Here is a 115,343-nt window from a genome sequence, read left to right as displayed (position 1 = left end):
CAATCCATTCAGAGGTACAGCGAGAGTTTCGATCTATCGCAAGTAATGTCAGCATATGAACACCTACTGTAAAACGACTACTAATCCCCATCTGCACACCCTCCTTTTTATTCATTCTATTAAAAGACGACTCTTATCATTATATACTATTTTTAATTTATACATAAAGAAAAAGCATGATTTCAATAGGAAATCATGCTTTTCTCTCATTATTGACGCTTTATAAATTTCGCTAAATCTTTAAATTTCACTTTATCTGAGTAATTCATTACGCCGTTTACGTAAATGCGGCTTGTAACAGCATTTAATATCGCAATTGTCGCCAATAAGACTGCTAATGTTATCGTAATTTCTAGCATACCTGCTTCACCAGCTACAATACGTGAGAAGGTAACCATCGGTGTAAAGAATGGAATGTAAGAACTTACAACGACGATAGTACTATTCGGATCACTTAATGATTTAATACTAATAAAGAATGCAGCCATAATTAAAATCATTACCGGGAAAGATACAGCTTGTAAATCCTCCGTCTTAGACACGACAGCTCCAGCAGCAGCATACATCATCGCATAAAGTAAATATCCCGTAATGAAATAAACAAGAAACATGCTGATAACCTTTGCATCTAATTTCGTAAAGTCAATTGGAATACCAAATAGTGAGGCACTTTCTAAATCGACCCAACCTAACAAATATGGAATAAGATAACCACACGCCAATATGACAAGTTGCAATAACGCCGTTGAAACAACCGCTAAAATTTTCGCATACATCATCGTAAGAGGCTTCACTTTCGGAAGCATTACTTCCATTACACGTGACGCCTTTTCAGATGCAATATTCATTGCGATTGTATTTCCGAACGCTACAATAAACATATATAAAGCAAATGTAAAGAAATAGGCAATTCCGAAAGAAGATGTACGATCTTTTATCGCTTCTTGCTTTACTTGAATTTCTGTTTGTAATTGCTGTGCAATTTCTGTTGAAACATTATTTTTGGCAATCGTCACCATCGTATATTGTTGCTTTAAATATCCTGCCATAATTGCAGAAGTTGCTTGGCTTGGAAATCCATTATACATATATGTAATAGATGGAGCCCCATCCTTTTCCGTCACATGGAATAGACCATCTAAATCGCCTTCTTCTACTTGCTTATGCAGTTTATCAAAATCATCCTTTGAACCAATTGTTATTTTTGCTGATGGCAATAGCTTATTTAGCTCATCTTTTTGTACTTTATATGTGGAACCCTCTACTACAACTGCAATTTTATCTTTATCCTTATTTTTATCATCGCCTGAAGTAAAATGATTAAATGCAAAAATCCCAAACACAACTAAAAATAAAATCGCACTCGTAATTAATGATTTTTTAGATAAAAATGCTTCCCTAAAATAAAATGAAAATACGTGAGAAAATTTACGCATCGTTATTTCGCCCTCTCTACAAAGATTTCGTTTAACGTCGGCTCTAACATTTTGAATTGTCGTAAGCTAACACCTTGCTCTTGCAACTGTTGCAAAATCTTGAGAGCTTCCGCATCGTCTTGTACTTTCACATAAAGAAGGCCTTGTTGTTTTTCATACGATACATGTATAGCTTCTAATCCCTTTTCATTCTCTACTGTATCTTCAATCGTTAAATTACGGAAACCGTATTCTTTCTTAATATCACTTAGCTGTCCTTTTACGACTGCTTCACCTTTTTTCAAAATACATACATGTTGGCAAAAAGCCTCTACTTGTTCCATACGATGACTTGATAAAATAATCGTCTTTCCGCTCTGTACTTGTTCTTCAATAATACTAGCTAACATCCCAGCATTAACTGGATCGAGGCCGCTGAATGGTTCATCTAAAATGAGAAGTTCCGGATTATGAAGAAGAGCAGCAATTAATTGGATTTTTTGCTGATTCCCTTTTGAAAGCTCTCCAGCCGTTTTAAATTTATATTCCGGTATCGCTAAACGCTCTAACCAGTGATCAATAGCGTGATCCACTTCTTTCTTCGACATTCCTTCTAATCTACCAAAATATCGCAGCTGATCTATTACTCTACTTTTTGTATATAAACCTCTTTCTTCTGGTAAATACCCAATTGTTACACCACTATTTCCAAATGCTTTTCCATCCCATGTAATCGAACCTTCATTAGGCGTTAATAATCCGAGAAGCATTTTGATTGTTGTTGTTTTCCCTGCACCATTTCGTCCAAGTAACCCTAGTACTTCACCTTTTGGTAACGAAATTTGCAAACCGTTAACTGCTTTTGATTCCCCAAATTGTTTCGTTAAGTTTTGAATTTGTAAACTCAAGTATAAAGCCTCCCCTTTAGTATCATTCGTACTCTCTTTCAAAGACTATGTTTATTCAAGACAAAATATAGCACCGCGCTTCATCCTCTTATATGTAAACATCGTCATTAATCCATCATTTGTTCTATTTAGTTAAAATTGTAAATAACAAAGTTCTTTTTGTCAATTATAATTGTCATTACGACAATAAAAATTGTCAAAACAACTATTATTATTTTGCTCATCTTTCTAATATAGGACATACTACTATATATACAAAAGACAATATGCAAATGTTCATATAAAAATATTATATTTTAATATATAATATAAAATGATTTTCTAACATCAAGGAGGATACATATGAAGATGAAGAGGGGCATTACCACTTTATTATCTGTAGCGGTTCTATCTACATCACTTGTAGCATGTTCAGGAACACCAGAGAAAACAGTGGCAAAAGAAGAGAAAGTAAAATTAACAGAACAACAATTAATGGCTGATTTATGGTATCAAACAGCCGGTGAAACGAAAGCACTTTACTACCAAGGGTACAACATTGGTCAATTAAAGCTTGATGCAATTCTTGCAAAAGGGACAGAGAAAAAACCTGCTATCGTGCTTGATTTAGACGAAACTGTTTTAGATAACAGTCCTCATCAAGCAATGAGCGTAAAAACAGGCAAAGGCTATCCTTACAAATGGGATGATTGGATTAACAAAGCTGAGGCTGAAGCCCTTCCAGGCGCAATTGATTTCTTAAAATATACAGAGTCTAAAGGTGTAGATATTTACTACATCTCAAATCGTAAAACGAATCAACTAGATGCGACAATTAAAAATCTTGAGCGTGTAGGTGCTCCTCAAGCAACGAAAGAACATATATTACTACAAGATCCGAAAGAAAAAGGAAAAGAAAAACGCCGTGAACTCGTTTCTCAAACTCATGATATTGTCTTATTCTTCGGTGATAACTTATCTGATTTCACAGGTTTTGATGGAAAATCTGTAAAAGATCGTAACCAAACAGTAGCAGATTCAAAAGCACAATTTGGTGAGAAATTCATTATTTTCCCGAATCCAATGTATGGCGATTGGGAAGGCGCTTTATATGATTATGATTTCAAAAAATCAGATGCAGAAAAAGATAAAATCCGTCGCGACAACTTAAAATCATTTGAAGTAAAATAAAAGAGGATGGCATTCGCCATCCTCTTTTATTTTACTTTCTCTGTTAAAGGCAAGATAAATACTTCCACACGTCTATTCTTTGCCTTTCCTTCTTGTGTATCGTTTGGAGCAATTGAACGGTATTCTCCGTATCCAATCGCACTAAATTTTTCTGGTTGTAATTCTTTATTTTGCAGTAATACTTGCATAAAATTAACTGCCCGCTGCGTACTTAATTCCCAATTCGACGCAAACTGCGCATTGGCAATAGGGACATTATCCGTATGACCCGATACTGTAATTTCACGAGGTGACGCTGAAACAAGTAAGCTAGACATCTCTTTTGCAATCCCTAAAGATTCTAATTTCACATCTGCTTTCCCCGAATCAAACAGTATATTTTCTAATATTGTCACCATTAATCCCTTTTCAGTTAATTTAGTTTGAAAAGAAGAGGATAATTGTTTTTCATTAATATATTGATCAATCTTTTTTTGTAATGCTTTCAATTCATCCATCTCTTTTTTTTCTTTAGCTCTAGCTTCTTCTTGTTTTTTTGTTTGTTCTGCCTCAAGGCTACTTGCTGATAATTCTTTTTCATCATTTGGCTTTTGATCACTTAAAAATTCTTTGTTACCTGTTCCCCCAGCTAATTCACTTCGAAAAGCAACTGCCATCTGTTTAAACTTCGCAGCATCTATACTACTCATTGCGAATAAAACGATAAACAATGCAAATAACAACGTTAACATATCAGAATATGGGATTAACCATGTTTCATCGATATGCTCATCATGTTTTTTCTTTTTGCCTCTTCTATTTTTCTTACTCCGCATTTTTTTCTGCTCCTTTTTCTAGCTTTTTACGCTCAGTTGCAGAAAGTGCACCTAAAATGCGGTTCTTCATAATAAACGGATATGTACCTTCTTGTAACATTAATAAACAATCAATGATTAAACGTTTTTTCTCAATTTCAGCTGAAGATTTTTGCTTTAACTTATTTGCAAATGGATGCCATAATACATAACCTGAAAAAATACCAAAAATCGTTGCAATAAACGCACCCGAAATAGCATGACCTAACTTTTCAATATCAGTTAAGTTACCAAGCGCAGCTACAAGACCGATAACAGCACCTAAAACTCCTAATGTCGGTGCATACGTACCAGCTTGTGAAAAAATAGCAGCTCCCTTTGCATGTCTTTCTTCAATTGCCTCTAATTCAGATTCCAAAATCTGCTCCAAATCTTCTGCGGATACGCCATCAATCACAAATTTCATACCGCGCAAAAGAAATTCATCTTGAATTTTGTCTAATTGTTGCTCTAAAGACAAAATACCGTATTTTCTACTTTCAGATGTCCAATGAACAAATAATTCTAGCAACTGTTCATAACTTAAATCCTTTTTATTTGAACCAAAAAGAACTTTAAATAGTTTTGGAACCCTTTTTAGTTGATTCATCGGAAATGCAATACATACTGCAGCAAATGTACCGATAAAAATAATTAATGCTGCGGCAGGATTTAATAAGGCTGTTATGTCAGCGCCCTTGACGACCATCCCTACTACCACTGCTACAAATCCTAAAATAAGTCCAATAATTGTTGCAAAATCCATTCCCATTCACTCCCAGTCTATACAAGAAGTTCTCTATTCTCGATAATCGCTACATCTTCTTATGTATATATATTACATAAAAAATGCATTTCATGAAAGATAAGAAATGAATTATATAAAAAAATACTACAAATTCACACATTTTCTGACATTTTCTTTGCATTTCTATTACGTTATGACTCTTATATTCCTTTTCCAACAAACTAGATTTATAATAAAAAAAACATTACACATTTTATTAAGAAGGGACTGTGATTACAAGGCATCATGAAAAAGATAATAATTATTTCTGCCACTACTATTGTAATCGGGATCACATCTTTCGCTTACTTTGGTTCTAAAACACCACTACATAATGAAGCAAAAGCTGTCGAAAGTCAAAAGCATAATAACCATAAAAAAGAAGAGATTCCTGCTTTTCCAAAAGCTGATCATAATGCAAAGAAAATAGACAATGACTTTTCAGTGGTAACAAATCCCAAATCTAATCTTGTCTTAATTAATAAACATCGAAAACTACCAGATGGATACATTCCTGAAGACTTAACGAGACCAAATGTACCATTTATTAGTCCAAAAGATAAAGAAAAAACATTGCTGCGAAAAGATGCTGCAGAGGCACTTGAAAACATGTTTAAAGCTGCGAAAAAAGAAGGGCTTGATCTTACAGCTGTATCTGGTTATCGTTCATACAAACGCCAAAAATCGTTGCATGATACATACGTTAGCCGCCAAGGAAAAGCCGAAGCTAATTCGGTAAGCGCAATTCCTGGTACAAGTGAACACCAAACGGGTTTAGCAATGGATATTAGTTCAAAATCAGCTAAATTTCAATTAGAGCCTATCTTCGGGGAGACAGCAGAAGGAAAATGGGTCGCAGAACACGCTCATGAATTCGGCTTTGTCATTCGTTACTTAGAAGATAAAACAGATACAACAGAATATGCATATGAACCATGGCACTTACGCTACGTTGGTAATCCATACGCTACATACCTATATAAACATCACTTAACATTAGAAGAAGCGATGGAAGACAAAAAATAAGAGAGCAATTTGCTCTCTTATTTTTCTTTCACTCTATTATTGTAGTAATTTCTTCTTCCATTCTTCAGGCCATGGTTCGCCTCTTCCTGTTTTTTTCGACGCTTGAACCATCATTCCACGACCTACTAAACAAACCTCTCCTGCTGCATTCTTCACCATATAATGTAAATCTAAAGAAGAATTCCCGACCGATCCTGCCTTTACATACACCTTCAGCTGTTCATCAAAATATATTTGCTTAATAAAATTACATTGTAAATCCGCAACAACGATCATCGTTTCTGATGATGCATGTGTCCACTCTTGCATAAATCCAAGTTCTTTAAACAACGCAATACGAGCTTCTTCAAAATAAGTAAAAGCAACGACATTATTTACATGTCCAAACATATCTACTTCACCAAAACGAACCTTTACAGGGTTGTAAAACGAAAAACCACTTTCCCATTGCTCAAAGTCTTCAATATAAGAAATCCTCTTCATTGTTATCTCCCCTTTTCACCTTTAAATAAACAGAATAAACAGAAAAATAAAGTTATAAATATTGCCTCTTCGATATGAAGAGGCAATATTTATTAATAGTTATTATCGCTACCAAAGAAATCTTTGAACGATTGAATTGTTGTATCACGGTTTAATGCCGCAATTGAAGTTGTTAAAGGAATACCCTTCGGACATGATTGCACACAGTTTTGAGAGTTACCACAGTTTGCTAGTCCTCCATCTCCCATAATTGCACGTAAGCGATCTGCTTTATGCATTTCACCCGTTGGATGTGAGTTGAATAAGCGAGCTTGTGATAACGGTGCTGGTCCAATAAAGTCAGACTTACTGTTTACGTTTGGACATGATTCTAAGCAAACACCACATGTCATGCATTTTGAAAGCTCATAAGCCCATTGACGCTTTTTCTCAGGCATTCTTGGTCCTGGACCTAGGTCATACGTACCATCAATTGGAATCCACGCTTTAACGCGTTTTAGAGCATTAAACATGCGACTACGATCAACTTGCAAGTCACGTACAACCGGGAATGTCTTCATCGGTTTTAAGCGAATTGGTTGCTCTAATTGATCGATAAGTGCCGTACATGATTGACGTGGTTTTCCGTTAATCACCATCGAACATGCACCACATACTTCCTCTAAGCAGTTCATATCCCATGCAATCGGAGTTGTTTGGTTCCCTTTTGAATCAACAGGATTACGACGGATTTCCATAAGTGCTGAGATAATATTCATATTCGGACGATATGGAATTTCAAACTCTTGGTCAAACGCTTGCGCATCTGGCCCGTCTTGTCTCGTAATGATGAGGCGGATTGTTTTCTCAGACATGTTGTTTATCCCCCTTCTCTTCACCCTTAGCAGCTACATCGTGTTTTGAAGAATAATCACGTTTACGTGGTTTAATTAACGAAATATCAACGTCCTCGTAATGGAATGCTGGTGCATTTCCTTCTCCCTCAAATTTTGCCATCGTAGTTTTTAAGAAGTTTGCATCATCACGATTTGGGAATTCAGGTTTGTAATGCGCCCCACGGCTCTCATTACGGTTATATGCGCCAATTGTAATAACACGTGCTAACTCAAACATATTTGCAAGTTGGCGTGTAAATGAAGCACCTTGGTTACTCCATCTTGCTGTATCGTTAATGTTAATACGTTTGTAACGAGCCATTAATTCTTCAATTTTCGCATCTGTTTCTAATAATTTTTTATTTTCACGAACTACTGTAACGTTATCTGTCATCCATTCTCCAAGCTCTTTATGAAGAACATACGCATTTTCGTTACCATCCATCGTTAAAATATTGTTAAATTTCTCTGTTTCGATTAATTCATTTTGCTCATATACAGTAGATGAAACAGCATCAGATGATTTAGAAAGACCTTTCATATACTCAATTGCGTTTGGTCCTGCTACCATACCACCATAAATTGCTGATAATAGTGAGTTTGCACCAAGACGGTTACCACCGTGCATAGAATAATCACACTCACCTGCTGCAAATAAACCTGGAATATTTGTCATCTGTTTATAATCAACCCATAGTCCGCCCATTGAATAGTGAACAGCTGGGAAGATTTTCATCGGTAGTTTACGAGGATCATCCCCTGTAAATTTCTCATAGATTTCAATAATTCCACCTAGTTTAATATCTAGTTCTTTTGGATCTTTATGAGAAAGATCTAAGTACACCATGTTTTCACCGTTAATACCTAGTTTTTGCTCTACGCAAACATCAAAGATTTCACGCGTTGCGATGTCACGAGGTACAAGGTTTCCGTAAGCCGGATATTTTTCTTCTAAGAAGTACCATGGTTTACCATCTTTATATGTCCAAACACGTCCACCTTCACCACGTGCAGATTCACTCATAAGACGTAATTTATCGTCTCCAGGAATTGCCGTTGGGTGAATTTGAATGAACTCACCGTTTGCATAATATGCGCCTTGTTGATATACAGCAGAAGCTGCTGTACCTGTATTGATAATGGAGTTTGTTGATTTTCCGAAAATGATACCAGGGCCCCCTGTTGCCATAATCACGGCATCTGCTCCGAAACTTCTAATCTCCATAGTTTGTAAGTCTTGTGCAACGATTCCTCGGCACACACCTTCATCATCAACAACAGCTCGTAAGAAATCCCAACCTTCATATTTCGTTACAAGTCCTGCTACTTCGTGACGACGTACTTGCTCATCTAATGCGTAAAGTAATTGCTGTCCAGTTGTTGCACCAGCAAATGCTGTACGGTGATGTTGCGTTCCACCAAATCGACGGAAATCAAGAAGTCCTTCTTCCGTACGGTTGAACATAACACCCATACGGTCCATTAAATGAATGATACCAGGTGCTGCTTCACACATTGCTTTAACTGGTGGTTGGTTCGCTAAGAAGTCCCCACCATAAATTGTATCGTCAAAGTGGATCCATGGAGAATCCCCTTCACCTTTCGTATTTACGGCACCGTTAATTCCGCCCTGAGCACATACAGAATGTGAACGTTTTACTGGTACTAAAGAAAACAGTTCAACATTTACTCCTGCTTCTGCCGCTTTAATCGTTGCCATTAAGCCAGCCAAGCCACCGCCGACTACTATAAGTTTCCCTTTCATGCTCTCCCACTCCTTACTGGTTTGCTAGCTGTGGATCGATGAACGCTAATAATGCACTCACACCTACATAAGATAAACCTAAGAAAATAGCTAATGTTACATAAGTAGAGATTCTTTGTGAACGTGGAGATACTGTAATTCCCCAGCTGATGCAGAATGTCCATAGTCCATTTGCAAAGTGGAAAATTGTTGAAACAACACCAACTAAGTAGAATGCAAACATAGCTGGATTGTTTAAAATATCTGCCATCATATCATAGTTTACCTCTTTACCTAACATTGCTTGAATACGAGTTTCCCAGACGTGCCAAGAAATGAAGATCAGCGTAACGATACCTGAAATTCTTTGGAAAACGAACATCCAGTTACGGAAATAACCGTAAGAAACCGCATTGTTCTTAGCTGTAAATGCAATATATAAGCCATATATAGCATGGTACAGTATCGGTAAAAAGATGATGAAAATTTCTAGCGCATACCGGAATGGAAGGAGCTCCATAAAGCCTGCAGCTTTGTTAAAAGCCTCTGCTCCTCGTGTTGCAAAGTTGTTTACAATTAAATGTTGCGTCAAAAAGACACCAACCGGGATGACCCCCATTAATGAGTGCCACTTACGAAACGTATACTCGCGGCCTTTCATGTCCCCATTACCCCCCTTGAATGTTTGACTGCTGTTTTCAGATTAGTTTATGACAATAATGTTTTTTCACTATTGGCATAAGAAAAACTGAAAAAATTATTCGAAATATTTCAGCATAATTTGATACCAAGTTCATTTTACTCCTATTTTTGTCGAAGCGTCAAGAAAACGTATACATAATTTGCATATAATTTGCCAATTCTTTTTTTCTTCTTATATATTCAGATTTTCCTAAAGAAAAATCTGTTTTTATAAATGTGAAATGTTATATAATAATCCCTATAGAAAGAGGGGAATATTGTGAGTAAAAATACAATCGATACAACATCTTTAGAAGATGTTTCATTGAACGCCTTCGCTTATGAATTGCTACGTGAAGAATTACTACCTGATTTAATCGGCAACGATTTAGATGGTATTTTATACTGGTCTGGTAGAAACCTTGCAAGAAAATATCCGCTAGAAACAATTGAAGAAGTCATTCAGTTCTTTGAAAAGGCTGGCTGGGGCACTTTAAGCATTGTTGAACATAAGCGTCGTGAAATGCAGTTCCAACTTAAAGGCACACTCATCGCAGAACGTCAAAAACAAAAACGACATTCTTCTTATCAACTAGAAGCCGGATTCATCGCTGAACAAATCCAAAAGCAACGGAACGTCGTTGCAGAGTCATACGAAGAAAAGAAAAAACGTTCTGACTCTATTACATTTCTTGTAAAATGGGATATAAAAGATCTCATTGAAGTGTAAGCATTACCTACAGTCAACTAGACATATCAGTTTAGTTGACTTTTTTGTATTTTCATTCAGATGCATTTATTTTAAATCTTCAGAAATTATACCAAAAAACAGAAGACGTTGTAAACTACAACGTCTTCTTATCTGTTAAATACGTATAAATCGTCTCCGCGACATTTTTCGGCATACCCGCTTCGACAAATTCCTCTATAGAAGCTTCTTTCATCTTCTTTAATGAACCAAAATGTTTTAACAATACCTTTTTCCGTTTATCACCGATTCCTGGAATATCATCCAATGCTGATTGAATGACAGATTTCCCGTGTAATTGACGATGGAATGTAATCGCAAATCGATGCACCTCATCTTGAATACGCTGCAATAAATAAAATTCTTGGCTATTTCTCTCAAGCATCACAGGTTCCGGTGGATCCCCAATAATTAAATGGGAGGTTTTATGTTTATCATCTTTTACAAGACCTGCCATCGGAATATATAATCCGAGCTCATTCTCTAAAATATCACTTGCAGCCGCTAGATGGCCTTTTCCTCCATCAATAATAATCAAATCAGGTAAAGGTGAATTTTCTTTAAGCGCCCTTGTATAACGGCGCCTCACAACTTCTCTCATAGACTCATAATCATCTGGTCCTTGAACCGTTTTAATTTTATATTTTCGATACTCTTTCTTCGCCGGTTTCCCATCGATAAAAGCAATCATTGCAGAAACGGGATTTGTTCCTTGAATATTTGAGTTATCAAACGCTTCAATACGATATGGCGTTTCAATCCCAAGCTGCTTCCCTAAATGATCTACCGCTTTAATCGTTCGTTCTTCATCACGTTCAATTAAGTAAAACTTCTCTTCAAGAGCAATCTTCGCATTTTTATTTGCCAATTCTACAAGGTCTTTTTTCTTACCACGTTTCGGCTGCGTCGCTTCCACTTCTAAAAAGCGCTCTACTAATTCCGAGTCTATACTTCCTGGAACGACAATTTCCTTCGGCTTAAAATGACTACTGTTTTCATAAAATTGGCCGATAAACGTTAAAAAACCCTCTTCTGGTTCATCGTAAATTGGAAACATAGAAACATCACGTTCAATTAGCTTTCCTTTTCGAACGAAGAAAACTTGAACACACATCCATCCTTTATCCACTGCATATCCAAACACATCACGATCCACTAAGTCACTCATAATCATCTTTTGCTTTTCCATAATCGCATCAATATGAGCAATTTGATCACGCAACTCTTTTGCACGTTCAAACTCTAGTTTCTCTGAGGCCTCATACATTTTTATTTCTAGTTCTGAACGAACTTCTTTATGTCCACCATTTAAAAACTTAATAATTTCATCTACAATTTCTTTATTTTGTTCTTCCGTCACTTCTTTCACACAAGGCGCTAAACATTGACCCATATGATAATACAAACAAACTTTATCTGGCATATTCGTGCATTTCCGAAGTGGATACATACGATCTAGCAGTTTTTTCGTTTCATGAGCAGATTGTGCATTTGGATAAGGACCAAAATATTTCCCTTTATCTTTTTTTACGTTTCGAGTAATGAGTAAGCGAGGTTGCTTCTCCGCTGTAATTTTAATAAAAGGATATGTTTTATCATCTTTTAATTGAATATTATATTTCGGATCATATTTTTTAATTAGATTTAACTCTAAAATAAGTGCTTCTAAATTCGAAGAAGTTACAATATATTCAAAATCAACAATTTCTCCTACAAGCCGCAGTGTTTTCCCATCATGTGAACCAGTAAAGTACGAGCGCACACGATTTTTAAGCACTTTTGCCTTTCCGACATATATAACCGTTCCTTGCTTATCTTTCATCAAATAACAACCAGGTTGATCTGGTAAAATAGCCAACTTCTCTTTCAAATGTTCGTGCACTCGTCTCCCTCCATTTCTACATACTTAGCATTTTTATTTTCCCTTGAAAACATACTATGCCCAAACACCCAACATACGTTCTTTTATTGTAACGGAAAGACTGTAAAAAAGAAAATAAAAAAAGCTACCAAATGGTAGCTTTTTTATTTTAGAAGTGTTTAGAAACTAATTCTACTAACGCTTCTTTCGGTTTGTAACCTAACGCTTGATCAACTACTTTACCGTCTTTTAATACGAAAAGAGCTGGAATGCTCATTACTTCGAATTGACGAGCAGTTTCTTGGTTTTCATCAACGTCTACTTTTACTACTTTTACTTTTTCGCCTAGTTCTGCATCGATTTCCTCTAATACAGGAGCGATCATTTTACAAGGTCCACACCAAGGTGCCCAGAAATCTAATAATACAACACCTTCGCTAGTTTCAGCTGCGAAGCTTTGGTCATTTGCGTTTACAATTGCCATTTTATTTCCTCCTTCAAGTATATTCTACCAAGAGTATATCATTAACTTATATACGTGGCGAATAATATGTATCGTTATGTATTGTAACAAAAAAATGTTCCTTTATACTATATAAAAATACGGATTAAATACTAAAAAGATGAGAGACAGGGGATCTCTCACCTTTTTCTATATATAGGGGTACTTCACTTGGAACTCAAGGGTACTAAAATCATGAATGTACTTTTAACTTTTTAAACTCTTCTGTTAAAAGAGGTACAACTTCGAATAAGTCACCGACAATACCGTAGTCAGCTACTTTAAAGATACTTGCTTCTGGATCTTTATTAATCGCAACGATTATTTTTGAGTTAGACATACCTGCTAAATGCTGAATCGCACCAGAAATACCACATGCAATGTATAAGTCTGGGGTAACAACTTTACCAGTTTGACCAATTTGTAATGAGTAATCACAGTATTCAGCGTCACAAGCACCACGAGATGCCCCAACAGCGCCGCCTAGTACGTCAGCTAACTCTTTTAATGGTTTAAAGCCTTCTTCACTCTTCACACCGCGTCCACCAGCGATAATAACTTTCGCTTCAGAAAGATCCACACCTTCTGCTGTTTTACGGACAACATCTTGAATGATTGTACGTAAATCTTTCACATCAACTGTAATAGAAGATACGTCACCGCTGCGAGACTCATCTTTTTCCAGAGTTGCAATGTTATTTGGACGCACTGTCGCAAATAAGATGCCGTCTGTTACAATCTTCTTCTCGAATGCTTTACCAGAGTAAATTGGACGAGTGAAGATAACATTTCCACCTTCAACCTCTAAAGCAGTTACGTCAGAAATTAAACCAGCTTCAAGCTTCGCTGCTAATTTTGGTGATAAATCTTTGCCAAGTGCTGTATGTCCAAAGACAATACCTTCTGGATTTTCTTCAGCATGTACAGCTAAAAACGCTTGTGCATAACCATCAGATGTATATGATTTTAATTTATCATTTTCAACTGTCACAACGCGATCTGCACCGTAATGAATCAATTCATTTGCAAAAGAGGCAACGCTGTCTCCAATTAGAAGACCTACTACTTCACCGCCTTCTGCAATTGTTTTTGCTGCTGCTACCGCTTCAAAAGAAACGTTACGTAGCGATCCATCACGAACTTCACCCATTACTAATACTTTACGAGCCATAGATTTTCCCTCCTGCATATATAATTTCGTATTTTATTAGATTACTTTCGCTTCTGTATGGAGCAACGATACAAGTTCTTTTACTTGATCTTGCAGCTCGCCTTGTAACACTTTTCCTGCATCTTTCTTAGGAGGCAAATAGATTTCAATTGTTTTTGTCTTTGCTTCCACATCATCTTCTTCTAAATCTAAATCATCTAATTCTAATTCTTCTAGCGGCTTTTTCTTCGCTTTCATAATACCTGGAAGCGATGGGTAACGCGGTTCATTTAAACCTTGCTGTGCTGTTACTAAAACTGGTAATGAAGTTGCAATCACTTCTGTATCACCTTCAACATCACGCTCAATCTTCACATTTGTACCGTCAATTTCAAGTTTTGTAATTGTCGTTACATACGGAATATTTAACGCTTCAGCTACGCGTGGTCCTACTTGTCCAGATGCACCATCAATTGCAACGTTTCCGCCTAAAATTAAATCTGCATCTTTATCTTTTAAATATTCAGCAAGCACTTTTGCTGTCGTGAACTGGTCACCATTTTCTACGTCATCTTCAATATTAATTAATACAGCTTTATCACAGCCCATTGCTAATGCAGTACGAAGTTCTTTCTCACTATCTTCGCCACCGACTGTTACAACTGTAACTTCTCCACCTTGTGCGTCTCTTACTTGAATTGCTTCTTCAATTGCATATTCATCGTAAGGGTTGATGATGAATTCCGCTTCGCCATCGTAAATTGCACCGTTTTTAATTACGATTTTTTCTTCTGTATCAAATGTTCGTTTCATGAGTACGTAGATGTTCATTCCATTTACCCCCTTGTTTTTCAGAAAGATTCTATCAATTTTAATTTTCTGTTAATTTATATTAAAAAAATAATTGAACTACCTGCCACTAAATGAAGGTTTACGCTTTTCTAAAAATGCAGCTACACCTTCTCTTCCATCTTCACTCGTAAATACTTCACCAAAAATCTGTGATTCACGTTGTACACCTTCATAGTAATGAGACGATTTTGTCGTTTGCAATAACTCTAGTACAGCACGAGTTGTTGCTGGACTTTTTCCAGCAATTTGTTTTGCAACTTTAAGCGTATCATCTAAAAGAGATTCTTCAGAGAACAATCCGTTAACAAGTCCCCACTTTAATGCTTCTGCACCAGTAATTGGTGTGCTTGTTAACATCATTTCACAAGCTTTCGCTTTCCCAACATAACGTGGTAAGCGCTGTGTACCTGCAAAGCCAGGAATTAATCCAAGTGTTAATTCAGGTAAACCAAGTTTTGCACTTTCAGTTGCAAAGCGCATGTGGCAAGACATAGCAAACTCAAGGCCGCCGCCCAGTGCCGCTCCATGAATTGCCGCAATAACTGGTTTTGAACATTTTTCAACACGCTCAAACGTAACTTGTCCAAGCTGTGCTAATTCTGTTGCTTGCTTCGCTTCAGTAACAGATGTAAATTCTTTAATATCTGCTCCCGCTGAGAAGAAACGTCCTTCACCATGAATAACAACAACACGAATGTTATCATCCTTTTCCACTTGATCAATTAATTCAGTAACGTCATGCATAACTTGTGAAGACATCGCATTCGCTGGTGCGTGATTTAACGTCGCCACCGCGATATGATCTTCAACTCTTACAGATAGGAATTTCAACATGATCCCTCCCATTATTGACGATAACCACAAGCTGCAATAAGTAGCCCGTGTACCGTTTTTGAAAGTGCGACCAGATCATACTTATGATCGCTCATTACCCAATTGGTCACAACTTCATCCACTGTTCCAAAGATCATTTGTCTTGCCACGCGAACATTTAAATCTGCTTGAAATTCACCTTGTTTTATACCAGTCTCTAAAATCTCATCCATAACTTGTAAGTAGCCTTTTAATACTTCATTTATTTTAAGGCGCAAGTCTTGATTGGACTGCCTCAGCTCTAATTGCGTAACGATAGCAAGAGGATCATTTTGCGACAACAGCAAGAAGTGCGTTTCTACCAACATGAATAACTTCGATACAGCGCTTTCAATTCCTGCTGTTTTTTGACGAATTGTTTCGACAAATTCTCCCATCTTCTCTTGGAATAAGGATATTAATATATCTTCTTTATTTTTAAAATATAAATAAATCGTGCCATCAGCTACCCCAGCTTGCTTTGCGATTTTAGAAACTTGCGCTTGGTGGTACCCATTCTCCGCAATCACAATGACTGCCGCATCAATAATTTGATTGTATTTCGGTCTATTTTTCTTCACTTTACTGTCCCCTTCAAGAAGATGACTGAATGAATAGTCATTCATATTCTTATAATACTGACTATTTAGAAAAGTGTCAATCCTATTTTTTCAAAAAGAAAGGGCCTTAGCCCGTTTGCTCATCCTCATTCTTTCTCTTCTCTTCATCTATTAGAACACGGCGCAAAATTTTCCCTACTGTCGTTTTCGGCAAATCATCTCTAAACTCATATACTTTCGGCACTTTATAAGCCGCTAAATATTTACGTGCAAACTGATTTAATTCTTCCTCAGAGCACTCCGTACCTTCTTTTAACACAACAAATGCTTTAACTGTCTCTCCTCGGTACGGATCTGGAACTCCAATTGTCACTACTTCTTGCACTTTTTCATGCTCATATAATACTTCTTCAACTTCACGAGGATACACATTAAATCCACTCGCGACAATCATATCTTTCTTGCGATCTTTTACATAGAAAAATCCATCTTCATCCATGTAGCCAACATCACCTGTATGGAGCCAGCCATCTTGCAATACAGCCGCTGTTTCCTCTGGCTTATTCCAGTATCCTTTCATAATTTGAGGACCTTTCACTACAATTTCCCCTATTTCTCCTGGCGGTAATGCCTCACCAGTCTCAAGTGACATAATGATTGCTTCTGTATCTGGCCACGGAACTCCAATGCTACCTGGCACTCGCTTTTCCCATAAAAAATTACTATGTGTAACTGGAGAGGATTCTGTTAAACCATATCCCTCTACTAGTTTACCACCTGTAACTGTTTCGAACTTTTCCTGTACTTCTACTGGCAGTGGTGCTGATCCACTAATACAAGCACGAATAGAAGAAATATCGTATTCTTTTAAAAGTGGGCTATTTAAAAGAGCGATATAAATAGTTGGTGCCCCTGGAAATAGTGTCACTTTATGCTTCTTAATCGCTTCAAAAACCATTTTCATATCAAACTTTGGAATAAGGACCATTTTGTATCCTTGCATAACACTCAAATTCATAACAGCCGTCATGCCGTACACGTGGAAAAATGGAAGAACCCCAAGAACGACTTCTTCTCCTTCTTTGCAATTATATAACCATTGAACTCCCATTAACGTGTTAGAGACGAGGTTTTTATGCGTTAACATAACGCCTTTCGGAAATCCGGTTGTTCCTCCTGTGTACTGTAAAAGAGCTAGATCATTTTCAGGATCACAAGGCTCCTCAACATCCGTATTCACTTCTTTTTCTACTGAATTCCAAAGATGAATCGTTTCACTCTCTGATACTTTCACAACTAAATTTGACTGTTTTTTCTGCACAAATGGATACAATAGATTTTTAGGGAATGGTAAAAAGTCCGCAATACGAGTTACGATAATATGCTCAATTTTTGTAGCAGATTGAACATTCGTTACTCTTGGAAACACTAAATCGAGACAAAGAATTACTTTTGCTCCCGAGTCATGAAGCTGATATTCTAATTCTCTCTCTGTATACAGTGGATTTGTTTGTACTACGATACCTCCCGCAAGTAATGTGCCGTAATAACCAATTACAGCTTGCGGACAATTCGGCAACATAATAGCAACTCGATCACCCTTTTCCACACCGAGCTTTTGAAGATAATTTGCAAACCTCTTCACCTTATCATGGAAGTCCGAAAACGTAATATCCTTCCCTAAAAAGTGAAGCGCTTTCTTTTCTGGGTAGCGAGAAGCCATCTGTTCTACATATCTATGAAGCGGCTGAATATCATAAGAAATCGTACTCGGAATTTCCTCTGGATAACTTTTCAACCATGGTTTTTCCACCTTCATTCCCCCTTCAAATACATAAAAATAAATGAATGTTCATTCATGATGGTTATTTTCATTATATTATAGTCACCATAGCGTTACAATCATAATATTCTGACTTTTGTATAACTATGCTTTACTTCATTAACTTCTTATTATATGTAGAAACTCTCTTAATCTTAAAAGAGTAAGAGAGTTATAGTTTAACTTAATCTTATTATCGTTAACACTGCTCCTGGAGTAGTTGTTGATAATGTTGCGACAGCTAACAAACCAAATAATTGCAAGCTAATAGCATCTCCTGCTGCAAGAGTTGTAATGATTGTTGCACTAAATGATGTGGTTGCTACCGCAGGAGCATTAATCGTCCCAGCAAGTGCCCCTCCATTAATTGTAATCCGTGAACTGACTAATAATGAAGCCGTTATATTAATTGTATATGAAATATAATAATTACCAGCATTTGCAACCGTAAATACTGTGTTTCCACCAGAAACAGTAATTCCTGGACCGATGTTTTGATTATTTGGAAGCGGGACATTCGTTCCACCAAGAACTACAGATATCGCTGTTCCCGACGTATTATTTGCAAATGCATATGTCGCCGTGATACTTGTACCTGTTGCTCCGGTTGGACCTGTTGAACCCGTTGATCCTGTTGCTCCCGTCGGACCTGTTGAACCCGTTGGACCTGTTGCTCCCGTCGATCCGGTTGGACCTGTTGAACCCGTTGATCCTGTTGCTCCCGTCGGACCTGTTGATCCTGTTGAACCCGTTGGACCTGTTGCTCCCGTCGATCCGGTTGGACCTGTTGCTCCCGTCGGACCTGTTGATCCTGTCGCTCCTGTTGGACCTGTTGAACCCGTTGGACCTGTTGCTCCCGTCGGACCTGTTGCTCCTGTTGAACCCGTTGGACCTGTTGCTCCCGTCGATCCGGTTGGACCTGTTGAACCCGTTGGACCTGTTGCTCCCGTCGGACCTGTTGAACCCGTTGGACCTGTTGCTCCCGTTGATCCTGTTGGACCTGTTGCTCCCGTTGGACCGGTTGAACCGGTTGAACCCGTTGCTCCCGTTGGACCTGTTGCTCCTGTTGCTCCTGTTGAACCTGTCACTCCTGTTGAACCTGTCACTCCTGTTGAACCTGTCGCTCCCGTCGGACCTGTTGAACCGGTTGCTCCTGTTGAACCTGTCGCTCCTGTTGGACCGGTTGAACCGGTTGCTCCTGTTGAACCTGTCACTCCTGTTGAACCTGTTGCTCCCGTCGATCCGGTTGGACCTGTTGCTCCTGTTGCTCCCGTCGGACCTGTTGAACCCGTCGGACCTGTTGCTCCCGTTGGACCTGTTACTCCCGTTATTCCTGTTACTCCCGTTATTCCTGTCGCTCCCGTTGGACCTGTTACTCCCGTTATTCCTGTCGCTCCCGTTGGGCCTGTTGCTCCCGTTGATCCTGTTGAACCTGTTGCTCCCGTTGCTCCGGTTGGACCTGTTGCTCCTGTTGCTCCCGTCGGACCTGTTGAACCCGTCGGACCTGTTGCTCCCGTTGATCCTGTTGCTCCCGTCGGACCTGTTGATCCTGTCGCTCCTGTTGGACCTGTTGAACCCGTTGATCCTGTTGGACCTGTTGGACCAAGCTTAGGGACTGTCCCATCACAACTAAAACAACACGAATCAACATGTACACCATTTTGATTATTACAACTACAATATCCATTTGTATTATTGAGCCATGAAGACATGTTGATTCCTTCCTTCAAATTCAATCTTATAAGTACAAGTAAGAAATTAAAAAACATTTATCAAATCAGACCGAAAGCTTTATTCAGTGGAGATAAATATAGATTTATCCCGTACATTCTAATAATTATTACATGCGATACTATCTCCTTTTGCTTGTACTTTCGCCTCTCTAGTTAAATGAAATTCCTTTTCTAAATTCTTCATACACATATGGATTTTAATCTTACATAACGATATCCGTATAATTCGTTATTTTTCAGCAAAATTTTAAAAATATAATTACGAATAAAAAACTTATTTTGGGAAAGAAGATGAAGAAAATTCTTAGTATTTTCATGGTTGTTCTTCTATTCGCTGTTGAATGCGGACAGCAAAAAAGAGGAGAAAAAGGTAACAACGATAGAAGATAAAAAGCAAACTATAACAATTAAACATACTGAAGGGGAAACAAAATTAGATAAACCGGCGAAAAAAGTTGCTATACTTGGAACACCTTATTTCTTATGGTTGATGAGGAAAAGTGGGAAGAAAGTTAATTAAAAGACGACTTCATATATGTGAAGCCGCCTTTTCCTATTACAGCATAAAATTAATATAAGCTTTGTACATAATATATATAACAAGTGAATACATGATTATATTGAACACAGTTCGTTTTAAAGTTAACTGTCTCTTTAATTTCTTATCCTGTAACCTTAGTTCTATTCCGCTTGCTATTTTCAATCCACCTATTATTTGAAATAGCTCTCTGTAATCATCAGCATTTCCTAACAATATATATTCTTTATTATTTTTATACTTTATATAAAGAAATTCACTTCCCCCTTTACGGTCTAATATTGTTTTCATATTGTAGCAATGCTTAATTAATTATTTCTTGTGGAACAGGGATTATATTATCTCTCACGAATTTAATCTATGAACAAAAATAGGAGGGATAACTATGTACCAAACAATTGACGGCTTCTTGCAATCATGGACATACGAAGCTGAGTCTACTCAGAAAATGCTTGATTCATTAACCGATGCATCTTTATCACAAGAAATTGCACCTGGGCACTGGACCTTAGGAAGAGTTGCTTGGCATATCGTGACGGCAATTCCTGTTATACTATCTGGCACAGGGCTAAAGTTTGAAGGAGCAACGAAAGATTATCCTGTTCCAACTTCTGCAAAAACAATTGCAGATGAATACCGTAAAGTGAACGCGGCTTTTGTTAAAACACTTCAAAGTAAATGGACTGATAAAGACTTAGCTACTATTAACGACTTCTTTGGTCGCCCTATGCCGAATTCTATATTTTTAATGACGCTTATTAATCATCAAAATCATCACCGCGGGCAAATGACGGTTTTAATGCGACAAGCCGGCTTAACAGTTCCTGGCGTATATGGCCCCGCAAAAGAAGAATGGGCTGCGGCTGGAATGGAAGCACCTAAAATGTAACGACAAAAAGACAAGATGTTTACACATCTTGTCTTTTTCTGTAACTTGTTTCATGTGAAACTATTTTTTGTTAAATGGTTGTTTTATGGAAAAAACAAGTTAAAATAAATACATATTATGAGGAGGATCAACCAAATTGAATAAAAAAATAACTATGAGAACTCTTTTACTAGCTTCTATTATTGGAGTTATCAGTGTATCTCTTTATTTCACATATTATGGTACCCCTTGGGGAAAACAAGCAGCAATTACGGAATCAAAAGAATATATTACAAAATACTTCGATTTAGATGCGGAAGTCAAAAATACTTCTTACGATGCTAAAATGAATAGCTATGCAATCTCCTTTGAAACAAGTGGAGACGGAGAGTTTACTATCGAATATAAAAGTCCTAATAACTTTAACATTTCTCCAGGAGTGCAAAAGTATTTAAGCACACACTCTAAATTTACAGAGTAGTACCGAAACATACATATACAAAAAAGAGTTGGTGTAACGCCAACTCTTTTTCTTATTCTTTTCATACAGTTATATCTTCCTTCTCTATATTTTTAATGCCGTAATATGCAATCACAACTCCAATTGCCGCCAATGCTAGTTGAAGGGGAAGTAAAGTTGCTGTAGGAAACTCTGGGTTGGTATTCATTGCAATTGAGACAACGATAAGAGATGAAACAATTGTAGTTGGCACTGAACGTTTACGCATTCCGAAATATAATGGGATTAAACTCATCCCCGCAGTTGCAATGGCTAAAGGAACTAGTTTTATTCCTTCTTGCACCAATTGATCTACTGTGAATGAATGAGGAAGAATTGAAAAACAACTATCTATCCCAAAGAAAATTCCTACTACTAAAATGTTAGATACAATAACTGTTATAAATGTTACTATCGCTGTAATAGCCAACTTACTAGCCATCATTTTCTTTCGATTAATGGGATAAGAAAACATGAGTAGTATTGTTTTATTTTTATATTCGTCAATTATTAACCTTGCTATTAATACACTACCAAAAATAATAAATGTTGCTCTTACTACTGTACTAGCCATTAACAAAATCATCTGCGGATCTCTTATTTCTGGATCTCCTTCTATTTGTGCAATGAAACTAACAAAGATTAATAATGCCAGTATAATAATATTTGCAATAACTGCTCCCCTCACATACCATCCAAACTTAAATTTCTTCAATTCTAACTTCATAAGACGTAGCATGATATTCCTCCTTCCTCCTTGGACTTAATCAATATAAATGACTCCTGTTTCACTTAAAATCTTCGCTTCATTTTTTGCATCACCAATCGTTCCTACTTTTATTTTGTCTGTATTTTTATCTTTCTTAAGTCCTTTTAAATCCACTATTACGTCAGCCGAATTACTTTTAGCCATAAGCTTCAATGATGCAGGGACACCTTTATACCGTACGCCAATATCACCTGATTTTGTTTCTATAAATAATGATTTTGTTTCTATAAATAATGATTTTCCTTCTGTCATATCTTTCAGTAATACTTCCCCAGATGTTGATGTGATGTTCATATTTGAGTTACTTACATTTGTTATATAGTTATCACCAGTCGTAGACTTTATATTTAATTCTTGTACTGAACTACCTTTTAAAACTAACTCTCCACTTTGCGATATAAATTCACCTTTCTCGGCTGATAGTCCTGTAATCATTTCATCTCCAGACTTGCCTTTTGTCATGATATTTTTTACTACTATATCTCTTATTTTCACATCACCCGATTTATTATTTACTACAATTTTATCTATTTCTTTCTTCGGAATAGCTATAGATATACTATTTTTCTTCCTAAACGTGAAACCATTAAAAAATCTGTTCATCTTTTGTTTTTGCTTAATCACAATTTTATTTTCATCATTTTCTATTTTGACAGGATCTATCTCTTTATCTGCTTGTTCACCTTGAGCGGAAATTACTATTTTATTAGCGTCTGTACTTTTAAATTCAAGATTCCAGTTTTCATTGTCTACTTCTATTTCTTTTATATTATTTATCTCAAAAGACTTTTCTTTCTTAAAATCTTTCCCCTGAAATACCTTAATACCAAAAACTACACTAGCAATTGTAATGAATAATATTGCAATTACTATCATTTTTTTCACTATTCATACCCCAGTTCGTTTTTGTTTTAAGCTTGCTTCACGCCACATCGATCTTGTCGATTTTACGATATGAAAGATAACTGATGAAAATTCCTAATAAACAGAGCACTATTGGGATAGCTATAAAATTAAACAGACTTACTTGACCGTTTCCATGACCAAAGTTACTACTAATTAGCATTCCGATTATTACTGCAGAAGTAATTGTTGTGGGTGTCGATTTCTTTCTCATCCCAAAAAATAAAGGAATTAAACTTATACCAGATATCATAAATGCACTTATAAAAGTAGTTGGAACGATAGATATTATTTCACCTATCGTAGCTGGTGTTTCAATCAGTCCCATCATTGGACTCACAAAATATACAAGCAAACTGATACTGAAAGTAGCGATAATCGTGCTCACAAAACAAAAACAAAAAACAATTGTTAATTTCGCTCTCATTAGCATTTTTCGTTGCAATGGGTACATAAATAGTAGTTGCATTGTTTTGTTCTTATACTCATCAATTACTAAACGTGATAAAATGACCGAACTAAAAATAATGAATGTTATCCTAATAAAAGTGTTTATTAAAACCATTTGTTGCGTGAAGTCAAAGAAGAGCACGTCTCCCTCGGCTTTCATTCCCAACGCCATAAGGCTTACTGCAGCGAAAATTGCTATAATACAAATTGCTACCCCTTTAAAGTAACTAGATAATTTATGTTTCTTCCATTCGAGCTTCATTAATCTAAGCATACAAACCACTCCTCCATTCTTTATATAACTGTCTTTATGCTGCTAACATTCTAATTCCAGCAGTAACGAAGCTTAACATTCCTATTACTATTAGAATTAACAACCATTTCCGCTCAGGTTTTCTATAATATAAAATCCCACTTATGAACATTACGATCAATCCACTTAGTAGATTCACTAACAATCCATTAAGCATGAATGCCCTCTCCATCCATTACATTTAAGAAATATTCTTCTAAGGAACTATGTTTCTTATTAATACTTTCAATTTCCACATCGTTCATAATAAGTGCTTTTGAAATGGCCTGCTGAGACGCTAACGTATCATACACACGAATCATGGTTCCACTCATTATTTTGTAGTTTTTTATACCAAGTTTATCTTCTAAAATATAAGCTGCACGTTTCACATCAGGAACAGTGATTTCAATGTACTCTGTTTGTTTTCCGTTAATACTCTTCATTGAAACTTCTTTTATTAGTTTTCCATTTTGAATCACACCAATTGTATCGGCCATTAGTTCCATTTCACCTAAAATATGACTAGAAACTAATAATGTAATGCCATATTCTTTGCAGAGCATTTTAAATAAGTCTCGTAACTCTTTAATACCAATTGGATCTAAACCGTTAATTGGTTCATCTAAAATGAGCAATTCTGGCTTTGTCACGATTGCTCTTGCAATACCGAGTCGTTGTTTCATTCCTAATGAAAAATCTTTTACTTTTTTATTATCTACCCCTTGTAGTTTCACTAAATGTAAAGCATGGTCAATTGCATTTTTATCGTAGTAGCCCATGTATTCACAATGTAGGTCTAAGTTTTCTTTCGCCGTTAATTTATCATAAAAGATTGGGTATTCAATAATTGTCCCCATTCTTTTTAATACTTCATAAGATGTATCTGTTAATTTCTCACCGAAGATTTCAATATCACCACTCGTCGGTTTTATTAAATTTGTAATCATTTTCATAATCGTTGTTTTACCAGCACCGTTTGGTCCTAAAAAACCGTAAATTTCTCCTTTTTTCACATGCATGTTAACACCGGAAATAACTTCTTTCCCTTTAAACACTTTCGTTAACTGGTTTGTTTTTAATATATATGTCATGTTACTTTCCCCTTTCGCAATACTCTATATTTCTATAATAGACAACGGAAATCTCTTTTTTCTTACCCGTTTCTTACAAATTCCTTACGCTGAAAAAAAGCTTGTAGAATCTACTGCTCTACAAGCTAAAACTGTATCTTTATTAATGCAATTGTAAAAATTGTTTTTTCATACGGTTTACTGGAAAGATGAATTTTTCCGTCCATCGCTTCCACAAGCCGTTTCGTAATCGTTAATCCTAGACCGCTTCCTTGGTACAATCTATTTCTTGAATCTTCAAGTGTGTACATACGCTCAAACACTTTATCAATATGAGATTCATCAATCCCTTTTCCTTTATCCCATACATCTATATACACGCCCGTGTCATCATCTCTTAACGTCATACCGAGTGCCTTTCCATCGTCTCCATATGTAATTGCATTTGATATTAAATTATTCAATACCCTACCTAATACTTCTACATTTCCAAGTGCATATATATTTCTTTCTGGTATATCAATATGAACCTGAAAACCTTTCGTCGTCACTAAATCATAAAATGATAAAATCTTCTCGCGGCAAACTTCATTCATATTTATTTTTGTCATTTCAATTGCTTTGTCACCAGATTCTAATTTCGCTAAATCAAAAAACTTATGAATTAATTCCATCACTTCTAGTGTTTTCGTATGCACTTTCTCAAGTAATATTTGTTGTTCTTCTTTATTTATCGTTTTATCCTTATTTAACATTTCTGTATATCCAAGAATAACTGTTAGTGGTGTTTTCAAGTCATGCGAAATATTTGAAAGCATTTTTCTCATCGAAATTTCTACTTTTGCATGATCTGCATTCGTTTTCTGTTTTGCATCTAATAATTGATTAATCGCCACTAATAATTTTTGCAATTCTAGATCATCTGTCATAACGAGTAACGTCTCACCTGTTTTTTCATTTACAATACTTTCTAACTTTTCATATGTGTATCGTAAATTTTTACTACTATTTTTTCTCATTTTATATTGCATATAAATAACACATAACAATATAAAAATAATACCTATTAACAAATTGATCATATTACATCACTTCCAGCTTATAGCCGATGCCCCATAGCGTTTTAATATATTCTGGATTAGATGGATCACTTTCGATTTTCTCACGCAATCTTCTCATATGAACATTAATAACGTTATCGTCACCGTAATACTCTTCATTCCAAACTAACGTATATATTTGCGCTTTCGTAAATACACGATTTTGGTTCTTTACGAATAGCTTTAAAATCTCAAATTCTTTTAAAGTAAGTTTGAGAGGCTTCCCGTTTTTTTCTACAGTAAAATTAATTGGATCAATTGTTAAATCACCAATTTGAATCATTTTTTCTATTGTTTCTGTAGCCGAGTATTTCGTAGACCTCCGAATACCTGCTTTTACACGTGCAGCCAATTCAATCATAGAAAACGGCTTACAAATGTAATCATCTGCTCCAAGTCCTAATCCAACAGCTTTATCAACATCTGTATCTTTTGCCGACATCATTAAAATCGGAACTGCACTTTTTTCTCGAATGATTCGTACAACCTCTAAGCCATCTAGCTTTGGCATCATAATGTCAAGGATAATCAAATCAAATGAACCTTTTAAATATGTGTTCACGCCTTCTTCTCCATCAGACGCAATCGTAACTTGAAAGCCTTCCTTTATTAAATACTTTTCCACCATCTCTTGAATTGAGATATCATCTTCAACTAATAAAATATGATGTGACATATGTCTATCCCCTTTTTACAAACGTTAACAATCCAATTGTATCGTAACTACTACAGACTGGAAACAATTATATGAATTTTCAAACCAACTTCCCTTCCTTCCTTAACAATGATATGATGAAATTCACTACGATTGTTCATAATTAACTTTATATAAAGGAGACTTATCATGTCAGAAAACAAAAAAGTAAGCTTAGCTGATTTAATGCGTGAACAACTTGCTAAGAAAAAGCAAGGAAATGGAAATGGTCAAAATGCAAAAAATCAAAGCCAAGAAACAAAAAAATTACAAAACCAACAAACAAAGAAAACAAACAACCAACGTAGACGTACAGGTGTATAAATGAACGGACAAAAACGTTCTAATATCGCCCCCGGTCTTGAAGTTGATATTGTATTAAAACAAGATCAACGAACAGGCAAATTAACACGTGGAATTGTAAAAGATATTTTAACAAACTCCCCTTCCCATCCGCATGGCATTAAAGTGCGATTGCAGGACGGGCAAGTCGGTAGAGTACAAAATATCGTTCAATAAGAAAAGGAGCTCAAGTAAACTCGAGCTCCTTTTCTTTATTAACCTTTAATTTTCTCGATGAAAACTACTTTTAAGTAGTCTCCTTCTTTAAATTGATCAATGGTACGGAAATCTTCTGGTAAAGAATGTTCTTCTAATATTTTATATTTGCCATTCATTTCTTTAAAGGCTGTATCGATAAAGCCTTTAAACTTTTTCATATCGAATGCGCTACAATTTGTAGAAGCAACGATAATACCGTTATTTTCTGTAATAGCAATTGTTTCTTTTAATAAATTTTTATAATCTTTTGCTGCACTAAATGTATATTTTTTTGAGCGTGCAAAGCTTGGAGGATCAAGTACGACCATATCAAATTTCATTTTTTTCTTCGCTGCATATTTGAAGTAAAGAAATACATCTTCTACAATAATATCTTGCGCTTCATAATCAACTTCATTTACACTAAACTGCTCAATCGTTTTACTTAAACTACGATTTGCAAGGTCAACACTCGTCGTTTTACTCGCTCCGCCAAGCGCTGCAAATACAGAGAAAGCACCTGTATAAGAGAACATATTTAACACTGTTCTTCCTTTTGCATATTTATCACGAATTTGTTTTCGAACGTTACGTTGATCTAAAAATACCCCAACCATTGCCCCATCATTTAAATAAACCGCAAAGTTTACACCGTTCTCTTTTACGATAAGTGGGAACTCGCCGCGCTCTCCTGCTACGAAATCATCACCCTCAATATATTTCCCTTTCGTATCAAAACGCTTTTTCTCATAAATACCTTTAAAGTTTGCTACTTTTTGAAGAGCGGCTATAATCTCGCCTCTGAAAGTGTAAATCCCTTCACTATACCAACTTACTACGTAGTAGCCATCATAATAATCGATAATTAGTCCTCCAAGACCATCACCTTCACCATTCACCACACGGAATGCTGTCGTATCACTTGATTTGTAAAATTGCTTTCGTTTATGTAAGGCAGATTTGATTTTACTTTCAAAGAAAGATTGATTAATTTGTTCACTCTCTTTTCTCGTTAAAATCCAGCCGTATCCTTTATTTTGTTTTCCATAATAGCCTTTTCCGACAAAGTGGTTCTTCTCATCTACTACTTGAATGATTGTTCCTTCTTCACGAACATCATTTAAATTTTGAATCGCATCTTTTAAAATAAGCGGATATCCACTTTTAATTTCTTTTATAAATTTCGGTTTTATTTTTACAGTTACTTCTGATTGCATATAATAACTTCCTTTCCATTTGCATGCTTTCTCTACAGGAAGCATTTGAAAAACGAGACTGAAAAAACAGCCTCGTTTCACTATACCATATTATTGCTTTGCTAGTACAACTCGCTCATTCTCTCGCTTAACTGCCACATATTTACTACATTTTGAACTGGAAATCTTACTGTCCAATATAATATAAAAAACTTTTATATTTCACATTTACCATTGACAATGATAATGATTTTCATTATCATTTAATGTATATGAGTTCTTGAAAATATAGCTACATCTATAGGAGGAATAAACATGATTATTGTTACAAATACAGCTAAAATTACAAAGGGAAATGGACATAAATTAATTGAGCGTTTTAATAAAGTAGGTAAAGTTGAAACGATGCCAGGCTTTTTAGGTCTAGAAGTTCTTTTAACGCAAAATACAGTTGATTATGATGAAGTAACAATTAGCACTCGCTGGAATGCAAAAGAAGATTTCCAAGGTTGGACAAAGAGCGCTGCATTTAAAGATGCTCACTCACATCAAGGCGGAATGCCAGAATATATTCTTGATAATAAAATTGCTTACTATGATGTAAAAGTTGTACGTATGCCAATGGCTGCAGCACAGTAAAAACAGTCCTTTTTTAAAGTATAGAATATGAGAAGCGTTATCTATCACTTCTCATATTCTATACTTTTTTCTTTAATTTCTTTTTTCTTTAATTTCTTTTTTCTTTAATTTCTTTTTACTAATTTTGCGTGTACAACTAGCCTTCCAGCCTCTGGATCAAGCGCATAGTCACAAGTAGAAAGTGTTACGATTTCATCATTAGCCGTCAATTCCGTATCCGTTTTGTACAGTGATTTTTCTTGAATTTCCTTTAAGAACGATGTATATGCTGCATCATTTTCAAAATCCGTTTCAATGTAATAAAAGTCCGTTGTTGTCGTGTATACTGAAAAAACTTCCACGTCGTATCCTTCAAATAATGTATCGTAATATAATTTACGATGAGACATAAAAAAGTCTTCATCCAACATCTTTTTTAAACTACCAAACATAGAACCGTCTTTCATACGATGGCCATATAAAATCGTATTTCGATTTTGAGATTTCACATCATTACGATGGTCCATAAAAATGCTTCCCGCTCTCATATCTTCACCTTTATAATTACGAAATAAATAGTAATCATTATCTTTTGCTTGAACGATTGGATAATTAATTTGTGTATCATCCATCGTAATCCATCCGACTATCTCTGGATTAATTTTCTGGAGATCCTGAAACTGTTTACGTACCTCTCCATCTTCTGATTTTTCTTCCATTGGACTTCTTTTATAAATATGTTGTGCCTCAGCCATTACTTTACGATTTTCATAATAATCCATGAAAATCCCGCCCAACTCATACATTGAATAGAAAAAGATTCCTAAAAACACAATTGTAAGTATGCGTTGAAAAAAAGAATTCTTTTTCCGTCCTTTCTTACTATTCAAATTATCACCTCAAAACGGATTATGCTCATCCTTTAGATTCCCATAGGTACCATGTACAATCCGGTATCTTCATCCTGCTTTACAATGACATCTACACCATATATTGCTTTAACCATTTCTTCTGTTATTACATCATTAGGATTACCTTTCGTAATGATTTCTCCATCTTTCATAACGATAATATGGTCGCTATAACGAATGGCTTGATTAATATCATGTAATACCATTACAATCGTTAGTCCATGCACTTCATTTAACTCTTTCACTAACTCTAATATTTCTAGCTGATAGTAAATATCTAAATATGTGGTCGGCTCATCTAAGAAGAGCATTGGTGTATTTTGAGCTAATGTCATTGCGATCCAAACTCGCTGCCTCTCTCCACCAGATAAAGCATAAATTGGCTTATCACGCTTACTTTGTAAATTCGTACATACTAGCGCACGCTCAATCGCTTCTCTATCTTCATCTGTTTGCGGAGAGAATATATTTTTATATGGCATACGCCCGAAGCTTATTAGCTTTTCCACTGTAATATCTGCTGGAGCCTCATTTTGTTGATGGACAACCGCTAGTTTTCTAGCAAACTCTTTCGGTTTATATTCACTAATCGCTTTCCCATCAAGTATTACTTCTCCACTGCTAGGAGCGTGGTTTCTAGACATGACACTAAGTAATGTTGATTTCCCACATCCATTCGGTCCAATGATTGTTGTAATTTTCCCAATTTCTATTTCACTACTAACAGACTTTAATCGATTTGTTACGTTATCGTATGAAAAGGTTACATTTTTAATTTCCATAAACTTTATCACTCTTTCTAAGCAAGAATATTAAGAATGGACCACCAATAACCGCCATAATTGTTGCTGCTGGAATTTCGTTAGGTGGCACAATTAACCTTCCAATCGTATCTGCCGTCAAAATTAATAACGCCCCTGCAAGAGCAGAAAATGGAATTAATACTTTATGGTCTGAACCGACTAATTGTCTTGAAATATGCGGAACTAGTAATCCTACAAAAGCAATAACACCTGCAATCGCTGTTGATACTGCCGCTAAGAGTACTGCAATGGCAGAAATAATAAGACGAACTCTCGTCACGTGCAAGCCTAAGTTTTTCGCAGTCTTATCTTGTAGCGATAATAAGTTACACCAAGCTCCTACGAACAGAGCAAGAATAAGACCAATCGTTCCATAAGTCACCATTATTTCTACATCGCCCCACGTCTTCATTGTTATGTTAGAAGTCGTCGTTTGCTTAATACTCTTAATAAAATACCCACAAATCTTAACGAATGATTCATTTAACCCAGTAAACATTGCATTAATGGCAATACCAATTAAAATAATGCGAAGCGGGCTTAATCCTGACTTCCATGAAAACGAATAAACGAGATAACACGCAAACGCACCACCTAAAAAGGCGAATACGGGTGTCCAGAAAAAGAATTGCGGGAACAACGTAATAATAACGAGTGTCATAAAACTAGCTCCTGAAGATATACCGATTACCCCAGCATCAGCGAGTGGATTTTTCATAACAGCTTGAAAAAGCACACCTGAAACAGCGAGAGCCGCTCCAGTGAACAACGCAATAATAATACGCGGAAAACGTAAATCTTTAATGACTTCAACATCTTCATTTCCACCTGTAAATATCCCTTGTACAAGTTCAACAATACCTACTTCTAAACTACCTTTCATCGCTGACAATGATGTCATAACAATAAGCAATGCAGTAACAATGAGGAAACTCCAAGTTTTTTTATTCATTCTACTCTTCCTTTATATTAAAATGCATCACGGATACATCATTTTTTTCAATTCATCTAATGCTTCAATTGCTGCTAAATTACCTGTCGTTCCAAATAAACGCTCTTCTAAATCGTAAACACGGTTATTTTTAACCGCAGCAAAGTGTTTCCAAATATCATTTGTTTTAAATTCTTTATCAAACATTTTTACAACTTCATCAGGCATACCATGAGCTGCTCGTAAAATAATATCTGGATCAGCTTTCTTTAAATACTCTGTATTAGAAGCTAAATATTCTACTTGTTCACCTTGCACAATATTTTTACCACCTAGTTGTTTCACTAAATCTCCAATATAAGAATGCTCTGTTGCTACTAAATAACTTCCCGGCACACCTAATAAAATAAGCACTGTCGGTTCTTTCTTTCCTTTTACTTCTTTTTGAATGCTAGCAACCTTTTTATCTAATTTAGTTACTACTGCTTCGGCCTGTTTTTCACGCCCATATTTCTTACCTAAATCGCTAATAGAACTTTGCATATTTTTCAAACTCGTTAAATCTAAAAAGTTTGCTTTCATACCCACACCATCAAAAACTGGCTTTAATTCATATTCAAGTGTTGTCACAGATAACACTTCTGAAGGCTTTAATGACTTTACCTTTTCCATATCTGGACTCATTGGATTCCCAACTTCAGGTAAACCTTTATATCGCTTCGGTAAAGTTTTAGAACTTGTTGGAACGCCGACTAAATCTACTTCTAACGCATCCATAATTTCAGTAACAGCCACTGTTGTTGCAACAACGTGCTCTTTACTTTCACTCTTTACCTGCTTTGCTGATTCTTTTTTTGGTGATGAGCACCCGGCTATACCCATTAACAAAATGATAGCCATTAGTACACTTGCAATTTTCTTCACTCTCAATCACCACTCCTTTCCATACAATATGAAACAAGTCTTGATGCACGCGAACATGCATCAAGACTCCAAAAATTACAATCTACCTGCTCTATATTTACGAACTAGTAAAGCAAGTGAACCTAGCAGTAACACCATGTATAAACCAAGTTGTGCTGTATCTGCAGTTTTTGAGTTTTTCTCTTTTTTTGAATCATTTTTTGTAACTTCTTTTTTCTTCTGACCATCTGCATTTCGGTTAAAATCAGGAGTACCTACTGTTTTTACATTATCTACTTTCGGTGTAGTCACTGGATTTTTCGGTTCATTTTTCGGTTCCTCTTTAATAGTTCCTAACGCGCCGATATTATTTGTATCAAATTGAATTTGTACATCGTAGAAATGATGGTAGTTCATCTCATCGATGTCTACCTTTACTTTTGCGTTTAATTTTTTAAATAGATCTTCTACTTCAAACTGTACTACTCGCGTATTTGCGTTTTTATCTTCGCTTACTACTTTCGCATCAGCGAATAGTTCCTTGTTTTCCGTTTGGAATTTCGTAATCCACGCACTATTTTTCAGCGTCATCTCAATATATTTTTTACCATCTTTTACGATTAATTTCGCTGGATTTACAACATAGTCATTCATCTTTGAAATCTCATCTGTTTTATCTTTTAATACTTTAAATGTAATATCATATTGGCCATCTACTAAATTTTCCGGATCAACTATTACTCTCGGTTTATTATTTTCATCTTGGTTGTTGTTTCCACCTTGGTTGTCGTTTTCACCTTGGTTGTCGTTTCCGCCTTGGTTGTCGTTTCCGCCTTGGTTGTCGTTTCCGCCTTGGTTGTCGTTTCCGCCTTGGTTGTTGTTTCCGCCTTGGCTATCTAACGGCTTAATGCTACCTTTATCAAATGCAAATTGAATATCGTAAAAATGGTGATAATTCATTGAATCGATATCTACTTTTACTTTTGCATTTAACTTTTTTGATAAATCTGGTACTTCTACTTCCACTACGCGTGTATCAGCTTTTTTATCTTCACTTATTACATTTGTATCAACAAACGAACCATTTTTCTCAAATTCAAATTTTGTAATCCAAGAACTGTTCGTTAACGTAAATGATACATACTTCTTACCATCTTTTACTTTTAGCACACCTGGACTTTTTGTATATGTGTTCATCATTGAAATTTCGTCTGTTTGATCTTTTAATGCTTTGAAATTGATGCTGTATTCACCATCTTTAATTGTTTCAGCATCTGGTTTTTTATTTTCATCTGGTTTTTCTGCTTCCGGTTTTTCTGCTTCCGGTTTTTCTGCTTCCGGTTTTTCTGCTTCCGGTTGTTTCTCTTCATTTTTAATTTGTTCAAGTTTATCTTGTTCAAATAAAAGTTGTACATCATGCGTTTGCTTATAATTTCTTGATGCCATTTCGATAAATACTTTTGTATTTAGTTTTTTAGATAAATCGTTTACTTCAAACTCTACTACTCTTGTATCTTTTTCCTTATCCTCACTCACTACTTTTGCATCAACAAATGCGCCATCTTTTTCCGTTTGGAAATTTTTAATTAATGAGCTACTTTTTAATGTTACAATTGCTTTTTTCTTACCGTTTTCTACTTTTAATACTCCTGGATTTACCATGTAAGTATTCATCTTAGATTCTTCATCTGTTTGATTTTTTAACACTTTAAATGGAATGCTGTACGCACCATCTGTAATTGTGTTAGAATTTGGTTGTTGATCTGGGTCAGGCTTTTGGTCGGGCTTCTGACTTGGATCCGGTTTTTCATTTGGATCTGGCTTATTAGCTGGGTCCTCTTTTTCATTTGGTTGTTCCACATGAATTGGTGTAATACTATTTTGATCAAATGCAATACGAACGTCGTACTCATGATGATAATTTAAAAAATCAATATCTACTTTTACTTTTGCATTTAATACCTTCTCTACATCTTCTACATCAAATTCTACTACTCTTGTATCTTTTTCTTTATCTTCACTAATTATATTTGTCGCAACTAGCTTACCTGCTTTTTCTGTTTCAAACTTCGTAATCCATGAACTATTCGTTAATGTAAAGGATACTTTCTTTTTCCCATCCTTCACTTTTAAAGTCCCTGGGCTTACTGAATATTGATTCATCATCGATTCTTCATCTGATGTATCTTTTAAAACTTTGAACCCAATTGAATATTCACCGTCAGCCAACTTGGTAGCTGCTTGAACTGCAAGTGGTTGTAATGTTGCTACGAATGTAAATATCATTAAAAACATAGCAACAATAATTTTTGTATACCTGTTCAATGGAACGACTCTCCCTTTTGAAAATTATTTAATACTGCTCCCATCAAATACAAAGCGAATATCATATGAAGCATTATAATTAATAATTGGAATATTAATTTTCACCTTTCCATTTAGTTTTTTTGACAAGTCAGCAACTTCAAATTCTACTACTCTAGTATTATCTTTTTTGTTTTCACTTAACACGTTTGTTTCTACAAATTGACCATCTTTTTCTACTTGGAAACTTTTAATAGAAGCACTATCTTTCACTTTAAATGAAACATATTGTTTTCCATTTTTAACTGTTAATGTTGCTGGGCTTTCAAAATAACTATTCATTCTAGACGATTCATCTTTATCGCCTTTCCATACAGTAAAAGCAATATTATATTTTCCATCAGCTAGTTTTGTAGCAGCCTTTGCATCTTGTAAACCTAGTGTTGCGATAAACGTAAATAAAACAGCAAATACAGCAATAATCATTTTAAATTGTTTAAACATATATTCATCACCCTTCAAAAGATTTATTTACTCAACTTCACTTTACGAATTAAGAAAGCACCTGAAATAAGAATTAACGCTACAAACAATCCAATACGTGCTTCATCGCCTGTTTTTGGGTTATCTGTTTTTTCAGCTTTTCCATTTTCATTTTTTGTTTCTTTGTTCACTTCTTTAGCTGTTTCCTTACTCTCTACTTTTGTTTTCTCTTCTTTTACTTGTGTATCTGTTTTCGCTTGATCATTATTTTTTGTTGTAGCAGCTACGCCGTTATCGCCACCTACAGCTTTTACATTTGCATCAAAAGCAAAACGAATTGTGTAGTGGTGGTCATAGTTTGCATTTGGTACAACAACATGAATTTTTACAGCTGCCGGTTTGGATAAATCATCTACTTTAAACTCTACTGTTCTTTTATCTGCCGATTCATCTTTACTAACAGCTTTCGCATCAACAAAATTCCCATTCTCTGGTGCTTTAAATTCTGTAATCCAAGCACTATGATTCATCGGAACTTGTACTCTCATCTCACCGTTTTTCACTATTAATTTTGCCGGCTTTTCAAAATAGTCATTTGCCATTGAAGCTGAATCATTTTCCGCTTTTTGAATTACGTAATTAATATCGTAAGTACCATCAGCTAGTTTTGCTGAAGCATTCCCGTATGGCATTACAAGAAAAGCTAGCATACATACGAACGTTATAATAAAAACGGGTAATACAGAAACCTTTTTCATTTTTCTTGTTTCCTCCTTGCTTATCTTTCATTTCACTTTTTGAAAATGATAATTATTCTCAATTTATAAGAAAAAAAATAATCTCTTCTACCTATTATTTAATTAGCATTCTTTTATGCAACATAAGTATTATTGATTATCATTCTCATTTAATATTAAAAATAATATCTCACCCTATTCCTTATACGAAGGCATAGAAACTGAGAAAAAATGATAAAGCGCATTTATTGATTATCATTCTCAATTCAAATCAAAAAAATAAACTATCTCTTCTCCTCTTCTTTCACCTCTTCCCACAACAACACTATAGTTATAGAAACCCCTTTTCCCTCACTTCCCTTCCAATATTTCCACAACTAAGTCAATCTTAGCCTACTCATAATTTTTTTGTCAACTATATTACGTATAAAATTTTTAATATCTGAATTTCTCTATATGCGGCTTTTTTTACAAAAAAAGAGACTTTCTATAATAGAAAGCCTCTTTTCTCTATTTTTCTACAGCAATTTCCTGCTTTTGAAACTTAGAAACTATATAACCAAATCCTATACCGATTATGCCTGGAACTAACCAACCAATTCCTACACTATATAATGGAATCTTATCTAAAATAGGTGCTAGCGCTGCAATTTGAAGGTTTGCATTGTGTAATCCATCAAAGAAACTTATTGCAAATGCTCCTACAATCCCGCCCACATATATCGCTAATGGAAGACGAACGTAGTTTTCAACAAGTGATAATACGATAAGTACGATTCCAATTGGATAAATTGCGATTAAGATTGGTAATGCTAATGCATTTAACTGAGTTAACCCAAGGTTTGCTACCATAAATGCTAATACACAGAAAATGAAAACGACTTTTTGATAAGAAAGCTTTGGTAATAAGGAAGAGAAGTAATCACCACAAGCTGCAACAATACCTACAGAAGTTGTTAAACATGCTGCTGTAATTGCGATCCCTAGTAATAAAGTTCCGTAGCTACCAAATAAATGATTCACGACATTTGTTAAAATAATTCCTCCGTTTGCGCCCATTCCAAGTGACACACTAGAAGCTCCAAGATAAGCAAGTGCTAAATACACAAGTAGTAGACCAAGCGCTGCAATAAATCCTGCAAAGATTGTTACTTTTGCAATACTGTTTTTATTTGTAATTCCTTTTTCTTTTAACGCATGAATTACAACATTTCCGAATACCAGTGCTGCAAGTCCATCTAAAGTTAAATATCCATCAATAAATCCTTTAAAGAGAGGAGCACTATACGCTTCTGTCGGTGCACCAAATTCTCCAATTGGTGTAATAAGTGCTTTACCTACGATAATTGCAATAACAGCTAATAATATTGGAGTTAGCACCTTACCAATACGACCCACTAATTTCGAAGGATTTAAAGCTAAATAGAAAGTGACTGCAAAGAAAATAAGTGTAAAGATAACAAGTGGATATGACTGACCAGCTATCTCACTTGGTAAAAACGGTGCAACACTCATCTCATAAGCTACTGTTCCTGTACGCGGTACACTTACGAATACGCCTAAACATAAATAAATTGCAGTGATAAAAACAAGTGCGAATATAGGATGTACACGTCCTGCTAGCTCATTAATATCTCCCTTTAAAGCTATAACAATTACTCCTAATAAAGGTAGTCCAACGCCTGTTACGATAAAACCAAACAGCGCGATCCATACGTCCGTTCCAGCACCTTGCCCTAACGCTGGTGGAAAAATCATATTACCTGCACCAAAAAACAGTGCAAATAACATTAAACTTATTGCAAACATCTCCGAAAACTTTAAAGATGATTTCATTTCTACTAACCTCCTAAAATAATAAATTAACAAAATATTCTGAATTAAAATCCGTCACATATCCTCTTTCAAGCATACTTCCCCGTAAAAGAACGCAAAAAACACCCGTCCCTAACAAAGGGACGAGTGTTGAAATCGTGGTTCCACCCTTATTCTAATAAAATGAATTTATAACGAAATAAGCTCATTTTATAGCTCGTGTAAATTGATAACGGTTTTATCCGCCAAGAATTACAATGCATCATGTATGCAGTTCACTCTTGAAGTTTAGAGGTGGTAAGCTTGTCTTTTCGTATTAGGAAGCTCACAGCCTAAGGCTTCCCTCTCTGAGAATCGTAAAATACAACTCATGTCCTCATCATTACTTTTATAAAATATCTTGTCGAAACTTGTTGTTTTTTATTATATGGGCTATTTTTTAAAAAATCAATAGTTTTATTTTTTCTGACAAAAAAATATAGGGAGAAAATTTTCCCTCCCTATAACTGCCCTATTAAAATTTCTAACTCTTCAGCTGTAACGCTCCGCCACTTTCCAACTTCAAGCTCATTTAGCTCTATATTCATAATGCGTACTCGCTTTAGCTTTATTACAGTAAACCCGAAAGCTCGACTCATTCTACGAATTTGCCTGTTCATTCCTTGCGTTAAAACGATACGAAATGTTGATTGATCAACTCTTGTCACTTTGCACGGCTTCGTCATTCCATCTTTAATCTTTACACCGCTGGACATCTCATCAATAAACCAGTCCGTAAAAGGTTTATCGACTGTGACAACATATTCCTTCTCGTGCTCATGATCACCATGTAAAATTTGATTCGCAATCCCGCCGTCATTCGTTAATAAAATAAGTCCTTCCGATGCTTTATCTAATCGTCCAACTGGAAAGATTCGCTCTGGATAATTGATATAATCAATAATATTATCTTCAATATGATCAGCTGCTGTACAAGTAATTCCGACTGGTTTATGAAAGGCTATGTACACCTTTTCTTTCTCTTCTTTTACAATAACTTGCCCATCAATCGTTACAACATCACCATCGCTCACAAGTTCACCGTGCGTACATATTTCACCATTAATAGCCACGCGTCCAGCTTTAATGAGGCGATCTGTTTCACGTCTGGAGCATGATTTTGCTTCGCTTATGTATTGGTTGATTTTCATGTTCTATTCCTTTTCACATATATTAAAAGCGTCAATCTATGGCAATATAATTCTGCCACGATTGACGCTTTTTCACTTCGCAAAAACAACTAAATAAATAACCCCAATCACCAAAAATATTCCGCAACAAGCTAACAATACTTTTGCAAGTTTGTCCATAAACATATAATGGTTTCCCCTTTGTTTCGTTGTTTTCTATTTTAATTCGACAACTGTTACGCCTAGGCCTCCCTCGCCCATGTCACCGTAACGGAAGGTTTTTACACCGCGATGCTTCTTCAAGTAATCTTGTACACCTTGGCGAAGTGCTCCTGTCCCCTTACCGTGAATAATTGATACGCGAGGATAGCTTGCAAGCTGGGCATCGTCTAAGTATTTCTCAACGCGCGCCATTGCATTTTCAAATCGTTCACCACGAAGGTCAAGTTCTAATGAAACGTGATAGTCTCTACCTTTTACCGTTGCAACTGCTTTTTTCTCTGTTTGCTTCGGTGTGTTAATGTATTCCATGTTAGATTCTTTTACTTTCATCTTCAGAATACCGATTTGTACGCTCCACTCAGTATCGCTTACTTTTTCAAGTAATTGACCTTTTTGACCGAACGTTAATACTTTTACTTCATCACCTGCACGTAACTGTTGCTTCGGCGCAGTGTTTTTCACGTTTACTTTTTGTTTCTTAACAAGCTCTGGTGCTGCGCCTTCTAGACGGCTCTTCGCTTCAATTAACTCGTGGTCTTTCACGTTTGCAAGCTGTGCTTTACGCAATTGACGAAGTTCTTGAATAATGCCTTCTGCTTCTTTCTTTGCAGCTTCGACTTTTTCTTCCCCTTCTTTTTGCGCTTTTAATAATCGTTCATCGCGATCTTCGTTAAATTCAATAATTTGACGTTGTAATTCACGATGAAGTTTTTCAGATTGTTTGCGAAGTGCTTCTGCTTCGTTCCAGTCACGCTCTGCGTTCTTCTGGCTTTCTTCTAACTTCGCAATCATATTTTCAATTTTATTCGTATCTGTACTAATGTGGTTGCGTGCTTGGTCAATAACGCGATCAGATAATCCAAGACGTTTCGAAATTTCAAAGGCATTACTACGGCCTGGTACACCGATTAATAATTTATAAGTTGGACTTAATGTATTTACATCAAACTCAACACTCGCATTAATAACTTGCTCACGGTTATATCCGTATGCTTTTAATTCTGGATAATGCGTCGTTGCAACAACGCGAGCACCGCGATTACATACTTCATCTAAAATCGAAATTGCTAGTGCAGCCCCTTCTTGTGGGTCTGTTCCAGCACCTAATTCATCGAATAAAACTAAGCTTTCAAAATCAGCTTTTTCTAAAATATCAACGATGTTCACCATATGTGAGGAGAACGTACTTAAACTTTGTTCAATCGATTGCTCATCACCGATATCAGCAAATATATTTTTAAACACACAAATCTCTGACTCATCCATTACTGGAATGTGAAGACCAGATTGCGCCATTAAAACACAAATACCAACTGTTTTCAGCGTAACTGTTTTACCACCTGTATTCGGTCCTGTAATAACAATTGTCGTGAAATCTTTACCTAACATAATGTTATTTGGCACAATAATTTCTGGATCGATTAGCGGATGGCGAGCTTGTCTTAAATCCATATAACGCTCGTTATTTACGATTGGTTTCGTTGCTTTAATTCGCTTTGCATAAAAAGCTTTCGCAAAAATGAAATCAAGATTCGCAACTACTTCTACGTTTGATAAAACGATATCGGCTTCTACTGCCACTTCTTCTGTTAACATCAATAAGATGCGTTCGATTTCTTGTTTCTCTTTCACACGAGCTTCTTGCAGTGCGTTATTTAATTCTACAATGACTTGCGGTTCAATAAATAACGTTTGTCCAGAAGCTGATTGATCGTGAACAATACCACCATATACGCCGCGGTATTCTTGTTTTACTGGGATTACGTAACGTTCGTTACGAATCGTTACAATCGAGTCAGACAGCATCTTTTGCGCATTTGAAGAGCGCGTCATATTTTCTAATTTTTCACGAATACGGCTTTCCGCAGTACGAATTTGAGTACGAATACCACGCAGTTTATCACTTGCGCTATCGACTACTTCACCGCCGTCACCGATACAATTTGTAATTTTCTTTTCTAAATCATATAAAGATACAATTTGAGCGACGTGAGTTTCTAAAATCGGAAGCTCGACACCGTTATCAGCCATATCTTCAATGAAACGTTTCATATTACGACTACCATACATCGTATTCGCAATATCAAGTAATTCATTTGGACTTAACATACTCCCAATTTTTGCACGCTTCACATTTGAGCGAATATCCGTAATACCACCTAATGGTGCACTACCTTTTAAACGAATAACTTTCGCTGCTTCATCCGTTGTATCTTGCATTTCTACAATTTCTTCAAAATCAGTGCTCGGCACTAAATGCTTCACTTTGTCACGGCCAAGTGAAGAGGCTGTATGTTCAAGTAATTGTTCTTTTACTTTATTGTATTCTAATACACGCAACGTTCTTTCTAACATGTTGCAGGTCCCCCTTGCGTTACTTATTACGTTTAATATAGTCTAATAAACGTTCAATATCCCATGTGTTAATCACGTTATCTTTTTGAATCCAACCTTTACGTGCTGCTGCTACACCTGTTTCCATATCTTCTAACATTTCAAGTGTATGAGCATCTGTATTAATCGCTACTTTTACACCAGCATCTTGTGCTTGTTTTAATAATTTAGCGCTTAAATCTAGACGGTTCGGATTCGCATTTAATTCTAAAACTGTATTTGTCTCTTTTGCGAGTTCAATTAATAAATCTGTATCTACATCATAACCCTCACGGCGCCCGAGAAGACGTCCTGTCGGATGAGCAATCATTGTGACATGTTTATTCTCAAGTGCAGTACGCAGACGCTTCATGATCGTTTCACGGTCTTGTGAGAAGCTAGAGTGAATCGCTCCAATGACATAGTCTAATTCTTCTAATACTTCATCATCAAAATCAAGCGAGGCATCTGGTAAAATGTCCATTTCAATTCCGCGTAAAATTGTAATGTCTGGATACTTTTCATTCATACGTTCAATTTCTTTCGCTTGCTCACGAAGACGCTCTTTCGTTAAACCATTCGCTACTTTTAAGTATTGCGAGTGATCAGTAATCGCCATAAACTTATATCCACGAGCACGGCACGCTTGTACCATTTCTTCAATAGAAAAAGCACCGTCACTCCAAGTTGTATGCATATGTAAATCACCTTGTATATCGGAAAACTGAATTAAGTTCGGATACTCTTTAATTAATTCAATTTCTTTTCCATCTTCACGCACTTCTGGCGGAATAAATGGTAGACCGAAATGAGCAAAGAAGTCTTCTTCAGTCTCAAATGTTTTCACTTCACCTGTTTCTAAGTTCTCTACACCGTACTCACTAATTTTCTCGCCTTTATCTTTTGCGATTTGACGCATTTTTACGTTATGGTCTTTTGATCCTGTGAAATGGTGAAGTGTTGTAATAAACTCTTCTGGTTTTACTAAGCGGAAATCGATTGAAATATCATATTCATATTGAAGACGAACAGAAACTTTCGTATCCCCACTTGCGATTACCTCAATCATATTATCGAATTGTAGTAAATGCTCACGTACCGCTGCTGGTTCTGTCGTTGCAATGATAAAATCTAAATCTTTCACTGTTTCACGAACACGGCGCAAACTACCAGCGCGAGAGAAACGAATTACTTCAGCAATATTCGACAATTTCTCCTCTATTTCCCCGGCAATAGGCAATACCATCGCAATTGGTAAACGCTCTGGACGAGAGCCTACTTGATCGATTGCTTCTAATATTTTCTCTTCTGTCTTCTTACCGAAACCAGCTAAAGCTTGTACTTTATTTTCCTCACAAGCAGCTTTTAACGTCTCCATATCAATAACGCCTAGCTCTTTATATAACTTAGCCACCTTTTTACCACCAAGACCTGGTAGTTTTAATAACGGCAATAAGCTACTCGGTACTTCTTTTTCAAGTTCTTGTAATACTTCAGATGTTCCCGATTCTATATATTCTTGAATAACGGCTGCTGTTCCTTTTCCGATGCCCGGAATCTTTGTGAAATCTTCAATCTCAGAAAGACTACGATCGTCACTTTCTAATGCTGCTGCCGCTTTACGAAATGCAGATATTTTAAATGGATTCGCACCCTTTAGTTCCATAAAAAGCCCGATTGTCTCTAATAATTTGATAACTTGTTTTTTATTTACTTTCATCATTACCCCGCCTTTCTTTCATAGAAAAAAACTTCTCTTTCCGAAAAAAGAGAAGTTATACTCTGCTACCTGTCTGCCATAGTTCCTTCACCTTTTCAGATAGAATCGGTGTATCGTCTACAATTATTTTGCTAATTGATGATTTTTGTAATGGTGTTTGTACTTGTTCAATCGGAAGAATGTTTCCAATGATAATTAAGACAAACAAAACAATATATACTTCTAAAAATCCGAGGATTGCCCCCGCAAACGCATTTACTTGCTTTAAAACCGGTATTTCTGCAAACATATTTAACAAATTACCAAGTAATGAAAGTGCTATTTTTGTAATAATAAACAATATGATAAACGCAAGCGCTTGATAAAATACTGTCTCAATATTATTTGCATCAATCCATTCTGGAACAGATACGTTTTTATCAAATGGATACGGAATAAATTTCGCAAGTGCTGGCGCTAAATCTTTACAGTACCAGTATGCAACAAGGTATGCGATAATAAAGCTTGTTAACTTTACAAGTTGCAGAATAAACCCTCTGCGTAAGCCGAGGAAAAATCCCATAACAAGCAGTAAAATGATAATAATATCAATCATGTTATTCCATTCCTTTTTTTGTCATACTTTCTTTCAATTTCTCATGTTCTTCTTTTAATTTTATGTAATCGTGTATGACGTTTACCGCCGTCAATACCGCTAGTCTACTCGTGTCAAGCGAAGGATTCTTGGCATTGAGTTCGCGCATTTTATCATCCACAATCGCTGCTACCATGCGGATATGACTTGTACTTTCATCGCCAACAACTGAATATTGCTGACCATAGATTTCTACATTAATTCGACTTTTCTTTCCCTTTTGTTGTGACAACTCACCGGCCTCCAATCACGTACAGAATCCTAAAGTTTATCATACCATGAACCTTCATAATATGGAAACAGAAAGAACAATCCGATATGATAAAAATAACAATATAAAAAAAGGGGCGACCATTATGTCAAATTCTATCGTAATTCAAACAAATTCTACAGTAATTGAAGACATGAAACAACAATATAAACATTCACTTAGCCCGAAAATTCCGCAAGGCGGTATCTTTATGGCTAAGGTGCCATCTTGCACGATTACAGCGTATAAATCTGGAAAAGTAATGTTCCAAGGAGGCCGCGCTGAAGCAGAAGCTTCTCGTTGGCAAACTGTCTCTCACGCGCCGAAAACAGCTGTAAAAAAATCTGTCGATTCCCATCGTTATGCGCCGCCTACTTCCATCAGTACAATGTCTATTGTAGGGTCTGATGAAGTTGGTACGGGAGATTTCTTTGGACCGATGACAGTCGTTGCTGTATATGTGGATGCGAAGCAAATTCCACTACTAAAAGAACTTGGTGTAAAAGACTCTAAAAACTTAAATGACGATCAAATTACTGCCATTGCGAAACAACTTCTACACGTTGTTCCTTATAGCTCTCTTGTCCTTCATAATGAAAAATATAACGAGCTATTTGATAAAGGAAACAACCAAGGTAAGTTAAAAGCCTTGCTACATAATAAAGCTATTACAAACTTATTAGCGAAAATGGCACCTACAAAACCTGAAGGCGTCTTAATCGACCAATTCACACAACCTGATACATACTACAAATATTTAGCAAAACAAAAACAGGTACAGCGTGAAAATGTTTATTTCGCTACGAAAGGTGAAAGCGTCCATTTAGCAGTAGCCGCTGCTTCTATTTTAGCTCGCTACTCATTCGTAAAACAGTTTGACGAACTAAGTAAAAAAGCTGGTATGCCACTTCCGAAAGGTGCTGGTAAACAAGTTGATATCGCTGCTGCTAAATTAATTCAAAAGCTTGGTAAAGAACGATTACCCGAGTTTGTGAAACTGCATTTCGCTAATACGGAGAAGGCGCTTCGCTTATTAAAATAGTATCGACAAAAACAGGAGCCTACAAACTCCTGTTTTTTGTTTCATCCTACTATTGTCCTTATAGTTTTATTATAATTATAATATACAGATTATTCTAACATAGGAGGAAATCTACATTGCTACTTCTACAAATGATTCTAAATATTTTACTAGGCGATCCACACGAAAGACAGTTCGAAATTAGAGAAAACATTCAGCTACTAAGTGAACAACCAGCGTTCAACGATTTAATAGAACGTTATGGTCGATCTTTCTTATTAAACTTTCGGATTCGAAGATTTATCGGGAAACACGATGCACGCTTGTTAATACATAATCCAGCAAAACTACAACACTTCTGTGAAGAACTTGAATGTATGATTAGAAAAAGGAGGTTTTTCATATGAACGCTGTAAAAGTTAAAAAGGTACGATATGCTTTCGTACACCTCGTAGGTCCACTTTCTTACCTCACTATTTCTATCATTTGGGGAGCTTTTTTCACTACTAAATCCACATTCGAAAATATATATGATAATCTTGGCGTGATGGCCATCTATTACGTGTTCATGAGTTTACTGTGGTTTTTCTATTTAGATCGATTAGACAAAGACATAAATAAGATTACAAAAGAAATTAACGATAATAAGATGTAACACATAACAAAGGAGAGCCCTTAAGACTCTCCTTTGTTATGTTAGCTTCGTTTCTGCTTCTTATTTGATGAAGATACTTTATGAGAACCTGTTTCATGTGTCGTCGTTCCTTGTCCTTCAACTTCTGGAGAACCTAGGCCCGATCTTGAATGATCTTTTTTCACTTTTTTACTCATTTATATTCACCCCTTCGCGTTACTTTTTGCTACGAGGGAATAAACTATACAATATGTAAAATAAAAAGCGAGAGGAAATCCTCTCGCCTTTTTTCATATTTTAGAATTCAGAAGAACCTGGAGTTCTTGGGAATGGAATTACGTCACGGATGTTAGCCATACCAGTGATGTACATTAGGAAGCGCTCGAAACCTAGACCGAATCCAGCGTGTTTTGTACCGCCGTATTTTCTAAGTTCTAAGTACCACCAGTAGTCCTCTTCGTTCATACCTAATTCTTTAATTCTGTCTACTAAAACGTCCATTCTTTCTTCACGTTGGCTTCCGCCGATTAATTCGCCGATGCCAGGAACTAGAAGGTCAGTAGCAGCTACTGTTTTACCGTCTTCATTTAAACGCATGTAGAATGCTTTAATGTCTTTCGGATAGTCAGTTACGAATACAGGGCGTTTGAAGATTTCTTCTGATAAGTATCTTTCGTGCTCTGTTTGTAAATCAATTCCCCATTCTACTGGGTATTTGAAGTCAGCACCTGATTCTTGAAGCACTTTAATTGCTTCTGTATAAGTGATGCGACCGAAGTCAGAGTTAATTACGTTGTTCATGCGCTCAAGAACTGTTTTATCAACGAAGCTGTTGAAGAATTCCATTTCTTCTGGTGCATGCTCTAATACGTATTTCATTGCATATTTCAGCATATCTTCTGTAAGGTTCATTACGTCCCCTAGTTCAGCGAATGCAATCTCAGGCTCAACCATCCAGAACTCAGCAGCGTGGCGAGTTGTGTTTGAGTTTTCTGCACGGAATGTAGGTCCGAATGTGTATACGTCACGGAATGCTAATGCATAAGCTTCAGCGTTCAGCTGTCCACTTACTGTTAAGTTTGTTTCTTTACCGAAGAAGTCTTTTGACTCATCAACTTTTCCGTCTTCACCTTTTGGTAGGTTATTTAAATCTTGCGTTGTTACGCGGAACATTTCGCCAGCACCTTCTGTATCACTACCAGTGATGATTGGTGTGTGAACATGTACGAATCCACGCTCTTGGAAGAATTGGTGAATCGCAAATGCTGCGATAGAACGTACGCGGAACGTTGCAGAGAATGCATTTGTTCTTGGACGTAAGTGAGCGATTGTACGTAAGTATTCAAACGTATGACGTTTCTTTTGAAGTGGGTAATCAGAATCTGATAAACCCTCGATATCAATTTTTTCTGCTTTAATTTCAAATGGTTGCTTCGCTCCAGGCGTTGCAATTACTTTACCTTCTACTTTAACTGAAGAGCTAAGTGGAAGTTTTGCAATTTCTTTGAAGTTCTCTAATTCTGTATCGAAAACGATTTGAACGCTTTTGAAAAAGCTACCGTCGTTTAATTCGATGAAACCAAATGCTTTTGAATCACGTAAGTTACGAATCCACCCTGATACTTGTACTGTTTGATCTGCATACTTTTCTGTATCTCTATACAGACTTTTTACTAATGTGTTTTCCATAGTGAAATTCTCCTTTGCTCATATATTTAAATACAAAAAAACCTTTCATCCATAAAGGGACGAAAGGTTAAACTTCGCGGTACCACCCAATTTGTCATAAAGACCAACTTTAACTCGTATGTAATACATACTTCCCGGTTTGTAACAGGCCGGATTCCCGTCTAAGTCTACTCTTGAATACAAAATTCAATTTCGGTTAGCAACTCCAAGGTGTTCTTCACATATACCGCCTCATCAGGCTCTCACCGTCCCTGACTCGCTTTGGATTATAGTATATACTACTTTTCCTTATCATCGTCTTTCATTTTGTTAAACTAAAATTAATGTACTACATTCGAGAGAAAGATGCAAGGTGTCGGAAAATATATGAGCGATTTTTGTAATATATCGACTTACCGACAGTGTCCGACAACCAATCCAATAAAAAAATTGCCGGAATGAATCCGGCAATTTTCTAATTACTTACGTAACTCCGCACCGAATTTCTCTTCTACCGTTGTTAGTACACGGTTATGTGCTTCTGTTACTTCTTCGTCTGTTAATGTACGTTCTGCATCGAAGTAAGTCATAGAGAATGCAAGTGATTTCTTGCCTTCTTCCATTTTTTCACCTTCGTATAAGTCGAATAGTGTTACGTCTTTCAGAAGTTCTCCGCCAGCTTCAGCAATGACTTGCTTCATTTCACCAGCTTTTGTTTCTTTTGTTACTACAACAGCCATGTCACGTGTCATAGATGGGAAACGTGGAATTGCTGAGTAGTAAGTTTCCTCAGCGTCTGCACCGAATACTTTTACAAGAGATAATTCAAATACGAATGTATTTTTCACATCTAATTGTTTTTCTGCTTCTGGGTGCAATTGACCGATGAAACCAATTACTTCGCCATCTAATACGATGTCAGCTGTACGGCCTGGGTGCATACCTTCACGTTTTGCCGGTGCATATGTGATTTGATTTGAAACGCCAAGCACGTCGAATAGTCCTTCTAGTACACCTTTCACAACGAAGAAGTCTACTACTTTCTTCTCACCTTGCCATGCATGGTGAAGAGCAAGACCTGTCATAACACCTGCAAGATGTTGTTCTTCTTTCGGAAGTTCTCCTTCTTCTGTCGGTAAGAAGATAGAACCTACTTCGTATAAAGCAACGCTGTCGTTTTTACGAGCGACATTGTATGAAACTGCTTCTAGTAATTGCGGTACTAAGCTTAAACGAAGTTGGCTACGTTCTTCACTCATTGGAAGTGCAAGACCTACAGGCGCCTTTTCGTTTGGCTCAACCATATATTGTTTCGCTTTGTCAGCGCTTGTTAATGAATACGTAATTGCTTCATATAAACCAGCACCCTCTAAGAAGCGGCGTACTTTACGACGTTTCGTTTGTGCTGATGTTAATTTACCACGAGTCATCGTTCCAGAAGGTAATGTAACTGGAATGTGGTCATAACCGTATAGACGGCCCACTTCTTCTACTAAGTCTTCTGAAATTGTAATATCAGGACGACGTGCTGGTACATTTACATGGAATGTTCCTTCTACTTCTGTAAATGGGAATTTCAAGTTTGTGAACATTGTACCCATTTCACTCGCAGAAATATTTGTACCTAATACACGGTTTACTTTTTCAGCAGTAACAGATACTGTACGCTCTTGTACTTGTAAGTTGTCAGCTTCTACTACACCTTCAAGTGCTTCACCGCCAGCATATTTCGCCATTAAAGCAGCTGCGTGTTGAATTGCTTCAAATGTACGTGTTGGATCGATTCCTTTTTCGAAACGTGCACTTGATTCACTACGAAGACCTAAGTCTTTTGATGTACGACGTACTGTTTGACCTGCAAAGTATGCAGACTCAATTAGAACGTTTACTGTCTCATTTGTAACTTCAGAATCCGCCCCGCCCATTACACCAGCAACAGCTAAAGCTTTCGTGCCGTTTGTAATTACAAGATGGTGGCTTTGTAATGTACGCTCTTGATCATCTAACGTTTCAATTTTTTCGCCTTCTTTTGCAAGACGAACAACGATTTCTTTTGAACCTAATTTATCGTAATCGAATGCATGTAACGGCTGACCATATTCCATTAAAATGTAGTTTGTAATATCAACTACGTTGCTAATTGGACGAATGCCAGCTGCCATAAGACGAGTTTGCATCCACATTGGTGATGGACCAATCTTTACGTTTTTAACCATTTTTGCAATGTATAACGGGTTTTCTTCTTTCGCTTCTACACTTACAGAAATATAATCAGAAGTTTTTTCTGCTGTTTCTTGTAAGTCGATAGCTGGAAGTTTTACTTCGCGGCCATAAATAGCAGCTACTTCATATGCAACACCTAACATGTTTAGGCAATCTGCACGGTTTGGTGTTAAGCCAAGCTCAAGTACTTCATCGTGTAAGTTTAAAATTTCAAGTGCATCTGCACCAACTTCAGCGTCACTTGGGAAGATGAAGATACCATCTGCGTATTCTTTTGAAACTAACTTTCCATCAATACCAAGCTCTTGAAGAGCACAAACCATACCGTGAGAAGCTTCACCGCGTAGTTTTGCTTTTTTGATTTTGAAGTTACCAGGAAGTACAGCTCCAACTTTTGCAACTGGTACTTTTAAACCTTTTGCAATGTTAGCAGCTCCACAAATAATTTGAACTGGCTCTTCTTCACCGATATCGATTAAGCATTTGCTTAATTTATCAGCTTCTGGGTGTTTTTCACATTCTAATACGTGACCAACTACAACACCTTTTACACCTTTATTTAATACTTCAACGCCTTCTACTTCAATACCACTTTTCGTGATTTTGTCTGCTAGTTCTTGTGCTGTTACATCTTTAATATCTACATACTCTTGTAACCAACGATATGATACGAACATATTTATCCTCTCCTTCCCTTACGCTCGTTTGAATTGTTGTAAGAAACGTACATCATTTGTATAGAAATGACGAATGTCATCTACTCCGTATTTCAACATTGCGATACGCTCTGCGCCCATACCGAATGCGAAACCTTGATATTCTTTTGAATCATAACCAGCCATTTCAAGTACGTTCGGGTGAACCATACCTGCGCCTAGAATTTCAATCCAGCCAGTTCCTTTACAAGTGCCGCAACCTTTGCCATGACACATCATACAAGAAATATCCATCTCTACAGATGGCTCTGTGAATGGGAAGAAACTTGGACGAAGACGGATTTCACGATCTTCACCGAACATCTTTTTCACGAATACTTGCAGTGTACCTTTTAAGTCACTCATACGAATGTTTTTATCAATTACAAGACCTTCAATTTGCATGAACTGATGTGAATGCGTCGCATCGTCGTCATCACGGCGATACACTTTACCAGGACAAATAATTTTGATTGGGCCTTTTTCTTTATTATTTTCCATCGTACGTGCTTGCACAGAAGATGTATGTGTACGTAGTAACGTTTCTTCTGTAATGTAGAATGTATCTTGCATATCACGCGCTGGGTGATCTTTCGGTAAGTTTAGTGCTTCGAAGTTGTAGTAGTCTTTTTCTACTTCTGTTCCTTCAGCTACTTCATAACCCATACCGATGAATACATCTTCAATTTGCTCAACAACAGCTGTTAACGGATGGTGACAACCTGTTTCAACAGGACGACCTGGCAGTGTAACATCGATTGTTTCAGTAGCTAATTTCGCTTCGATTACTGTTTTTTCTAAGTTACTAATTTTGTCATCTAAACGCGTTTGAATCGCTTCACGCACTTCATTTACTAATGCTCCCATACGTGGACGCTCTTCTGCTGACAATTTCCCCATGCCGCGTAATACTTCTGTAATTGGGCCTTTTTTTCCTAAATACGCTACGCGTACGTCGTTTAAGCCCTTTAGCTCTTTCGCTTCTTCAATAAGCTCTAACGCTTTTTGCTTTAGCTCTTTTAAACGTGCTTCCATTTTGGAACCCTCCTAATTTTAAAAATAAAAAAACCTCGCTCCCAAAAAGGGACGAGGTAAATTCGCGGTACCACCCTAAATTGACAGAACAAGTCTGCCCACTCATTAGTTATAACGATCAATTCTGACCGGAACGCCTTTACATATACATGGTCCTGGCGTCAACTCCAGAGGTGAATTCACTTCCGTCTACCATAAGAATGCTTTCAGTCTACGGCACTCTCTCCCTATATGGCGATTTTGTAAGTTACTCTTCTCTATCAACGTTTTTCGTTATTTAACTTTTAATATAATGTACTTCAACTTATTATAAGAAGTTTTTTATTTGTTCGCAACCGGGCTTTGCAAATAATACGTTAAAATCCCTGCTGCAACCGCAACATTTAATGATTCTGCCCCGCCGTAAATCGGAATATACAAGTTTTGATCCGTTTTTGCAAGAATTTCTTGGCGTACGCCATTTCCTTCATTTCCTACAATTAATGCAAAACTGCCAGCCGGCGTTACTTCACCATACGGAACTCCATTTTCAAGAGCTGTTCCATATACAGGAACGTTGTTTTCTTTTAACTTGTCTACCCATTCTTCTAAGTTCCCTTTTACAATTGGTAAGTGGAAAATAGAGCCTTGTGTAGAGCGGAGTACTTTACTATTGTAAACATCAACACAACCTTCTCCAAGCACAACAGCGTGAATACCAGCTGCATCAGCTGTACGAATAATTGTTCCTAAATTACCTGGGTCTTGCAGGCCATCTAATAAAAGGAATTTCCCATCAGTAAGAGCTACTTCTTTCTCATGCTTCTCACAAACAGCAAATACACCTTGTGTCGTTTCTGTTTCACGAAGTATTTTGACAATCGCCTCAGGTACGATATACATTTCCACATCATTAACTGTCCAATCTTTCGGAAGGTCTGTCTGATCTGAAACGATAAGTTCTGTTACAATTCCTGCCTTCAAAGCTTCCTCGACTAAGTGGAATCCTTCTACAAAAAATAAACCTTTTTTATCGCGTTCTTTTTTCGTTTGCAGCTTTTTCCACTGCTTTACACGCGGATTTTGTACTGAATCAATGTTTTTCATAATATGTATTTCCCTCTCTTCTTGTCTTATCATTATAGCCTATTTTTCATACATATTTACATAAAAAAGAACAAAAACTAACGTCAGTTTCAATTCTGAAGAAGAGGTGAAAGCAATGAGTTTTAATTTACGCGGTGCTGTATTAGCGAATGTATCTGGAAATTCACAAGATCAATTACAAGAAACAATCGTCGATGCAATTCAAAGCGGTGAAGAAAAAATGCTTCCAGGTCTTGGCGTTTTATTTGAAGTCATTTGGAAAAACGCTGATGAAAATGAAAAGCACGAAATGTTAGAAACACTAGAGCAAGGATTAAAAAAATAAGCAATTTGAAAATCACCTTTGCATAAGCTAAGGTGATTTTTTTTCGGAAAAATTTTTTCTTCTCCTAAACATTTCTACTTTACTAACGAACTATGATGGAGTACAATGTTCAAAATACATTTAAACCGATCGATTTTTCTTCATATACACCATAAGATAAAAGGAGTGAATGTTTTATGCACCGTATTACGCTTGAACAAATTTTTAAACACCACATTACACAAAAATACGTAAACCGTTCTGGAATGGTCCACGCGATCGCTGTCGCTTACCATGCGTTTCACCTAGCCAAAAAGCATCACGCCTCAGTCGATGCTGCCACAAAAGCTGGCTTCCTTCATGATATCGGACATCATACGTGGTACACAGGCGGCGAATGGGATTATGACTTATATAAAAAGAATGATATCCATGCAATTAAAGGTGCTGAAAGAGCACATAAATTACTTATTAGATTAGGAGAACATCCAAAACTAGCAAAAGAAATTTCTATTGCAATTCTTCTTCATACAGATTCTTTCTTAGTGGAACAAGAAATTGAAAGAACATCTCTTCAAAATATTATTAAATGGGCAGACGAAGCAGATGAAGAACCGGGCGGAGCGCATCATTATCGAACAATTTCTTATGAAAAAGCACTTAAAGCAATTCAGCAATTAGATCGATTGGTAGAGCGTGAATTGCAAATAGAGCAAGCAAAATTGAATAACAAGACAGAACATAGTTATCAATGAGAAAGAGGCATCACTACAGGGTGATACCTCTTTTATTATTTTATGGAAAATACACCTTTATATGTAATATTTAAATATTACGCCTGAAAACAAAATGCCTTATAATTAAATATACAAATATAAAGAGGTGATTCTACATATGCAACCCGCTACACAACTTTCTAATGAACAGAAATACTCTATGTCATGGGGACAATTTATTAGCTCCGTTGTATTCGCTTTTTTCGGAACCGGACTTATTACTGTGTTCCTCGCAATGCCCTTAACAATTTATACAGCCGGTCTTACAGATAAAAAACAAATTGCCCTGTATGAATCTATCGTAAATACTGCAAGTATTGTATTACAGCTAGCCGTGTTGTTATTCTTCATTTTTAAATTCGAACCCGCAAAAAAATTACTACTACAATCATTTAACTTTAAAGCACTGAGAGAATGGCGTACATACGTATACTTACTTCTTTTCTTCGCTATAAACATTTTACTCAATTACATCTTGTTAAATTATGTGTTCCAAGACGCAACAAAGCAGCAATCTTCCGCACTAAACTTAGATGTCTTTAAGCAGTATCAAATATTATTACTTCTGGGCTTTGCAATACTCACACCAATTTTTGAAGAGCTTATTTTCCGTGGCTTTATACTTCGCTTTTTCTCAGAACGCTTTCCATTTTGGATTGCAGCGATTATAACAAGCTTCTTCTTCGGTATCGCTCATACATACTCACTTGGCGTAATGGTCATTACTTTCTTCATGGGATTATTAATGGCTATTTTATGTAAAAAAACAAAATCCATTATTCCAGCTATGTTATTTCATATTATGAATAATATGTTGGCATTCTTGAATTAGAAAGAGGTATCCTCACGATACCTCTTTTATTAATTCGTATGATCACTTCTCATTTCCATCAATTTATACATATTTATTAATATTATCCAAAATAAACTTCATGTAGTAAAATATAACTTAATTCATATAAAGGAGTTTACATATGTTTAGTGTTATTTGGATGCTTTTCACGCCACTTCTCTTACTATGCGGGATTGCTGGTGGTATTTTTTTAATAGTAACAGGAATTAAATATCGGAAATTACTCGTTGGTTTAATGGGGCTACTTAGCCTATCCTTTGTCACACTACCTTTTGTTTTTTTAAGTATAGGAATTAATATGGATACAATCTTCCCCATTCCAACTGCTCTTTACTGGACCCTATTTTCTTTAACTGGATTATTAGCAGGGATAAGTGGATTCCAAGCAAAAATTAAAAGTATACGTAATATGGGGTTCATTATTTTTACCATTGGAATATTAGGGGTTATCTTCTGGGTACTCATGTCTGTAGGTGATTGATTCTATATAACTTTTTTCGAAACCCACAAATCGGAGGTAATACAGAAATGTTCGGAATATTAATTTGGATGATTTTAGCTTTTACTTTAATGTTATGCGAATTCATCGTCGGCATTTTTTTAATTATTGCTGGTATGAAATGTCGTAAATCATTTACTATTATAGCTGGTTTAATTAGCATATCTCTTATCGTTGTTCCTATCATTTGTATAGGTTATGGAATAGACTTAGAGGGGATGATTCCAATTTCAGGAACTTTATATTGGGGTCTCTTCTCTTTAGCTGGACTATTAGCTATAGTAAACGGAAGACACATATCGAGTATTCGTTCTATGGGGACGATTTTATTTATAACAGGATTATGCTCTGTAAGTGGTTATTACGTTTTATATCTTACTCTTTAAAAAGACAAAAAAAGCAGGGAAATTAATTCCCTGCTTTTCTATTTGGTTTATTGCCTGATGGTAAGAAAAACGATAACACCCAAGCGATACCTGCTAGTATCGTTGCGATTAAGAAGGCATCGTTAATACCGTTAATTGCAGATAGCTTTGAAATTTGTCCATATAATAGTTGTGTGCTCATCGCGTCTCCTGCTTGAGCTGATCCAGCTAAGGCCGCTAAACTTTGCCCCATGCCATGTATTTTATCAACTAAAATTGGGTTTGATGTTGTTAACATGTTGCCGTAATCTGCTACGTGAGCAGTCGTTTGTTGCGTCATAAGTGTAATTAAAATCGCTGTTCCGATTGAACCCGCTACTTGTCTTGACGTATTTTGCGTTGCTGTACCGTGAGAAATTAATTTCATCGGCAGCGCGTTCATACCAGCCGTCATAATTGGCATCATAATGAATGACATACCAATTGAACGTATAATATAATCCGTCATAATAACGCTATACGGTGTATCCATCGATAATTTTGTAAATTCATATGTCGCATACGTCGTAATTGCCAATCCAATTATCGCTAATGGACGAATGCCATATTTATCGAATAATTTACCCGCTACTGGTCCCATGATCCCCATAATTAATGATCCTGGAAGAAGTAGTAAACCAGATTCAATTGGCGTAAAGCCACGAATGTTTTGCAGATATACTGGAAGCAATAACATACCTCCGAATAATGCCATCGTAACGATTGCGTTAATTACTAAAGTGAAAGTAAATACTGGATATTTAAATACTTGTAAATCAAGCATTTTATTGTCCGTTGTTAACTCTCTCCAAATAAATAACGCTAAACCAATTACACCAATGATAAGTGAAATAACAACTTCTGCACTAGTCCAACTATTATTTCCAGCCTCACTAAATCCGTACAGCAAGCTTCCTAGCCCAATACTTGAACTAACAACACCAAATACATCTAATTTTGTTTTAGACACTGGCTGAGCTAGTGTAAAGAATTTTAAAGATAGGAACGTAATAATTAAACCGATAATAAACATCGCATAGAACATTAAGTTCCAGCTGTAATTTTCAATTACCCAACCTGTTACAGTCGGTCCGATAGCTGGAGCTAAAATCATCGCTACACCTAGTAACCCCATCGCTGCTCCGCGCTTATGAGGCGGGAACAATGTCATAAAGATATTCATACCAACCGGCATTAAAATACCCGCACCAACTGCTTGAATTACGCGGCCCGTCATCATCATCGTAAAGTTTCCGGAAGTAGCACAAATGATAGATCCTACCGTGAAGAATAACATTGCTGCTACGAATAATTTACGATACGTAAATCGTGAAACTAAAAATGCACTAATCGGTACTAAAATACCATTTACAAGCATGAAGCCTGTAATTAACCATTGTGCTGTTGAAGTTGATACGTTAAATTCATTCATTAACGGAGGTAATGCAACGTTAATAATTGTTTGGTTTAAAATAGAAACGAACATGCCGAGAATTAATACAGCTACAACTGCTTTTACGTTCACATTCTCTACAGGCGTAGACATTTGTTTTTTCGGCACTTCTTTTTCTTGTTTTACTTCTTCTTGCTTTCCTGTTTCTAACTCAACTACATTAGAAATTTCCGATTCTTGCTTTCGTTCAATTTCTTTCTCTTCTGTTTCAACTTTACTTATTTCTATTTTACTTACGGCTGGGACTTGTTCTTCTCCCATTTTCGTTTTTTTCTTTCGTAAAAGACGATTTACAAGGAAGAAGACGATTATACAAAATAGTGCATATCCTGCAATTACAATTGAGGACATCTCATCTCCCCCTTACTTATGAATACGAACTGTCACATTCATGCCAGGAACAATATTTACTGATTTGCTATGATCTAAAGAAATTTTAACTGGTACTACTTGTGTTACTTTCGTATAGTTCGCTGTTGCGTTGCTTGATGGCAACATAGAGAATGTATTCGCTGTTGTTAAGCCAACTTGTTCTACTTTTCCTGTTAACGTTGTATCTGGGTATGCATCTACATACACATCTACATCTTGACCTTTTTGAACATCATCAACATCTGTTTCTTCAATGTTTGCTGTTACCCATAAATTGTTCATATCGAATGCGTAAGCAATCGGGCTACCAGCTCCAACGAAAGCATTTGTTGTTGCGTTTGATTGTACAACCGTTGCATTTTGTGGAATTGTTACATCTACTGTTTGTTCTCCATTAGCTGCCGCTACAGTAACAGTACCTAGTTTATCGTTCTCATTATAATTTTTTCCTACTTCAGCTTTCCAGTCAGTTAGTTTACCTGCTACTGGTGAAGCAACCGGAATTACCTTCCCATCAATCTTTGCATTGTCTGTTTTTAAGTAATTTTCCGTTTGGTTGTAATAGTAATAACCGCCAATACCGCCGCCAACTAGTACAATTAATGTGATAATGTTGATAATTACCATTCTTCGAAACTGATTCATTGCATTCCTCTCCTTATATCGCATATAATTTTTTTCTAAACTATTTATGTCCTTATTGTTTAGATTGTTTAATTGTTAATTATATTAACCTTTTAACAAAAAAATCACACCATCTGCAGCGTAAATCGAAATTTATCTACCTGCGAGCGGTGCTGATTTCTGAAGGACTATCGTTTATAATTATAAATAATTATTTTGAATCTACAACCGACAATTTACGTATGAAATGTTGCTTAAACAACAATATAATACCAATATGTTGTTTAAGTATAGAAAATTAAACGAGGAGAAGAAAAATGTCTATTAAAAATACAAATGATCCACGTGTAAAGCGAACGAGACAACTCATTCAGGATGCTTTTGTCGCTTTAGTAGGCGAAAAAGGCTTTGAAAATGTAACTGTGCAACATATCGCAGAACGCGCTCCTGTAAATCGCGCTACATTTTATAGCCATTACCATGATAAATATGACCTATTAGACAAAAGTATTGAAGAAATGTTAGAGAAGCTAGCAGAAGTAATTAAACCGAAAAATAGAAATAAAGAAGATTTTCAACTTACATTTGATTCACCTCACCCTACTTTTTTGGCTTTATTCGAACATATCGCAGAAAATGTAAACTTTTATAACGTTATGCTTGGGGATAAAGCTGCCGGAAACTACTCTTATAAAATGATGAAAACAATACAAGTGCATTTAACATTAAGCTTGTCTATTTCACAACCAGATGATGAAGATCTTATGGTTCCTCGTGATATTTTGATTAGTTATGTGACAGGGGCTCACATCGGAATGATTATGTCATGGTTAAAAAGAGGAATGATATATACTCCGCATTTTATGGCGATGCAATTAACTCGTTTAATTATTTTAGGCGCTCATACTGCAGCAGGATTAGAACGGCCTTTTTAAAACATAAAAAAGCGAAGGAGAATCTCCTTCGCTTTTTCTATTAATTAAATGTAATGTTATGTACAGCCTCTTTATCAAGACGTTTAATAACTTCTACAATTAACTTTACTGCATTTTCATAATCATCACGGTGTAACATTGCCGCATGAGAATGGATATAGCGCGTTGCAATTGTAATTGCCATAGAAGGAATACCATTTACAGCAATGTGAATCGCACCCGCATCCGTTCCTCCGCCCGCTACTGAATCATATTGATACGGGATTTGTAATTCATCAGCAACATCAACTACGAAATCACGTAAACCTGTATGTCCAATAACAGAAGCATCATATAAAATGATTTGTGGTCCATCGCCCATTTTACTTTGCGCTTCTTTTGACGTTACACCCGGTGTATCTCCAGCGATACCAACATCTACTGCGAACGCGATATCTGGTTTAATATAATTCGCAGATGTTTTTGCGCCACGAAGACCAACTTCTTCTTGTACAGTTCCAACGCCGTATACAACGTTTGGATGCTTTTCATCTTTTAATTGTTTTAATACGTCAATTGCAATTGCACAACCGATTCGGTTATCCCATGCTTTTGCAAGTAACATTTTTTCATTCTTCATCACTTGGAATTCAAAGTAAGGTACAACTTGATCTCCTGGTCGTACGCCCCACTCCATCGCTTCTTCTTGGCTAGAAGCACCGATATCGATGAACATGTCTTTAATTTCAACTGGCTTTTTACGAGCTTCTGGAGGTAAAATGTGCGGTGGTTTTGAACCAATTACACCTGTTACATCTCCTTTACGCGTTACAATCGTCACGCGCTGCGCAAGCATAACTTGTGACCACCAGCCACCAACCGTTTGGAAGCGAAGGAAACCTTTGTCATCGATTTGTGTAATCATAAATCCAACTTCATCTAAATGACCTGCAACCATAATTTTCGGACCGTTTTCTTCCCCTACTTTTTTCGCAACTAAACTCCCTAAATTATCAGTAGAAAGTTCGTCCGCAAACGGCTCGATATATTTCTTCATTACTTCACGTGGTTCACGCTCGTTACCGGCAATACCACGTGCATCTGTTAATTCTTTTAGCATTGTCAATGTCGCGTCTAATTTTGTCATTGCCAACACCCTCCTTTTTCTTCAGTCAATTTATTATACAATAATTAAATTGAAATATTCAAAAATTAAATTAGTATCCTTGTGTTTGACGCTGATGATTTACTTCATTTTTATCTAAATATGCTTTTTCAATCTCTTCTTGCTCAAATTCAAGTGCTTGTCCAAGTCGAAGATAGCTCGTAAATAATTCAATATAGTTTGTAATAGATGGTTGATCTGTAAAACGAATTACTTTCGCATATGTGTCTAAGAAAATTTCCACTTGTGTTTTATTCGTTTGTGCACATTTATAGAATAGGAAGTTTTTATCAATACCTAAATCAATTCCGATTGATAAAATAAAATGCAAACCATCTACGTACTCTTCTAATATTACTTCACGTTCCGAAGCTGGTTTGTTGCTCCAATATTTAAAACAACGTGTTTCATTTGCAAGTTCTCCAATTTCTACAAGAAGAGCTAACATTTTTTCTTTTAACAATTTTTTCGGTTGTAAGTCATGTTCTTTTGCAATACGGTCATCTAATTCTTTTTGTAATTTAAATAGTTGTAGTAAGTCCATTCTATTGTCCTCCTCCAACATCGCATTTTTCGCAACAATGTTGTTTCATCTCAAAGTTCATTATTATGTTTCAGTTCTTATGAATAAGTCAGCTATCTACCTCTTTATAAAATAGCTTGTCCTTAATTTACAAATACGTTTCAGTCATCGCTCTTAAATTGTTCATCTGATGAAAGTTCCATATCATCTTTCCATTATAGCAGTGTCGTTTCGGCTAGGAAAGATACTCTTCTTTCCAAAAGAGCAGAATTAAAAAAAGCCAGGAGTATTCTCCTGACTTCATATGTATATTCTTCTATACTGCTATAACTTTTATATTGATTTTGTCATATTGATAATGACATAGTCGTTAATCTTTAGAATTTCTTTTCACTTCTAACTTCTCTTTGAATACAAATAAAAAACCTTAGAAGAAAATTCCTAAGGTTTTAACTAATTAATTAGTTAATGTTGTTTTTTGCAACTGTTGCTAATTCAGCGAAAGCTTTTTCGTCATGAACAGCTAAGTCAGCAAGCATCTTGCGGTTAACTTCGATGCCAGCATTTTTAAGACCGTGCATTAAGCGGCTGTAAGAAAGACCATTCATACGAGCTGCTGCGTTGATACGTGTAATCCATAATTTACGGAAGTCACGTTTCTTTTGACGGCGGTCACGGAATGCATACATTAGAGATTTCATAACCTGTTGGTTAGCAACCTTGAATAATGTATTTTTTGAACCGTAGTAACCTTTTGCTAATTTAATTACTTTTTTACGACGTTGACGAGTAACTGTACCACCTTTTACTCTTGGCATAATATTACCTCCTAATTGTTCTATATATCAGCCGAACTTATTTTAAGTTGTCAAGCATTTGACGAATGCGTTTGAAGTCACCAGCGCTTACTACACCAGCTTTACGTAGTTTACGTTTAGCTTTTGTAGATTTGTTAGCGAATAAATGGCTTGTGTAAGCGTGAGAACGTTTCAGTTTACCTGATCCAGTCTTTTTGAAACGCTTTGCAGCGCCGCGATGAGTTTTTTGTTTAGGCATAGGTATTTCCTCCTCTATCTATTACTTATCGTTTTTCGGTGCTAAAACTAAGAACATACTGCGTCCTTCCATTTTAGGCTTAGATTCAACTGTACTAACTTCAGCACAAGCTTCTGAGAAGCGATCTAAAACACGTTGACCGATTTCTTTATGAGTAATGGCACGTCCTTTAAAGCGAATTGACGCTTTAACCTTGTCGCCTTTCTCTAAAAACTTGATAGCATTACGAAGTTTTGTGTTAAAGTCGTGTTCATCAATTGTTGGACTTAAACGAACTTCTTTCATGCTAATTACTTTTTGATTTTTGCGCTGCTCTTTTTCTTTCTTCTGTTGCTCAAAGCGGAATTTACCGTAGTCCATAATGCGGCATACTGGCGGTTTCGCATTTGGAGCAACTAATACTAAATCAAGATTAAGATTTGCAGCTAAGTCTAAAGCGTCATTACGAGACTTGATTCCAAGTTGATCGCCATTTGCGCCAACTAAACGTACTTCACGTGCACGAATTTGCTCGTTAATCATCATATCCTTGCTAATAGTAAGCCACCTCCAAGGTTTTCTCAGAACATATTTTGTAGTCATAGAACCCGAACAAAAAAAGTGCGGGCATACGACACCCACACTTGTAAAATCTTAAGTAAGAAATACATTTACCTGTTAACTGCGAATGCGTCCATCAGGTGAGAAGCGGGTGCTTCTACTTGTTCCACAAAACAATATTCTATTATCCTTGATGAGTTTATCATAGGACATGACGTCTGTCAAGAAGACGCGATGTGTTTTACTAACAACAAGAAATATTGTAACAAACAACTAACATACTTGCAATACTTTTTTATGATAAGTGTCACATGGTTATTTTTTCTAATTTCTCTCGAGTATATTACATAAAAAAGCCGCGGTATACCGCGGCTTTTTCTTATCGTTTTCCTTCTACTTTAATCATGTCAACAAAAGCATCTAATCCGATTGTTTCTGATTTTTGTTCACCATATTTACGTACGTTTACGCCGTTTTCAGTTACTTCATTGTCACCTACTACAAGCATGTACGGAATTTTTTGCATTTGTGCTTCACGGATTTTGTAACCGATCTTCTCTTCACGAGTGTCTAATTCAACACGGATACCAGCACGACGCAATTCGTCTTGTACTTTCTTCGCATAGTCTAAATGTACTTGCGGAGAAACTGGAATTACTTGTACTTGAACTGGAGCTAACCATGTTGGGAATGCACCTTTGTATTCTTCAATTAAGAAGGCTACAAAACGTTCCATAGTTGATACAACACCACGGTGAATTACAACTGGACGATGTTGTTTACCGTCTTCGCCAACGTATGATAATTCAAAGCGTTCTGGAAGTAAGAAGTCTAATTGTACAGTTGAAAGTGTTTCGTCTTTTCCAAGAGCAGTACGAACTTGAACATCAAGTTTTGGACCGTAGAATGCCGCTTCACCTTCAGCTTCATAGTAATCAAGACCCATTTCATCCATAGCTTCTTTTAACATACCTTGTGCTTTTTCCCACATCTCATCATCCGCATAATACTTTTTAGTATCTGCTGGGTCGCGGTAAGATAGACGGAATGAGTAGTTCTCTAAACCGAAATCTTTGTACACTTCTAGAGTTAAGTTTACAACACGTTTTAACTCTTCTTTAATTTGATCTGGACGAACGAAAATGTGCGCATCGTTTAAAGTCATTCCGCGTACACGTTGTAATCCAGATAACGCACCTGACATTTCATAACGGTGCATTGTTCCAAGTTCTGCAATACGGATTGGTAATTCACGGTAGCTGTGAATATCATTTTTATAAACCATCATATGATGAGGACAGTTCATTGGACGAAGAACTAATTCTTCGTTATCCATTTCCATTGATGGGAACATGCCATCACGGTAGTGGTTCCAGTGACCAGAAGTTTCATAAAGCTCTCTGCTCCCTAGTACTGGAGTATATACGTGATCATAGCCTAAGCTTGCTTCTTTATCAACGATGTAACGCTCGATAATGCGGCGGATTGTTGCACCTTTTGGTAACCAAAGTGGTAAACCTTGTCCTACTTTTTGGCTATTAGTAAATAGTTTTAATTCTTTACCTAATTTACGGTGATCGCGCTCTTTCGCTTCTTCAAGCATACGTAAGTGCTCATCTAATTCTGCTTTCTTAACGAATGCAGTACCGTAAATACGTTGTAGCATTTTATTATTGCTATCGCCGCGCCAGTAAGCACCTGCAACGCTTAATAATTTAAACACTTTAATTTTCCCTGTAGATGGAAGGTGAACACCACGACAAAGGTCGAAAAATTCGCCTTGCTCATAGATTGAAATAACTGCATCTTCTGGAAGATCGTTAATTAAATCTAATTTTAACTCATCGCCGATTTCTTCAAAGCGACGAATTGCTTCTGCACGTGGTACTTCATGACGAACGATTTCTAAGTTCTCGTTCACGATTTTTTGCATTTCTTTTTCGATTTTCTTGAAGTCTTCAACTGTAATTGCTTCTTCCATATCAATATCGTAGTAGAAGCCATTTTCAATTACTGGACCAATGCCAAGCTCAACCTTAACATCTTTATATAAACGTTTTAACGCTTGTGCTAAAAGGTGGGCTGTTGAATGGCGTAAAATATATAGGCCATCTTCAGAATCTAATGTAATGATAGAAACTGCACCATCTTCTTCGATTGGTGTAACAAGATCGATCATCTCATCGTTTAATTTTCCAGCTACAGCTTTTTTCTTTAAGCCTGGGCTAATAGAAGCTGCGATTTCTTCAGTTGTTACGCCTTTTGGAAACTCCTTCACAGCTCCATCAGGGAAAGTAATTTTAACTACATCTGCCATCACTGGTCACTCCTCTTTTTCTCAAAATAAAAAACACTCATCCCGTAAAAAGGGACGAGTGTTGAATTCGTGGTTCCACCCTTGTTCCAATTAACATAATTGTTAATTGCTCAAGTTCAACATAACGGTGTTGTCCGTTAGCAATTACTAGAAAAACCGTTCACTGCTAAAGTTTAGAGGTGGTAAGTAATAATCCCGTACTAGGAAGCTCACACCCTAAGGCTTCCCTCTCTGAAAATCGTAGAAAACTACTCATGTCCTCATCATGACATTTCAATATATTTCATTTATGTAGGTAATTATATGCTCAAAAACTTAGAAAATCAAGGGCGTTACCTTTATTTTTTAAATTTTTCACATTGCGCTCAAAATCATGTAATCCATGTAATTGGACCCGTTCTTGGAACACATTTCGCAAAGTAATAATCATATTATGGTCTTGTTCTTTCGTATATAAATAAATCTTTTTAGGCGAAATAGAAAGAAGCGGCGCAATTACTTTCGTATCAATATATACATCATTTTGCTTTAATAATTCCTCATCTATATATTGGACCAACTTCTCCTGTTTTAAACGTCTACCTTTATCATCATAAAAGATAAAGCTTTCATCAAAAATAAGATGCACGCAAGACAAACGTGATTTACGGCTACTTACTTGTTGCCGAAGCGTTTCAATGAACATTTGGTATTCTTGCTCCATCTTATATTCATCAATTGCCACTTCCGCAAGTTTAGCCACCATTTCCCTATATGTACGAAGACGAAAACGGATATATGATGAAAACGAGAATGAGAGCGGATCACAAAGCCAATTATTTAAAGAAGACTTAATATATGACTCAAATGCGTTACGCGTTAAATCCTGAGCTACACCTTTTCTTCTTCCCTTTAAAATCTCATGTGCCATGTGCAATATTTGATGACACTCTTCTTGTTCTTCATAAAAAAACTTTTCTTTTAAAATTGTATAAATCCACTCATTTTGTTTCACATTCACAATGAAATACACCATTACTGGCAATAAGATTTTTTCAATATAATTCGATTCACGTACTGGTATGTGAATCACCACTTTTTGTTCCTGTAAATACACACTCGTTTCCTTATATAACACTTCCGCTCTTTTCAGCAATTGTCTATATACGTGCATAGCATCATTTTTTTCTTCGAAGCAAATTTCAATCACTTTTGTCCCCCCTTTTATCCCCGCTCTAAAGGACTGTATCTATACGTTACAAATCCTATAAGAGTCCGTCCCGCGTGAATTTCACTCTTAGTAGAATCACATTTCCTATCGTTAGAAAATCCACTCAATATGGCTTGCTAATTTTATATATATTAAGGGAGGGAGAAAAAAATGATACAAGCTACTATGAATTTTTATTGTATACTTTACTTATCAATAAAAGGGGGTATCTGAATGTTTGAATATAAATTCGTAAAAGTCGAATTACATTGGGGGTTCACTCGCTCAAAACCAGCTGAAGACTACCAAGAAATTATTCAAGAACATGCTAGAGATGGCTGGAGGTTCGTACAGATTGTTGCCCCTACGATTGGCAGTTCTGGACAACCTGAATATTTCGACCTCATATTTGAAAAGAAAATATCACTATAATACAAAAGAGCAAGCTTCTCAGCTTGCTCTTTTACTTATGACGACGGTTTTTCCCACCAATTGGAATTGGTTTCGCTAAATATTTAATTCTCTCCATAATACGTGCTGCCTTCATTTCTTCAGCCTCACCACGCTGCGTATACGTTAAATGGTGTTCCAGTTGTTTAAAATCAAAATTAGACGTAAAGAACGTCGGTAAGTTTTCTAACATACGGAATTGCAAGATTGCACCAAGCACATCGTCACGCACAAAGCTTGACATCGCTTCTGCCCCGATATCGTCTAACATTAAAACTTGTACGCGTTTAACCGCATCAATCTTTTCACCAATCGAATTATCTTGAATTGAACTTTTAATTTCACGTAAAAATTCCGGGAAGTATACGAGCATCGAGCTTATTTTCTTTCGAGCAAGCTCGTTCGCTATTGCTCCTAAAAGGTACGTTTTTCCTACACCAAATTTACCGTACAAATATAAACCTTGTGCTTTTTTACCTGGTTCATATGTACTTAAAAATTCATTCGCTGCACCAATTGCATCGATACGTGCATTTAAATCAGAAGGGTCTAAGTTTTCCATAGTTGCCTGCAAAATATCCGTTGGCATATATACACTTTGAACGAGTTTTTCATATTTCTTTCTCTCGTCATGCGCTACTTTTCTAACGCAGCGATCGTATTGAATATCAATCATCTTCCCTTGAATAACAAGCTTTGGCTCATAACCTTGTAGCATATTTTTACATGAACCTAAATCCGGACAATCCACGCAACCTACACTTTGTCCAATATATTCGTATAACTTCACAAGACTGCGCTCAATCATAGAAGTCGTTACTTCACCCTTATGTTCGTCTATAAATTCTTTCACACGCGGATGCCCCATTACTTCTGCCTTTAGTACTTCATATCTATTTTTAAAGTTTTCATTTTCCATTAATTTTGCAAATGAATTTTGAATATGCTCCATTTTCTCACCTCAAAGAGCGTTCATTCTCTTCTATTAATCACGCTTATATTTTTTTAACACTTCTTCTAGTCGTTTTCTTTCATCTTCTAGCGTACTTGCATCTTTTTCTACACTTGTATCTTTCTTCTCTGTTTCTTTCTCTTGTTCTTTCGGCTCTTCTTCCTTAAGCCAATCTGGCACCATTTCTTTCCGCACCGTTTTCTTCGCCGTACGGCCTTTTTTCTTCGTCTCAGCCCACTCTTGATATTGACGGTTCTCTTCTTTCGCTAACGCCATCGCGTCCGCTACTGTACCGACCTTTTTACGTGCCCAATGCCCAGCAATCTTCTCGACATACGTTTTCGCAAGTTTCATATCTGAGCGTAGCATAACGTAATAAATAAGTACATTCACAACTCCTGGTGTCAATTTTTGATTAATCATGACATCTTCAACGATCTGCAAGTCCGCTTTCGTTGCCTCTGCACCACCAGAAATCTCTTTCAATAGTTGTTTTGGCGAGATTTCCTCTAGCTGCTTTATTAACATCTCCTCTTGCGATGAAGGCTCTTTCTCTTTCATCGTACGTGCAGCATGAGGCTGTACTCTTTCACTTAATACCGGTAATGCTTGACCATTTTCAAATTGATACCAATCGCGCGCTCCTTTTCTAAGCCTTTCCGTATCAATTGTTTGCATCTCTGTCACTGCACCAAGAACGATATTTTGCATCGATAACACATCTACACCATACACGTAAGCAAGTGTTATAACGCAGTCTCTCACTTGATCTGTAATCGCCTTTTTAGGAACAAGAGCGGACAATCCATCTACAAATAAAGAGAAATCAAAGAAATCATTCCAAACTTTCGGAGCGTCTCCCTTCTCGTTACTTGGCATAGTTGTCGTTTTTGGAATACGAAGGTCTTCTTGCGCATGCTCAAGCTGTCCTGGATTAAACGAACCAAACACATCATTGAAAGAACGCGTAACATTTTCATAAGAAGCAAAATCAAATTCTTCTTCTAAGAAATATTGCTTTACTTGATTATATTTTGTCCGGCTCAATCGATTGTATAAAAAGATACTTAAAACAATATCATCAAAAAACTGCTTCGGAGATAAAGGTGGTTGCAACTCATATATGAACATTCGAATATCTTTTTCTTTCTTAATATATACCTTCAATAGCCCAATTGCCTCTAACTTTACTCGTTCCTCATATATTTCAGGAAGTTGCATTTGCATAGTCACCATAAGGGAATGATGCGTATTCTCTTTTCCAAATACACGATCTTGCTCTAGCTCTCCCCATAGTGTCATGTATAAGCTAAAAGCTCTACTACCTATTAACGGCTGATACAACATCGTTAACACTTTTCGGTCGTAATTGTGCAGTAGCCCTTTCGCACTTACTTTATAACGATCAATCGGCAATAGCTCCATCCATGACTGTTTTTCCATTCTTGCTTTTCCTTTCTCTCATCCAATCTATCCTCTACTTCATTCGTTCTATCTTCATTATATAAATTCTTAGTGAAAAAGAGCTATTAGCTTGCGCTTCTAGCTCTCTTATCCTATTATTTACGGTATGTAAAGAGAATAAAATACAACTTCTACTCTCTTTCTTTTTGCAGTATATCTTTTAATTCTTCAATAAATACATTTAAATCTTTAAATTGACGATATACAGAAGCAAAACGTACGTAAGCAACATCATCAATATCGCGAAGTTCTTCCATGACAATTTCACCAATCATATCACTTTTCACTTCTGATATACCTAAATTACGCAGTTCACGTTCCACGCTTTGTGTTACTTCTTCTAATTGTCTTAAAGATACTGGTCTTTTTTCACACGCTTTAATTAAACCACGTAAAATCTTTTCTTTATTAAACTCTTCTCGTGTGCCTTCTTTTTTTACAACGATAAGAGGTGACTCTTCTACCCTTTCAAAGGTCGTAAAGCGACTTAAGCAGCTTTCACACTCTCTCCTTCTTCGAATAGAGCGCCCCTCGTCTACCGGACGCGAATCTAACACTCTTGTACCATTATGAGAACAGGATGGACAACGCAATACATTCACTCCTTTACACTATACTCTTTATTTTTCTCTACTCACTTCACCTAAAATATATATACAATATTATATAACTCATTCTAACTCTCTTACCACTTTAAGTTTCAGCGCATCACTTTATCATCTCATCCTTAAAAATAAGATGGTATATAGAGCACTACCTCATTTGCAAGAATCCAATTTATTCAACTAACGAGTACGTTATATTTTTCCTTTTTTATAAACTAAAAAAGAGGTGCATTATACACCTCTTTACATTTTAAATCAATTATGTTCTTTTTTAAAGAGCTTTTGTTTCTCTCTGCTTAATTTCGAAGCTACCAGTTCCTCGAGGAAGCTCGATGCTCTCACGCGTTTTCGCGTTTAAACCTTCTGCAATATATTCTGCAGCAACATTTGGATCAATACGATCCCCACAAGTATAAACATCAATACTTGCGTAACCGTGCTCCGGAAAGCTATGAATTGTTAAATGTGATTCCGAGATAATTACTACTCCACTTACACCTTGTGGTGCAAATTTATGGAAAGCAACCTCACGCACTTCAGCACCAGCTTTTAGTGCTGCATCCACAAATAATTGTTCAATATACGGCATGTCATTCAGTTTGTCGAAATCGCAATCCCAAAGTTCAGCAATCACGTGACGACCCATCGTATCCATAGTATCCATTCTACAGTTCCCCCTTGTAAATTTATTCTAACTGTTCGAATTGAAAACTAATTTGCAATTTGGCTTGCTCCACTACCACGGGGGAAAGTTAGTCCAGAGAGGTCCTAACCCTTTAAGTAGTGACTACGTACCTCAGCTCTTAAGTTTACGAGTGTTAGTATACTTTGTTTATTTTCATTTTGCAACAACAGTTTTTTCGATTTTCTGTCATATTTTCCTCTTTACTTTTCCCTAAAAAAAATAAACGATTCACAAATGCAGTAATCACAATGCTTCGTGGTATGTCCACTTTTTTAAATATACTTATATAATTTTTTTCCTTTTCAGAAAAAATTAAAAAAAGAGGGCAAATGTTGCCTTGCCCTCTTCTCCCTTATTCACTTAAATGTGTTGCACATTTTCTTGTTTCGCTAACTCTTCAACAACTAACGTTACAAGATCTACAACACGACGAGAGTAGCCCCACTCGTTATCATACCAAGCAAGTACTTTCACTTTACGATCACCCATTACCATTGTAGATAAACCATCAATAATAGCTGAGTGTGTATTTGTATTAAAGTCGATAGATACTAAAGGCTCTTCGCTGAATTCTACAATACCTTTTAACGCACCGTTTGCAACAGTTTTGAATGCATCGTTAATGGCTTCAACTGTCACATCGCGTTTTACATCTACTACTAAATCAACAAGAGACACGTTTGGTGTTGGTACACGAAGTGCCATACCATGAAGTTTTCCGTTTAAATGTGGAAGAACTTTTGCTAGCGCTTTCGCAGCACCTGTCGTTGTCGGAATGATTGATTGTCCGCAAGCACGTGCTCTTCTTAAATCTTTATGTGGGTTATCAATATTTTTTTGGTCATTTGTATAAGCGTGAACTGTCGTCATTAAACCGTTTTCAATTCCAAACTGCTCATCTAACACCTTCACAACAGGCGCTAAACAGTTTGTTGTACAAGATGCATTTGAAATAACAGTATGTTTTGTAATATCTAATTGGTCTTCGTTCACACCAACTACAATTGTTACATCTTCATTTTTACCAGGCGCTGTTAAAATTACTTTTTTCGCTCCAGCTTCAACGTGAAGAATTGCTTTTTCTTTTGAATTAAATTTACCAGTTGCTTCAATTACAACTTCAACACCTAAATCTGTCCAAGGCAATTCCTTTGGATCGCGGTTGTTTAAAAGGCGAATCATTTTTCCATCAACTAATAAGTGATCTTCAAATGCTTCTACTGTTCCGTCAAACTTGCCATGAACTGTATCATATTTAATTAAGTGTGCTAACGTTTCAGATGGATAGCTTGCATTGATTGCTACAATTTCGAATGCGCTTTCTTTTATTGCTTGACGAAATACCATTCTCCCAATACGTCCAAATCCATTAATTGCCACACGAGTCATAATATGTTATCCCCCTTGAATGCGTTATACTATTTATCTCCAATCCCAATAATAGTATAACACAAAAAGGGGATATGTCACTAAGCATTTTCATTAATTTCACAATTTTTTAGTCAATAATGTTCCACTTCTTTAAAATTACCTGCAATTGTGTTTTCGTTCCCATAATTGTGCCATCATTATTTATCACTTCATCTGCATTTTTCACTTTTTCTTCTAACGGCATTTGAGATTGAATACGAGCTGTTGCTTCTTCTTCTGAAAAGTTATTTCGTTTCATTAAACGTTCTAATTGCGTATGCGGCTTAACCGCTACAACTAAAATGCGGTCAACGAGACTTGTTAATTTGCTTTCAAATAAGAGAGGAATATCTAACACAACCGCTTGCATACCTTCTTTTATGTACATTTCCTTTTGCCTATTCATTTCCTCACGCACTGCAGGATGAACAATTTTATTTAACTGCAATCGTTTTTCTTCATTATAGAAAACGACACTTCCTAGTTTTGGACGATCTAGTTCTCCACCTTCTTGTAACACTTCCGTTCCAAATACTTCTACTATTTTGTTATATGCTGGTTTTCCTCGCTCTACAACTTCTCGTGCAATAATATCTGCATCAATAACTGGTATGCTCAGTTCACGAAACATTTGAGACACTGTACTTTTTCCACTTGCAATGCCTCCTGTTAATCCAATTACTACTGTCATCATAATCCTCCTCATAATAAAAGGCGCGAAACTAATGTTCCACGCCCATACTTACATTTTCCAAATTCCAATAATAATGAGTAATACTCCAGGCAGGAATGTAAATTTTTGTAACCACTTCATATTCGATAAAACCGTTCCAAGTTTCATTCCAATAAATAAAAACAAAGAACTCATAATTGCAACTAATATCGCCATCATAGCGGGTGCATACCCTAATAAAGATGCACCAATTCCGGCACCAAATGAGTCTACAGAAAGAGCGATACCAAGAAGCAATGCTTCTCCTGCAGAAATGGTGCCTGATTTATCAAAATCTGCTACAGTCGGTTTCCGTAAAATTTGAATCACTAGCCCTAGCGAGGCAATCTCTAATTTCCAGACCTTCTCCTCTTGCTTCGGTTCTTCTTTTTTCTCACTTCGAAAAAATTGATATAATACCCAAATCCCTATTCCAATAAGAACAAGCCCACCGATACGCGTTGCGATAACAGGTGAAAATACTTTCGCGATCATATGTCCAATTCCCATTGAAACAAGCATAACAGCCGCTGAACACATTCCGATAATTATAATTGATCTTAGTGGAATTCTTACGCTTCTTAAACCATATGTTAGCCCTACACTACAGCTATCCAAGCTTAATGTAAAAGCTAATAAAATAAGAGATAAATAAAGGTACATCGGTAAGCTCCTCCCTTATACATAGCTCTGCTGTATGTATATGACAAATGCCTATCCGATGTTATCTCTTTTCTATATTCTAGGCTGACAAATTGGGCAGTAATGCGTTCCTCGCCCGCCAACAACTGTTTTTTCTAATATCGTGCCACAAGTTACGCACGGCTCTCCTTTTTTCCCATATACATTTAGGAGTTCTTGGAACGAACCAATTTGCCCTTGTGAGTTGATATACGTCCGAATTGTACTTCCGCCACGCTTTACTGCTTCGCCTAGCGTTGTAACGGTAGCCTCATAAATTCGCTCAATTTCTTCTACTGTTAAAGACGAAGCTTCTCGTTCCGGATGAATTTGAGAACGGAATAAAACTTCATCTACATATATATTTCCAAGCCCTACTAAAAGACGCTGATCCAGTAGCACAACTTTTATTTTACGATTTGTCTTTTGTAATCTTTCTTGTAAATACTGCGGTGTCATTTCAGCATCAAATGGCTCCGGACCTAAGTCCGCAAGAGGCATTTGGTTCATTTCTTCACCTTTCTTAAAGAGATGCATCGTACCAAACTTTCTCACATCTTTATAATGTAATTCCGTTCCATCTGTAAATAAGAAACGGACGTGCGTATGTTTATCAATCGGCTCATCCTCTTGATGTAGTAAAAACTTACCTTCCATACGCAAATGTGAAACAATAACATAATTCGTTACATATAAAAGCAAAAACTTTCCTCTTCGCTTTATATTTTCAATCTTCTCGCCTTTTAGCATTTCTTTAAAGATTTCTGCATCATCCGGTCGTTTCACTATTTTTGGATAAGTAACAATAACATCTTCAATCGTTTTTCCTGTTACAAGATTTTCAAGTGTCCGTCTGACGTTTTCAACCTCTGGTAATTCAGGCATTTCATCACTTCCTTATTTTGCGTCGTACCAAGTTGGACCGTAAGAATAATCAACTTTCAGCGGAACTGCAAGTTCAATTGCATGCTCCATTACTTCAGGTACAAGCTTCTCTAATTTTTCAATTTCTTCTTTTGGCGCTTCAAATATCAATTCATCGTGTACTTGCAGAAGAAGACGTGCTTGTAATCCTTCTTCTTCTAAACGATCCGCCATAATAATCATCGCTTTTTTAATAATATCTGCGGCAGTACCTTGAATTGGTGTATTCATCGCTGTACGCTCAGCGAAGCTACGTAAATTGAAATTACGACTCGTAATTTCTGGAATATAACGGCGACGATTTAATAATGTAGCCACATATCCTTTTTGTTTCGCATCTTTTACGATGTCCTCCATGTATTCTTGTACACCAGGGAAACTTTCTAAATACTTTTCAATAAATTCCGCTGCTGCTTTTCTTGTAATTCCTAAGTTTTGTGAAAGACCATAATCACTAATACCATATACAATTCCGAAGTTAACAGCTTTCGCTTGTCGTCTCATATTTGAAGTTACTTCATCTTTTTTAACGCCAAATACATCCATAGCTGTTTTCGTATGAATATCCATATCATGTTGGAATGCTTCAACTAGCCCTTTATCATTTGCAATATGAGCTAATACACGCAGTTCGATTTGTGAGTAATCAGCCGCATACATAATCCATCCTTCTTCTGACGGAACAAATGCCTGACGAATCTTTCTTCCTTCTTCTAATCGAATCGGGATATTTTGCAAGTTCGGATCCGTTGAACTTAATCGACCTGTTTGCGTTAACACTTGATTAAAGCGAGTATGAATTTTAGATGAATCTTCATGTACAACTTTCAATAAACCTTCAATGTAAGTTGAATTTAGTTTCCCTAATTGACGATAATGTAAAATATTTGGAATAATTTCATGGTGATTCATAAGCTTATCTAGTACATCAGCTGACGTAGAATAACCTGTTTTCGTCTTTTTAATAACCGGCAAGTTTAAGTTCTCAAACAGAATAACACCAAGCTGCTTCGGTGAATTAATATTAAATTCTGTTCCCGCAAGCTTATAAATTTCCTGTTCCATTTCCTTTAATCTACCCGCAAGTTCTTCTCCCATATTACGAAGACGCTCTGTATCAACTTTTACACCCTTTACTTCCATATCAGCTAATACACGTGCAAGCGGCAATTCTAACTCTGTAAACAGTTCATATTGCTCATTCTTCTTTAACTCTTCAACGAACGTTTGCTTTACATCATATAATACATGCACTTTACGAGCCACATGCTCCGCTACTACCTCTAACTTTGGAACAGCACGCTTCGCACCTTTTCCGTAAACTTCTTCATCAGATTTCACAGCATGCGTTTCTTTCATTTTCGCTACAGTACGGAAGTCTTTATCCGTATCAGCTGGATCAAGTAAATAAGCAGCGATTAATAGATCAAAGTCAATCCCTTGCATATCTATCCCATTCCATTTCAGTGCAACGATTGCACGCTTCGCATCAAATGTATGCTTTCTCATTTCTCCATCTGCAAGCCACTCTTTAAAAGCATCTGACTTAAGAGCAATGTCTGTCTGAATAAAGTAACATCCATTTTCATTTTGAATACCGAAACCTTGAATGTCTGCTTTATGATAGTTATCTTCTTGTACTTCAACGATAAGCGCACTATCTTGCTGAAGCATTTCTTCTGTAACTTCTTCCACAATATCAAATGTAATATCATCTAATTCAGCTGGAGCAGTTTCTTCTGGCGTAACGCCTAATTTATTTAAAAGAGATGTAAATCCTAAACTCTCGAACATTGGAATGACATCACTTGCTTCATATCCTTTATACGCCATATCATCCACATGAACTGTAATCGGCGCATCTGTAATAATAGTTGCAAGATCCTTACTCATAAGAGCTTGTTCTTTATTTTCTTCCAGTTTTTCTTTTAATTTCTTCCCACTTACTTGATCTATATTTTCATACACCGCTTCAACCGTTCCAAACTGTGTTAACAATTTAATTGCCGTTTTTTCACCAACTCCTGGTACACCTGGTATATTATCTGACTGGTCTCCCATTAAACCTTTCATATCGATAATTTGCTTTGGTGATAAGCTGTATTTTTCAAATAAAGCTTCTTTCGTATATTCATCCACTTCTGTAATCCCTTTTCGCGGAATACATACAAGCGTGTTATCAGAAACAAGTTGAAGTAAATCTTTATCTCCTGAAATAACTTTTACACTTGCCCCTTGCTCACTCGCTTCTTTCGCTAACGTTCCCATGATGTCATCCGCTTCATAATTTTCTAATTCATAACGCGGTACATTGAACGCATCCAGCATCTCACGAATAAACGGGAACTGCTCTGATAATTCAGGTGGAGTCTTTTGACGCCCTCCTTTATACTCACTATACGTTTTATGACGGAACGTTGTTTTGCCTGCATCAAACGCCACTAACATATGAGTTGGCTTTTCTTCCTCTAATATTCTCATTAACATCATTGTAAAACCGTAAATTGCGTTCGTATGTATACCTTTGTCGTTATTTAAAAGCGGTAGTGCAAAGAAAGCACGATACGCGATATTATTACCATCTACTAATACGACCTTTTTTTCCAAAATTGAAACCTCCCCATACAAATTTGAAATGATTTTTTTCACAGAAAAAAACCGTTCCTTTCCTCTCTCTATATTAACATGACTAATAGAGAGAAGAAAAATAACGGCTATTTTCTTTCATATATAAAACAGACTTATATTGGCATAAAGGGAAGTGACGAGAACAGCTTAACTATTCTCGTCCAAAATTACTCCTTGGATGAAGGGGTTTTCATGTATTATATTAACAGAGCTTTATTAATATTTAATTAAGCCATTGTTAATATATTGTAAACATCCTTCATCCTATTTTTCAGTTGCTGATTTCGGTAAAACAACTGTAAACGTTGTCCCTTCTCCAACTTCACTATCTACTGTAATCGTACCTTGATGCGCCTCAACTAAATGCTTTACGATCGACAACCCAAGGCCGGTACCACCAGTATTTCTACTTCTTGCTTTATCCACCCGGTAGAAACGTTCAAAAATACGCGGAATTTCCTCTTTACTAATACCAATTCCAGTATCCGATACTTTTATATAAGCATTATATTTATCTTCCGCTAACTCTACTGAAACAACGCCTCCAGCCGGTGTATATACGATTGCGTTATTAATTAAATTAATAAAGATTTGTTTCAAACGACTTGGATCTCCAATAACAGAGGCACGTTTTAATACATTCACTTGTAAAGAGATTTCTTTTTCTCCTGCTTTATTATCAAGCACCATATGAATATCTTCAAGCAGCCCCTTCATGTCAACGGTTCCCATATTTAATTTAAATCCTTGTTGTTCGATCTTCGACAAATCTAATAAATCTTCAATTAATCCTTGCATGCGCTCACTTTCTTTTAAAATAATGTGCAAGAAATGTTCGCAGAATTTTTTATTATCCATCGCTCCGTCTAAGAGTGTTTCTGAAAAACCTTTAATAGAAGTAATCGGTGTCTTTAATTCATGAGAAACATTCGCTAAAAAGTCTTTTCTCATTTGTTCTAATTTCTTTAACTCTGTTATGTCATGGAATACGAGAACAATCCCTTTCCATTCATGGTTTGTCCCGATAATCGGCGCTCCATATACTTCGAAATGCTTCCGTTCAATTCCAAGTGGCAATAACATTTGTTTACGCACTTTCACTTCTGTCATAAAGATTTCTTCTACAAGCTCAATAATTTCTGTATGATGAAACGATTCATAATATAAGCGATCTAAATATTCTTCATCTGTTACGTGGAAAGTTTCCTTATAAGAGCGGTTTACAAGGTTTATATATCCTCGGCTATCAATTAAAATCATTCCGCTTCCCATATTTTCAATTAACGTATGCAGACGATCTTGCTGCATTTCTTGTTCAAGTGTCATCTCTTGTAAATTTCGAGCTAAAATATTAATCGCTTTACTCAGCATTCCTGTTTCATCCGAATGACTTTCGTATGCACGTGCTTTATAATTACCCTTTGCCAATTCAATTGCAACTTTCGTAACCGATTCAATTGGCCTAATATATTGCCCTGTAATTTTCATACCTAAAAATACAACTACGAGACAAGCAATGACAAATCCGATAATTAATAATCCCCACGTTTTTTGATGTACGTCTCTTAAAGGATCAATTATACTTTTCACCAAAATGTATCCTTGTTTTCCTTCTACATCTTGAACGAACACGGCATGATAAAATTCATTCTTTCGATCCTTTTCTTTCGTAATCACTTTACTTCGTTGTTTTGCCACTTCCGAAGAAAGTTCTTTAATCGTCTCTGGACTAAATGCCAATTCTTGTCCTTTTCTATATTGAACTTTCTTTTTTTCATCCAAAAATACGATAGAAGCTGGTATTTTTTCTTCTAACTTTTCAAATACGTATGGATTTTTTAAGACATTATTAAAACCTTGCTCTTCTGCTAACGTCGCAACATACTCCGTCTCTTTTACCATTCTCTCTTTAGCATGATCTATATAGTAGTTTTCAAACACAGTTTCTAGTAATAAACCTAGTCCAACTAAAATAAATACAATAAGAGAAACAAATGTAAAAAGAAGCCTGGAACGAAATTTATTCATTCCCTTTTGGCTCCTCTAATTTATATCCTAAACCACGTATCGTTTTAATGTACGTCGGTTTTTTCGTATTTTGTTCAATTTTATCGCGCAAATGGCTAATATGAACATCAACAATTCGTGTATCACCAGCAAAATCATAATTCCATACAGCACTTAATAATTGATCACGTGTCAACACGCGACTTTTATTTTTCGCAAGATACACAAGTAGTTCAAATTCTTTTGGTGTTAATTCAAGCTTTCTTCCTTGGAAATAAGCCTCATAAAACTCCGGTAAAATTTTAAGTTCTGCAATTGTGATGCTATCTTCATCTGGCGCTTCTGCAACTTGTTCTTCTTGTTGTAATTTCGTGCGGCGCAAAATTGCCTTCACACGAGCAACAACTTCTCTTGGACTAAATGGCTTTGTCATATAATCATCTGCCCCAAGTTCAAGGCCTAGCACCTTATCAAACTCATCATCTTTTGCCGTTAACATTAAAATCGGCGTCATAACGCGCTGCAATCGTAATTCTTTACACACTTCCATACCATCCATTTTCGGAAGCATTAAATCTAATATAATTAAATCTGGGCGTTCTGTTGTCGCTTTTTGAAGCGCCATTTCTCCATCCATCGCTGTTATAACTTCAAACCCAGCTTGTTGTAAATTAAATTCGATTAAAGTTAAGATAAATTCCTCATCATCAACTACTAAAATACGATTGTTCATTCTTTTCCTCCAAGTTATAGACTTGAAACCTTCTTCATCCTAGTATTTTCCCCGTTATTCTCATCATACTAGAAAACAAGGTCCCTCTCAATATAATTGTCTATTCATGGAGATCGTTTGTGTAGAATTGAGAAAATAGAAGTAATTACGATTCACCTGCAACTACACAGGATTTTGCCAAACTTTATAGATTGCCCTCTCTTCTTTAAAGCTCACTTCCGTATGAACTATAAAGTGAAACTTTAATCAGTGGGGGGGGCATTCCCCACTGATTATTAGTTGAATCGATCGGGCTTTTACGGGCAGTTGATTCCCCACCTAACTTCTTTACTTTCGCTGAATTTTGAGGTGGGATCTTACTGCCCGTTAATGCGGGATAAAATCTTGATTTTGTGCTAGGAAAAACGAAAGAGCATACGCTATTTTATAATCTGGTGTTTCATATCCATCAAATACTCTCCCGTACATTTCATTCACAAACCCGTCTGCCCACACTTCAGCTTCTCTTACCGTTTCAAAGATCGCGTCTTCTCTTTTCCACCTCACCTAAAAAATCACTCCTTTAATTGACTTCAATTACCGATAATAATATTATTAATCTTAATATATAAATTAATAATATTTGGAGGTCTATTATGCGACTAATACTATCCATTCTATCTTTAGCAATCACATGTATCCTTGCTTTTGACGCTCCTAGCTGGGATACGATTAAAACGGGTTGCTCAGAATTTGCTGAAGGGTTCAAAGAAGGGTTTTTCAACTAAAAATAGCGCTAGCATCCTTATTAAAGGTATGCTAGCGCTATTTTTATTTTCATCTTTTAAAAGTTATCTAATGCTTTTTCCATAATGGAAACAGATTTATAAGGTGGCGTTACTGTTAATGAACCCTTTACAACAGTTTCTCCTTTTTCATCATGAGCAGATACAAGCATATCAATTGTATGTTCCTCCTCAGAAACAGCCACAACTTCAAAGTGGATTTGTAACGTTTCATAATGGTGAACATGTTTCACGAATGTAAGGTCCTTTCTCGTAATATGACTTCCTGGACCCGGTAAATATTTCGTAACCGCCGTTGTAATCATTCCCGTTAGCATAATGCTTGGTACAATCGGCTTTTCATACGGAGTTTGGGATGCGTAATCATGCTGAATATATAATGGATTGGCATCATTCGTTAACCCTAAGTACAATAACAAATCTTTATCCTCAATTTTTTCAGTGATAGATAATTTCTCTCCTACTGTAATTTCATCCATTTTACGACCAATTTGAACTTTTTTCTTTAACATGTTACAACCCCCTCCGATTTTTTCACCTTATTATCCTACTAAAAGCGATACCTTATCCGAAATTTACTATGATGAGGGCAATGTATAGTATAAATCTACAGTTTCATTATAGGATATTACAAATGATAGCGTTTTCATATTATTTCAAAAAAACAATTCGGTAAATAGTAGAAAAAGATTCGGAATCCCGAATCTTTTTCACTACTATTCAATTATTAAACAAGAACTTTCATTACGTTACGTACAGATTCTACAGAGCGATCTAACGCTTCTTTTTCATCTGCAAGAAGTTCTAATTCAATAATTTTTTCAATTCCGTTACCACCTAGAATTACTGGTACCCCTAAGTAAAGGTCACTATAACCATACTCACCTTCAAGGTACGCAATAGCCGGTAATACACGGCGTTGATCTTTTAAGATTGCTTCTGTCATTTCAACTAAAGAAGCTGCTGGTGCGTAATATGCACTACCGTTTCCTAATAAGCCTACAATCTCACCGCCACCTTTACGTGTACGTTCTACGATTGCTTCTAAACGCTCTTTCGGAATTAACGTTTCTAACGGAATACCGCCTGCATATGAATAACGCACAAGAGGTACCATGTCGTCACCGTGTCCACCAAGAACAAATCCTGTAATATCTTTTACAGAAAGATTTAATTCTTGTGCGATGAATGTACGGAAACGAGCTGTATCTAATACACCCGATTGACCGATAACACGCTCTTTCGGGAATCCTGCTTCTTTAAATACAGAATATGTCATTGCATCAACTGGATTTGTTAACACAACAATAATTGCATTTGGTGAATGTTTTGCAATGTCGCGCGTAATACTTTTCATAATTTTAGAGTTTGTTGCTACTAAGTCATCACGGCTCATACCAGGCTTACGTGCAATACCTGCTGTAATAACGACAACGTCAGAATCAGCAGTATCTGCGTAATCAGATGTTCCAATAATGTTAGCATCAAAACCTTGTACTGGGCTCGCTTCTAACATATCTAACGCTTTCCCTTTTGTTGGATTTTCCAGTTGTGGAATGTCCACTAATACAACATCTGCCAGTTCTTTTTGTGCTAATAAGAATGCCGTTGTTGCTCCTGTAAATCCTGCACCGATGACTGAAACCTTCTTGCGTTTGATTGTCATAATTTACCCCCCGCTTTAATTATGCGTTTTTGATTATCGCTACATCCATGTTTTTAATAAGTTCATTAGCGAACTCAGAACATTTCACTTCTGTTGCACCTTCCATTAAGCGTGCGAAATCATAAGTTACTACTTTTGAAGCAATTGTTTTCTCAACAGAAGCAGTTACTAATTTCGCAGCTTCGTTCCATCCTAAGTGTTCTAATAATAATACACCTGAAAGAAGAACAGAAGATGGGTTTACTTTATCTAAACCTGCATATTTTGGAGCTGTACCGTGTGTAGCTTCAAAGATAGCATGTCCAGTCACATAGTTAATGTTTGCACCAGGTGCAATACCAATTCCACCTACTTGTGCAGCAAGTGCATCAGAGATATAGTCACCATTTAAGTTCATTGTTGCAACAACATCGAACTCACGTGGACGAGTTAAAATTTGTTGTAAGAAGATGTCTGCAATAGAATCTTTTACGATGATTTTTCCAGCCACTTCAGCGTCTGCCATCGCTTTATTCGCTGCATCTTTACCATCTTTTTCAACGATACGATCGTATTCAGCCCAAGTAAATACTTTGTCGCCGAATTCTTGTTCCGCTACTTCGTAACCCCAGTTTTTGAAAGCACCTTCTGTAAATTTCATAATGTTTCCTTTATGAACTAATGTAACAGAAGAGCGTTTTTCGTTAATTGCATATTGAATTGCAGCACGAACAAGACGCTTTGTCCCTTCTTCTGAAATCGGCTTAATACCAATACCAGATGTTTCTGGGAAGCGGATTTTATTAACACCCATTGCTTCTTTTAAGAAAGCAAGAACTTTTTCTGCTTCTGGAGATCCTTGTGCATATTCAATTCCAGCATAAATGTCTTCTGTATTTTCACGGAAAATAACCATATCAGTATCTTCCGGACGTTTTACAGGTGAAGGAACACCTTCAAAATAACGAACTGGACGTAGACATACATATAAATCTAATTCTTGACGAAGTGCTACGTTTAGAGAACGAATACCACCGCCAACTGGAGTTGTAAGTGGACCTTTAATCGCGATTAAATATTCACGAATTAAGTTTAAAGTTTCTTCTGGTAACCACTCGCCTGTTTGGTTGAATGCTTTTTCCCCTGCAAGCACTTCTTTCCAAACGATTTTCTTCTCACCATCATAAGCTTTTTCAACTGCTGCTTCTAGTACGCGAGATGCAGCCGCCCAAATATCAGGACCAATTCCATCTCCCTCGATAAATGGAATAATCGGATTGTTTGGTACATTCATAACACCATTAGTTACAGTAATTTTTTCACCTGTCGTCAATGTGATAACCCCCATGTTTGAAATTTCATATGTATGAAACTGAGGGAATAACCCCTCAGTTCAAACCGTTAGTCAAATTAAAATATTCTAATCATTACATCTTTCCGAAAAAATCAGACTTTTGAAAGCGTATTTTCACTATCAAAATAGTGTTATTCGCTTATCGTTGTGCAATTGGAACATACACTTGATGCGTTGGTCCATTATAATCAGCACGCGGACGAATTAAACGGTTGTTTTCATATTGTTCTAGAATATGAGCTAACCAGCCTGACATACGGCTAATTGCAAAAATAGGTGTAAATAAGTCATGGTCAATTCCTAAACAATGGTATACAGAAGCTGAATAGAAATCAACATTTGGTGGAAGACCTTTTTCTTTTGTTACAATGTCTTCAATTTTGATAGACATATTATACCATTTCTCTTCTCCTAAAAGCACGCATAATCTCTTAGACATTTCACGTAAGTGTTTTGCACGTGGATCACCCTGCTCATACACACGGTGGCCAAAGCCCATGATTTTCACTTTATTTTGAAGAGCATTATGAATATATGACTCTACATTTTCTTCTTCACCAATCTCAGTTAACATCTTCATTACATTTTCATTTGCCCCACCGTGAAGAGGACCTTTTAATGCACCGATTGCTGCTGTAATACCAGAATATACATCTGAAAGTGTAGCTACGCAAACACGTGCAGTAAATGTAGAAGCGTTTAACTCATGATCTGCATGAAGTACAAGCGCCTTATCAAAAGCTTCAATTTCAACTTCATTTGGCTCGCGATCATTTAACATGTACAAGAAGTTTGCAGCTAATGATAAATCCTTTCTTGGCTCAACAATATCTAAACCTTTACGGATTCTCGCGTAAGCAGCAACTAAAGTTCCGACTTGTGCCTGTAATTTAACCGCTTTCAAATAATTGGACTTTTCATCCATAATTTCAGCGCTCTCATCGTATAATGATAGCATGGAAATTGCAGTTCGTAAAACAGACATCGGATGTGCAATTTTTAAATCTACTTGTTTCAAATATGTTAAAATCTCACCTGGAACTTTATAGTATTCAGATACAATTTCATTAAATTCCGCTAGTTCTTTTTCATTAGGAAGCTTGCGGTGCCATAATAAGTACACTACTTCTTCAAACGTAGCATTCTCAGCTAAATCATCAATATTATACCCAACATAAGTTAATGTATCATCAATAATAGAGCTCACAGATGATGTTGTTGCTACTACCCCTTCTAAACCTCGAATAACAGTCATGACATTCTCTCCTTTTCCTGAAAATTCTCCCAACCTTGCTCCTTATATCTATTTGCTCCCCTTATGAATTATGAACGCCCGTTCACTCTTTAGGCAAGCAAAATGCACGATCATGCAAATTTGTTGCGATGTTCCCCTCTTATTGTCCATTGTTTACATGGAAAGCATGAGCGTGAATGTCTCCCCGAATCCTCACGCTCAAAACAACAAGTTAGTGAGGAAAATACATTCCGAAGAGTTTTATGATAAAAACAACATAAAACAATATCATTATAAAATTGTTTTATGTTGTTTTTATTTTATCTGGTGTAAAGTCTCTGCTGTTATGTAACTTTTCAAAGTTTCTAATCCTATTATAAACAATTATCTGACTTTTGTGAACAGAAAGAATTCAAAAATTTTATATTACTATAAAATTCCTTATTTAAACATCTGTATAATACTCATAACCGCATAGGCAATTCCAGCCCCAATTAACGGACCAACAGCAACCCCATTAAATAGCGCAACCGCTATAATTGTCCCAAAAACAAGCGCAGTTGTAATGTGAGGATCCGTCGTCAACAATTGTACGCCGCCTTTCGCTAACAAAGCGACCGCTACACCTGAAGCTAAAGCAATCCACGCATAATAAGATTTCGCCGCTTCTCCAAGTTGTTTAAAACCTATTTCCCCTGTCGCAATCGGTACGAGCACCGCTATTGTAATGACCGTTACACCTAGGTTAATTCCTTTCGTTTGTAAATAAGGAAAGACCTTATCTCCTAAAAACGTAAACTTCAATAAAAATAACACACCAATAGCTACAGTAAGCGATTGGTTTTTAGCAATAAGTCCTATAATAAGTAGTATGAATAAAAATAACGTTGACTGACTAATCATGTTTGCACTTCCTTTCTGAAAATAATGAACTCATTTCCAAACAAAAATACCTTTAAACCTATCGTTATACATGCTATATCGATGCCTATTCAACATGAATCACTTCATTTTTTATGTATTTTAAAATGACAAACTGAGACTTTCACCATCAAAATTTAAGCATGTATACATTTTAAAAAACGGGCGTCTCTTCTTTCTTTTCTAATTAGAAACAGGTAAAATAAAAAGAAGAGAAAATGAAGTTTTTACCATATAGTAGAAGCATCAACACCAAGCTTTCACAGTCACTCACATACTGAAAAAGCAGGAAAAATCCATCATTCCACTATAACATAAAGTGAAACTTTAATCAGTGGGGCATTTTCCACTGATTATTAGTTGAACCAATCGGGCTTTTACGGGCAGTTTATCTCCAGCTAACTCCTTTGATCCAGCCGCACTTCGGGTAGGAGATTTACTGCCCGTTAATGCGGGGTAAAGTGAAACTTTAATCAGTGGAGCACACTCGTTATAAGTTGAACGAATTAGGATAATCCAAATTGGAATGGGAGGTATACATCTTTGAACCGAAACTTACTATATATGATATTGAGACTCATATTTGTCATTGTAGCAACGGTAGCTGGGTTCTATGTATTACTATACATGTCAGGGCTTATCTATCCTTTTATTATCGCTTTTGCATTTGCTTATTTGATTAATCCTGTCGTCAATTTCCTTAATCAAAAACTACAATTTCCTCGCGCACTAGCAGTACTCGTTAGCTTAATTCTCGTATTTGGAGCTATCGTTGGACTTGTTACATATCTTGTGACTGAAGCAATATCTGCCACAACATACTTACTACAACTTGTTACAGTAAAGTTTCCAGATATCGTTACATTCGCTCAGCAATTTGCACTTAATCATATTATGCCTCTCTACGATGATTTAATCTCTAAATTTAATCATCTTGGAGAACCACAGCGCTATACAATTACACAAAACATTCAAAACTTAGGAACAGAAGCAACAACACAAATGAAAGAACTTTTAACCGCCATTATAAGCGGGTTAACGAATTTCATTAGTGCACTGCCAACAACTTTAACTGTTCTTGTATTCATTTTATTAGCCACTTTCTTCATTAGTTACGATTGGCACCGTCTTGCTCAGAAGGCAAGAAAATTACTACCGAATCGTGTACATGGCTATGGAAAAACTATTTTTGTCGACTTAAGAAAAGCTTTGTTTGGTTTTGTGAAAGCACAACTTACACTCGTATCTATGACAACCGTCATTGTACTAATCGGACTTTTAATATTACGCGTACCATACGCCATTACTATTGCGATTATTACAGGAGTTGTAGATTTACTACCATACTTAGGAACAGGCGCAGTCTTCGTTCCATGGGTTATATACGTATTTTTCACTGGCGATACCGCATTCGCCATTGGTCTTCTCATTTTATACATCGTCGTGATTGTCCAAAGACAAATTATGGAGCCGAAAGTACTTTCATCTAACATCGGTCTCGATCCATTAGCAACACTCGTCGCTCTATTTGTCGGCTTTAAACTTTTTGGCTTTTTAGGATTAATCATCGGCCCAGTCACCTTAGTACTACTTAATACATTACACAAAGCTAATGTCTTCCATGACTTGTGGAAATATATTAAAGGTTCACCTTCAAAATAATAGTTTCTAATTCATACACAACAAAAAACTTACATGTAATCAGTGGGAATTTCCCACTGATTATTCCTTGTACTTATTTTTCATACTCATTACATAAAACAAGAGAATTGCACTCAAAAAAGATAATTCTCTTGTTTTTTTGCATGAAAAACGCATATTTCGTGGTGTTTTTACATATTTATTCTATTTATTTTATAATTATCATTTACATTTATTACTTTTTATGTAAATGAATAAATATACAAAATAGCATAAAACAAGACTTCAACTAACAATCTCCGCCTTTTTATATGAATTTTTTACACCAATCGTTCCTTTATATAAGAAAGCAAAAATTTAATTCAGCAGCGTTCCCTCCATCTTATTCATCTAAATTAATAGCACTAAAAAATCACAAGTTTAATCGAAGTACACACAAGAATTCAAACAAAAATTATATAGCACATATAATAAGCGAACGTTTTGTTCATCCCCACTCATCATTCGCCCCACACCAGACACTTACGAGCAGCCCAGCTTTGAGATAGAAATTCCACCCCACAAATAGCGCGGTAAAGCAAAGCTTCAACCAGAAAGTTCCTCTCCTCTTACAACACAAAAAATAGCACTTAGATTTCTACAATCTAAGTGCTATTTCTGAATAATAATAGTAGAGTTCTTTCTAAATTTCCATTCCATCCACTTCATAACAAGCGGCTTCAATAAAGCTCTCGTAATAGGGATCACGCAGATAAACCCTAGCACATCTGTCACATACCCAGGAAGCACTAAGAGAATACCTCCTACAAATACAAAAATACCATCTAGTACCGCCTCACCTGGCATTTCCCCTCTATTCAACTTAGATTGAATCTCTCCAAGCACTTTAAACCCTTGTCTTTTCGCCAAATACACACCTACAACACCTGTAAATACAATCATAGCGAACGTAGACCATAAACCTATTACATGACTTGATCCAATTAAGACCGTAATCTCAATCGCCGGTATTAAAATAAACAAGAATAGTAACCACTTCATAGTTCTACACCTCTCTCACAACTCACTTTTAACGTCCTCACAACGCCTATATACATCATATGAAATATAGATACTCTTTCATATTAAAACACATAACAAACAGCTTTTAAAAGCAATTCTAGGCGCTTTAAGCTAATTCTATCTCGTTTTTGTGTAAAAAAAAGAGAAGGACTCCGATCCTTCTCTCCGTATTACTTATAGCACTTCCGCATGTCCATTATAAACAATTCCGCGTGCTGCATCAACTGTTACTTCTTGGCCATTTTTTAAAGTTGCTGTTACGCCGTTTACACCAACGATAACAGGAATACCGATTGATACGCCTACAACAGCTGCATGGCTTGTTAAGCCACCTTCTTCTACAACTAAAGCCGCAGCTTTTTCGATTGCAGGAATCATATCTTTATCAGTGCTTGTTGTAACAAGGATATCACCTTCGTTTACGTTCGCTACAGCTTCAGCAGCTGTTTTTGCTACAACTACTTTACCTTTTGCAGCTTTACGACCAATTCCTTGTCCTTTAGCAATTTCTTCACCAACAACGTGGATTTTCATTAAGTTTGTTGTACCAGTTTCAGCAACTGGAACACCCGCAGTAATCACTACAGTATCTCCAAGTCCAATTAGACCCGCATCCATACCTGTTTGAATTGCTGTATCTAACATTTCGTCAGTTGAAGCTGCGCGCTTCTCAGCCATAAATGCTTGTACACCCCAAACAAGTGCAAGACGACGTCCTACTTGCTCGTCAGATGTTACAGCTACGATTGGAGATTTTGGACGGTATTTAGAGATCATTTTCGCAGTATATCCACTTTCTGTTGGAGCTACGATTGCAGCTACATCAAGAGCAAGTGCTGTATGCGCAACAGATTGGCTAATTGCATCTGTAATTGTTGGAGTGAACTCTTTAATACGTTTTTTGAACATATCTTCATATTGTAATGATTTTTCAACACGTACCGCAATGTTAGCCATCATTGTTACTGCTTCTACCGGATATTGTCCAGCAGCTGTTTCACCTGAAAGCATGATTGCATCTGTACCATCGAAGATTGCGTTAGCTACGTCACTTGCTTCCGCACGAGTTGGACGTGGGTTACGTTGCATAGAATCTAACATTTGTGTTGCAGTAATAACCGGTTTACCTAACACGTTACATTTTTTAATTAGACGTTTTTGTACTAACGGTACTTCTTCTGGTGGAATTTCTACACCCATATCACCACGAGCTACCATTAAACCGTCAGAAACTTCTAAGATTGAATCGATGTTGTCGATACCTTCTTGGTTTTCGATTTTTGGTACGATTTGGATGTATTGAGCGTTATGCTCTTCTAATAATTCACGGATTTCTAATACGTCAGACGCTTTACGTACGAATGAAGCTGCAATGAAATCAACTTTTTGCTCGATACCGAAGATGATATCTTTTACGTCTTTTTCAGTGATACCAGGAAGCTTAATGCTTACGTTTGGTACGTTAACACCTTTTTTATTTTTTACAGTTCCGCTGTTAAGAACTTTTGTACGGATGTTTCCATCAGCTTTTTCGATTACTTCTAGTTCGATAAGACCGTCATCGATTAGAATACGAGAACCTGGGTCTACATCGTCATAAAGACCAGCATAAGATACAGAGAACTTCTCTGCAGTACCTAATACTTGCTCAGTAGAAAGAACTACCTCTGCACCTGTTACAAGCTCAGCTTGTCCGTCTACGAAGTCGTGAGTACGGATTTCTGGACCTTTTGTATCAAGTAAGATACCAACTGTTTTACCAGTTTTCTTTGAAGCTTCACGAATGTTTTTAATACGAGCTCCGTGCTCTTCATGGCTACCATGAGAGAAGTTTAAACGAGCAACGTTCATACCTGCTTCGATTAATTGCTCTAATTTTTCAATACTTTCACTAGCAGGACCTATAGTACATACAATTTTAGTTTTACGCATATTGCACCTCCGAAAATTATGAAACCGTTCCCAAATATCTGACATTACGCCGATTAGATGGATAATTCTTTAGATAATTGATACATATCTTTATCGATTGTATGCTTTTGAGCTAACGCTTCGATAATGTCATGATCAACAAGTTTATTATCTTGAATACCTACACAACGTCCACCTTTACCAGCAATTAACAACTCAACTGCTCTTGCACCAAGACGACTTGCTAATACACGGTCTTGTGCACTTGGTGATCCACCACGTTGTACGTGACCTAATACAGTTACACGAGTATCAAAGTTTGTTGCTTCTTCAATGTGCTTACCGATGTCAATTGCACTTCCAACACCTTCAGCTACAATGATAATACTGTGTTTTTTACCACGTTCGCTACCACGTTTTAGACGAGCGATTACATCATCCATGTCATACTCTTCTTCTGGAATTAAGATTGTTTCTGCACCATCAGCTAAACCAGCCCATAATGCGATATCTCCAGCATGACGTCCCATTACTTCGATAACATATGTACGTTCATGAGATGTAGCTGTATCACGGATTTTATCAATTGCATCAATAACAGTGTTTAAAGCTGTATCGAAACCAATTGTGAAGTCTGTTCCAGGGATATCATTGTCGATTGTACCTGGTACACCAACACATGGGAATCCTTGTTCAGTTAATTTTTTAGCGCCTTGGTAAGAACCATCTCCACCAATAACAACAAGTCCTTCGATACCATGTTTCTTTAATTGCTCGATACCTTTTAGTCGTACTTCTGGGTCTTTAAACTCAGGACATCTTGCTGTATATAATTTCGTACCACCGCGGTGGATAATATCGCCAACAGAACCAAGTTCTAATTTTTCAATGTGACCAGAAATTAATCCAGCGTATCCATGGTAAATACCATATACTTCAATATCATGGAAAATCGCTTTACGAACAACTGCACGAATGGCAGCATTCATACCAGGTGAATCTCCACCACTTGTTAATACACCAATACGTTTCATTTGTACTCACCTCATAAAGATTATTTGCCTTATAATAAAATAACACGAAAAAATATAAAAACACAATGGAGAAGATGTGTCTTTTCATAATAAAAACGTGCATTCGCGAAGAGGAACGCACGCTTTTCTTATTTTATCCCAATGGAAGCGTTTGAAAACGAAACTTGCCCAATTTTCATATATTTTTCATAACGTTTTTCGATTAATTCATCTTTCGAAATTCCGTTTAATTGTTCAAAAGTTTTTCTAATTATTAAGTCTATATTTTCTGACTGTTTCAAAATATTACGGTGAGCTCCACCTTTTGTCTCTGGAATAATTTCATCAATTACACCTAATTCTTTCAAATCTGCTGCTGTAATTTTCATTGCCTCTGCAGCTTCCTTTGCTTTTCCTGCATCTTTCCAAAGAATTGCCGCTGCACCCTCTGGTGTAATAACAGAATAAGTGGAATTTTCTAGCATATGAATGTAATCTCCTACTCCAAGACCTAGCGCACCACCACTACCGCCTTCACCGATAACGATACAAATAACTGGTACCGTTAAACCTGCCATCTCAAATAGGTTGCGAGCAATAGCTTCACTTTGTCCACGCTCTTCAGCTGCTTTACCAGGATAAGCTCCCTTCGTATCGATGAAACAAATAATAGGACGATTAAACTTTTCCGCTTGTTTCATGAGACGCAGTGCTTTTCGATATCCTTCTGGATGAGGCATTCCAAAGTTACGGCGAATATTTTCTTTCGTATCTTTTCCGCGCTGATGCCCAATTACAGTTACAGGCATCCCTTTATATTTCGCAATGCCGCCGACAATCGCTGCATCATCGCCAAATAGACGATCTCCATGACATTCGAAAAAATCAGTAAATAAGTGCTCAATATAATCGAGCGTTGTCGGTCGTTCTGCATGACGAGCAATTTGAACACGGTCCCATACTTTTAGATTGCCGTATATATCTTCCTCTAAATTTTCTAGCTTTTCTTCCAAAATACGAATCTCCTCACTGAAGTCCATCTGGCTGTTTTTCGTATAGTCTTTCAGTTCACGAATCTTATTTCTTAGCTCAACAACTGGTTTTTCAAATTCTAGCTCTGCCATACAGCCACTTCCCCTCCTTGATGAACTTCTAAAATCTTGCGAAGCGATTCTCTCATATCATCACGATGCACCACCGCATCTAATTGACCATGATCTAGTAAGAATTCTGCCGTTTGGAAATCTTCCGGTAGTTTCTCACGCACCGTTTGTTCAATTACACGTCTACCAGCAAATCCGATAAGTGCACCTGGTTCTGCAAGATTATAATCACCAAGTGAAGCGAAACTCGCTGAAACCCCGCCCGTCGTTGGGTGAGTCATAACAGAAATAAATAATCCTCCTGCATTACTATGCTTTTTCAAAGCTACGCTTGTTTTTGCCATTTGCATTAAACTTAATATACCTTCTTGCATACGGGCACCACCCGAAGCAGTAAAGATAATAAATGGAACTTGTAAGTCGTACGCCTTTTCAACCGCACGGGCGATTTTTTCTCCTACTACAGAGCCCATGCTCCCCATTCGAAAACGAGAATCCATTACTGCAACAACAACAAGCATGTCATCAATTGTTCCTTCACCAGTTACAACCGCTTCGTTCAATTCAGTCTTCTTACGATCGCTCTCTAGTTTCTCTTCATAACCTGGAAACTCGAGTGGATTTAATGAAACCATTTCTTTGTCATACTCACGGAATGACCCTTCGTCCAATATACTATCAAGACGTTCCCATGCATTCATAGGATGATGATATCCACAATTCACACATACTTTTAAATTTTTTAGAAGTTCTTTCGTATACATGATTTTTTTACATTCCGGACATTTTGTCATAACGCCATCTGGCACATCTTTTCGTACTTGTTCTGAAGGTATTGCAGCGTACTTTTTCTTTTTCACGAATAAATCTCTTAGCACAATTTGACCCCCTTCGTTGAGAGCTAAGGTTAGCGTAAGAAGAAAATGGGGCTAACACCAAAGTTTGATGTTAGCCTTATCTTCTCAATCTGTCTAATAACCTCACTCTTTACGTTTAACTTTAACCGCTACGCGGTAGAATGTTTGTCATAACGTGTCATGGTCATTTCGACAAATTTTATACATTACGAGTGAAACTGTATATTCTCTACTAATTCATCGTAAATTTTTAGTGCATCATTTTCTTGTTTTTCTTCCAAAGTAGCGTAAAGCTTTCTATACATATCGATAGAATCTCTTGAAACTTTACAAGAAAGCGTTGATACGTAATCATTTACGATCATCCAAATGCGATATAGTAAATAATTATCGACTTGTTCAATAAGTGTTTTAAAGAACGTTTGATGAAGCGTTGGGATTGAGTTTTCATTTCCTTCAAGTACTTGGTGTAATTTACTTAGCACTTTAGAAAACGTTTCTTTCGGTAAATTACATACAATTCGAATCATATCTTTCTCGAGTAATCGTTTCGTTTGTAATAAATCACGAATTGTTTTCTCATCTTGCAATAAGAACGGAGCAATTAATTGTACAAGACCGTTATCATAAAAGTTTCGAATAAACGTCCCTTCACCACGTCTCGTTTCAATCAATCCTACCAGTTCTAAAGCACGCAATGCTTCTCTTACAGAGGAACGTCCTACGTTTAAGCGTGAACTTAACTCACGCTCAGACGGCAAACGATCCCCCGCCACCAATCCATCCTCTTCCATAATGGAACGGATTTTTTTTACAATTTCGAGATATACTTTTGTATTTGATGATGTCAATGGAATTTCCTCGCTTATTCTTTACCAATCAGCGCTAATTGTTTTGTTTTTTCAGCGATCTCATTTGGATCTACTTGACGGCGAGCTACTCCTGTCTCCATTGCTGCTTTTGCAACGTAAGCCGCTACTTGAGGCGCTACACGCGCGTCAAATGGTGCCGGAATGATATAGTCTGCATTTAACTCATCTTCTGCTACAAGCTCAGCAATAGCCTGTACAGCTGCCATCTTCATTTCTTCGTTAATTTGTGTCGCATGTACGTCAAGTGCACCGCGGAAAATACCAGGGAACGCCAGTACATTATTTACTTGGTTCGGGAAGTCAGAACGACCTGTTCCAACAACAGCTGCGCCCGCTGCTTTTGCCAATTCTGGCATAATTTCTGGAACTGGATTCGCCATTGCAAAAATAATCGCATCGTCATTCATTGTACGAACCATCTCTTCTGTTAATGCACCTTCTGCAGATACACCAATGAATACGTCTGCACCTTGTACAACATCAGCTAAAGAACCTTCTATACGATTCTTATTTGTATATTTTGCAACTTCATCCTTCACCGGATTCATACCTGTAGGACGACCATCATAGATTGCCCCTTTACGGTCACACATAATAATGTCGCGTACACCATAGCGATATAAAAGTTTAATAATTGCAATACCTGCTGCACCTGCGCCATTTGCGACAACTTTAATGTCAGACATTTTCTTTCCAACTAATTTCAGTGCATTTACAAGACCTGCTACTGTTACAATAGCTGTTCCGTGTTGATCATCATGGAAGATAGGAATATTTGTTTCTTTTTTCAAACGCTCTTCAATAATGAAGCAGTTTGGTGCTGCGATATCTTCTAAGTTAACGCCGCCAAAAGTTGGCTCCATTAATTTTACAGTTTCAACAATTTTATCTACATCGTTTGTATTTAAGGCAATTGGGAATGCATCTACACCAGCAAAGCTCTTGAATAATACAGCTTTACCTTCCATTACTGGAAGAGATGCTTCAGGTCCAATGTTACCAAGACCAAGTACAGCTGTTCCATCTGTCACAACTGCTACCATATTTCCCTTCATCGTATATTCATATACCTTACTTTTATCGTCATAAATTTCTTTACAAGGTTCTGCAACCCCTGGAGAATATGCAAGACTTAAATCTTTTGCATTTTCTACTTTTACTTTTGATACAGTTTCTAATTTTCCTTGATGCACTTTATGCATGTGAAGTGCTTCTTCACGAAGTGTTGACAAACTATCCACTCTCCTCAAATTATTCTTGCTGATATCAATTTCTCCAAGTGGTCTGACCACGAACACTACTACTATAATAATCGAAGTGTAGGGAAATTGTCCATTATATTTTCACAACTACATTTTCTTCCCCGACAATTTCACGAAGTGCTCCTAAACATTCTTCACTTGGATGAATCGATAAACTCCGAGATAATTGTACCATTTTATGTTCCTTTTCATAATAAATTAGTACTTTCGCAAAACCTGAATAGTCGAACAATATTTTCGTAACCCGATTTAAAAGCTTTTTCTCATACTGAGATGGCAATTTCACGTAAACAGATGCGTCTTTCTTTTCTTCATAAACATCCATTTCCTCTAGCGGATATAGTCCATTTACAATCCATTGCAGCTTATGATTTCTTAGCTCAATCGTACCGTCAACTAAAACAATTGCTCCTTCTTGCAACTTATCCGAGAAATGTATATACGTTTCTGGGAAGAGGACCGCTTCCATTTCATCATTTTGATCACAGAATGTAATAAATGCCATCTTTTGAAACTTTTTCGTACGAATCACTCTAACACTTGTTATATACACAATAGCTCTTTGTACTTTTTTCTTGTGTCGCATCGCCTGAGCGAGAGATGGAATTTCTAATTCTTTTGCTAACTTCACATATTGCGCTGTCGGATAACTTGATAAATAAAAGCCAAGTACTTCCTTCTCTTTATTTAGTTGTTCAATAAAAGATAGCTCTTCTCCTTGTACATATTTTGATTTTGGAACAGCATCTCCTAAATCACGTGCGAGATTCGCGTACTCTAACGCCCCTTTAATACTTTTCCATAAATTCGTTCTCGAAACACCAAAATCATCAAAACATCCCGACCAGACGAAAGCTTCTAAATTACGCTCCGTTACGAACTTTGACGGCATACGGAGACAAAATTCAAATAAATCTTCGAACATTTTTTTCTCTCGTTCTTCTAATAATGCCGTCACTGTAGCCATTCCAATATTTCGGATCGAAAGTAAACTGTAACGTATCGCATTCCCTTCTATTTGGAAGTTATAACCACTTCTCTGAAGAGACGGCGGCAAAACGTGAAAACCTTTCCGCTTCGTTTCTCGTATATACTGTACAATTTTATCTTCATTTCCAATTGCGCTTGATAATAATGCCGTCATAAATTCCAGCGTATAGTTCGCTTTCAAATAGGCAAGCTGATATCCGATCATACTGTAAGCTACAGCGTGACTTCGGTTAAAACCGTAATTCGCAAATCTTACAATTAAATCATAAATTTTTTCAGCAGACGTCTCATCATATCCATTTCGCAAACATCCCTGGACGAAATGCTTACGTTCCTGATCTAAAATATCACGATTTTTTTTACTCACTGCACGGCGCAGTAAATCTGCTTCTCCAAGCGAAAACCCTGCTAACTTCGATGCAATTTGCATAATTTGTTCTTGGTATACAATGACGCCGTATGTTCTTTCTAAAATTGGCTTTAAATCCGGATGTAAATATTCGATTTTTCTTTTTCCATGTTTCGATTCAATAAAAGTCGGTATCTGTTCCATCGGTCCTGGTCTGTATAACGAGTTAACAGCTACGATATCTTCAAACTCATTCGGTTTTAACCCGCGAAGTACATTTCGCATACCGCCTGACTCAAGCTGGAATACACCTGTTGTATCTCCTCTCCCTAATAATTGGAACGTCTTTTCATCTTGAAGAGGTAAGTTTCTTATATCGATTTCTTTCCCAGTTTTGTTCGCGATAAATTTTATAATATTTTCAAGTAACGTTAAATTACGTAATCCTAAAAAGTCCATCTTAAGCAACCCAAGTTCTTCTAGCGCATCGGCTGGATATTGCGTAACATAAACATCGTTATGTCCTTCTTGAATTGCTACACTGCCTGTTAGCGGTTCTTGACTCATAATAACACCAGCCGCATGAATAGACGTATGACGTGGTAAACCTTCTACACGTTTTGCGATTTCAAACACACGCTCATGCAAAAGATTCCCTTGTATAAACTCACGAAGTGATTGTGATTCTTCATATGCATCTTTTAACGTTATACCAAGCTTTGATGGGATAAGTTTTGAAAATATATCAATATCTCGCGGCGGAAGCCCCATTACGCGGGCAATGTCTCTAATTGCCGCTTTTGCTGCAAGCGTACCAAACGTTACAATTTGCGCAACACGGAGCTGACCGTATTTATCTTTCACATAGCGAATCATCTCATCACGTCTTACGTCTGGAAAATCAATATCAATATCAGGAAGCGTCACACGTTCAGGATTTAAAAACCTTTCAAATAATAGATCGTATTCAATTGGATCAATATCTGTAATTTCTAATACGTATGAAACGAGTGAACCAGCTGCCGATCCACGACCTGGTCCTGTTAGAATATGATTTTCATGTGCATACTTCATAAAATCCCATACGATGAGGAAATAATCACTAAATCCCATACGAGAAATAACATTTAATTCATGATCCAAACGCTTTATATGCACTTCTTTCGGTTCACCATATCGTTTCCGCAAACCTTCTTCACAAACACGACGCAAGTATATATCACTCGTTTCATTAGACGGAACAGGAAACTTCGGAAGTTGATTTACATGGAACGGTATTTCTACTTGGCAACGCTCTGCAATTTTTATTGTATTTCGGATTGCTTCCGGCGCATGGGAAAATAGTGCTTCCATTTCATCCGATGACTTTAAATAATACTGATCTGTTTTCAGCCTCGGCCTATCTGGATCAGTCATTTTCGTTCCACTTTCAACAGATAGTAAACATTCATGAACAAGCGCGTCACTTTGATTGATATAGCGCACATCGTTTGTTGCAACGACTGGAATATTAACCCTGCTAATAAATTCAGGTAGTTTCTCTTGTAAAAGCAACTCATCTTGAATTGCATGATGCTGTAAACTCATATAAAAATGGCCGAACATATTTTGATACGTGCGAGCTACTTCTTCAGCCTGACTCTCATTGTCTTCTAGTAATAATTGCTCAATTTCGCCATCTTTACCTGGCGAAATAGCAATTAATCCTTTCGCATAATGCGCAAGCCACTTCTTAGGAATACCTTCTTTGGACTTTGTCATAATACTGCTAGAAATCTTTAATAAATTTTGGTAGCCTATTTCATTCTCAGCAAGTAATACAAGCGGATAAGACCTTTCTTCTTCTTCACTAAAAATAGAAGCGGTTAATCCAATAACAGGCTGTATACCATGTTTCTTACATGCTTTATAAAACGGAATAACACCATACATAACATTTTCATCCGTAATAGCTAGCGATGAAAAACCAAGTTCTTTCGCCCTGACTACAAGCTCATCAATTTTACAAGCACTTTTTAATAAACTAAAAACGGTTTGACATTGTAAATGCACAAACTTCACTGTTGTACCCTCTCTTTACCTATTTGACTACTTTTATTATAGGTGATGAGGAAAGCGGAAATCAAAACATACTTCTTATACTTTGTCCATATATATGAAGAAGAAAGGGGAATGACGATGGATGTAAGAGAACATACTTTTTTCTCTCTGCTTATTATTAGTTATTTTATTGCCTTTGGGGTTATACTTGGCGGTTCATTAATTGGTGGATTTGGTGCGTTTCTTATCGGAAAACCAGCTCTAACTTACATTAATCAATTCGCCCAAAATTTAAGAATTTGGGCACTCGTTGCAGCAATCGGCGGAACATTCGATACCTTTTATAGCTTTGAAAGAAGTTTCTTTGGCGGAGATATGAAAGATATCGTAAAACAAATTCTCCTTATTTTTTTCGCAACTGGTGGTATGCAAACAGGTCTCATTATTATTAAATGGCTAACGCAGGAACATGTATGAGAGTACCAAGTGCCAATACAGCAAAAAGATGGTACTTAGTATTAGCTGGTGCTGCTGTTGGAGGCGTGTTGAGCTGGTTTATTTTTTTGTACATATACGGTGTTTTTCAACAAGAACAAGCTAGTAAAATAGCAGAACAAAGAGAAATTATAGAAAAACAAGAAGCAAAGCTCCACGTCCTTCTCGAAGATCAAGAAAAATTGAACACTGAAAATAAACGGCTCTTAACCATTCAAGAGATTAAAATAAAACTTATCAATCGAGAAAAATACGATTTAGACAATCTTACACTCGAAAATATGACTACATCTATTCATAATGATCTCCAGCATCTTTTAACGAAAAACATTCAAAGTATCGCAAAAAATAAAGACCTACTAAAAAAGGTAATCGAAAATAAAACATACAAACATTACGATCGGCTATACCGTTTTAAAGTCGATACAATATCTTTTGATACAGTGCTTGAAATTAGCATTACTATAGAGAAAGAAAAATAAAGAAGGAGGGCTTTAGCGCCGCTCCTTCTTTTCGTTCTAACATATAGTCTTTTATTTACAAATCTCACGTAAATCAGCAAAAAGACGATCCGCTTCTTCCCAAGAAGATGCCTTGGCACCAGAAGCCATCGGATGCCCTCCGCCGTTATATTGCATTGCCAATTTGTTTATAACTGGTCCTTTTGAACGAAGACGAACACGAATTACGTCATCTTCCTCTAAAAATAGAACCCACGCCTTTAATCCATCAATATTGCCAAGCGCTCCAACAACACCAGATGCTTCAGAAGGAAGTACATCAAACTCTTCTAATACTTCTTTCGTTAATTTAATGTAAGCTGCTCCTTCTTCTACCATCGTAAAGTTTTGTAAAATATAACCGTTTAAACGAGCAATTTTTTCTTTTGTCTTATACATTTCATTGTATAAATCTGTGAATTTCACACCCATATCAACAAGCTCACTTACGTAACGAAGTGTTTTTGCTGTCGTATTTGGGAATAAGAAACGACCTGTATCTCCAACAATTCCTGCTAAAATAAGGCGAGCTGCTTCTTTTGTTATTTTTAATCCTTTATCTTTTCCATAGTTATAAAACTCATAAATCATTTCACTTGTAGAACTCGCTGTCGTGTCTACCCACGTAATATCTCCATATGGATCTTCATTTGGATGATGATCAATTTTAATTAACATCTTCCCTTTTGTATAGCGTTGATCGTCAACCCGTTCTTGATTCGCAGTATCACAAACAATAACAAGCGCATTTTCGTATACACTATCTTCAATATCATCCATTACTCGTAAGTATGCTAGTGACGGTTCATTGTACCCAACCGTATAAATATTTTTCTCTGGAAACGATTCTTGTAGAATTGTACCAAGACCACCCTGTGAACCTAACGCATCTGGGTCCGGACGCACGTGGCGATGAATAATAATTGTATCAAACTCTTTAATTGCTCCTAAAATTTGCTCATGCATATGTATAATCTCCTTTTTAATCAACTTCTTCACTTTATCCTCCATTATAACGGAAAGTATTTCATACATGCGAACAATTGCTTTATAATAAAAGTTAGAAAGTTTAGATATTTCTTTTTCTTTTCTATTATTTTTCACAAAGCGATGGGAGTGTTCACTATGCCAGTATTAGTCTTCTGTATTATCGTCTCATTTATGTTGTACCTCTTTTACAAAACAAAATACTTTCGTACAAACCGCCCAATGGAGAAAGGTTGGCTCTCAGGAAAATCCGCAATGGCACTCGGTTCATTCGTTTTATTTTTCGGGATAAACCAATTCTTTTTAGAACTTTCAACCGCTCGTATTATCGTTGGTGTTTTATTCGTTCTATTTGGTAGTGCAAGTGTATTTAACGGGTTTCGCCAATACAAACATTTCTTGCCATTAGCAGTTAAAGAAGCCGAAGTCTATGAAGCAACATAAAAAAGCATCAATATTGTGATGCTTTTTTACGTCCCTTAACTTTCAAAATCATATATGCAACAAACGCAGATGGTATATTAAATGGGTTACCTTGTACATGAAAATGTAGTTGTTCTTCTCCAAAAGACATTTTTTCATATAGCTCTCGCTGAGATAATCCTGTCTTTTCCTTTTTTTCATGTAAACCTTGTAAATATAAATATTGGATCGGTATCATTACAAAAAAGTAAAATAGTGCGATACTACCAAAAAAGAGTACGGCTGACGACATAATGCATACCACCTTTCAGAAATCCATTTTCTTACAATATAATCATAACACAATATACAACCAAATTGAATTACTATTCTGTCTTTCCTTACGTTACTTTTCCACTCCACTCCATACATATTTCACTAAAACTCCCATCTAAAATCATGCCTTTCAAATTTAAAACAACAAAAAAAGATGGAACAAATCAAAACGATTTGTTCCATCTTTTTATTTATCGATTAACTGCACCATAAGTAATGCCTTTCCAACAACATTACCTTCATGATGCACCTCTACATCGACCTTACCAAATTTACGCCCAATTTCTAATACTTTCGGATGAACAGATACAACATTATCAATTTGAACCGGCTTTACGAAATAAATCGTTAAGTTTTCAACAATTAAATCGCTTTTCTTTTGCGCACGAATGACGCGATTTGTCGCTTCTGTCACAATTGTTGCAAATACACCGTACGATAACGTTCCGATTGAGTTCGTCATTTGCGGCGTCACCGAAAATTGATATAGATGCTCATTCTTCGCTTCTTTCGGCGTCATAAATTGATTCGTTACAATATCATCAATGGTTTCTCCAACTTGTGGCTGACGTTGAATCATTTGCAGTGCCTGAAGTACATCTTGACGGCTAATAATACCTTGTAGTTTATTTCCTTCATCAACAACAGGAAGTAACTCAATACCTTCCCACACCATCATACGTGCCGCAGCTGCGACAGACATTTTACCGTTCACTGTAATTGGGTGTTTTGTCATCACTTTATCAATTGGTGTTTCTTTCGCTACACCGATCATATCTTTTGAAGTCACGATTCCTAGCACTTTGTTACTTTCATCAACAATCGGATACCTTCCGTGCATCGTCTCTTCATTATAGGCATGCCATTGCTGCACTGTATCATTTGGCTTTAAATATAACGTTTCTTCAATTGGCGTTAAAATATCTTCAACGAGTACAATTTCTTTCTTAATAAGCTGATCGTAAATCGCACGGTTAATTAACGTTGCAACTGTAAAGGTATCGTAACTACTTGAAATAATCGGCAGTTTTAATTCATCTGCTAATTTCTTCACATGATCTTCCGTATCAAATCCGCCCGTAATTAATACAGCGGCTCCAGTTTCTAACGCTAATTGATGTGCGTTCGTACGGTTACCGACAATAAGTAAGTTCCCAGCTTCTGTATAGCGCATCATCGCTTCTAATTTCATTGCCCCGATTACGAATTTATTTAACGTTTTATGTAGTCCTTCTCTGCCTCCAAGTACTTGACCGTCGACAATGTTAACGACTTCTGCATATGTCAGTTTTTCGATATTCTCTTTCTTCTTTTGTTCAATTCGAATTGTTCCGACACGTTCAATTGTACTAACATACCCTTTATTTTCTGCATCTTTAATTGCACGGTAAGCGGTCCCTTCACTTACACTCAAATCTTTCGCAATTTGTCTTACAGAAATTTTATGGCCTACTGGCAGGCTATTAATATGTTCTAAAATTTGGTTATGCTTGGTAGCCAAATGGTTTCACCATACTTTCTTTTCCCTAAATTCTTCATGTGTTGTACTTTCAGTATACTATATTTTCAAAACTGTTACACTCTCTCTTTGCATACCTGTACTATTTTTTTTATAACAAAATGACTCTTACATTCCACCAGTCATTCTATTACAACAATGTAATGCTATTGTCATCTCATTCGATAGTTCGCACACTTGATTACCTATACAATTAAGACAAGAAATAAAACAAAGGAGCGAACACATGATGAAAAAACTTTTAGAGGTTGTAGGTGCTGTATTTTTAGCTTTCGTAGATGGGAAAAAAGTTACAATGGAATTGAATGAAACACCTGAGCAGCCACGTACCAAAAGAAAAGAATCACCAAAACAAATACAAGTATTAAAAGCTGTCCTACACACGTAAAAACCCTTCACTTTTCTTTTCAAATGAAGGGTTTCTTTTCTATAGTGTAATACTTTCTCCAGCTTCTAATACTTTCCCTGTACAATTTTGTAGCTTTTCTACAAATTGATATGGATCTTGTTCAATAACTGGGAACGTATTGTAATGCATCGGTACAACAGTTTTCGCATTAATCCATTTTGCCGCTAGTACAGCATCTTCTGGTCCCATTGTGAAATTATCACCAATTGGTAAAAATGCTAGATCAACTTTATTTAATTCCCCAATTAACTTCATATCAGAGAATAGTGCAGTATCTCCTGCGTGGTATACAGTTCTCTCTTCTGCTGTAAATAAAATACCTGCTGGCATACCTGTATATGTAATCGTCTTATTTTCTTCATCAATATAACTAGAGCCGTGGAATGCTTGTGTAAACTTCACTTTTCCGAAGTCAAATTCATGTGAACCACCAATATGCATCGGGTGTGTATTTACACCTTGCCAACTTAAAAATGTTGCTAGTTCAAATGGCGCTACAACAACTGCATTATTTTTCTTCGCAAGCTCTACTGTATCTCCAACATGATCACCGTGTCCATGCGATAAAAGGATTGCATCCACTTTTACATCTTCAGCTTTTAAATCTGTTTTCGGATTACCTGTTAAAAACGGGTCAATTAAAATAACTTTTTCATTCGCCTCAATTTTCACAACTGAATGTCCATGATAAGATACTTTCATTATTATATTCCTCCCCTATTCACATTCTCACTTTTTATTCTACATGATTTTTCAATTCCCTGTCTTTTCTAACATCTATTTACTTGTCATAACACTTTCTTCCGAGTTAAAGTTATATTTGTAATTAAATATCTCGGGGGTGCCAATCGATGAATGCTAGATTAGAAAATTTAATGCAATGGCTAAAAGAAAAAAACGTAGAAGCTGCGTTCTTAACTTCTACACCGAACGTCTTCTACATGACAAACTTCCACTGTGAACCACACGAAAGATTACTTGGTATGTTTGTATTCCAAGAAAAAGAACCTATTTTAATTTGCCCTAAAATGGAAGAAGGTCAAGCGCGTAACGCTGGCTGGGCACATGAAATTATCGGATTTACTGATACTGACAGACCATGGGATATGATTGCAAAAGCAATTAAAGACCGCGGCATCAATGCAAATGCAGTTGCAATTGAAAAAGAACATTTAAACGTAGAGCGCTACGAAGAATTAAAGAAATTATTCCCAAATGCAGCTTTCAAATCAGCTGAGGAGAAAGTTCGCGAACTTCGTTTAATTAAAGATGAAAAAGAACTTTCTATTTTACGCGAAGCAGCTAAAATGGCGGACTATGCTGTTGAAGTTGGTGTAAATGCAATTAAAGAAAACCGCAGCGAGCTAGAAGTATTAGCAATTATTGAACACGAATTAAAAACAAAAGGCATACATAAAATGTCATTTGATACGATGGTATTAGCAGGTGCGAACTCTGCTCTTCCACACGGTATTCCTGGCGCAAACAAAATGAAACGCGGCGATTTCGTACTATTTGATTTAGGCGTAATCATTGATGGTTATTGCTCTGATATTACACGTACAGTAGCATTCGGTGAGATTTCTGAAGAGCAAACTCGCATTTACAACACTGTACTTGCTGGACAACTACAAGCAGTTGAAGCATGTAAACCGGGTGTTACACTTGGCGCAATCGACAACGCTGCACGTTCTGTTATCGCAGATGCAGGTTACGGTGACTTCTTCCCCCACCGCCTTGGTCACGGACTTGGAATTAGCGTACACGAATATCCAGATGTAAAAGCTGGCAACGAGTCTCCATTAAAAGAAGGTATGGTCTTCACAATCGAGCCAGGTATTTACGTACCAAACGTAGGTGGCGTTCGTATTGAAGATGATATTTACATCACAAAAGACGGATCAGAAATTTTAACGAAGTTCCCGAAAGAGTTACAATTTGTAAAATAATAAAAAAGGTAGCTTGATTGCTGCCTTTTTTATTTCTCTACTATTTCAAATTTCTCTACAATCATTTTTGCTGGATAACTTTCAAGTATTTGAGAAAACCATACTTTTATTTTATCCCCTGTTTTTAACTGTTTATATGCGTCTTTGTCCTTAAAGCTCAAGACTATATGTGCTGGATGATCTTTATTCATTTGTTGTTCTATATAATGTTGCAACTCTACTTTTGTTTTAAACGTTTTATCATCGGCAAAAAACACCGTGTCATTTCTTAATATAAGATACCCTTCTTTTACCGTTACTTGCTCTACTTGTTTTGTATCACACGCTGATAATACGACTAGAAATACACTTAAAAACATAACAATTTTCATATGCCTATTCATTTTTAACCCCTTACTCTAGGCTATTTCAAATTTAGCACCATCTTCTCCTCATACTTATCATCCCATTTAATCACAATCTCTATAGGTTCATCTTTAGAGATAGGCGCGCAACTTACACAAGAAGACTTCATTTCAATCTTTGCTCCTCTATGAACTTCTGACGTTTGTGTCATTGTACTAAAGGCTCCATTAATAGCAATCTCTAAGTTTTTAAATTCTGTCTTTCCATCCCCGCCCTTATATTGAAACGTAAACATCCCATCTTCACTGTCATCCTTAATATGCCCTTTATATTGTCCAGTCCAACTTTTGCTCTCGCTAGAAAAAGTAACATACGAAATGGAACAGCTTCCTAAAAAGAAAATACTAATGAAAAAGAATAATGCTCTCTTCATAATGCCCCCCTCCATTCAAAAGCACTTATTTATTGTCTATTTCTTCCTCTTATTATACTATTAAAATACAGAATTTTCTAAAATAGGAGGCTTATATGTTCCAATAACAGTTAGAAGAAATTCGTAATAATAATTACATACTGGATAACACACTTAACATCGATTCCTTAAGTTCCAATATGCTTGAGCATATTGGCGATACTGATAGCTATTTAAGGGACAAACTTATTTGCTCTACTTTTTATCATTTCATCAAGAAGGACTACCTTTCACACACACAATTACAAAAACTATTATTAGAAAGCATCGGTGAAAAATATTTATTGTATAAGATTCATTCAGATGATGGAGATGCTGTATTTACTCGTGCATTTACGACCTTATTAATTGCACTCATTATAGATGCAGATACAAATCATAATTTCTTATCACAAACTGATATTTCAAATGTAAAAGATCAATTAATTCTATATATGAACAATGAGCATGATTTCCGCGGATATGTTCCAGACCATGGCTGGGCACATAGTATTGCTCATGCTTCCGATACATTTGAGGCGCTTGTTCGTAGTCCTAAACTGGAAGCTTTATATTACGAAGAAATATTGCAAACTTTATTAAACAAAGTTTGCGTCCATTCTATTTACTACAAATATGAGGAAGATGAACGTATCGTTTATCCGATTGTCGCAATGCTCCAAAGTGGTCTAAAAGAAGAAGTACTCATATTAGCCCTTCATGATTTAGTAGCTCAATTACCCGTCCAAAAACAAACATTACATATTAAATCGTACGAGTACCTATACGGAAATATTAAATCTTTCTTGCGCAGCTTATTCTTCAGACTACGCACACTGTCTATATGTGAAGAAACAGAATGCGAAATTGAAAAATTGCTACAAGAACTTCCAAAATATTATTAAAAAAAGAAGGCCACTTAGAAAGTGCCTTCTTCTATTTCACTAATATTTAATTGAAATTTCACGATCCAAACTGAGAAAAGGTGGACAAGAAGCGCAAACGCCATACATGCTCCGCTTAAAAAAGTTAGTATAGGATGCGAATACACGTGCCCCAATCCATAGGATATCGCCACGAAAAACATTGTTATGTAAATATAAATTGCTCCATGTATTTGCCTCATATAAACCTCCTTTTCCCATATTATAACATAAATTTTCTGATTATTCACATTAATTACTCGTAATCAATATTTCTCAACTGTTACACCTCTTACAGCAGCCTTAATATACGGTGACCCTTGTAAACTTTGTAAATCCTCTGTTTTCCTGTTACGACTACACCGTATATTGGTAAGTCTTTTGGTTTGGTGTTTTTTATTTCTTTATCCCGCATTAACAGGCAGTAAGACCCCACATCAAAATTCAGCGGAAGCAAAGAAGTTAGGTGGGGGGCGGACTGCTCGTAAAAGCCCGATTGGTGAGGGCTGATAATCAGTGGGGGATGCCCTCACCACTGATTAAAGTTTCACTTTATAGTTTATCCTAAAATATTCTCGATATCCCTCTTTATTTTCACTTAAAGATATCCAAATACAGCTTTTGTAAATTTTTCCATAGTAAAAAGCACATTTATTTTGATGTGCTCTTCACATATAATTTAGTAAAATATGAACCATTTTTTTGAAACAAAAACTCCCACTCATCTCTCCCCATACTATCGTTATGACTTAGTTGCCATAATAATTGAACGAGGATAAAATCCCAGCTTTTCATAAAATGATACAGCTTCATTTCCATACACTACTGTTAATTCAATTTCATCTATCTTTTTCACTTTAAACCATTCCACTGCACTATTCATTAATTTCAAACCAAATCCGTTTCTTCGGTATTTTTCATCAACAAATAAAACTTCAATCTTTCCGCTTACGCTTTTACTATACGCTATACAAAATCCTAATATATTATCTGTTTCTGACTCAATCAATAATTCAATTCTATATTCTCCGTACTTTGAGTTCTTTTTATAATTTTCAATACGTTCCTCAAATGTCATTCTTGGGTAATCGCCAGAAAAATATTTTGATTTATTATTATGATATTCATGCAATTTATTTAAGGATTCTCTTATTATCTCTATTTCATCGAGAGTGATATATTTATTACTAATTCTCATCCTATAGCATCTCCAATAATATATATTTCAGCAAAAAAATAAGACTGTTTTTTGTTCACAAAATATTACTCTATTATTCCATCGCTTCCCTCACAACATCTTGAATCATAACAACTTCCGTTTTCATATCAACAGATGGTGCTTCTTCATCAATACATTCATGCCAAAATTCCAAGTGCTTTTTATCGATTTCATAATGAGAATTTTCGACAAGAGCCCCGCCTTCTCCTTGCACAGAATACCAATATAAGTATTCTTCTCCATCTCTTATTTCCCGGAAAATTGTCTCAACGTACATCTTTTCGTCGTTTAATGTCAAAAGCACTTCTTTCATATTGTCATTAAGAAGCTGCATCCATTCATCTACACGATGATTTTTACCTTGTTTCACTTTGAATCTCGTTAATTCCACATTCATTTTTATTCCCCCGTTTTCTTACGTACAAACAATCTATATTCTATCGGATTATGAAAACTTAATTTACTAGCTAGTTTTTGCGAAGGAATATTGTCTACATAACAATCCCAGCACGGTGTAATATCATTTTGCATGCAATGCTCAACGAACCGTGTCGCAACAGCTTGAGCTAATCCTTTCCCTTGATATGCTTTATGCGTAGCAATATCGATTTCAGCAAAACTATTCCCTCTAAATATTGAGACGCATTCAGCTATAATCATCCCACCTTGTTCTATACAAAATCCGAAACCACCGTTCAAAAATAGTTCTTTTGATCCCCAATATTCTTTATAATACTTCTCTGTAAATTCACTGCTTCGTTCTATATCACTTTTATCAATACGCTTCACTGCATATGTATTTTTATTTGCATCTTGTGTTCGCTCTTCAAAGATTTCTCTTTGGAATTTCATTCGTGGCATATTCCGAAGTACATTACTAAAACGCCCTTCAATCATCATTTCCCACTCTTCACTTGAAGCGAATAGTGTAAATCTCTTCTCTGTTTTTTCAATAGCCATTTTTAAATACATCAATAAATCTTCATTATAATTTTGATCATCCGTATGACCAAATAAATAATAGATACCGTTAACTGTACGAATTAATCCTGCTGTTAACTTCTCGTTGGCAAAAACCTCACCAGCTATCACTTGATCACATACCGCATAAGCAAACGTCGTCGTTCTTGTATTACCTTCTAAAACCGGAAGAACTTTTCTATACTCGGCTACAGATAATTTTTTCATAATTGCTCCACTATAATCGTATCAGCCTCTATATGTTCAAAACAAAGATTTACCGTCCTCTTTAATGCTCTCGTTCTATGAATCGTACATGCTGGAATTAAAATAGAATCATTTGGCTTTAAAACCGCCGTTTCTCCATCTTCAAAATCAATAAGTAACTCTCCCTCTAGCACAATAAATAATTCATCCGAATTAGAATGATAGTGCCAATCATATTCACCAGTAAATACAGCGATGCGTAAGCAATGACTGTTTATGTTTGAAACGACGAAGTTTTTATGTTGATCTTGAATGTCTTTTGTTAATTCTATTAAGTTCACAGTTTCCATATTTCATCCCATCCTTCCATTAGTCGTTCTTCTGAAAAATCAACTTAGTCTCCACCACCTCCGCAATCTCCTCCGCCATCACTTGAGCTGCTACAGTCATTGCTACTGTAATCTCCGAATCCACTTGATGAGCTTGAAGCGTATGAAGATTTTTTGCTTCTTTTTCTATCTTTTTTACTTTCATGACTAGGCCATACTTTATCAAATAATATAAAGAATAAGATTCCTTCTACCATAACAAGTATAACGCCTAAAATACTTTCAATAACATTGGGGGTTATCCCCAAACTTTTAAATATCCCACATAAATACAAGCAAAAAATCACATACAAGAACATACAAATATACCGAAATGTTTTCTCTATCGTAATGACTACTTTTTGTGAAAAAGGTATGTTCTGCTCCTGTTTTTTCTTTATGTACTTTTGTCTCTTTGCTTGCTTTTTCTTCCTCTTTTTACTCCCCATTGAATCCCCTCTTTTTATTATATAATTCTAAATTATCATAATAAAAAATGATTTACACCAATAAATAACAATTATTCACATGTTATTTCCCCATATAAAAAAGACCCTCCTCATAAAGGAAGGTCTCAAATGTATTTCTATTATGATAAAGCAGGAGCTTTTTCAAGTAGCTCTTTCGCATCAGCGTATTGTAAGCCGTGAGCTTCTGCAACTGCTTCGAATGTTACATATCCATCTAATGTGTTAATACCTTTTAGTAATGCAGTGTTGCCTAAGCAAGCATCTTTGTAACCTTTGTTCGCAATTTGTACTGCATATGGTACTGTTACGTTTGTTAATGCAAGAGTTGACGTACGTGGAACTGCACCTGGCATATTAGCAACTGCATAATGAACAACGCCGTGTTTTTCGTAAGTTGGGTTGTCATGAGTTGTAATACGATCAGTTGTTTCGAAAATACCACCTTGGTCAATCGCGATATCTACAACGACAGAACCTGGTTCCATTGATTGAATCATTTCTTCAGTTACAAGTTTTGGCGCTTTTGCACCTGGAATTAATACTGCACCAATAACAAGGTCAGATTCTTTAACAGCTTCTGCAATGTTGTATGGATTAGACATTAATGTTTTTACTTGGTTACCGAAAATATCATCTAATTGACGAAGACGTTCTGCACTTAAGTCAATGATTGTTACATCTGCACCTAAACCTACTGCAATCTTAGCTGCGTTTGTACCAGCTTGACCACCGCCGATGATTGTTACTTTGCCGCGTTTTACCCCTGGAACGCCTGCAAGTAAAATACCTTTACCACCCTTGTTTTTCTCAAGGAATTGTGCACCGATTTGTGCAGACATACGACCAGCTACTTCACTCATAGGTGCAAGTAATGGTAAAGAACGATTGTCTAATTGTACTGTTTCGTATGCGATTGATGCAACTTTGTTATCGATTAATGCTTTCGTTAATTCTGGTTCTGGAGCTAAGTGTAAGTATGTGAATAAAATTAAACCTTCACGGAAATAGCCGTATTCACTTGCTACTGGCTCTTTTACCTTCATAACCATATCTTGATTCCATGCTTCTTCAGCAGTTTCTACAAGTTTCGCACCAGCTTGTACGTATTCTTCATCCGTAAAGCCAGATCCTAAACCTGCTCCTTTTTGAACAAAAACTTCATGACCATTTTGTACTAAATGTACTGCTCCCGCTGGCGTCATTGCCACACGGTTTTCATTGTTTTTAATTTCTGTTGGAATACCGATACGCATGATTAGTTCCCCCTTGAGTTATGAAATGACCCCTGAATCATTTTTTTAAAGCGCTTTCTACGCTCTTATATTTTAACATAATATCTCAATATTTGACAAAAAAATAACACGAGTTTTCCGATAGATTTAATTTTATATTAAAGGACAGTATTATCCGCACCTCTCAGCACAATGGATAAACTGTCCAATTATTCGAAACTTCATCTTATTTTATTCTATCGATGTCTATGAATAACATCCACTGCACCAGTAACTTCAATAATTGTACCGGTAATCATATCGGAATCGTCCTCACATAAAAACGAAATGGTTCTTGCAATATCTTCACCTGTTCCAGATCTACCAATCGGTGTGTTATGCTCTTTCAGCTGACGTGCTTCTTGAATAGTTGCCTCTTTCATCTCGCCTATAATATCACCAGGACATACCATGTTCGCAGTAATACCATACTCCGCTTCTTCATAAGCAACTGTTTTCGTTAATGAAACAAGTCCTACTTTCGCTGCGGCAAAAGCTGAACGATAAATCCATCCCGGTGCACTATCCGCCCCTTGAAATCCGTAATTAATAATACGGCCAAAGTTCTGTTTTCTCATGACCGGAACGACAAGTTTTAATAAATGAAATACCGCTGTTAAATTTCCCTGAATCATTTCATTCCATTCATCTTCTTCATAATCAACTAACTTTTTTCGTTCAAATACATATGGACCAGCATTATTAATTAAAAAGTCAATTTTGCCAAAACGGCTCATCGCTTCTTCTACTATTTTATGTAAATCTTCCTTTTTCGTGACATCCGCTTGCACGAATTGTAGACGCTCTTCCACATCTTTATATGTTTCTTTCATCGTTTCCATAGCCGTGGTATCGCTATGGTACGTTACTGTTACTGAATAGCCTTTAGCCAATAACTTTTCTGTTACTTGCTTTCCTAAACCTTTCGTACCGGCTGTAATGAGCGCATGTCTCACAAAACTGCCCCCTTTTAAATTGCTATACTTCATATGTAACAAGTTCTCGCTCCAATTACAACTAAAATGAATTGAAACAGAGTTTTCAAAATTCTGTAACGTTTCTGGCAAGCACGTTACCAAAATTTGTTTTATAATTAAGTTGTAAACAGTTATAAAACAGATTGGGAGGAATTTACTATGAATAATACATATACAAATATTTTAATCGCGGTGGATGGTTCTAAAGAAGCAGAAAAAGCCTTTAAAAAAGCAATTCAAGTCGCAAAGCGCAACAATGCAACATTAACAATTGCTCATATCGTTGATGTAAAAGCATACTCAGCAGTAGAAGCTTATAGCCGTGCAATTGCTGAACGGGCAAATCTATTTGCAGAAGACTTATTAGAAGACTACAAAAAAACTGCGCTTGAAGCTGGTCTTGAAAAAATTGAAACTGTATTAGAATTCGGTAATCCTAAATCAAAAATTTCAAAAGAAATCGCTCCAAACCATAAAGTAGATTTAATTATGTGTGGTGCGACTGGTTTAAATGCTGTTGAGCGTTTCCTAATTGGTAGCGTCTCTGAACATATTATTCGCTATGCGAAATGCGATGTCCTTGTTGTTCGTGGTGATGAGGAACAAGGTGAGCTTTAATTTATAGATAAAACACCAAGTCCACATAGGCTTGGTGTTTTTCATTTTATAAACTTCACTATAAACACTAGACATGCTACGACAACAACGGTAATTGCCAACACATAAGGTGGAAGAAACTTCAAAGACCATAACGCCATCATGATTGTCGCGATCGTTAAGTACGTTTGCTTTGCACCCTCTGTCATTTTTTTACGAAGTAAGAAGACGTACAAATAGCCGATTGGCGGCGTAATGAAGCAAAGAACATATATGATTTTTGATTTTAAATACCATTTTTGTTCTCCAAGTTTCTTTATATCTCCTTCAATTCTCTTACTCTCTTGTTCTTTCGCTTCTTCTACAAGCTGGTCTTCCTCTTCTCCTCGCTTTTCTTTCATATAAGGAAGAAAGTGCATAAAAAAAATAGTATGCGAATACGAACGCTCCAAATCCAATATTTAATCTTTCTAATGGAATATGTTCACTAAAAAAAGCAGCAGTAAGCACTAAAGACAAACAGTATGTCATCATCCAAAATGAATGTTTTCTCTTTTTCCGTTCCATTTCTTTTTCACCTTGTATATCTTTTCTTTTCGAAATCCATATAGAAATAAAGCAATCTACTACAAATAGAGCAAAAATAAATATCGCAACGTGTACTGTTTCTAAATCCTCAAATGAAAAGATATTTGGGAATGCAACGTGTAATACAATTAGCGTGTACAAAATTAACCCTATAAAATAAATACGTCTCATTTTTCATCCCTTTCTTATTTCCTAACATTACGTTAACATACATTTTTTAGAAATAGACGGACAAAATATATATGTGTAAAAAAGGAGGATGCAACATGGATGATTCTGAACGTATTATTTTAGATGTGAATGGGAAAGAACTCGAAATGCTAGATACGATTCGTACTCATTTTAAAGAGAAACATGGCGTTGAACTAAGTAACGGTGCATTACTTAGAGATTTGATGGATATTGAGTATATTCGAATTACGGAAGATCGACATAAGTATGATTAATTTGTGGCTATAAAAAAAGAAGGTAAGCTTCTCTCCATCAAGATTAGCGTACCTTCTTCCCTATAAAATCAATCAACTTCCAACAAACTCTCCAACTAACCCCTTCGCCTTCTCCAAAGCGTTTTTGATTTGTTCAAATCCTGTTCCACCCGCACTATTACGACGCTTTACAGCCGCATATGGTGAAAGAACTTCATACAAATCCTCTTCAAATAAAGAGCTCATTTCTTTATATGTTTCAAGCGAGACATCTAATAAATAAATTCCTTTTTGTGTGCAATATAGCACTAACTTCCCAACAATTTCATGAGCTTGACGGAATGGTAGTCCTTTGTTTGCTAAATAGTCGGCAATTTCTGTTGCGTTGGAGAAATCTTGCGTCACAGCTTGCCCCATTTTTTCTTTGTTTACAGTCATCGTTTCAAGCATGCCCGCCATAATATGAAGGCATCCTTCTACTGTTTTTACTGTATCAAACATTCCTTCTTTATCTTCTTGCAAGTCTTTATTGTAAGCGAGCGGTAATCCTTTCATTACTGTAAGTAAACTGAATAAATTACCGTATACTCTGCCTGCTTTACCACGGATTAGTTCCGCCATATCCGGGTTTTTCTTTTGCGGCATAATGCTGCTTCCAGTTGCGTATTGATCGCTCATTTCAATAAATTGAAACTCTTGGCTACTCCATAAAATAAGTTCTTCACAAAAGCGCGATAAGTGCATCATAAGCATAGATGAGTTACTTAAAAACTCCAAGATGAAATCACGATCGCTTACTGCATCTAAACTATTTTCATATATTCCATTAAATCCAAGAAGTTCCGCACTATATTCTCGGTCAATCGGGAATGTCGTCCCAGCTAGCGCTCCTGCTCCTAATGGGGAGATATTAATACGCTTTAACGAATCTTCATAACGATTTACATCACGCTCTAACATCCAAAAGTAAGCGAGAATATGATGAGCAAATGAAATCGGCTGAGCACGTTGCAAATGCGTATAGCCAGGCATAATCGTTTCAATATTATTTTCTGCTTGATGAACAAGAACAGTTTGCAATTGTTTTGTAGCTTTTATAATATGTTCTACCTTTTCTTTTAAATACAAATGCATATCTGTCGCTACTTGATCATTACGACTTCGGCCAGTGTGAAGTTTTCCTCCTACTTCGCCAATTTGTTCAATTAACATTTTTTCGATGTTTAAATGAATATCCTCTGCTTCTACTAAAAATTGTAGCTTATTCTCTTTTGCTTCTTTCAATAAATATTGAAGACCTATCTTTATTTTCTCTGCTTCTTCTTTCGTAACAATGCCTTGCTTTGCTAGCATCGTTACGTGTGCAATACTCCCGTTTATATCTTGATTTACTAATTGTTGATCGAAAGAGATGGATGCTCCAAACTCTTCAACCCACGCTTCCGCTTCTTCAGTAAAACGTCCGCCCCAAAGTTTGCTCACGCTTCCACCTTCTTTTGATTCACTT

General features: G+C 36.4%; 121 protein-coding genes, 4 pseudogenes and 5 other annotated features (2 of these 130 only partly in view). Of the genes and pseudogenes, 29 read left to right on the top strand and 96 right to left on the bottom strand.

Features of this window, described 5'->3' with window-relative positions; genetic code table 11:
- The 3 genes from QO049_RS07205 to QO049_RS07195 form a co-directional block, all read right to left on the bottom strand.
- Positions 1-91, bottom strand: partial view of an Rrf2 family transcriptional regulator gene (locus tag QO049_RS07205; protein ID WP_000512998.1) — the 5' end (the start) only. 341 nt of this gene lie to the left of the window's left edge; only the first 91 of its 432 coding nucleotides appear in the window; its start codon is at positions 89-91; its stop codon lies off the left edge, out of view.
- Between the two features lie 118 nt (positions 92-209).
- Complete coding sequence (locus tag QO049_RS07200; RefSeq protein ID WP_284489238.1) at positions 210-1,436, bottom strand: ABC transporter permease; 1,227 nt, start codon at positions 1,434-1,436, stop codon at positions 210-212.
- Positions 1,437-1,438: 2 nt separating this feature from the next.
- On the bottom strand, positions 1,439-2,323 hold the full coding sequence (locus QO049_RS07195; RefSeq protein ID WP_000058117.1) for an ABC transporter ATP-binding protein: 885 nt from the start codon (positions 2,321-2,323) through the stop codon (positions 1,439-1,441).
- A gap of 342 nt (positions 2,324-2,665) precedes the next feature.
- Between QO049_RS07195 and QO049_RS07190 the strand changes: the two genes are divergently transcribed.
- Entirely contained in the window at positions 2,666-3,493 is an 828-nt protein-coding gene (locus QO049_RS07190) for a 5'-nucleotidase, lipoprotein e(P4) family (protein ID WP_000782768.1), read from the top strand.
- Between the two features lie 26 nt (positions 3,494-3,519).
- Here QO049_RS07190 and motB read toward each other — a convergent pair whose 3' ends face one another.
- Entirely contained in the window at positions 3,520-4,308 is a 789-nt protein-coding gene (motB, locus tag QO049_RS07185; RefSeq protein ID WP_001256735.1) for a flagellar motor protein MotB, read from the bottom strand.
- Positions 4,298-5,092, bottom strand: coding sequence for a flagellar motor stator protein MotA (motA, locus tag QO049_RS07180; protein ID WP_000344853.1), 795 nt, complete (start codon positions 5,090-5,092; stop codon positions 4,298-4,300). Before motA ends, motB begins: the two co-directional genes overlap by 11 nt.
- Before the next feature lie 267 nt (positions 5,093-5,359).
- Between motA and QO049_RS07175 the strand changes: the two genes are divergently transcribed.
- Positions 5,360-6,139, top strand: a complete 780-nt coding sequence (locus QO049_RS07175) for a M15 family metallopeptidase (RefSeq protein ID WP_048567811.1) — start codon at positions 5,360-5,362, stop codon at positions 6,137-6,139.
- A 36-nt stretch (positions 6,140-6,175) separates the two neighbouring features.
- Here the strand turns inward: QO049_RS07175 and QO049_RS07170 are convergent, their stop codons facing one another.
- The 4 genes from QO049_RS07170 to sdhC form a co-directional block, all read right to left on the bottom strand.
- The gene (locus QO049_RS07170) at positions 6,176-6,622 is read right to left on the bottom strand and encodes an acyl-CoA thioesterase (RefSeq protein WP_000822734.1); all 447 of its coding nucleotides are present in this window, start codon (positions 6,620-6,622) and stop codon (positions 6,176-6,178) included.
- A gap of 92 nt (positions 6,623-6,714) precedes the next feature.
- Positions 6,715-7,476, bottom strand: a complete 762-nt coding sequence (gene sdhB / locus QO049_RS07165) for a succinate dehydrogenase iron-sulfur subunit (RefSeq protein ID WP_001291827.1) — start codon at positions 7,474-7,476, stop codon at positions 6,715-6,717.
- A complete protein-coding gene (gene sdhA / locus QO049_RS07160) occupies positions 7,469-9,262 on the bottom strand; it encodes a succinate dehydrogenase flavoprotein subunit (RefSeq protein WP_000676750.1) in 1,794 nt (597 codons plus the stop codon). Before sdhA ends, sdhB begins: the two co-directional genes overlap by 8 nt.
- 13 nt (positions 9,263-9,275) lie before the next feature.
- The gene (gene sdhC, locus QO049_RS07155) at positions 9,276-9,902 is read right to left on the bottom strand and encodes a succinate dehydrogenase cytochrome B558 (protein ID WP_000678354.1); all 627 of its coding nucleotides are present in this window, start codon (positions 9,900-9,902) and stop codon (positions 9,276-9,278) included.
- 300 nt (positions 9,903-10,202) lie between these two features.
- On the opposite strand from sdhC, the gene QO049_RS07150 reads away from it, so the two are divergent.
- Positions 10,203-10,652: a YslB family protein gene (locus QO049_RS07150; protein WP_000042226.1), complete on the top strand. Its 450-nt coding sequence runs from the start codon at positions 10,203-10,205 to the stop codon at positions 10,650-10,652.
- 115 nt (positions 10,653-10,767) lie between these two features.
- Here the strand turns inward: QO049_RS07150 and uvrC are convergent, their stop codons facing one another.
- From uvrC to QO049_RS30920, 8 genes are all read right to left on the bottom strand, one after another.
- Entirely contained in the window at positions 10,768-12,552 is a 1,785-nt protein-coding gene (uvrC, locus tag QO049_RS07145) for an excinuclease ABC subunit C (protein WP_000544296.1), read from the bottom strand.
- 148 nt (positions 12,553-12,700) lie between these two features.
- The gene (gene trxA, locus QO049_RS07140; protein ID WP_001018943.1) at positions 12,701-13,015 is read right to left on the bottom strand and encodes a thioredoxin; all 315 of its coding nucleotides are present in this window, start codon (positions 13,013-13,015) and stop codon (positions 12,701-12,703) included.
- A 211-nt stretch (positions 13,016-13,226) separates the two neighbouring features.
- Positions 13,227-14,204, bottom strand: a complete 978-nt coding sequence (gene etfA, locus QO049_RS07135; RefSeq protein WP_000101943.1) for an electron transfer flavoprotein subunit alpha — start codon at positions 14,202-14,204, stop codon at positions 13,227-13,229.
- Between the two features lie 36 nt (positions 14,205-14,240).
- Positions 14,241-15,014, bottom strand: coding sequence for an electron transfer flavoprotein subunit beta (gene etfB, locus QO049_RS07130; protein WP_001029028.1), 774 nt, complete (start codon positions 15,012-15,014; stop codon positions 14,241-14,243).
- A 78-nt stretch (positions 15,015-15,092) separates the two neighbouring features.
- Positions 15,093-15,869: an enoyl-CoA hydratase gene (locus QO049_RS07125; protein ID WP_000911292.1), complete on the bottom strand. Its 777-nt coding sequence runs from the start codon at positions 15,867-15,869 to the stop codon at positions 15,093-15,095.
- An 11-nt stretch (positions 15,870-15,880) separates the two neighbouring features.
- Positions 15,881-16,468: a TetR/AcrR family transcriptional regulator gene (locus QO049_RS07120; RefSeq protein WP_000742223.1), complete on the bottom strand. Its 588-nt coding sequence runs from the start codon at positions 16,466-16,468 to the stop codon at positions 15,881-15,883.
- A gap of 106 nt (positions 16,469-16,574) precedes the next feature.
- Complete coding sequence (locus tag QO049_RS07115) at positions 16,575-18,260, bottom strand: long-chain-fatty-acid--CoA ligase (protein WP_246961350.1); 1,686 nt, start codon at positions 18,258-18,260, stop codon at positions 16,575-16,577.
- A 188-nt stretch (positions 18,261-18,448) separates the two neighbouring features.
- On the bottom strand, positions 18,449-19,981 hold the full coding sequence (locus QO049_RS30920; protein ID WP_284489237.1) for a BclA C-terminal domain-containing protein: 1,533 nt from the start codon (positions 19,979-19,981) through the stop codon (positions 18,449-18,451).
- Between the two features lie 312 nt (positions 19,982-20,293).
- On the opposite strand from QO049_RS30920, the pseudogene QO049_RS07105 reads away from it, so the two are divergent.
- A pseudogene (locus QO049_RS07105) lies at positions 20,294-20,480 on the top strand (ABC transporter substrate-binding protein); the annotation flags it as partial.
- Between the two features lie 78 nt (positions 20,481-20,558).
- Here QO049_RS07105 and QO049_RS30720 read toward each other — a convergent pair.
- Positions 20,559-20,834, bottom strand: a pseudogene (locus QO049_RS30720) (hypothetical protein); the annotation flags it as partial.
- 91 nt (positions 20,835-20,925) lie between these two features.
- Here QO049_RS30720 and QO049_RS07100 point away from each other — a divergent pair.
- Together QO049_RS07100 and QO049_RS07095 are read left to right on the top strand one after the other, a co-directional pair.
- Positions 20,926-21,429, top strand: coding sequence for a DinB family protein (locus tag QO049_RS07100; protein ID WP_284489236.1), 504 nt, complete (start codon positions 20,926-20,928; stop codon positions 21,427-21,429).
- Between the two features lie 154 nt (positions 21,430-21,583).
- Positions 21,584-21,889 carry a YfjL-like protein gene (locus tag QO049_RS07095; protein ID WP_063245281.1) on the top strand — a complete coding sequence of 102 codons (306 nt, stop codon included), beginning with the start codon at positions 21,584-21,586 and terminating at the stop codon, positions 21,887-21,889.
- Between the two features lie 61 nt (positions 21,890-21,950).
- Here the strand turns inward: QO049_RS07095 and QO049_RS07090 are convergent, their stop codons facing one another.
- The 7 genes from QO049_RS07090 to QO049_RS07060 all read right to left on the bottom strand — a co-directional run bounded on the left by QO049_RS07090 (position 21,951) and on the right by QO049_RS07060 (position 27,170).
- Entirely contained in the window at positions 21,951-22,646 is a 696-nt protein-coding gene (locus QO049_RS07090) for an ABC transporter permease (protein ID WP_048656672.1), read from the bottom strand.
- 24 nt (positions 22,647-22,670) lie between these two features.
- Entirely contained in the window at positions 22,671-23,561 is an 891-nt protein-coding gene (locus tag QO049_RS07085; RefSeq protein ID WP_284489235.1) for a DUF4097 family beta strand repeat-containing protein, read from the bottom strand.
- A 37-nt stretch (positions 23,562-23,598) separates the two neighbouring features.
- Positions 23,599-24,303, bottom strand: coding sequence for an ABC transporter permease (locus QO049_RS07080; protein WP_246961354.1), 705 nt, complete (start codon positions 24,301-24,303; stop codon positions 23,599-23,601).
- A gap of 34 nt (positions 24,304-24,337) precedes the next feature.
- Positions 24,338-24,499, bottom strand: a complete 162-nt coding sequence (locus QO049_RS07075; protein WP_000931763.1) for a hypothetical protein — start codon at positions 24,497-24,499, stop codon at positions 24,338-24,340.
- The gene (locus tag QO049_RS07070) at positions 24,492-25,415 is read right to left on the bottom strand and encodes an ABC transporter ATP-binding protein (protein WP_000221066.1); all 924 of its coding nucleotides are present in this window, start codon (positions 25,413-25,415) and stop codon (positions 24,492-24,494) included. Before QO049_RS07070 ends, QO049_RS07075 begins: the two co-directional genes overlap by 8 nt.
- A 125-nt stretch (positions 25,416-25,540) precedes the next feature.
- Positions 25,541-26,476 (bottom strand): HAMP domain-containing histidine kinase, encoded by a 936-nt coding sequence (locus QO049_RS07065; protein ID WP_000609140.1) that lies wholly within the window; start codon positions 26,474-26,476, stop codon positions 25,541-25,543.
- Between the two features lies 1 nt (position 26,477).
- The gene (locus QO049_RS07060) at positions 26,478-27,170 is read right to left on the bottom strand and encodes a response regulator transcription factor (protein WP_000018029.1); all 693 of its coding nucleotides are present in this window, start codon (positions 27,168-27,170) and stop codon (positions 26,478-26,480) included.
- Positions 27,171-27,338: 168 nt separating this feature from the next.
- Here QO049_RS07060 and QO049_RS07055 point away from each other — a divergent pair, with 168 nt between their 5' ends.
- Together QO049_RS07055 and QO049_RS07050 are read left to right on the top strand one after the other, a co-directional pair.
- Positions 27,339-27,512: a hypothetical protein gene (locus QO049_RS07055; RefSeq protein WP_001293578.1), complete on the top strand. Its 174-nt coding sequence runs from the start codon at positions 27,339-27,341 to the stop codon at positions 27,510-27,512.
- Positions 27,513-27,707 carry a YwbE family protein gene (locus QO049_RS07050; protein ID WP_001014310.1) on the top strand — a complete coding sequence of 65 codons (195 nt, stop codon included), beginning with the start codon at positions 27,513-27,515 and terminating at the stop codon, positions 27,705-27,707.
- A gap of 38 nt (positions 27,708-27,745) precedes the next feature.
- Here the strand turns inward: QO049_RS07050 and QO049_RS07045 are convergent, their stop codons facing one another.
- Positions 27,746-28,945 (bottom strand): class I SAM-dependent rRNA methyltransferase, encoded by a 1,200-nt coding sequence (locus QO049_RS07045; RefSeq protein WP_246961357.1) that lies wholly within the window; start codon positions 28,943-28,945, stop codon positions 27,746-27,748.
- 294 nt (positions 28,946-29,239) lie between these two features.
- Between QO049_RS07045 and isdG the strand changes: the two genes are divergently transcribed.
- Positions 29,240-29,563, top strand: a complete 324-nt coding sequence (gene isdG / locus QO049_RS07040) for a heme oxygenase (protein ID WP_000587818.1) — start codon at positions 29,240-29,242, stop codon at positions 29,561-29,563.
- Between the two features lie 104 nt (positions 29,564-29,667).
- On the opposite strand, the gene srtB is transcribed toward isdG, so the two are convergent.
- The 13 genes from srtB to zapA form a co-directional block, all read right to left on the bottom strand.
- Entirely contained in the window at positions 29,668-30,432 is a 765-nt protein-coding gene (gene srtB / locus QO049_RS07035) for a class B sortase (RefSeq protein ID WP_001086122.1), read from the bottom strand.
- Positions 30,433-30,464: 32 nt separating this feature from the next.
- Complete coding sequence (locus QO049_RS07030; RefSeq protein ID WP_000403761.1) at positions 30,465-31,235, bottom strand: ABC transporter ATP-binding protein; 771 nt, start codon at positions 31,233-31,235, stop codon at positions 30,465-30,467.
- Entirely contained in the window at positions 31,225-32,208 is a 984-nt protein-coding gene (locus QO049_RS07025; protein WP_246961359.1) for a FecCD family ABC transporter permease, read from the bottom strand. The genes QO049_RS07030 and QO049_RS07025 overlap by 11 nt, the downstream gene beginning before the upstream one ends.
- A gap of 27 nt (positions 32,209-32,235) precedes the next feature.
- Positions 32,236-33,117 (bottom strand): heme ABC transporter substrate-binding protein IsdE, encoded by an 882-nt coding sequence (gene isdE / locus QO049_RS07020; protein WP_002101379.1) that lies wholly within the window; start codon positions 33,115-33,117, stop codon positions 32,236-32,238.
- A gap of 69 nt (positions 33,118-33,186) precedes the next feature.
- Entirely contained in the window at positions 33,187-35,415 is a 2,229-nt protein-coding gene (locus QO049_RS07015) for an NEAT domain-containing protein (RefSeq protein WP_284489234.1), read from the bottom strand.
- Between the two features lie 24 nt (positions 35,416-35,439).
- Complete coding sequence (locus QO049_RS07010; RefSeq protein WP_000476163.1) at positions 35,440-35,898, bottom strand: NEAT domain-containing protein; 459 nt, start codon at positions 35,896-35,898, stop codon at positions 35,440-35,442.
- A 23-nt stretch (positions 35,899-35,921) separates the two neighbouring features.
- Entirely contained in the window at positions 35,922-36,635 is a 714-nt protein-coding gene (isdC, locus tag QO049_RS07005; RefSeq protein ID WP_246961362.1) for a heme uptake protein IsdC, read from the bottom strand.
- Positions 36,636-37,124: 489 nt separating this feature from the next.
- Positions 37,125-38,450 (bottom strand): branched-chain amino acid transport system II carrier protein BrnQ6, encoded by a 1,326-nt coding sequence (gene brnQ6 / locus QO049_RS07000; RefSeq protein ID WP_246961366.1) that lies wholly within the window; start codon positions 38,448-38,450, stop codon positions 37,125-37,127.
- 115 nt (positions 38,451-38,565) lie between these two features.
- Positions 38,566-38,821, bottom strand: a binding site (T-box leader).
- A gap of 108 nt (positions 38,822-38,929) precedes the next feature.
- The gene (locus QO049_RS06995; RefSeq protein WP_000700745.1) at positions 38,930-39,619 is read right to left on the bottom strand and encodes a 23S rRNA pseudouridine(2604) synthase RluF; all 690 of its coding nucleotides are present in this window, start codon (positions 39,617-39,619) and stop codon (positions 38,930-38,932) included.
- Positions 39,620-39,814: 195 nt separating this feature from the next.
- Positions 39,815-42,175, bottom strand: coding sequence for an endonuclease MutS2 (locus tag QO049_RS06990; protein ID WP_000893713.1), 2,361 nt, complete (start codon positions 42,173-42,175; stop codon positions 39,815-39,817).
- A gap of 19 nt (positions 42,176-42,194) precedes the next feature.
- Positions 42,195-43,913: a DNA polymerase/3'-5' exonuclease PolX gene (gene polX, locus QO049_RS06985; protein ID WP_000867517.1), complete on the bottom strand. Its 1,719-nt coding sequence runs from the start codon at positions 43,911-43,913 to the stop codon at positions 42,195-42,197.
- Between the two features lie 55 nt (positions 43,914-43,968).
- Positions 43,969-44,508 carry a CvpA family protein gene (locus QO049_RS06980; protein WP_000565412.1) on the bottom strand — a complete coding sequence of 180 codons (540 nt, stop codon included), beginning with the start codon at positions 44,506-44,508 and terminating at the stop codon, positions 43,969-43,971.
- A gap of 1 nt (position 44,509) precedes the next feature.
- Positions 44,510-44,779 (bottom strand): cell division protein ZapA, encoded by a 270-nt coding sequence (gene zapA / locus QO049_RS06975; RefSeq protein WP_000082701.1) that lies wholly within the window; start codon positions 44,777-44,779, stop codon positions 44,510-44,512.
- Between the two features lie 124 nt (positions 44,780-44,903).
- Between zapA and rnhC the strand changes: the two genes are divergently transcribed.
- The 3 genes from rnhC (at position 44,904) to QO049_RS06960 (ending at position 46,473) form a co-directional block, all read left to right on the top strand.
- Positions 44,904-45,839 carry a ribonuclease HIII gene (gene rnhC, locus QO049_RS06970; protein WP_000071570.1) on the top strand — a complete coding sequence of 312 codons (936 nt, stop codon included), beginning with the start codon at positions 44,904-44,906 and terminating at the stop codon, positions 45,837-45,839.
- 116 nt (positions 45,840-45,955) lie between these two features.
- On the top strand, positions 45,956-46,225 hold the full coding sequence (locus tag QO049_RS06965) for a hypothetical protein (protein ID WP_000925537.1): 270 nt from the start codon (positions 45,956-45,958) through the stop codon (positions 46,223-46,225).
- Positions 46,222-46,473: a hypothetical protein gene (locus tag QO049_RS06960; RefSeq protein ID WP_000994764.1), complete on the top strand. Its 252-nt coding sequence runs from the start codon at positions 46,222-46,224 to the stop codon at positions 46,471-46,473. Before QO049_RS06965 ends, QO049_RS06960 begins: the two co-directional genes overlap by 4 nt.
- A 41-nt stretch (positions 46,474-46,514) precedes the next feature.
- Here QO049_RS06960 and QO049_RS06955 read toward each other — a convergent pair whose 3' ends face one another.
- From QO049_RS06955 to QO049_RS06935, 5 genes are all read right to left on the bottom strand, one after another.
- Positions 46,515-46,649 carry a YuzL family protein gene (locus QO049_RS06955; RefSeq protein ID WP_000039590.1) on the bottom strand — a complete coding sequence of 45 codons (135 nt, stop codon included), beginning with the start codon at positions 46,647-46,649 and terminating at the stop codon, positions 46,515-46,517.
- Between the two features lie 100 nt (positions 46,650-46,749).
- Positions 46,750-48,141: an asparagine--tRNA ligase gene (asnS, locus tag QO049_RS06950; protein ID WP_000432177.1), complete on the bottom strand. Its 1,392-nt coding sequence runs from the start codon at positions 48,139-48,141 to the stop codon at positions 46,750-46,752.
- Positions 48,142-48,193: 52 nt separating this feature from the next.
- Positions 48,194-48,445 (bottom strand) — a binding site (T-box leader).
- A gap of 154 nt (positions 48,446-48,599) precedes the next feature.
- On the bottom strand, positions 48,600-51,020 hold the full coding sequence (gene pheT / locus QO049_RS06945) for a phenylalanine--tRNA ligase subunit beta (RefSeq protein WP_000498191.1): 2,421 nt from the start codon (positions 51,018-51,020) through the stop codon (positions 48,600-48,602).
- Positions 51,021-51,038: 18 nt separating this feature from the next.
- Entirely contained in the window at positions 51,039-52,073 is a 1,035-nt protein-coding gene (gene pheS / locus QO049_RS06940) for a phenylalanine--tRNA ligase subunit alpha (protein ID WP_246961373.1), read from the bottom strand.
- Between the two features lie 44 nt (positions 52,074-52,117).
- Positions 52,118-52,346 (bottom strand) — a binding site (T-box leader).
- 48 nt (positions 52,347-52,394) lie between these two features.
- Complete coding sequence (locus tag QO049_RS06935) at positions 52,395-53,192, bottom strand: TrmH family RNA methyltransferase (protein WP_001986644.1); 798 nt, start codon at positions 53,190-53,192, stop codon at positions 52,395-52,397.
- Between the two features lie 82 nt (positions 53,193-53,274).
- On the opposite strand from QO049_RS06935, the gene sspI reads away from it, so the two are divergent.
- The 5 genes from sspI (at position 53,275) to QO049_RS06910 (ending at position 55,977) form a co-directional block, all read left to right on the top strand.
- The gene (gene sspI, locus QO049_RS06930) at positions 53,275-53,484 is read left to right on the top strand and encodes a small acid-soluble spore protein SspI (protein WP_000009509.1); all 210 of its coding nucleotides are present in this window, start codon (positions 53,275-53,277) and stop codon (positions 53,482-53,484) included.
- Between the two features lie 176 nt (positions 53,485-53,660).
- The gene (locus QO049_RS06925) at positions 53,661-54,218 is read left to right on the top strand and encodes an HD domain-containing protein (RefSeq protein WP_000554786.1); all 558 of its coding nucleotides are present in this window, start codon (positions 53,661-53,663) and stop codon (positions 54,216-54,218) included.
- A 139-nt stretch (positions 54,219-54,357) separates the two neighbouring features.
- Positions 54,358-55,071, top strand: coding sequence for a CPBP family intramembrane glutamic endopeptidase (locus QO049_RS06920; RefSeq protein ID WP_001182123.1), 714 nt, complete (start codon positions 54,358-54,360; stop codon positions 55,069-55,071).
- 142 nt (positions 55,072-55,213) lie between these two features.
- Positions 55,214-55,573: a hypothetical protein gene (locus QO049_RS06915; RefSeq protein ID WP_000493175.1), complete on the top strand. Its 360-nt coding sequence runs from the start codon at positions 55,214-55,216 to the stop codon at positions 55,571-55,573.
- 47 nt (positions 55,574-55,620) lie between these two features.
- Positions 55,621-55,977, top strand: a complete 357-nt coding sequence (locus QO049_RS06910; RefSeq protein ID WP_284489233.1) for an ammonia permease — start codon at positions 55,621-55,623, stop codon at positions 55,975-55,977.
- A 22-nt stretch (positions 55,978-55,999) separates the two neighbouring features.
- Here QO049_RS06910 and QO049_RS06905 read toward each other — a convergent pair whose 3' ends face one another.
- Positions 56,000-57,799, bottom strand: coding sequence for a DHA2 family efflux MFS transporter permease subunit (locus QO049_RS06905; protein ID WP_000095272.1), 1,800 nt, complete (start codon positions 57,797-57,799; stop codon positions 56,000-56,002).
- A gap of 12 nt (positions 57,800-57,811) precedes the next feature.
- Positions 57,812-58,465, bottom strand: coding sequence for an HlyD family secretion protein (locus tag QO049_RS06900; protein ID WP_001071419.1), 654 nt, complete (start codon positions 58,463-58,465; stop codon positions 57,812-57,814).
- Positions 58,466-58,761: 296 nt separating this feature from the next.
- On the opposite strand from QO049_RS06900, the gene QO049_RS06895 reads away from it, so the two are divergent.
- Entirely contained in the window at positions 58,762-59,379 is a 618-nt protein-coding gene (locus QO049_RS06895) for a TetR/AcrR family transcriptional regulator (protein ID WP_000023661.1), read from the top strand.
- A gap of 40 nt (positions 59,380-59,419) precedes the next feature.
- Here the strand turns inward: QO049_RS06895 and QO049_RS06890 are convergent, their stop codons facing one another.
- The 7 genes from QO049_RS06890 to ytxC form a co-directional block, all read right to left on the bottom strand.
- Positions 59,420-60,505, bottom strand: coding sequence for a M42 family metallopeptidase (locus tag QO049_RS06890; RefSeq protein ID WP_000163555.1), 1,086 nt, complete (start codon positions 60,503-60,505; stop codon positions 59,420-59,422).
- 70 nt (positions 60,506-60,575) lie between these two features.
- On the bottom strand, positions 60,576-61,067 hold the full coding sequence (locus tag QO049_RS06885) for a dUTP diphosphatase (RefSeq protein ID WP_000365050.1): 492 nt from the start codon (positions 61,065-61,067) through the stop codon (positions 60,576-60,578).
- A 440-nt stretch (positions 61,068-61,507) separates the two neighbouring features.
- Positions 61,508-61,864 (bottom strand): 50S ribosomal protein L20, encoded by a 357-nt coding sequence (gene rplT / locus QO049_RS06880; RefSeq protein WP_001138362.1) that lies wholly within the window; start codon positions 61,862-61,864, stop codon positions 61,508-61,510.
- 37 nt (positions 61,865-61,901) lie between these two features.
- Positions 61,902-62,102, bottom strand: a complete 201-nt coding sequence (gene rpmI, locus QO049_RS06875; protein ID WP_001125945.1) for a 50S ribosomal protein L35 — start codon at positions 62,100-62,102, stop codon at positions 61,902-61,904.
- Positions 62,103-62,123: 21 nt separating this feature from the next.
- A complete protein-coding gene (gene infC, locus QO049_RS06870) occupies positions 62,124-62,627 on the bottom strand; it encodes a translation initiation factor IF-3 (RefSeq protein ID WP_000973215.1) in 504 nt (167 codons plus the stop codon).
- Between the two features lie 63 nt (positions 62,628-62,690).
- Positions 62,691-62,811 (bottom strand) — a sequence feature (ribosomal protein L20 leader region).
- A gap of 210 nt (positions 62,812-63,021) precedes the next feature.
- Entirely contained in the window at positions 63,022-64,959 is a 1,938-nt protein-coding gene (thrS, locus tag QO049_RS06865) for a threonine--tRNA ligase (RefSeq protein ID WP_284489232.1), read from the bottom strand.
- A 47-nt stretch (positions 64,960-65,006) separates the two neighbouring features.
- Positions 65,007-65,235 (bottom strand) — a binding site (T-box leader).
- Positions 65,236-65,266: 31 nt separating this feature from the next.
- Entirely contained in the window at positions 65,267-66,148 is an 882-nt protein-coding gene (gene ytxC, locus QO049_RS06860; RefSeq protein WP_000569629.1) for a putative sporulation protein YtxC, read from the bottom strand.
- Between the two features lie 234 nt (positions 66,149-66,382).
- On the opposite strand from ytxC, the gene QO049_RS06855 reads away from it, so the two are divergent.
- Positions 66,383-66,580: a DUF4177 domain-containing protein gene (locus tag QO049_RS06855; RefSeq protein WP_000464457.1), complete on the top strand. Its 198-nt coding sequence runs from the start codon at positions 66,383-66,385 to the stop codon at positions 66,578-66,580.
- Positions 66,581-66,611: 31 nt separating this feature from the next.
- On the opposite strand, the gene dnaI is transcribed toward QO049_RS06855, so the two are convergent.
- From dnaI to QO049_RS06795, 12 genes are all read right to left on the bottom strand, one after another.
- Positions 66,612-67,550 carry a primosomal protein DnaI gene (gene dnaI / locus QO049_RS06850; RefSeq protein WP_098280960.1) on the bottom strand — a complete coding sequence of 313 codons (939 nt, stop codon included), beginning with the start codon at positions 67,548-67,550 and terminating at the stop codon, positions 66,612-66,614.
- A 33-nt stretch (positions 67,551-67,583) separates the two neighbouring features.
- Positions 67,584-68,993: a replication initiation and membrane attachment family protein gene (locus QO049_RS06845; RefSeq protein WP_000415029.1), complete on the bottom strand. Its 1,410-nt coding sequence runs from the start codon at positions 68,991-68,993 to the stop codon at positions 67,584-67,586.
- A 152-nt stretch (positions 68,994-69,145) separates the two neighbouring features.
- The gene (gene nrdR / locus QO049_RS06840; protein ID WP_001203687.1) at positions 69,146-69,607 is read right to left on the bottom strand and encodes a transcriptional regulator NrdR; all 462 of its coding nucleotides are present in this window, start codon (positions 69,605-69,607) and stop codon (positions 69,146-69,148) included.
- Positions 69,608-69,890: 283 nt separating this feature from the next.
- Positions 69,891-70,274 carry an adenosylmethionine decarboxylase gene (gene speD / locus QO049_RS06835; RefSeq protein ID WP_098413228.1) on the bottom strand — a complete coding sequence of 128 codons (384 nt, stop codon included), beginning with the start codon at positions 70,272-70,274 and terminating at the stop codon, positions 69,891-69,893.
- A gap of 390 nt (positions 70,275-70,664) precedes the next feature.
- Positions 70,665-71,693, bottom strand: a complete 1,029-nt coding sequence (locus QO049_RS06830; RefSeq protein ID WP_000198974.1) for a glyceraldehyde-3-phosphate dehydrogenase — start codon at positions 71,691-71,693, stop codon at positions 70,665-70,667.
- A 109-nt stretch (positions 71,694-71,802) separates the two neighbouring features.
- On the bottom strand, positions 71,803-72,405 hold the full coding sequence (coaE, locus tag QO049_RS06825; RefSeq protein ID WP_246961377.1) for a dephospho-CoA kinase: 603 nt from the start codon (positions 72,403-72,405) through the stop codon (positions 71,803-71,805).
- Between the two features lie 51 nt (positions 72,406-72,456).
- Positions 72,457-73,089 (bottom strand): sporulation membrane protein YtaF, encoded by a 633-nt coding sequence (gene ytaF / locus QO049_RS06820; RefSeq protein WP_000281743.1) that lies wholly within the window; start codon positions 73,087-73,089, stop codon positions 72,457-72,459.
- Between the two features lie 72 nt (positions 73,090-73,161).
- Complete coding sequence (gene mutM, locus QO049_RS06815; RefSeq protein ID WP_001114478.1) at positions 73,162-73,992, bottom strand: DNA-formamidopyrimidine glycosylase; 831 nt, start codon at positions 73,990-73,992, stop codon at positions 73,162-73,164.
- A 12-nt stretch (positions 73,993-74,004) separates the two neighbouring features.
- On the bottom strand, positions 74,005-76,638 hold the full coding sequence (gene polA / locus QO049_RS06810) for a DNA polymerase I (protein WP_000412804.1): 2,634 nt from the start codon (positions 76,636-76,638) through the stop codon (positions 74,005-74,007).
- Between the two features lie 285 nt (positions 76,639-76,923).
- Positions 76,924-78,687 (bottom strand): sensory box histidine kinase PhoR, encoded by a 1,764-nt coding sequence (phoR, locus tag QO049_RS06805; protein WP_284489231.1) that lies wholly within the window; start codon positions 78,685-78,687, stop codon positions 76,924-76,926.
- The gene (gene phoP, locus QO049_RS06800) at positions 78,680-79,399 is read right to left on the bottom strand and encodes a two-component system response regulator PhoP (protein WP_001065220.1); all 720 of its coding nucleotides are present in this window, start codon (positions 79,397-79,399) and stop codon (positions 78,680-78,682) included. Before phoP ends, phoR begins: the two co-directional genes overlap by 8 nt.
- Positions 79,400-79,765: 366 nt before the next feature.
- Positions 79,766-79,945, bottom strand: coding sequence for a hypothetical protein (locus QO049_RS06795; RefSeq protein ID WP_016110778.1), 180 nt, complete (start codon positions 79,943-79,945; stop codon positions 79,766-79,768).
- Between the two features lie 89 nt (positions 79,946-80,034).
- On the opposite strand from QO049_RS06795, the gene QO049_RS06790 reads away from it, so the two are divergent.
- Positions 80,035-80,166, top strand: coding sequence for a hypothetical protein (locus tag QO049_RS06790; RefSeq protein WP_278003230.1), 132 nt, complete (start codon positions 80,035-80,037; stop codon positions 80,164-80,166).
- A 56-nt stretch (positions 80,167-80,222) separates the two neighbouring features.
- Here the strand turns inward: QO049_RS06790 and QO049_RS06785 are convergent, their stop codons facing one another.
- From QO049_RS06785 to QO049_RS06765, 5 genes are all read right to left on the bottom strand, one after another.
- Positions 80,223-80,696, bottom strand: coding sequence for a MaoC family dehydratase (locus QO049_RS06785; RefSeq protein WP_000914181.1), 474 nt, complete (start codon positions 80,694-80,696; stop codon positions 80,223-80,225).
- A gap of 215 nt (positions 80,697-80,911) precedes the next feature.
- Positions 80,912-81,850: a malate dehydrogenase gene (gene mdh / locus QO049_RS06780; RefSeq protein ID WP_000153232.1), complete on the bottom strand. Its 939-nt coding sequence runs from the start codon at positions 81,848-81,850 to the stop codon at positions 80,912-80,914.
- A gap of 19 nt (positions 81,851-81,869) precedes the next feature.
- Positions 81,870-83,162 carry an NADP-dependent isocitrate dehydrogenase gene (gene icd / locus QO049_RS06775; protein WP_000206898.1) on the bottom strand — a complete coding sequence of 431 codons (1,293 nt, stop codon included), beginning with the start codon at positions 83,160-83,162 and terminating at the stop codon, positions 81,870-81,872.
- Between the two features lie 160 nt (positions 83,163-83,322).
- Entirely contained in the window at positions 83,323-84,471 is a 1,149-nt protein-coding gene (gene citZ, locus QO049_RS06770; protein ID WP_000503652.1) for a citrate synthase, read from the bottom strand.
- A gap of 387 nt (positions 84,472-84,858) precedes the next feature.
- Positions 84,859-85,320: a DUF441 domain-containing protein gene (locus QO049_RS06765; protein WP_000625507.1), complete on the bottom strand. Its 462-nt coding sequence runs from the start codon at positions 85,318-85,320 to the stop codon at positions 84,859-84,861.
- Between the two features lie 561 nt (positions 85,321-85,881).
- Between QO049_RS06765 and ytvI the strand changes: the two genes are divergently transcribed.
- Positions 85,882-87,000, top strand: a complete 1,119-nt coding sequence (gene ytvI / locus QO049_RS06760) for a sporulation integral membrane protein YtvI (protein WP_001081388.1) — start codon at positions 85,882-85,884, stop codon at positions 86,998-87,000.
- A gap of 630 nt (positions 87,001-87,630) precedes the next feature.
- Here ytvI and QO049_RS06755 read toward each other — a convergent pair.
- The 8 genes from QO049_RS06755 to dnaE form a co-directional block, all read right to left on the bottom strand.
- Positions 87,631-88,020, bottom strand: coding sequence for an FxsA family protein (locus tag QO049_RS06755; RefSeq protein WP_000871631.1), 390 nt, complete (start codon positions 88,018-88,020; stop codon positions 87,631-87,633).
- A gap of 195 nt (positions 88,021-88,215) precedes the next feature.
- Positions 88,216-89,973: a pyruvate kinase gene (gene pyk, locus QO049_RS06750; RefSeq protein WP_001232673.1), complete on the bottom strand. Its 1,758-nt coding sequence runs from the start codon at positions 89,971-89,973 to the stop codon at positions 88,216-88,218.
- A 53-nt stretch (positions 89,974-90,026) separates the two neighbouring features.
- Positions 90,027-90,986, bottom strand: coding sequence for a 6-phosphofructokinase (gene pfkA / locus QO049_RS06745; RefSeq protein ID WP_000821156.1), 960 nt, complete (start codon positions 90,984-90,986; stop codon positions 90,027-90,029).
- Between the two features lie 128 nt (positions 90,987-91,114).
- Positions 91,115-92,089: an acetyl-CoA carboxylase carboxyl transferase subunit alpha gene (gene accA / locus QO049_RS06740; RefSeq protein WP_000818807.1), complete on the bottom strand. Its 975-nt coding sequence runs from the start codon at positions 92,087-92,089 to the stop codon at positions 91,115-91,117.
- On the bottom strand, positions 92,077-92,946 hold the full coding sequence (gene accD, locus QO049_RS06735; protein WP_000942857.1) for an acetyl-CoA carboxylase, carboxyltransferase subunit beta: 870 nt from the start codon (positions 92,944-92,946) through the stop codon (positions 92,077-92,079). Before accD ends, accA begins: the two co-directional genes overlap by 13 nt.
- A gap of 185 nt (positions 92,947-93,131) precedes the next feature.
- Positions 93,132-93,776 (bottom strand): FadR/GntR family transcriptional regulator, encoded by a 645-nt coding sequence (locus QO049_RS06730; RefSeq protein WP_000204440.1) that lies wholly within the window; start codon positions 93,774-93,776, stop codon positions 93,132-93,134.
- A gap of 14 nt (positions 93,777-93,790) precedes the next feature.
- A complete protein-coding gene (ystJ, locus tag QO049_RS06725) occupies positions 93,791-94,999 on the bottom strand; it encodes an NADP-dependent malic enzyme (RefSeq protein ID WP_161508111.1) in 1,209 nt (402 codons plus the stop codon).
- 133 nt (positions 95,000-95,132) lie between these two features.
- On the bottom strand, positions 95,133-98,459 hold the full coding sequence (dnaE, locus tag QO049_RS06720; protein ID WP_084063944.1) for a DNA polymerase III subunit alpha: 3,327 nt from the start codon (positions 98,457-98,459) through the stop codon (positions 95,133-95,135).
- 42 nt (positions 98,460-98,501) lie between these two features.
- Between dnaE and QO049_RS06715 the strand changes: the two genes are divergently transcribed.
- Positions 98,502-98,915 (top strand): YtrH family sporulation protein, encoded by a 414-nt coding sequence (locus QO049_RS06715; RefSeq protein WP_002005839.1) that lies wholly within the window; start codon positions 98,502-98,504, stop codon positions 98,913-98,915.
- Positions 98,912-99,415 carry a sporulation membrane protein YtrI gene (gene ytrI, locus QO049_RS06710; RefSeq protein ID WP_001265740.1) on the top strand — a complete coding sequence of 168 codons (504 nt, stop codon included), beginning with the start codon at positions 98,912-98,914 and terminating at the stop codon, positions 99,413-99,415. Before QO049_RS06715 ends, ytrI begins: the two co-directional genes overlap by 4 nt.
- 51 nt (positions 99,416-99,466) lie before the next feature.
- On the opposite strand, the gene QO049_RS06705 is transcribed toward ytrI, so the two are convergent.
- A complete protein-coding gene (locus QO049_RS06705) occupies positions 99,467-100,399 on the bottom strand; it encodes a DHH family phosphoesterase (protein ID WP_000545136.1) in 933 nt (310 codons plus the stop codon).
- A gap of 159 nt (positions 100,400-100,558) precedes the next feature.
- Here QO049_RS06705 and QO049_RS06700 point away from each other — a divergent pair, with 159 nt between their 5' ends.
- On the top strand, positions 100,559-100,864 hold the full coding sequence (locus QO049_RS06700; RefSeq protein ID WP_001144776.1) for a YtpI family protein: 306 nt from the start codon (positions 100,559-100,561) through the stop codon (positions 100,862-100,864).
- A 7-nt stretch (positions 100,865-100,871) separates the two neighbouring features.
- On the opposite strand, the gene QO049_RS06695 is transcribed toward QO049_RS06700, so the two are convergent.
- Both QO049_RS06695 and QO049_RS06690 read right to left on the bottom strand, forming a co-directional pair.
- Positions 100,872-101,135: a DUF3949 domain-containing protein gene (locus QO049_RS06695; RefSeq protein WP_246961379.1), complete on the bottom strand. Its 264-nt coding sequence runs from the start codon at positions 101,133-101,135 to the stop codon at positions 100,872-100,874.
- A gap of 210 nt (positions 101,136-101,345) precedes the next feature.
- Positions 101,346-102,659 (bottom strand): CBS domain-containing protein, encoded by a 1,314-nt coding sequence (locus QO049_RS06690; RefSeq protein ID WP_000201590.1) that lies wholly within the window; start codon positions 102,657-102,659, stop codon positions 101,346-101,348.
- 244 nt (positions 102,660-102,903) lie between these two features.
- Here QO049_RS06690 and QO049_RS06685 point away from each other — a divergent pair, with 244 nt between their 5' ends.
- The gene (locus QO049_RS06685; RefSeq protein ID WP_000976306.1) at positions 102,904-103,065 is read left to right on the top strand and encodes a hypothetical protein; all 162 of its coding nucleotides are present in this window, start codon (positions 102,904-102,906) and stop codon (positions 103,063-103,065) included.
- A 39-nt stretch (positions 103,066-103,104) separates the two neighbouring features.
- Here QO049_RS06685 and QO049_RS06680 read toward each other — a convergent pair whose 3' ends face one another.
- Entirely contained in the window at positions 103,105-103,788 is a 684-nt protein-coding gene (locus QO049_RS06680) for a metal-dependent hydrolase (RefSeq protein ID WP_000868920.1), read from the bottom strand.
- 149 nt (positions 103,789-103,937) lie between these two features.
- On the opposite strand from QO049_RS06680, the gene pepQ reads away from it, so the two are divergent.
- Entirely contained in the window at positions 103,938-105,035 is a 1,098-nt protein-coding gene (gene pepQ / locus QO049_RS06675; protein ID WP_000994024.1) for a Xaa-Pro dipeptidase, read from the top strand.
- A 29-nt stretch (positions 105,036-105,064) separates the two neighbouring features.
- Here the strand turns inward: pepQ and QO049_RS06670 are convergent, their stop codons facing one another.
- Both QO049_RS06670 and QO049_RS06665 read right to left on the bottom strand, forming a co-directional pair.
- A complete protein-coding gene (locus tag QO049_RS06670; protein WP_088070077.1) occupies positions 105,065-105,418 on the bottom strand; it encodes a DUF3221 domain-containing protein in 354 nt (117 codons plus the stop codon).
- 20 nt (positions 105,419-105,438) lie between these two features.
- The gene (locus QO049_RS06665) at positions 105,439-105,813 is read right to left on the bottom strand and encodes a hypothetical protein (RefSeq protein ID WP_144501621.1); all 375 of its coding nucleotides are present in this window, start codon (positions 105,811-105,813) and stop codon (positions 105,439-105,441) included.
- Positions 105,814-105,932: 119 nt separating this feature from the next.
- On the opposite strand from QO049_RS06665, the gene QO049_RS06660 reads away from it, so the two are divergent.
- Positions 105,933-106,736, top strand: a complete 804-nt coding sequence (locus tag QO049_RS06660; protein ID WP_246963094.1) for a DUF2785 domain-containing protein — start codon at positions 105,933-105,935, stop codon at positions 106,734-106,736.
- Between the two features lie 14 nt (positions 106,737-106,750).
- Here the strand turns inward: QO049_RS06660 and QO049_RS06655 are convergent, their stop codons facing one another.
- From QO049_RS06655 to QO049_RS06610, 9 genes and pseudogenes are all read right to left on the bottom strand, one after another.
- Positions 106,751-106,957 carry a hypothetical protein gene (locus QO049_RS06655; protein ID WP_001248905.1) on the bottom strand — a complete coding sequence of 69 codons (207 nt, stop codon included), beginning with the start codon at positions 106,955-106,957 and terminating at the stop codon, positions 106,751-106,753.
- A gap of 63 nt (positions 106,958-107,020) precedes the next feature.
- Positions 107,021-107,160: pseudogene (locus QO049_RS06650) on the bottom strand (anti sigma factor C-terminal domain-containing protein); the annotation flags it as partial.
- Positions 107,161-107,496: 336 nt separating this feature from the next.
- Entirely contained in the window at positions 107,497-107,952 is a 456-nt protein-coding gene (locus QO049_RS06640) for a GNAT family N-acetyltransferase (RefSeq protein ID WP_001222923.1), read from the bottom strand.
- A 73-nt stretch (positions 107,953-108,025) separates the two neighbouring features.
- Positions 108,026-108,370 carry a DUF6176 family protein gene (locus tag QO049_RS06635; protein ID WP_284489230.1) on the bottom strand — a complete coding sequence of 115 codons (345 nt, stop codon included), beginning with the start codon at positions 108,368-108,370 and terminating at the stop codon, positions 108,026-108,028.
- Between the two features lie 2 nt (positions 108,371-108,372).
- On the bottom strand, positions 108,373-109,161 hold the full coding sequence (locus QO049_RS06630; protein ID WP_084063942.1) for a GNAT family N-acetyltransferase: 789 nt from the start codon (positions 109,159-109,161) through the stop codon (positions 108,373-108,375).
- On the bottom strand, positions 109,158-109,490 hold the full coding sequence (locus QO049_RS06625; RefSeq protein WP_000450931.1) for a cupin domain-containing protein: 333 nt from the start codon (positions 109,488-109,490) through the stop codon (positions 109,158-109,160). Before QO049_RS06625 ends, QO049_RS06630 begins: the two co-directional genes overlap by 4 nt.
- Positions 109,491-109,534: 44 nt before the next feature.
- Positions 109,535-109,957 (bottom strand): hypothetical protein, encoded by a 423-nt coding sequence (locus tag QO049_RS06620; protein ID WP_084063941.1) that lies wholly within the window; start codon positions 109,955-109,957, stop codon positions 109,535-109,537.
- A 140-nt stretch (positions 109,958-110,097) separates the two neighbouring features.
- A complete protein-coding gene (ald, locus tag QO049_RS06615; protein WP_001219402.1) occupies positions 110,098-111,231 on the bottom strand; it encodes an alanine dehydrogenase in 1,134 nt (377 codons plus the stop codon).
- Between the two features lie 215 nt (positions 111,232-111,446).
- Positions 111,447-112,238, bottom strand: a complete 792-nt coding sequence (locus tag QO049_RS06610; RefSeq protein WP_002062486.1) for an SDR family oxidoreductase — start codon at positions 112,236-112,238, stop codon at positions 111,447-111,449.
- 147 nt (positions 112,239-112,385) lie between these two features.
- Here QO049_RS06610 and QO049_RS06605 point away from each other — a divergent pair, with 147 nt between their 5' ends.
- The gene (locus QO049_RS06605) at positions 112,386-112,844 is read left to right on the top strand and encodes a universal stress protein (protein ID WP_001066673.1); all 459 of its coding nucleotides are present in this window, start codon (positions 112,386-112,388) and stop codon (positions 112,842-112,844) included.
- A 41-nt stretch (positions 112,845-112,885) separates the two neighbouring features.
- Here QO049_RS06605 and QO049_RS06600 read toward each other — a convergent pair.
- Positions 112,886-113,582: pseudogene (locus QO049_RS06600) on the bottom strand (hypothetical protein).
- A 95-nt stretch (positions 113,583-113,677) separates the two neighbouring features.
- Here QO049_RS06600 and QO049_RS06595 point away from each other — a divergent pair.
- Entirely contained in the window at positions 113,678-113,857 is a 180-nt protein-coding gene (locus QO049_RS06595; RefSeq protein WP_000342765.1) for a hypothetical protein, read from the top strand.
- A gap of 72 nt (positions 113,858-113,929) precedes the next feature.
- Here QO049_RS06595 and argH read toward each other — a convergent pair whose 3' ends face one another.
- Together argH and QO049_RS06585 are read right to left on the bottom strand one after the other, a co-directional pair.
- Positions 113,930-115,318, bottom strand: coding sequence for an argininosuccinate lyase (gene argH / locus QO049_RS06590; protein WP_246961383.1), 1,389 nt, complete (start codon positions 115,316-115,318; stop codon positions 113,930-113,932).
- Positions 115,315-115,343, bottom strand: the 3' end of a protein-coding gene (locus QO049_RS06585; protein WP_246961385.1) for an argininosuccinate synthase. It continues 1,177 nt past the right edge of the window; the window shows 29 of its 1,206 coding nt (coding positions 1,178-1,206); its start codon lies off the right edge, out of view; it ends in the stop codon at positions 115,315-115,317. The genes argH and QO049_RS06585 overlap by 4 nt, the downstream gene beginning before the upstream one ends.

It is taken from the genome of Bacillus sp. RB3 (genome assembly GCF_030164735.1).
Classification (GTDB): Bacteria; Bacillota; Bacilli; order Bacillales; family Bacillaceae_G; genus Bacillus_A; species Bacillus_A cereus.
This window is presented reverse-complemented; position numbering and strand designations above follow the sequence as displayed.

What these genes read in the sequence shown, in the direction of transcription:
- QO049_RS07200 (WP_284489238.1), bottom strand. Translation starts at nt 1,436, where the DNA reads ATGCGTAAATTTTCTCACGTATTTTCATTTTATTTTAGGGAAGCATTT.
- QO049_RS07190 (WP_000782768.1), top strand. Translation starts at nt 2,666, where the DNA reads ATGAAGATGAAGAGGGGCATTACCACTTTATTATCTGTAGCGGTTCTA.
- motB (WP_001256735.1), bottom strand. Translation starts at nt 4,308, where the DNA reads ATGCGGAGTAAGAAAAATAGAAGAGGCAAAAAGAAAAAACATGATGAG.
- motA (WP_000344853.1), bottom strand. Translation starts at nt 5,092, where the DNA reads ATGGATTTTGCAACAATTATTGGACTTATTTTAGGATTTGTAGCAGTG.
- QO049_RS07175 (WP_048567811.1), top strand. Translation starts at nt 5,360, where the DNA reads ATGAAAAAGATAATAATTATTTCTGCCACTACTATTGTAATCGGGATC.
- QO049_RS07170 (WP_000822734.1), bottom strand. Translation starts at nt 6,622, where the DNA reads ATGAAGAGGATTTCTTATATTGAAGACTTTGAGCAATGGGAAAGTGGT.
- sdhB (WP_001291827.1), bottom strand. Translation starts at nt 7,476, where the DNA reads ATGTCTGAGAAAACAATCCGCCTCATCATTACGAGACAAGACGGGCCA.
- sdhA (WP_000676750.1), bottom strand. Translation starts at nt 9,262, where the DNA reads ATGAAAGGGAAACTTATAGTAGTCGGCGGTGGCTTGGCTGGCTTAATG.
- sdhC (WP_000678354.1), bottom strand. Translation starts at nt 9,902, where the DNA reads ATGAAAGGCCGCGAGTATACGTTTCGTAAGTGGCACTCATTAATGGGG.
- trxA (WP_001018943.1), bottom strand. Translation starts at nt 13,015, where the DNA reads ATGGCAATTGTAAACGCAAATGACCAAAGCTTCGCAGCTGAAACTAGC.
- etfA (WP_000101943.1), bottom strand. Translation starts at nt 14,204, where the DNA reads ATGGCTCGTAAAGTATTAGTAATGGGTGAAGTTCGTGATGGATCGCTA.
- etfB (WP_001029028.1), bottom strand. Translation starts at nt 15,014, where the DNA reads ATGAACATCTACGTACTCATGAAACGAACATTTGATACAGAAGAAAAA.
- QO049_RS07125 (WP_000911292.1), bottom strand. Translation starts at nt 15,869, where the DNA reads ATGTTGAAATTCCTATCTGTAAGAGTTGAAGATCATATCGCGGTGGCG.
- QO049_RS30920 (WP_284489237.1), bottom strand. Translation starts at nt 19,981, where the DNA reads ATGTCTTCATGGCTCAATAATACAAATGGATATTGTAGTTGTAATAAT.
- QO049_RS07100 (WP_284489236.1), top strand. Translation starts at nt 20,926, where the DNA reads ATGTACCAAACAATTGACGGCTTCTTGCAATCATGGACATACGAAGCT.
- QO049_RS07095 (WP_063245281.1), top strand. Translation starts at nt 21,584, where the DNA reads ATGAGAACTCTTTTACTAGCTTCTATTATTGGAGTTATCAGTGTATCT.
- QO049_RS07090 (WP_048656672.1), bottom strand. Translation starts at nt 22,646, where the DNA reads ATGCTACGTCTTATGAAGTTAGAATTGAAGAAATTTAAGTTTGGATGG.
- QO049_RS07080 (WP_246961354.1), bottom strand. Translation starts at nt 24,303, where the DNA reads ATGCTTAGATTAATGAAGCTCGAATGGAAGAAACATAAATTATCTAGT.
- QO049_RS07075 (WP_000931763.1), bottom strand. Translation starts at nt 24,499, where the DNA reads ATGCTTAATGGATTGTTAGTGAATCTACTAAGTGGATTGATCGTAATG.
- QO049_RS07070 (WP_000221066.1), bottom strand. Translation starts at nt 25,415, where the DNA reads ATGACATATATATTAAAAACAAACCAGTTAACGAAAGTGTTTAAAGGG.
- QO049_RS07065 (WP_000609140.1), bottom strand. Translation starts at nt 26,476, where the DNA reads ATGATCAATTTGTTAATAGGTATTATTTTTATATTGTTATGTGTTATT.
- QO049_RS07060 (WP_000018029.1), bottom strand. Translation starts at nt 27,170, where the DNA reads ATGTCACATCATATTTTATTAGTTGAAGATGATATCTCAATTCAAGAG.
- QO049_RS07055 (WP_001293578.1), top strand. Translation starts at nt 27,339, where the DNA reads ATGTCAGAAAACAAAAAAGTAAGCTTAGCTGATTTAATGCGTGAACAA.
- QO049_RS07050 (WP_001014310.1), top strand. Translation starts at nt 27,513, where the DNA reads ATGAACGGACAAAAACGTTCTAATATCGCCCCCGGTCTTGAAGTTGAT.
- QO049_RS07045 (WP_246961357.1), bottom strand. Translation starts at nt 28,945, where the DNA reads ATGCAATCAGAAGTAACTGTAAAAATAAAACCGAAATTTATAAAAGAA.
- isdG (WP_000587818.1), top strand. Translation starts at nt 29,240, where the DNA reads ATGATTATTGTTACAAATACAGCTAAAATTACAAAGGGAAATGGACAT.
- QO049_RS07030 (WP_000403761.1), bottom strand. Translation starts at nt 31,235, where the DNA reads ATGGAAATTAAAAATGTAACCTTTTCATACGATAACGTAACAAATCGA.
- QO049_RS07025 (WP_246961359.1), bottom strand. Translation starts at nt 32,208, where the DNA reads ATGAATAAAAAAACTTGGAGTTTCCTCATTGTTACTGCATTGCTTATT.
- QO049_RS07010 (WP_000476163.1), bottom strand. Translation starts at nt 35,898, where the DNA reads ATGTTTAAACAATTTAAAATGATTATTGCTGTATTTGCTGTTTTATTT.
- isdC (WP_246961362.1), bottom strand. Translation starts at nt 36,635, where the DNA reads ATGAAAAAGGTTTCTGTATTACCCGTTTTTATTATAACGTTCGTATGT.
- brnQ6 (WP_246961366.1), bottom strand. Translation starts at nt 38,450, where the DNA reads ATGAAATCATCTTTAAAGTTTTCGGAGATGTTTGCAATAAGTTTAATG.
- QO049_RS06995 (WP_000700745.1), bottom strand. Translation starts at nt 39,619, where the DNA reads ATGAAAATCAACCAATACATAAGCGAAGCAAAATCATGCTCCAGACGT.
- QO049_RS06990 (WP_000893713.1), bottom strand. Translation starts at nt 42,175, where the DNA reads ATGTTAGAAAGAACGTTGCGTGTATTAGAATACAATAAAGTAAAAGAA.
- polX (WP_000867517.1), bottom strand. Translation starts at nt 43,913, where the DNA reads ATGAAAGTAAATAAAAAACAAGTTATCAAATTATTAGAGACAATCGGG.
- QO049_RS06980 (WP_000565412.1), bottom strand. Translation starts at nt 44,508, where the DNA reads ATGATTGATATTATTATCATTTTACTGCTTGTTATGGGATTTTTCCTC.
- rnhC (WP_000071570.1), top strand. Translation starts at nt 44,904, where the DNA reads ATGTCAAATTCTATCGTAATTCAAACAAATTCTACAGTAATTGAAGAC.
- QO049_RS06960 (WP_000994764.1), top strand. Translation starts at nt 46,222, where the DNA reads ATGAACGCTGTAAAAGTTAAAAAGGTACGATATGCTTTCGTACACCTC.
- QO049_RS06955 (WP_000039590.1), bottom strand. Translation starts at nt 46,649, where the DNA reads ATGAGTAAAAAAGTGAAAAAAGATCATTCAAGATCGGGCCTAGGTTCT.
- asnS (WP_000432177.1), bottom strand. Translation starts at nt 48,141, where the DNA reads ATGGAAAACACATTAGTAAAAAGTCTGTATAGAGATACAGAAAAGTAT.
- pheT (WP_000498191.1), bottom strand. Translation starts at nt 51,020, where the DNA reads ATGTTCGTATCATATCGTTGGTTACAAGAGTATGTAGATATTAAAGAT.
- pheS (WP_246961373.1), bottom strand. Translation starts at nt 52,073, where the DNA reads ATGGAAGCACGTTTAAAAGAGCTAAAGCAAAAAGCGTTAGAGCTTATT.
- QO049_RS06935 (WP_001986644.1), bottom strand. Translation starts at nt 53,192, where the DNA reads ATGATAAGACAAGAAGAGAGGGAAATACATATTATGAAAAACATTGAT.
- sspI (WP_000009509.1), top strand. Translation starts at nt 53,275, where the DNA reads ATGAGTTTTAATTTACGCGGTGCTGTATTAGCGAATGTATCTGGAAAT.
- QO049_RS06925 (WP_000554786.1), top strand. Translation starts at nt 53,661, where the DNA reads ATGCACCGTATTACGCTTGAACAAATTTTTAAACACCACATTACACAA.
- QO049_RS06920 (WP_001182123.1), top strand. Translation starts at nt 54,358, where the DNA reads ATGCAACCCGCTACACAACTTTCTAATGAACAGAAATACTCTATGTCA.
- QO049_RS06915 (WP_000493175.1), top strand. Translation starts at nt 55,214, where the DNA reads ATGTTTAGTGTTATTTGGATGCTTTTCACGCCACTTCTCTTACTATGC.
- QO049_RS06910 (WP_284489233.1), top strand. Translation starts at nt 55,621, where the DNA reads ATGTTCGGAATATTAATTTGGATGATTTTAGCTTTTACTTTAATGTTA.
- QO049_RS06905 (WP_000095272.1), bottom strand. Translation starts at nt 57,799, where the DNA reads ATGTCCTCAATTGTAATTGCAGGATATGCACTATTTTGTATAATCGTC.
- QO049_RS06900 (WP_001071419.1), bottom strand. Translation starts at nt 58,465, where the DNA reads ATGAATCAGTTTCGAAGAATGGTAATTATCAACATTATCACATTAATT.
- QO049_RS06895 (WP_000023661.1), top strand. Translation starts at nt 58,762, where the DNA reads ATGTCTATTAAAAATACAAATGATCCACGTGTAAAGCGAACGAGACAA.
- QO049_RS06890 (WP_000163555.1), bottom strand. Translation starts at nt 60,505, where the DNA reads ATGACAAAATTAGACGCGACATTGACAATGCTAAAAGAATTAACAGAT.
- QO049_RS06885 (WP_000365050.1), bottom strand. Translation starts at nt 61,067, where the DNA reads ATGGACTTACTACAACTATTTAAATTACAAAAAGAATTAGATGACCGT.
- rplT (WP_001138362.1), bottom strand. Translation starts at nt 61,864, where the DNA reads ATGCCAAGAGTAAAAGGTGGTACAGTTACTCGTCAACGTCGTAAAAAA.
- rpmI (WP_001125945.1), bottom strand. Translation starts at nt 62,102, where the DNA reads ATGCCTAAACAAAAAACTCATCGCGGCGCTGCAAAGCGTTTCAAAAAG.
- infC (WP_000973215.1), bottom strand. Translation starts at nt 62,627, where the DNA reads ATGATGATTAACGAGCAAATTCGTGCACGTGAAGTACGTTTAGTTGGC.
- thrS (WP_284489232.1), bottom strand. Translation starts at nt 64,959, where the DNA reads ATGGCAGATGTAGTTAAAATTACTTTCCCTGATGGAGCTGTGAAGGAG.
- QO049_RS06855 (WP_000464457.1), top strand. Translation starts at nt 66,383, where the DNA reads ATGTTTGAATATAAATTCGTAAAAGTCGAATTACATTGGGGGTTCACT.
- dnaI (WP_098280960.1), bottom strand. Translation starts at nt 67,550, where the DNA reads ATGGAGCATATTCAAAATTCATTTGCAAAATTAATGGAAAATGAAAAC.
- QO049_RS06845 (WP_000415029.1), bottom strand. Translation starts at nt 68,993, where the DNA reads ATGGAAAAACAGTCATGGATGGAGCTATTGCCGATTGATCGTTATAAA.
- speD (WP_098413228.1), bottom strand. Translation starts at nt 70,274, where the DNA reads ATGGATACGATGGGTCGTCACGTGATTGCTGAACTTTGGGATTGCGAT.
- QO049_RS06830 (WP_000198974.1), bottom strand. Translation starts at nt 71,693, where the DNA reads ATGACTCGTGTGGCAATTAATGGATTTGGACGTATTGGGAGAATGGTA.
- coaE (WP_246961377.1), bottom strand. Translation starts at nt 72,405, where the DNA reads ATGACAGTAGTAATTGGATTAACAGGAGGCATTGCAAGTGGAAAAAGT.
- ytaF (WP_000281743.1), bottom strand. Translation starts at nt 73,089, where the DNA reads ATGTACCTTTATTTATCTCTTATTTTATTAGCTTTTACATTAAGCTTG.
- mutM (WP_001114478.1), bottom strand. Translation starts at nt 73,992, where the DNA reads ATGCCTGAATTACCAGAGGTTGAAAACGTCAGACGGACACTTGAAAAT.
- phoR (WP_284489231.1), bottom strand. Translation starts at nt 78,687, where the DNA reads ATGAATAAATTTCGTTCCAGGCTTCTTTTTACATTTGTTTCTCTTATT.
- phoP (WP_001065220.1), bottom strand. Translation starts at nt 79,399, where the DNA reads ATGAACAATCGTATTTTAGTAGTTGATGATGAGGAATTTATCTTAACT.
- QO049_RS06790 (WP_278003230.1), top strand. Translation starts at nt 80,035, where the DNA reads ATGCGACTAATACTATCCATTCTATCTTTAGCAATCACATGTATCCTT.
- QO049_RS06785 (WP_000914181.1), bottom strand. Translation starts at nt 80,696, where the DNA reads ATGTTAAAGAAAAAAGTTCAAATTGGTCGTAAAATGGATGAAATTACA.
- mdh (WP_000153232.1), bottom strand. Translation starts at nt 81,850, where the DNA reads ATGACAATCAAACGCAAGAAGGTTTCAGTCATCGGTGCAGGATTTACA.
- QO049_RS06765 (WP_000625507.1), bottom strand. Translation starts at nt 85,320, where the DNA reads ATGATTAGTCAGTCAACGTTATTTTTATTCATACTACTTATTATAGGA.
- QO049_RS06755 (WP_000871631.1), bottom strand. Translation starts at nt 88,020, where the DNA reads ATGAAGTGGTTACTATTCTTGTTTATTTTAATACCGGCGATTGAGATT.
- pyk (WP_001232673.1), bottom strand. Translation starts at nt 89,973, where the DNA reads ATGCGTAAAACTAAAATTGTATGTACTATAGGTCCTGCTAGTGAAAGT.
- pfkA (WP_000821156.1), bottom strand. Translation starts at nt 90,986, where the DNA reads ATGAAACGTATTGGTGTATTAACAAGTGGTGGAGATTCACCTGGTATG.
- accA (WP_000818807.1), bottom strand. Translation starts at nt 92,089, where the DNA reads ATGGCAGAGCTAGAATTTGAAAAACCAGTTGTTGAGCTAAGAAATAAG.
- ystJ (WP_161508111.1), bottom strand. Translation starts at nt 94,999, where the DNA reads ATGCATAAAGTGCATCAAGGAAAATTAGAAACTGTATCAAAAGTAAAA.
- ytrI (WP_001265740.1), top strand. Translation starts at nt 98,912, where the DNA reads ATGAGAGTACCAAGTGCCAATACAGCAAAAAGATGGTACTTAGTATTA.
- QO049_RS06705 (WP_000545136.1), bottom strand. Translation starts at nt 100,399, where the DNA reads ATGCATGAGCAAATTTTAGGAGCAATTAAAGAGTTTGATACAATTATT.
- QO049_RS06700 (WP_001144776.1), top strand. Translation starts at nt 100,559, where the DNA reads ATGCCAGTATTAGTCTTCTGTATTATCGTCTCATTTATGTTGTACCTC.
- QO049_RS06695 (WP_246961379.1), bottom strand. Translation starts at nt 101,135, where the DNA reads ATGTCGTCAGCCGTACTCTTTTTTGGTAGTATCGCACTATTTTACTTT.
- QO049_RS06685 (WP_000976306.1), top strand. Translation starts at nt 102,904, where the DNA reads ATGATGAAAAAACTTTTAGAGGTTGTAGGTGCTGTATTTTTAGCTTTC.
- QO049_RS06680 (WP_000868920.1), bottom strand. Translation starts at nt 103,788, where the DNA reads ATGAAAGTATCTTATCATGGACATTCAGTTGTGAAAATTGAGGCGAAT.
- pepQ (WP_000994024.1), top strand. Translation starts at nt 103,938, where the DNA reads ATGAATGCTAGATTAGAAAATTTAATGCAATGGCTAAAAGAAAAAAAC.
- QO049_RS06670 (WP_088070077.1), bottom strand. Translation starts at nt 105,418, where the DNA reads ATGAATAGGCATATGAAAATTGTTATGTTTTTAAGTGTATTTCTAGTC.
- QO049_RS06665 (WP_144501621.1), bottom strand. Translation starts at nt 105,813, where the DNA reads ATGAAGAGAGCATTATTCTTTTTCATTAGTATTTTCTTTTTAGGAAGC.
- QO049_RS06655 (WP_001248905.1), bottom strand. Translation starts at nt 106,957, where the DNA reads ATGAGGCAAATACATGGAGCAATTTATATTTACATAACAATGTTTTTC.
- QO049_RS06640 (WP_001222923.1), bottom strand. Translation starts at nt 107,952, where the DNA reads ATGAGAATTAGTAATAAATATATCACTCTCGATGAAATAGAGATAATA.
- QO049_RS06635 (WP_284489230.1), bottom strand. Translation starts at nt 108,370, where the DNA reads ATGAATGTGGAATTAACGAGATTCAAAGTGAAACAAGGTAAAAATCAT.
- QO049_RS06630 (WP_084063942.1), bottom strand. Translation starts at nt 109,161, where the DNA reads ATGAAAAAATTATCTGTAGCCGAGTATAGAAAAGTTCTTCCGGTTTTA.
- QO049_RS06625 (WP_000450931.1), bottom strand. Translation starts at nt 109,490, where the DNA reads ATGGAAACTGTGAACTTAATAGAATTAACAAAAGACATTCAAGATCAA.
- QO049_RS06620 (WP_084063941.1), bottom strand. Translation starts at nt 109,957, where the DNA reads ATGGGGAGTAAAAAGAGGAAGAAAAAGCAAGCAAAGAGACAAAAGTAC.
- ald (WP_001219402.1), bottom strand. Translation starts at nt 111,231, where the DNA reads ATGCGTATCGGTATTCCAACAGAAATTAAAAACAATGAAAACCGTGTG.
- QO049_RS06610 (WP_002062486.1), bottom strand. Translation starts at nt 112,238, where the DNA reads ATGAAGTATAGCAATTTAAAAGGGGGCAGTTTTGTGAGACATGCGCTC.
- QO049_RS06605 (WP_001066673.1), top strand. Translation starts at nt 112,386, where the DNA reads ATGAATAATACATATACAAATATTTTAATCGCGGTGGATGGTTCTAAA.
- QO049_RS06595 (WP_000342765.1), top strand. Translation starts at nt 113,678, where the DNA reads ATGGATGATTCTGAACGTATTATTTTAGATGTGAATGGGAAAGAACTC.